This is a genomic window from Azospirillum soli (assembly GCF_017876165.1).
GTDB lineage: Bacteria > Pseudomonadota > Alphaproteobacteria > Azospirillales > Azospirillaceae > Azospirillum > Azospirillum soli.
This window is the reverse complement of record NZ_JAGINQ010000006.1, coordinates 221895-317998: the sequence shown is the minus strand read 5'-3', so window position 1 is coordinate 317998 and position 96104 is coordinate 221895. Positions and strand designations below refer to the sequence as shown.

Annotated in this window: 90 protein-coding genes, 5 tRNA genes and 1 pseudogene (1 of these 96 only partly in view); 47 read left to right on the top strand and 49 right to left on the bottom strand. The window is 67.5% G+C overall.

Annotation, left to right across the window (positions count from 1 at the left end):
• Positions 1 to 471, top strand: a 471-nt coding sequence (locus J2852_RS12655; protein WP_209875876.1) for a hypothetical protein, incomplete at its 5' end; no start/stop codon positions are given.
• A gap of 34 nt (positions 472 to 505) precedes the next feature.
• Here J2852_RS12655 and pgi read toward each other — a convergent pair.
• Complete coding sequence (pgi, locus tag J2852_RS12650) at positions 506 to 2149, bottom strand: glucose-6-phosphate isomerase (protein ID WP_209875874.1); 1644 nt, start codon at positions 2147 to 2149, stop codon at positions 506 to 508.
• Between the two features lie 154 nt (positions 2150 to 2303).
• On the opposite strand from pgi, the gene J2852_RS12645 reads away from it, so the two are divergent.
• Entirely contained in the window at positions 2304 to 2471 is a 168-nt protein-coding gene (locus tag J2852_RS12645; RefSeq protein WP_209875873.1) for a hypothetical protein, read from the top strand.
• 158 nt (positions 2472 to 2629) lie between these two features.
• Here the strand turns inward: J2852_RS12645 and J2852_RS12640 are convergent, their stop codons facing one another.
• The 10 genes from J2852_RS12640 to J2852_RS12595 all read right to left on the bottom strand — a co-directional run bounded on the left by J2852_RS12640 (position 2630) and on the right by J2852_RS12595 (position 13889).
• Entirely contained in the window at positions 2630 to 3970 is a 1341-nt protein-coding gene (locus J2852_RS12640) for a M16 family metallopeptidase (RefSeq protein WP_209875871.1), read from the bottom strand.
• A 1-nt stretch (position 3971) separates the two neighbouring features.
• Positions 3972 to 5336: a M16 family metallopeptidase gene (locus J2852_RS12635; protein WP_209875869.1), complete on the bottom strand. Its 1365-nt coding sequence runs from the start codon at positions 5334 to 5336 to the stop codon at positions 3972 to 3974.
• 86 nt (positions 5337 to 5422) lie between these two features.
• Positions 5423 to 6007, bottom strand: a complete 585-nt coding sequence (locus J2852_RS12630; protein WP_211112207.1) for a DUF3035 domain-containing protein — start codon at positions 6005 to 6007, stop codon at positions 5423 to 5425.
• A 65-nt stretch (positions 6008 to 6072) separates the two neighbouring features.
• Positions 6073 to 6576 (bottom strand): signal peptidase II, encoded by a 504-nt coding sequence (lspA, locus tag J2852_RS12625; protein WP_209875865.1) that lies wholly within the window; start codon positions 6574 to 6576, stop codon positions 6073 to 6075.
• Between the two features lie 148 nt (positions 6577 to 6724).
• A complete protein-coding gene (gene ileS, locus J2852_RS12620; protein WP_209875863.1) occupies positions 6725 to 9580 on the bottom strand; it encodes an isoleucine--tRNA ligase in 2856 nt (951 codons plus the stop codon).
• 231 nt (positions 9581 to 9811) lie between these two features.
• Positions 9812 to 11107 (bottom strand): PI-PLC domain-containing protein, encoded by a 1296-nt coding sequence (locus tag J2852_RS12615; protein ID WP_209875855.1) that lies wholly within the window; start codon positions 11105 to 11107, stop codon positions 9812 to 9814.
• A 215-nt stretch (positions 11108 to 11322) separates the two neighbouring features.
• On the bottom strand, positions 11323 to 12018 hold the full coding sequence (locus tag J2852_RS12610; RefSeq protein WP_209875853.1) for an orotate phosphoribosyltransferase: 696 nt from the start codon (positions 12016 to 12018) through the stop codon (positions 11323 to 11325).
• Positions 12019 to 12116: 98 nt separating this feature from the next.
• Positions 12117 to 12293, bottom strand: coding sequence for a hypothetical protein (locus J2852_RS12605; RefSeq protein WP_209875851.1), 177 nt, complete (start codon positions 12291 to 12293; stop codon positions 12117 to 12119).
• A 4-nt stretch (positions 12294 to 12297) separates the two neighbouring features.
• Positions 12298 to 13248: a bifunctional riboflavin kinase/FAD synthetase gene (locus J2852_RS12600; RefSeq protein WP_209875849.1), complete on the bottom strand. Its 951-nt coding sequence runs from the start codon at positions 13246 to 13248 to the stop codon at positions 12298 to 12300.
• 188 nt (positions 13249 to 13436) lie between these two features.
• Complete coding sequence (locus J2852_RS12595) at positions 13437 to 13889, bottom strand: MaoC family dehydratase (RefSeq protein ID WP_209875847.1); 453 nt, start codon at positions 13887 to 13889, stop codon at positions 13437 to 13439.
• A gap of 587 nt (positions 13890 to 14476) precedes the next feature.
• Between J2852_RS12595 and J2852_RS12590 the strand changes: the two genes are divergently transcribed.
• Positions 14477 to 15295, top strand: coding sequence for an SDR family NAD(P)-dependent oxidoreductase (locus J2852_RS12590; RefSeq protein WP_209875845.1), 819 nt, complete (start codon positions 14477 to 14479; stop codon positions 15293 to 15295).
• A 3-nt stretch (positions 15296 to 15298) separates the two neighbouring features.
• On the opposite strand, the gene J2852_RS12585 is transcribed toward J2852_RS12590, so the two are convergent.
• Complete coding sequence (locus J2852_RS12585; protein ID WP_209875843.1) at positions 15299 to 15919, bottom strand: septal ring lytic transglycosylase RlpA family protein; 621 nt, start codon at positions 15917 to 15919, stop codon at positions 15299 to 15301.
• A gap of 152 nt (positions 15920 to 16071) precedes the next feature.
• On the opposite strand from J2852_RS12585, the gene J2852_RS12580 reads away from it, so the two are divergent.
• The 3 genes from J2852_RS12580 to J2852_RS12570 all read left to right on the top strand — a co-directional run bounded on the left by J2852_RS12580 (position 16072) and on the right by J2852_RS12570 (position 19106).
• On the top strand, positions 16072 to 17022 hold the full coding sequence (locus tag J2852_RS12580) for an alpha/beta fold hydrolase (RefSeq protein ID WP_209875841.1): 951 nt from the start codon (positions 16072 to 16074) through the stop codon (positions 17020 to 17022).
• A 134-nt stretch (positions 17023 to 17156) separates the two neighbouring features.
• Entirely contained in the window at positions 17157 to 18170 is a 1014-nt protein-coding gene (locus J2852_RS12575) for a DUF6352 family protein (RefSeq protein ID WP_209875840.1), read from the top strand.
• A gap of 144 nt (positions 18171 to 18314) precedes the next feature.
• Entirely contained in the window at positions 18315 to 19106 is a 792-nt protein-coding gene (locus J2852_RS12570) for a DUF2927 domain-containing protein (protein ID WP_209875838.1), read from the top strand.
• 174 nt (positions 19107 to 19280) lie between these two features.
• On the opposite strand, the gene J2852_RS12565 is transcribed toward J2852_RS12570, so the two are convergent.
• Positions 19281 to 19778: a PRC-barrel domain-containing protein gene (locus tag J2852_RS12565; RefSeq protein WP_246499537.1), complete on the bottom strand. Its 498-nt coding sequence runs from the start codon at positions 19776 to 19778 to the stop codon at positions 19281 to 19283.
• Positions 19779 to 20278: 500 nt separating this feature from the next.
• Here J2852_RS12565 and J2852_RS12560 point away from each other — a divergent pair, with 500 nt between their 5' ends.
• The 3 genes from J2852_RS12560 (at position 20279) to J2852_RS12550 (ending at position 26791) form a co-directional block, all read left to right on the top strand.
• On the top strand, positions 20279 to 23995 hold the full coding sequence (locus tag J2852_RS12560) for a vitamin B12-dependent ribonucleotide reductase (protein WP_209875836.1): 3717 nt from the start codon (positions 20279 to 20281) through the stop codon (positions 23993 to 23995).
• A 211-nt stretch (positions 23996 to 24206) separates the two neighbouring features.
• Entirely contained in the window at positions 24207 to 25643 is a 1437-nt protein-coding gene (locus J2852_RS12555; RefSeq protein ID WP_209875908.1) for an MBOAT family O-acyltransferase, read from the top strand.
• 2 nt (positions 25644 to 25645) lie between these two features.
• The gene (locus J2852_RS12550) at positions 25646 to 26791 is read left to right on the top strand and encodes an alginate O-acetyltransferase AlgX-related protein (RefSeq protein ID WP_209875833.1); all 1146 of its coding nucleotides are present in this window, start codon (positions 25646 to 25648) and stop codon (positions 26789 to 26791) included.
• 76 nt (positions 26792 to 26867) lie between these two features.
• On the opposite strand, the gene J2852_RS12545 is transcribed toward J2852_RS12550, so the two are convergent.
• From J2852_RS12545 to J2852_RS12535, 3 genes are all read right to left on the bottom strand, one after another.
• Entirely contained in the window at positions 26868 to 27347 is a 480-nt protein-coding gene (locus J2852_RS12545; protein ID WP_209875831.1) for a bacteriohemerythrin, read from the bottom strand.
• A 64-nt stretch (positions 27348 to 27411) separates the two neighbouring features.
• The gene (locus J2852_RS12540) at positions 27412 to 27885 is read right to left on the bottom strand and encodes a DUF6691 family protein (RefSeq protein WP_209875829.1); all 474 of its coding nucleotides are present in this window, start codon (positions 27883 to 27885) and stop codon (positions 27412 to 27414) included.
• Positions 27886 to 27889: 4 nt separating this feature from the next.
• Positions 27890 to 28315: a YeeE/YedE family protein gene (locus J2852_RS12535; RefSeq protein WP_209875827.1), complete on the bottom strand. Its 426-nt coding sequence runs from the start codon at positions 28313 to 28315 to the stop codon at positions 27890 to 27892.
• A 145-nt stretch (positions 28316 to 28460) separates the two neighbouring features.
• Between J2852_RS12535 and J2852_RS12530 the strand changes: the two genes are divergently transcribed.
• Entirely contained in the window at positions 28461 to 29993 is a 1533-nt protein-coding gene (locus J2852_RS12530) for a S10 family peptidase (RefSeq protein ID WP_209875825.1), read from the top strand.
• A 77-nt stretch (positions 29994 to 30070) separates the two neighbouring features.
• Here the strand turns inward: J2852_RS12530 and J2852_RS12525 are convergent, their stop codons facing one another.
• A complete protein-coding gene (locus J2852_RS12525; RefSeq protein ID WP_209875823.1) occupies positions 30071 to 31936 on the bottom strand; it encodes a flagellin N-terminal helical domain-containing protein in 1866 nt (621 codons plus the stop codon).
• A 340-nt stretch (positions 31937 to 32276) separates the two neighbouring features.
• On the opposite strand from J2852_RS12525, the gene J2852_RS12520 reads away from it, so the two are divergent.
• Both J2852_RS12520 and J2852_RS12515 read left to right on the top strand, forming a co-directional pair.
• The gene (locus tag J2852_RS12520) at positions 32277 to 32744 is read left to right on the top strand and encodes a RidA family protein (RefSeq protein ID WP_209875821.1); all 468 of its coding nucleotides are present in this window, start codon (positions 32277 to 32279) and stop codon (positions 32742 to 32744) included.
• Between the two features lie 79 nt (positions 32745 to 32823).
• Entirely contained in the window at positions 32824 to 33987 is a 1164-nt protein-coding gene (locus tag J2852_RS12515; RefSeq protein WP_209875819.1) for a GNAT family N-acetyltransferase, read from the top strand.
• 16 nt (positions 33988 to 34003) lie between these two features.
• On the opposite strand, the gene J2852_RS12510 is transcribed toward J2852_RS12515, so the two are convergent.
• Entirely contained in the window at positions 34004 to 34480 is a 477-nt protein-coding gene (locus J2852_RS12510) for a nucleoside deaminase (RefSeq protein ID WP_209875817.1), read from the bottom strand.
• Between the two features lie 144 nt (positions 34481 to 34624).
• On the opposite strand from J2852_RS12510, the gene J2852_RS12505 reads away from it, so the two are divergent.
• Positions 34625 to 35113, top strand: a complete 489-nt coding sequence (locus tag J2852_RS12505) for a tetratricopeptide repeat protein (RefSeq protein ID WP_209875815.1) — start codon at positions 34625 to 34627, stop codon at positions 35111 to 35113.
• 25 nt (positions 35114 to 35138) lie between these two features.
• Here J2852_RS12505 and J2852_RS12500 read toward each other — a convergent pair whose 3' ends face one another.
• The 6 genes from J2852_RS12500 to J2852_RS12475 all read right to left on the bottom strand — a co-directional run bounded on the left by J2852_RS12500 (position 35139) and on the right by J2852_RS12475 (position 41696).
• Positions 35139 to 36251 carry a CaiB/BaiF CoA transferase family protein gene (locus tag J2852_RS12500; protein ID WP_209875813.1) on the bottom strand — a complete coding sequence of 371 codons (1113 nt, stop codon included), beginning with the start codon at positions 36249 to 36251 and terminating at the stop codon, positions 35139 to 35141.
• 108 nt (positions 36252 to 36359) lie between these two features.
• Positions 36360 to 38675, bottom strand: a complete 2316-nt coding sequence (gene clpA / locus J2852_RS12495) for an ATP-dependent Clp protease ATP-binding subunit ClpA (RefSeq protein WP_209875811.1) — start codon at positions 38673 to 38675, stop codon at positions 36360 to 36362.
• 8 nt (positions 38676 to 38683) lie between these two features.
• On the bottom strand, positions 38684 to 39010 hold the full coding sequence (gene clpS / locus J2852_RS12490) for an ATP-dependent Clp protease adapter ClpS (protein ID WP_209875809.1): 327 nt from the start codon (positions 39008 to 39010) through the stop codon (positions 38684 to 38686).
• 296 nt (positions 39011 to 39306) lie between these two features.
• On the bottom strand, positions 39307 to 39783 hold the full coding sequence (locus J2852_RS12485; RefSeq protein WP_209875807.1) for a phasin family protein: 477 nt from the start codon (positions 39781 to 39783) through the stop codon (positions 39307 to 39309).
• A 256-nt stretch (positions 39784 to 40039) separates the two neighbouring features.
• The gene (locus J2852_RS12480; protein ID WP_209875805.1) at positions 40040 to 40891 is read right to left on the bottom strand and encodes an ABC transporter substrate-binding protein; all 852 of its coding nucleotides are present in this window, start codon (positions 40889 to 40891) and stop codon (positions 40040 to 40042) included.
• 109 nt (positions 40892 to 41000) lie between these two features.
• On the bottom strand, positions 41001 to 41696 hold the full coding sequence (locus J2852_RS12475; protein ID WP_209875803.1) for an ABC transporter permease: 696 nt from the start codon (positions 41694 to 41696) through the stop codon (positions 41001 to 41003).
• A gap of 48 nt (positions 41697 to 41744) precedes the next feature.
• Between J2852_RS12475 and fdhD the strand changes: the two genes are divergently transcribed.
• The 12 genes from fdhD (at position 41745) to J2852_RS12415 (ending at position 51985) form a co-directional block, all read left to right on the top strand.
• The gene (gene fdhD / locus J2852_RS12470) at positions 41745 to 42626 is read left to right on the top strand and encodes a formate dehydrogenase accessory sulfurtransferase FdhD (protein WP_209875905.1); all 882 of its coding nucleotides are present in this window, start codon (positions 41745 to 41747) and stop codon (positions 42624 to 42626) included.
• Positions 42619 to 43242 carry a molybdenum cofactor guanylyltransferase MobA gene (gene mobA, locus J2852_RS12465; RefSeq protein ID WP_209875801.1) on the top strand — a complete coding sequence of 208 codons (624 nt, stop codon included), beginning with the start codon at positions 42619 to 42621 and terminating at the stop codon, positions 43240 to 43242. The genes fdhD and mobA overlap by 8 nt, the downstream gene beginning before the upstream one ends.
• Positions 43243 to 43285: 43 nt before the next feature.
• Entirely contained in the window at positions 43286 to 43774 is a 489-nt protein-coding gene (locus J2852_RS12460; protein ID WP_209875799.1) for a DUF3305 domain-containing protein, read from the top strand.
• A gap of 149 nt (positions 43775 to 43923) precedes the next feature.
• Positions 43924 to 44451, top strand: coding sequence for a DUF3306 domain-containing protein (locus tag J2852_RS12455; protein WP_209875797.1), 528 nt, complete (start codon positions 43924 to 43926; stop codon positions 44449 to 44451).
• Positions 44452 to 44750: 299 nt separating this feature from the next.
• On the top strand, positions 44751 to 45389 hold the full coding sequence (locus J2852_RS12450; RefSeq protein WP_343206730.1) for a TorD/DmsD family molecular chaperone: 639 nt from the start codon (positions 44751 to 44753) through the stop codon (positions 45387 to 45389).
• 82 nt (positions 45390 to 45471) lie between these two features.
• On the top strand, positions 45472 to 45684 hold the full coding sequence (locus J2852_RS12445) for a formate dehydrogenase (protein ID WP_246499535.1): 213 nt from the start codon (positions 45472 to 45474) through the stop codon (positions 45682 to 45684).
• A 13-nt stretch (positions 45685 to 45697) separates the two neighbouring features.
• Positions 45698 to 48586: a formate dehydrogenase subunit alpha gene (locus J2852_RS12440; RefSeq protein ID WP_209875793.1), complete on the top strand. Its 2889-nt coding sequence runs from the start codon at positions 45698 to 45700 to the stop codon at positions 48584 to 48586.
• A gap of 18 nt (positions 48587 to 48604) precedes the next feature.
• A complete protein-coding gene (gene fdh3B / locus J2852_RS12435; RefSeq protein ID WP_209875791.1) occupies positions 48605 to 49201 on the top strand; it encodes a formate dehydrogenase FDH3 subunit beta in 597 nt (198 codons plus the stop codon).
• A gap of 80 nt (positions 49202 to 49281) precedes the next feature.
• Positions 49282 to 49470 carry a hypothetical protein gene (locus J2852_RS12430; protein WP_209875789.1) on the top strand — a complete coding sequence of 63 codons (189 nt, stop codon included), beginning with the start codon at positions 49282 to 49284 and terminating at the stop codon, positions 49468 to 49470.
• Between the two features lie 16 nt (positions 49471 to 49486).
• A complete protein-coding gene (locus J2852_RS12425) occupies positions 49487 to 50500 on the top strand; it encodes a formate dehydrogenase subunit gamma (protein WP_246499534.1) in 1014 nt (337 codons plus the stop codon).
• A gap of 10 nt (positions 50501 to 50510) precedes the next feature.
• Positions 50511 to 50906 (top strand): CarB family protein, encoded by a 396-nt coding sequence (locus tag J2852_RS12420; RefSeq protein WP_209875787.1) that lies wholly within the window; start codon positions 50511 to 50513, stop codon positions 50904 to 50906.
• 104 nt (positions 50907 to 51010) lie between these two features.
• Complete coding sequence (locus tag J2852_RS12415) at positions 51011 to 51985, top strand: WD40 repeat domain-containing protein (RefSeq protein ID WP_209875785.1); 975 nt, start codon at positions 51011 to 51013, stop codon at positions 51983 to 51985.
• A 5-nt stretch (positions 51986 to 51990) separates the two neighbouring features.
• Here the strand turns inward: J2852_RS12415 and J2852_RS12410 are convergent, their stop codons facing one another.
• Positions 51991 to 52602 (bottom strand): PAS domain-containing protein, encoded by a 612-nt coding sequence (locus J2852_RS12410; RefSeq protein ID WP_209875783.1) that lies wholly within the window; start codon positions 52600 to 52602, stop codon positions 51991 to 51993.
• Between the two features lie 277 nt (positions 52603 to 52879).
• On the opposite strand from J2852_RS12410, the gene J2852_RS12405 reads away from it, so the two are divergent.
• On the top strand, positions 52880 to 53578 hold the full coding sequence (locus J2852_RS12405) for a class II aldolase/adducin family protein (RefSeq protein WP_209875781.1): 699 nt from the start codon (positions 52880 to 52882) through the stop codon (positions 53576 to 53578).
• Between the two features lie 4 nt (positions 53579 to 53582).
• On the opposite strand, the gene J2852_RS12400 is transcribed toward J2852_RS12405, so the two are convergent.
• From J2852_RS12400 to J2852_RS12355, 10 genes are all read right to left on the bottom strand, one after another.
• Positions 53583 to 55583 (bottom strand): ATP-binding protein, encoded by a 2001-nt coding sequence (locus tag J2852_RS12400; protein ID WP_343206729.1) that lies wholly within the window; start codon positions 55581 to 55583, stop codon positions 53583 to 53585.
• Positions 55584 to 55744: 161 nt separating this feature from the next.
• The gene (locus tag J2852_RS12395; RefSeq protein WP_209875779.1) at positions 55745 to 56527 is read right to left on the bottom strand and encodes a DODA-type extradiol aromatic ring-opening family dioxygenase; all 783 of its coding nucleotides are present in this window, start codon (positions 56525 to 56527) and stop codon (positions 55745 to 55747) included.
• A 109-nt stretch (positions 56528 to 56636) separates the two neighbouring features.
• A complete protein-coding gene (locus J2852_RS12390) occupies positions 56637 to 57116 on the bottom strand; it encodes a F0F1 ATP synthase subunit B family protein (protein ID WP_209875777.1) in 480 nt (159 codons plus the stop codon).
• On the bottom strand, positions 57113 to 57760 hold the full coding sequence (locus J2852_RS12385; RefSeq protein ID WP_209875775.1) for a F0F1 ATP synthase subunit B family protein: 648 nt from the start codon (positions 57758 to 57760) through the stop codon (positions 57113 to 57115). Before J2852_RS12385 ends, J2852_RS12390 begins: the two co-directional genes overlap by 4 nt.
• 87 nt (positions 57761 to 57847) lie before the next feature.
• Positions 57848 to 58072: an ATP synthase subunit C family protein gene (locus J2852_RS12380; protein ID WP_209875773.1), complete on the bottom strand. Its 225-nt coding sequence runs from the start codon at positions 58070 to 58072 to the stop codon at positions 57848 to 57850.
• 75 nt (positions 58073 to 58147) lie between these two features.
• Positions 58148 to 58891 carry a F0F1 ATP synthase subunit A gene (locus tag J2852_RS12375; RefSeq protein WP_209875771.1) on the bottom strand — a complete coding sequence of 248 codons (744 nt, stop codon included), beginning with the start codon at positions 58889 to 58891 and terminating at the stop codon, positions 58148 to 58150.
• Between the two features lie 12 nt (positions 58892 to 58903).
• Positions 58904 to 59269, bottom strand: a complete 366-nt coding sequence (locus J2852_RS12370) for an AtpZ/AtpI family protein (protein ID WP_209875769.1) — start codon at positions 59267 to 59269, stop codon at positions 58904 to 58906.
• A 177-nt stretch (positions 59270 to 59446) separates the two neighbouring features.
• The gene (locus J2852_RS12365) at positions 59447 to 60049 is read right to left on the bottom strand and encodes an SCO family protein (protein WP_209875767.1); all 603 of its coding nucleotides are present in this window, start codon (positions 60047 to 60049) and stop codon (positions 59447 to 59449) included.
• A 53-nt stretch (positions 60050 to 60102) separates the two neighbouring features.
• Complete coding sequence (locus tag J2852_RS12360; RefSeq protein WP_209875765.1) at positions 60103 to 62238, bottom strand: bacteriohemerythrin; 2136 nt, start codon at positions 62236 to 62238, stop codon at positions 60103 to 60105.
• A 291-nt stretch (positions 62239 to 62529) separates the two neighbouring features.
• Entirely contained in the window at positions 62530 to 63270 is a 741-nt protein-coding gene (locus J2852_RS12355; RefSeq protein WP_209875763.1) for a PhoH family protein, read from the bottom strand.
• Positions 63271 to 63614: 344 nt separating this feature from the next.
• Between J2852_RS12355 and J2852_RS12350 the strand changes: the two genes are divergently transcribed.
• The 12 genes and pseudogenes from J2852_RS12350 (at position 63615) to J2852_RS32355 (ending at position 74466) form a co-directional block, all read left to right on the top strand.
• A complete protein-coding gene (locus tag J2852_RS12350) occupies positions 63615 to 63878 on the top strand; it encodes an SHOCT domain-containing protein (RefSeq protein ID WP_209875761.1) in 264 nt (87 codons plus the stop codon).
• Between the two features lie 295 nt (positions 63879 to 64173).
• Positions 64174 to 64938 carry a septum site-determining protein MinC gene (gene minC / locus J2852_RS12345; protein ID WP_211112196.1) on the top strand — a complete coding sequence of 255 codons (765 nt, stop codon included), beginning with the start codon at positions 64174 to 64176 and terminating at the stop codon, positions 64936 to 64938.
• Between the two features lie 81 nt (positions 64939 to 65019).
• Positions 65020 to 65835, top strand: coding sequence for a septum site-determining protein MinD (gene minD / locus J2852_RS12340; protein WP_209875757.1), 816 nt, complete (start codon positions 65020 to 65022; stop codon positions 65833 to 65835).
• Complete coding sequence (minE, locus tag J2852_RS32365; RefSeq protein WP_209875755.1) at positions 65832 to 66272, top strand: cell division topological specificity factor MinE; 441 nt, start codon at positions 65832 to 65834, stop codon at positions 66270 to 66272. Before minD ends, minE begins: the two co-directional genes overlap by 4 nt.
• 430 nt (positions 66273 to 66702) lie before the next feature.
• Positions 66703 to 68070, top strand: coding sequence for a CRTAC1 family protein (locus J2852_RS12330; RefSeq protein WP_209875753.1), 1368 nt, complete (start codon positions 66703 to 66705; stop codon positions 68068 to 68070).
• Between the two features lie 200 nt (positions 68071 to 68270).
• Complete coding sequence (locus tag J2852_RS12325) at positions 68271 to 68795, top strand: PAS domain-containing protein (protein WP_209875752.1); 525 nt, start codon at positions 68271 to 68273, stop codon at positions 68793 to 68795.
• A gap of 793 nt (positions 68796 to 69588) precedes the next feature.
• A pseudogene (locus tag J2852_RS32360) lies at positions 69589 to 70080 on the top strand (methyl-accepting chemotaxis protein); the annotation flags it as partial.
• 416 nt (positions 70081 to 70496) lie between these two features.
• Positions 70497 to 71546 carry a methyl-accepting chemotaxis protein gene (locus J2852_RS12315; RefSeq protein ID WP_209875750.1) on the top strand — a complete coding sequence of 350 codons (1050 nt, stop codon included), beginning with the start codon at positions 70497 to 70499 and terminating at the stop codon, positions 71544 to 71546.
• 94 nt (positions 71547 to 71640) lie between these two features.
• Positions 71641 to 72639, top strand: coding sequence for an N-acetyl-D-Glu racemase DgcA (gene dgcA / locus J2852_RS12310; RefSeq protein WP_209875749.1), 999 nt, complete (start codon positions 71641 to 71643; stop codon positions 72637 to 72639).
• A complete protein-coding gene (locus J2852_RS12305) occupies positions 72636 to 72992 on the top strand; it encodes a cupin domain-containing protein (RefSeq protein WP_209875744.1) in 357 nt (118 codons plus the stop codon). The genes dgcA and J2852_RS12305 overlap by 4 nt, the downstream gene beginning before the upstream one ends.
• A 21-nt stretch (positions 72993 to 73013) precedes the next feature.
• On the top strand, positions 73014 to 74186 hold the full coding sequence (locus J2852_RS12300) for an aminotransferase class V-fold PLP-dependent enzyme (protein ID WP_209875742.1): 1173 nt from the start codon (positions 73014 to 73016) through the stop codon (positions 74184 to 74186).
• The gene (locus J2852_RS32355) at positions 74146 to 74466 is read left to right on the top strand and encodes a transposase (RefSeq protein ID WP_425514365.1); all 321 of its coding nucleotides are present in this window, start codon (positions 74146 to 74148) and stop codon (positions 74464 to 74466) included. The genes J2852_RS12300 and J2852_RS32355 overlap by 41 nt, the downstream gene beginning before the upstream one ends.
• A gap of 316 nt (positions 74467 to 74782) precedes the next feature.
• Here J2852_RS32355 and J2852_RS12295 read toward each other — a convergent pair whose 3' ends face one another.
• The 5 genes from J2852_RS12295 to ftsE form a co-directional block, all read right to left on the bottom strand.
• Entirely contained in the window at positions 74783 to 77140 is a 2358-nt protein-coding gene (locus J2852_RS12295; RefSeq protein ID WP_209875740.1) for an adenosylcobalamin-dependent ribonucleoside-diphosphate reductase, read from the bottom strand.
• A 119-nt stretch (positions 77141 to 77259) separates the two neighbouring features.
• A complete protein-coding gene (locus J2852_RS12290; protein ID WP_209875738.1) occupies positions 77260 to 78036 on the bottom strand; it encodes a lysophospholipid acyltransferase family protein in 777 nt (258 codons plus the stop codon).
• Positions 78037 to 78048: 12 nt separating this feature from the next.
• On the bottom strand, positions 78049 to 78690 hold the full coding sequence (locus J2852_RS12285) for a YdcF family protein (protein WP_209875736.1): 642 nt from the start codon (positions 78688 to 78690) through the stop codon (positions 78049 to 78051).
• A gap of 16 nt (positions 78691 to 78706) precedes the next feature.
• Complete coding sequence (locus tag J2852_RS12280) at positions 78707 to 79600, bottom strand: cell division protein FtsX (protein WP_209875734.1); 894 nt, start codon at positions 79598 to 79600, stop codon at positions 78707 to 78709.
• 13 nt (positions 79601 to 79613) lie between these two features.
• Positions 79614 to 80294, bottom strand: a complete 681-nt coding sequence (gene ftsE / locus J2852_RS12275; RefSeq protein ID WP_209875732.1) for a cell division ATP-binding protein FtsE — start codon at positions 80292 to 80294, stop codon at positions 79614 to 79616.
• A 117-nt stretch (positions 80295 to 80411) separates the two neighbouring features.
• On the opposite strand from ftsE, the gene J2852_RS12270 reads away from it, so the two are divergent.
• On the top strand, positions 80412 to 81083 hold the full coding sequence (locus J2852_RS12270) for a zinc-ribbon domain-containing protein (RefSeq protein WP_209875730.1): 672 nt from the start codon (positions 80412 to 80414) through the stop codon (positions 81081 to 81083).
• Positions 81084 to 81085: 2 nt separating this feature from the next.
• On the opposite strand, the gene J2852_RS12265 is transcribed toward J2852_RS12270, so the two are convergent.
• The 8 genes from J2852_RS12265 to J2852_RS12230 all read right to left on the bottom strand — a co-directional run bounded on the left by J2852_RS12265 (position 81086) and on the right by J2852_RS12230 (position 84998).
• On the bottom strand, positions 81086 to 81232 hold the full coding sequence (locus J2852_RS12265) for a hypothetical protein (protein WP_209875728.1): 147 nt from the start codon (positions 81230 to 81232) through the stop codon (positions 81086 to 81088).
• 25 nt (positions 81233 to 81257) lie between these two features.
• Positions 81258 to 83855 (bottom strand): TIGR02302 family protein, encoded by a 2598-nt coding sequence (locus tag J2852_RS12260; RefSeq protein ID WP_209875726.1) that lies wholly within the window; start codon positions 83853 to 83855, stop codon positions 81258 to 81260.
• Positions 83856 to 83910: 55 nt separating this feature from the next.
• Positions 83911 to 84330: a bacteriohemerythrin gene (locus tag J2852_RS12255; RefSeq protein ID WP_209875724.1), complete on the bottom strand. Its 420-nt coding sequence runs from the start codon at positions 84328 to 84330 to the stop codon at positions 83911 to 83913.
• 169 nt (positions 84331 to 84499) lie between these two features.
• Positions 84500 to 84573 (bottom strand) — tRNA-Gln (locus tag J2852_RS12250).
• 1 nt (position 84574) lies between these two features.
• A tRNA-Val gene (locus J2852_RS12245) sits at positions 84575 to 84649 on the bottom strand.
• A 19-nt stretch (positions 84650 to 84668) separates the two neighbouring features.
• Positions 84669 to 84745: transfer RNA gene (locus tag J2852_RS12240), tRNA-Asp, on the bottom strand.
• A 100-nt stretch (positions 84746 to 84845) separates the two neighbouring features.
• Positions 84846 to 84921: transfer RNA gene (locus J2852_RS12235), tRNA-Ala, on the bottom strand.
• Between the two features lie 2 nt (positions 84922 to 84923).
• Positions 84924 to 84998, bottom strand: a tRNA-Thr gene (locus tag J2852_RS12230).
• 148 nt (positions 84999 to 85146) lie between these two features.
• Here J2852_RS12230 and J2852_RS12225 point away from each other — a divergent pair.
• Both J2852_RS12225 and J2852_RS12220 read left to right on the top strand, forming a co-directional pair.
• Positions 85147 to 85893 (top strand): SDR family oxidoreductase, encoded by a 747-nt coding sequence (locus tag J2852_RS12225; RefSeq protein WP_209875722.1) that lies wholly within the window; start codon positions 85147 to 85149, stop codon positions 85891 to 85893.
• A 67-nt stretch (positions 85894 to 85960) separates the two neighbouring features.
• A complete protein-coding gene (locus J2852_RS12220) occupies positions 85961 to 87292 on the top strand; it encodes a TylF/MycF/NovP-related O-methyltransferase (RefSeq protein WP_343206728.1) in 1332 nt (443 codons plus the stop codon).
• Positions 87293 to 87418: 126 nt separating this feature from the next.
• Here J2852_RS12220 and J2852_RS12215 read toward each other — a convergent pair whose 3' ends face one another.
• Positions 87419 to 87904: an RT0821/Lpp0805 family surface protein gene (locus J2852_RS12215; protein WP_209875720.1), complete on the bottom strand. Its 486-nt coding sequence runs from the start codon at positions 87902 to 87904 to the stop codon at positions 87419 to 87421.
• Between the two features lie 187 nt (positions 87905 to 88091).
• Here J2852_RS12215 and J2852_RS12210 point away from each other — a divergent pair, with 187 nt between their 5' ends.
• From J2852_RS12210 to J2852_RS12185, 6 genes are all read left to right on the top strand, one after another.
• Positions 88092 to 91379: a carbohydrate-binding domain-containing protein gene (locus J2852_RS12210; RefSeq protein WP_209875718.1), complete on the top strand. Its 3288-nt coding sequence runs from the start codon at positions 88092 to 88094 to the stop codon at positions 91377 to 91379.
• A 108-nt stretch (positions 91380 to 91487) separates the two neighbouring features.
• Complete coding sequence (locus J2852_RS12205) at positions 91488 to 92006, top strand: chemotaxis protein CheW (RefSeq protein ID WP_209875716.1); 519 nt, start codon at positions 91488 to 91490, stop codon at positions 92004 to 92006.
• Positions 92003 to 93397, top strand: a complete 1395-nt coding sequence (locus tag J2852_RS12200) for a CheR family methyltransferase (protein ID WP_209875713.1) — start codon at positions 92003 to 92005, stop codon at positions 93395 to 93397. Before J2852_RS12205 ends, J2852_RS12200 begins: the two co-directional genes overlap by 4 nt.
• Entirely contained in the window at positions 93397 to 93939 is a 543-nt protein-coding gene (locus J2852_RS12195) for a chemotaxis protein CheW (protein ID WP_209875711.1), read from the top strand. Before J2852_RS12200 ends, J2852_RS12195 begins: the two co-directional genes overlap by 1 nt.
• Positions 93936 to 95612 carry a methyl-accepting chemotaxis protein gene (locus tag J2852_RS12190; protein ID WP_209875709.1) on the top strand — a complete coding sequence of 559 codons (1677 nt, stop codon included), beginning with the start codon at positions 93936 to 93938 and terminating at the stop codon, positions 95610 to 95612. Before J2852_RS12195 ends, J2852_RS12190 begins: the two co-directional genes overlap by 4 nt.
• Before the next feature lie 151 nt (positions 95613 to 95763).
• Positions 95764 to 96104: the beginning of a hybrid sensor histidine kinase/response regulator gene (locus J2852_RS12185; protein WP_209875704.1), read on the top strand. It continues 1837 nt past the right edge of the window; the window shows 341 of its 2178 coding nt (coding positions 1–341); it begins with the start codon at positions 95764 to 95766; its stop codon lies off the right edge, out of view.

The following is a 96104-nucleotide window of genomic DNA, read 5'->3' as shown; positions in this document are numbered from 1 at the left end:
GAGCAACGGTTCAATCAGTGCCCACAGGGCGTCGGAAACGAGAGGAGCTGCCATGCCCCTCCCAACAGCCAAATCCCGGTTTCGTTAGGCGCTCTTAGTCGCAACACCGCCGCCATGCTTGTTGCGGATCTGATCTCAGACATTATCGCCGGCGGCGAGCAGCGCACCATGCTGCAGACCAACATCCGTGCCCTGATCCCGCCGCGTTTGGCCCTGAAGAAGGCCACGCGCATCAACGAGGAACTTCTAAACGGGCTAAACGGGCTCGTCATGTCGCTGGGCGCCCTCGCGGCAGTGCCGGAACTTCACAAGCTCGGGGCGGAGCGCGGGAAGGCGCTGGCTGACGGGATCGCCGCCAGCGCCACGGGGCAAACCATCGCGATGGTCGAACGGATTACCGACGATCTGATGCGCGAGGAGCTTGCGCATCTGGATCGCAGCCGCTCCTCCTTCACCGAAGACGACGTTTGATCCGCAACCCAGTCCTGCGCGCCGTCCCAGCCCCTCACCGATTCTTCCGGTACCACCCGATCAGGCCGCTCGTGGAGCTATCGTGGGTCAGGGCGGCGTTGGGGCCGTCCTGCAGTTCGGGGAGGATCTTGCCGGCGAGTTGCTTGCCGAGCTCCACGCCCCATTGGTCGAAGCTGTTGATGTTCCACACGATGCCCTGCACGAACACCTTGTGCTCGTACAGCGCGATCAGGGCGCCGAGCGTCGCGGGGTCGAGCTTTTTGAACAGGATGCTGTTGGAGGGCTTGTTGCCCTCGAACACGCGGTGGGGGACCAGGGACTCGATCTCGGCCGGGGGCTTGCCGGCCTTGGTCATCTCGGCGCGGACCTCGTCGGCGGTCTTGCCGCGCATCAGCGCCTCGGGCTGGGCGAAGAAGTTCGACAGCAGGATGCGGTGGTGGTCGCCGATGGGGTTGTGGGTGGTCGCCGGCGCGACGAAGTCGCAGGGGACCAGCTCCGTGCCCTGGTGGATCAGCTGGTAGAAGGCGTGCTGGCCATTGGTGCCGGGCTCGCCGAAAACCACGGGGCCGGTGGCGTAATGGACGCGGTTGCCCTCGCGGTCCACCGACTTGCCGTTCGACTCCATGTCCAGCTGCTGGAGGTAGGCGGGGAAGCGGTGCAGGTACTGGTCGTAGGGCAGCACCGCATGCGACTTGGCGTCCCAGAAATTCACGTACCAGACGCCCAGCATCGCCATGAGGACCGGCATGTTGCGGTCGAGCGGGGCCGTGCGGAAATGCTCGTCCATGGCGTGGGCGCCGGACAGCAGCTCGGTGAAGCGGTCCATGCCGATGCCCAGCGCGATGGGCAGGCCGATGGCCGACCACAGGGAATAGCGACCGCCGACCCAGTCCCAAAAGCCGAACATGTTCGCCGGGTCGATGCCGAACTTCCGCACCTCCGCCTCGTTGGTGGAGACGGCGACGAAATGCTTGGCGATGTGGGCCTCGTCGCCCGCGGTCTCCAGGAACCAGCGGCGGGCGGAATGGGCGTTGGTCAGCGTCTCCTGCGTGGTGAAGGTCTTGGACGCGATGACGAACAGGGTCGTCTCCGGGTCCAGCCATTCCAGTGTCTCGGTCAGGTGGGTGCCGTCCACGTTGGAGACGAAGTGGATGCCGATCTGCGGGTGCAGGTAGGGGGTCAGCGCCTCCGTCACCATCACCGGGCCGAGGTCGGAGCCGCCGATGCCGATGTTCACCACGTCGGTGATCTGCTGGCCGCTGTAGCCGGTCCAGGCGCCGTCGCGCACTTGGCGGACGAAGCGCTCCATGCGGCGGAGCACGCCGTTGACCTCCGGCATCACGTCCTGGCCGTCCACGACGACCGGGCGGTTGGATCGGTTGCGGAGTGCGGTGTGCAGGACCGCGCGGTCCTCGGTGATGTTGATCCGCTCGCCCGCGAACATGCGGTCGCGCCATTGCTCCACCTGCTGCTGGCGGGCGAGGTCGAGCAGGAGGGGGACCGTTTCCCCGGTGATGCGATTCTTCGAATAATCGAACAGCAGGCCGCAGGCTTCCAGCGAGAAGCGGTTGAAGCGGTCCGGGTCGGCGGCGAACAGGTCGCGCATGCGGATGTCGGCGACGTTCTCGCGGTGACGGATCAGGGATTCCCAGGCGGGCGAACGGGTGAGCGCGGACATTGGGCTTTTGCCTCCTTAACGCGTGCGCGGAGCCTAACACCAAATCGACGGGGCGGGGTACGCGCCAAAGCGCGCATTCGCCTGTGCACAAAGGTTTAAGCAACAGGCATAGGCCGAGCGGTGTTCTCTTTTTGGAACAGAAGGAGAGGGTGACATGGCCGAGCCGAAGGATCCGTTGAAGGCGCCGCCCGAGCCGTCCGAGGAGGAACGCCGGGAGGACGGGCGTTCCGATCAGATCGGGATCATTCCGGGGAAGGTGCCGGGGCGCCCGGTCGAGCCGGGCGATCCGCGCTTTCCGGGGAGTCAGCCGGATTTGGCGTAATCGCGTTCCTCTTTGCCGTTATGCCCGGCCTTGAGCCGGGCATCCACGGCGGCGTTTGAACGCGGTCGGATTGGCGTGGATGACCGGGTCAAGCCCGGTCATGACGATGATGGAGAAGTGTGCGCTCCCGCAGAGACTGCGCTACCCTTCCCATTTCGTCAGCTTCCGCCGTCGAGCGTGCGGGTGGCGGTGACGCCTTCGGGCTTGCCGACGAGGACGGTCAGGAGGTTCGCGGGGTCGAGCAGGCGTTGCGCGACGCGCTGCACGTCGGCCTGGGTGACCGCGTTGATGAGGGCGTCGCGCTTGTCGAGATAGTCGATGCCGAGGCGATCCCGGCGCACCTGCAACAGAATGCGGGCGATGGCCTGGGTCGAGCTGAATTGCAGGGGGAAGGAGCCGGTCAGATAGGTCTTGGCGTCGGCCAGCTCCTGGTCCGTGACCCCTTGTTCGGCCATGCGCTTCCATTCCTGGCGCATGATGTCCAGGGCTTGGCCGGCCTTCGCGTTCACGGTGGAGCCGCCGGCCATGACCAGCGCTGAATGATCCAGCGAGATCAGGTAGCTGTAGACGCCGTAGGACAGGCCGCGCTTCTCGCGCACCTCCTCCATCAGGCGGGAGCCGAAGCCGCCGCCGCCCAGCACGTAGTTCATCACCGTGGCCGCGTACCAGTCGGGGTCGGACCGTTGGATGCCCGGCTGGCCCATCAGCATGACCGTCTGCGCGGTCGGGCGGGTGGCGACCAGGGTTTCGCCGAGGCCCTGGGGCTTGGCGTCTGGGATCGCGGGGACGGCGGCCTTGGCGGGCAGGGCGCCGAAGATCCGGTCGAGGGCCTTTCCGAGGTCTTCCGGCGTGATGTCGCCGCTGGCGGTGACCAGCAGGCGGTCGCGGCCGAACTGCGTCTTCACGAAGCTGCGCAGGTCGTCGGGGGTGATGGTGGGGAGGGCTTCCAGCGTGCCGCGAATCTCGTCGCCGTAGGGGTGGCCGGGGTAGGCCGTGGAGTAGAACAGGCGGCGGGAAACGTAGTTGGGGTCGGCTTGATCCCGGCGCAGGCTGGACAGCACGGCGGCGCGCATGCGCTCCACCGCTTCCGGGTCGAAGCGGGGTTCGGTCAGGGCGAGGCGGGTCAACTCGACGGCCTCGTCGCGGTTCTGCTTCAGGGTGCGGACGCTGCCGGTGAAGGCATCTCGCCCGGCGTCGAAGCCCAGCGCGATGGCGCTGTCCTGAAGCTTCGCGGCGAAGGCCTGGCTGTCGTAGGGGCCGGCGCCCTCGTCCAGCGTGCGGGCGGCGAGGTTGGCGAGGCCGTCCTTGCCCTTGGGGTCGGCGGCTCCGGCGCCTTCGAAGGCCCATTCGATGGCGATGACCGGGACCTTGTGGTCCTCCACCAGCCACGCCTCGATCCCGCCGGGGCTGACCACGCGCTTGATTTCGATGGCATGAGCGGGGAGGGAGGCGAGGAAGAGGAGGCAGGCGCCGAGGGCGCGCGCGGCGATGGCGTTCATCTCAGCTTCCCTTGTCCTGAAGCGGCAGCAGAAGGCCGGTGACGTGGTTGGTCTTGCCCAGAACGGCGCGGGCGGCGGCGTTCACCTGATCGGCGGTCACGGCGTCGATGCGCACGGGCCAGTTCTCCACGTCGTCGATGGTCTGGCCGGTGGCCAGCGCGGCGCCCAGCGTCTGGGCCGGGCCGGTCAGGCTGTCGCGGGCGTAGGCGGCCTCGGCCAGCATGCGCTTCTTGGCGGTGGCGACCTCCTCGTCGGTCACGCCCTTGTCGAGCAGCTTTTGGAGTTCGGCCTCCAGGGCGGCTTCCAGCTTGTCCATGGGGACGCCGGCGGCCGGCGAGGCGCCCATGCCGATGGAGCCGAGGTCGTAGGAGGTCGGGCTGTAGCCCAGCCACGCCGAGGTGGCGAGGCGCTGGTCCACCACGAGGCTGCGGTAGAGGCGGGAGGTCGGGCCGCCGCTCATGATCTCCGACAGGACTTGCAGCGGGTAGGCGTGGCCGTTCGGGTCGACGCGGTAGGAGGGGGCGTGCCAGCTGCGGCGGATGGAGGGCTGGCGCACCTCGTCGTCGCGCAGGATCACGCGGCGGGCGGCGCTGATCGGCGGCTCCTGCACGCGGGCGCGCTCGGGCACCGGGCGGGTGGGGATGGCGCCGTAATATTTCTCGGCCAGCGGCTTCAGTTCCTCGGCGGTGATGTCGCCGGACACGACGAGGATCGCGTTGTTGGGCGCGTACCACGTCTTGTAGAAGCGCTCCGCCTCCTCGCGGGTCAGCGTGGACATCTCCTGCGGCCAGCCGATGATCGGGGTGCCGTAGGGATGGTGGACGTAGAGCGTGGCGTTGATCTGCTCGCCGATGCGGTCGGCGGGCTCGTTCTCGATGCGCTGGCGGCGCTCCTCGATGATGACGTCGCGCTCGGGATAGACGACCTCGTCGGTCAGGCGCAGGTCCGACATGCGGTCGGACTCCATCTTCATGACCAGCTCCAGCCGGTCGCGCGCCACGTTCTGGTAGTAGGCCGTGTAGTCCCAGGAGGTGAAGGCGTTGTCGCGCCCGCCGTTCTTGGCGACGATGCGGCTGAAGGCGCCAGGGGGAAGCTCGTCCGTGCCCTTGAACATCAGGTGTTCGAGGAAGTGCGCGATGCCCGACACGCCGCGCGCCTCGTCGGCGGAGCCCACCTTGTACCAGACCATGTGGGTGACGACCGGCACGCGCTTGTTGGTGACGACCACCACCTGCATGCCGTTGGGGAGCGTGAAGGTCTCCGGGAAGAAGACGCCCTTTTCGACCGCGAAGGCCGGGGACAGCGTCATGAGCGTGAGTGCGCCCGCCGCGACGAGGCGGCGGAATAGACGGATGGCGGGGGACATTGGGGGCCTTCTCACATCCGAAACGAAAAAGGGCGCCCGATTGGGCGCCCCTAGATACTGGTGCCGAGGTCGGCCCAGAACAATGCTTAGAACAGACCTTCCAGCGGCGCCTTGCGCTTGCGCTCGATGGTCGGGACGGTGCCGTCGTTGATCGCCTTGCCCTGGGCTTGGGCCTCGCGCAGGCGCTGGGCCTCCTTCTTCGGATCGACGACCTCGAAGGGCTGCTCCTGCTTCTGCCAGAACAGCAGCGTGTCGATCCAGCGCTTGTCGGCGACGACGAGCTGAGTGGTCTCCTGATCGACCTTGGAGCGGACGTCCGGCTCGATGCCGCTTTTGGCGGAGGCCTGGGCGATCAGGGACGACTCGCCCTGGGTCTTGCCGACGGCCGCGACACCGCGCGAGGAACCGCCGAACACGGTGGCCGCCGCGACGGCGGTCGGGGTGGCGTCCTGCGGGCGGGCGGCGCCGGGGCGCGGCGGCGGCAGGGAGGACAGGCTGGGCGGCAGGGTCAGCGGCGCGCGGGACACGACGGTGAATTCGTCCGGGCTCTGGCGGTCCAGGCCGATGGTCTTGCGGACATCCCCGCAGCCGGTCAGCGCCAGCGCGACGACCGCCAAGCCCAGCAAGGGCTTCACGTTACGCCGCAGGGTGGAGGAGGCGGAGGAAAGCATGGTCACGTTCAAGTCCCGTCGTGTGTCAGGCCGCGTCCCTTATAGCGGCTCCGTCGCGAGAACTATTACGACTTTTCGCGGCCCGCGAACAGCCCGTCGAGCACGAGAAGGGCAACGCCGACGCTGATTCCGCTGTCGGCGACGTTGAAGGCCCAAAAATGCCACCCCCCGACGTGGAAATCGAGGAAGTCGGCCACCGCCCCGAAGCGGAAGCGGTCGATGACGTTGCCGATGGCCCCGCCGATGACCATGCCCAGCGCCAGCGCGACGTAGCGCCGGTCGGCCTGGCGCAGCCACATCACCAGCGCCACCACGATGGCCAGCGCCACGGCGCTCAGCACATAGGGCATCAGGGCGTGGGAGCTGCCGAAGGTGCCGAAGCTGACCCCGGTGTTCCAGGCCATGACGAGGTTGAAGAAGGGCGTGACCTCGACGACGTGGGGGATCGGCTGCATGACCACGTCGAGGATCCACCACTTGGTGAGCTGGTCGAGCAGGATCACGACGGCCGCGACGATCAGGCCGAAGGCCGTGTAGCTGCGGGTGTCGGACGCGGTCAGGTGGGTCATGCAGGGCTCTCTCTTAAAACCCCCTCTCCCCTCTGGGGAGAGGGTCGGGGTGAGGGGGTTGCACGTGGGCCGGACGTTCGCGAGTTGCAAGCCCCCCTCACCCTAACCCTCTCCCCAGAGGGGAGAGGGAAGAGGGATGGGGGCGATGTTAGAACGCCGGTTCGGTGTCCACGGCTTCGGCGCAACGGAGGCACAACGTCGGGTGAGCGGCCGACTGGCCGACCTCCGGCAGGATCTTCCAGCAGCGCTCGCACTTCTCGCCGCCGGCGAGGCCGGGGACGACGGCGATGCCGGCCACGTCGGGGAGCGTAAAGGACCCGTCCGGGGCCGTGCCTTCCGTCACCGCGATCTGCGAGGTGATGCAGACCTCGGCGAAGTCCACGTCGGCCAGCAGCGCCTTGGTCGCGGCGTCCACATAGACGGTCGGCTCGGCCTGGAGGGAGGAGCCGATCTTCTTGTTGGCGCGCTCAAGCTCCAGGGCGCCGGTGACGACGCGGCGGACGTTGCGGATGGCCTCCCACTTGGCGGCGAGGTCGTCGTTGCGCCAGTCGGCGGGGATGGTCGGGAAGACGCGCAGGTGCACGCTGTCCTCGGTCCAGCCCTCGATGCCGGTCAGGCCTTCAGGACGGGCGAGCCACGCCTCTTCCGCCGTGAAGCAGAGGATCGGGGCCAGCCACGCGGTCAGGGTGGAGAGCAGATGCTCCATCACCGTGCGGACCGAGCGGCGGCGGACCGAATTCACCGCGTCGCAGTAGAGGCTGTCCTTGCGGACGTCGAAGTAGAAGGCCGACAGCTCCACCGCGCAGAAGTTGTGGATCGCCACCGAGAGGTCGTGGAAATCATAGACCTCGATCTTCTCGCGGACGGTCTTGTCCAGCTCGGCGAGGCGGTGCAGGACCCAGCGTTCCAGCTCCGGCATCTCAGAGACGGCGATACGCTCGGCGGGGGTGTAATCGGCCAGCGCGCCGAGGATGTAGCGCAGCGTGTTGCGCAGGCGGCGGTAGTGGTCGGCCTGATACTTGATGATCTCAGGGCCTATGCGCTGGTCTTCGGTGTAGTCGGTGCTGACCACCCAGAGGCGCAGGATGTCGGCGCCGTACTTGTCGCAGACCTCTTGCGGGGCGACGACGTTGCCCAGCGACTTGGACATTTTGCGGCCCTGCTCGTCGAGCGTGAAGCCGTGCGTCAGCACCGCGTCGTACGGCGCCCGGCCGCGCGTGCCGCAGCTCTCAAGAAGCGAGGAGTGGAACCAGCCGCGATGCTGGTCGGAGCCTTCCAGATAGAGGGAGGCCGGCCACTTCAGCTCCGGGCGCTGTTCGAGAACGAAGGCGTGGGTCGAGCCGGACTCGAACCACACGTCCACGATGTCCTTGACCTGCTCGTAGTCGTCGGCGCGGTAGGCGTTGCCGAGGAAGTCCTGCGCCGGGCGGGCGAACCACGCGTCGCTGCCTTCCTTCTCGAAGATGTCGGCGATGCGGTCGAAGACCTGCTGGTCGCGCAGGATCTCGCCAGTCTCCTTGCGGACGAACAGCGCGATGGGCACGCCCCAGGCGCGCTGGCGGCTGATGCACCAGTCCGGGCGCTGTTCGATCATCGAGCGGATGCGGTTCTCGCCCTGGGCCGGGAACCACTTGGTGTCGGAGATGGCTTGCAGCGCGACCTTGCGCAGATCGTTCGTCTCCATGGAGATGAACCACTGCGGGGTGGTGCGGAAGATCAGCGGCGCCTTGGAGCGCCAGGAATGCGGGTAGCTGTGCTTGATCTTGCCCTTGGCGAGCAGCGCGCCGCATTCCGCAAACGCCTTCAGCACGGCGCCGTTGGCCTCGCCGGGCTTGCCCTCGGCGGTGTAGACGCGCAGGCCGGCAAACAGGGGCACGTGGTCGTAGTAGCGGCCGTCCTCGCCCACGGTCTGCGGCACCTCGATGCCGTTGGCCTGACCCAGGTGGAAGTCGTCCTCACCGTGGCCCGGCGCGATGTGCACGAAGCCGGTGCCGGCGTCGGTGGTGACGAAGTCACCGGCCAGCAGCGGCACCTTGAAGTCGTAGCCGCTGCGGGTCAGCGGGTGGTGGCAGAAGCCACCGGCCAGACGCGAGCCGGGGAAGCGGTGCAGCTGCTTCCACTCTGCGATCTTGGCTTCCTTGGCGACGTTCTCGGCCAGCGCGGTGGCGACGACGAGGCGCTCGCCGACCTCGGCGAGGCTGCCTTCCTCGACGGCGGTCACCTTGTAGACCGCGTATTCGATCTCGTCGCCGTAGGCGATGGCGCGGTTGCCCGGCAGGGTCCAGGGCGTGGTCGTCCAGATGACGATGCTGGCGTCGTCGATTTCCGGCGTGGAGGAACCCCACACCGCGAAGCGCGCGAAGACGGTGGTCGAGGTGTGGTCGTGGTACTCGATCTCGGCCTCGGCCAGCGCGGTCTTCTCGACCACCGACCACATGACCGGCTTGGAGCCCTTGTAGAGGCCGCCGTTCGCCGCGAACTTGTGGATCTCGCGGACGATCTGCGCCTCGGCGGGCAGGGTCATGGTGAGATAGGGGTTGGCCCAGTTGCCCTCCACGCCCAGGCGGCGGAACTCACCGGCCTGGATGTCCACCCACGTCTGGGCGAACTGGCGGCATTCCGCGCGGAACTGGTTGAGCGGGACCTGATCCTTGTCCTTGCCCTCGGCCCGGTACTTTTCCTCGATCTTCCACTCGATGGGAAGGCCATGGCAGTCCCAGCCGGGGACGTAGTTGGAATCGTAGCCCTGCATCTGGCGCGAGCGGACGATCACGTCCTTCAGCACCTTGTTGACCGCGTGCCCGATGTGGATGTTGCCGTTGGCGTAGGGCGGGCCGTCGTGGAGGATGAACTTCTCGCGGCCCTTCGCGGTGTCGCGCAGGCGCTGGAACAGGTTCATGTCGGCCCAGCGCTGAAGCAGCTCGGGCTCCTTGGTCGGCAGGCCGCCGCGCATGGGGAAATCGGTGCGCGGGAGAAAGACGGTGGACTTGTAGTCGCGGGTCATGTCGGATTCCTGGAAAGCGTCCCGGTCGGGCGAAGACGGAAAGCTCGCCCGCAAGTGATCATGCGATGTCGGGTCCCGGCCCTCCTTAAAGAGCCGGGCCGGTAATTCGCGCGGAACGCGCCGGGATTCGCCATGGGTGCATCATGGTGGCGGATATTAGCCACCATGATGCCGTGGTCAAGGACGGGACGCGGTCGAGCCCCGTTCCCAATCCTGCTGCCCGATGCCCGCTCAGGCGTTCGTTTCGATGATGCAGCGGCAGAGGTAAGGGTTGACGTAGTCGTAATAGATGATGTTCGGCTTGATCGCGCCGGACCGGGCATTCGTCGTGAACATCGGCAGCCAGGGGTTGGCCATCCCAGCCAGCACCTGGACGTCGAGGATCTTTCCGAACTTCCCGGTCAGCGTCCAGGACATCAGGAACAGGTATGGCTTTCCATAGCCGCCGTACTCCTGGAGTTTTTTCTGCTGGTCGGCGCGCATGTCGTCGAGCGAGTCCGTGTCCGAATACTGGTCGAACACGTCCAGGCCGGGGATCGTCCCCGTCAGGTTGTCGGGCGTGATGTCGGTGTAGCGGAAGATGCCCTCGGCGGGGTCGACCAGGGGGCCGTACTCGTAATCCACGACCACGCAGACCTTGCCGGCCAGGGTGCTCAGCGGCAGCGAAGCGAGGTTGGTGCTGGCGTCCGGCGTCGTGTAGAGCACGTCGCCCAGGATGCTCTTGATCTCCGCGACCGCGTTCGTGGTCATGTCCGAGTTTTTCTCCATGCAGGCCAAGCCGCTGGAGGTGTGGGAGAACTTCAGGAAGACCGCTTCCTTCGCGGCGGCCGGGCTGTCGATGAAAGACCTGACCTGCATCAGCACCTCGGTCAGCGGCGGGCCGAAAGAGCCCATATCGGCGCTGAAATGGCCGGTCGTGAGCTGCTGCCCGTCATAATAGAGCCGCAGGTCGAAGTAGCGCGAACCGGCGCGGAGCTGCCCCGCGATGTCGAGGCTTTGCGTCTGCGCCCATTCCGGCTGGCTTCCCACAGTGGTGCGGCTGATCGTGTACATGCCGGCGTCGTGGCTGCCGGGCATGGTGATCTGGTTGACCGTGACGTTGGGGTTGCGCTCCAGCAGTTCGCCCATCCAGCCGCTGTTGTCCGGAGCCTGGATGGTCTGGATGTTCATGGCGTTCGAGCCGCCGCCGGAAGTCTGATAGACCTGAAGAAACGGCGTCGCCGAGCCGGTCGCCGGGTACAGGCGGTCCTGCTTGTCGAAGGCGTCCTGCTGGTTGCCGGCGAAGAACAAACTGGTGTTGTTGCTGAAGCTCAGGGTCATCCCGAAGGAAACCCCGTTGGCGTTCCGGTTCAACTCCTCGTGCTCGCAACGGGAGTCGTTGCGCGGGATCGCGGCGCCCTGGAAGTTGTGATCCGGGCGGTTGGTGTCGTCGCCCCAGTCGTAGTTGTCTATGTTGGACACCTTGATGTCGGTGATGTCCAACCCGCTGGTGTTCACCACGCAGAGCGTCGTTCCCTGACTGGCCATGTTCGCGTCCCCTCCCCTGTGGATATGGCTGCTGAGCTGCGGAACTCAGCAGCGCACGTACTAATCCACAGGATGGAGAGGGCGTAAACAACCAGTCGGGGGCTTGCTTGATGGTTTTTCCACCAAGCGCAATCTCAGGTGAAAACGGGACAGCTTTAGGATGCTGACTGGCCGTGGGAGGGGCGCTCGGCCAGGACCGGGCGCCCCCAGCCTGTTCAGCTCATGCTGTCCTTGCCGCCGTGGGCGGCCGACCAGCCGACCGGGTCGTTCAGGAACTTCTCCACCTCGGCCAAGGTGTTGGTGTCGAAATACTGGTTGTCGCGAGCGACCTTCAGCACGTCCCACCAGGTGCACAGCTCGTGCAGGCGGACGCCGATCTTCTCCATGTTGGTCTTCGACTGCGGGAAGATGCCGTAGTGGAAGATCACGAAGCTGTCGGTCACCACGGCGCCGCCGTTGCGGAGCGCCGTGACGAAGTTCTCCTTGCTCTTGCCGTCGGTGGCGAGGTCTTCGACCAGGATGACCCGCTGCCCCTCGGTCAGCACGCCCTCGATCTGGGCGTTGCGGCCGAAGCCCTTGGGCTTCTTGCGGACATACTGCATGGGCAGTTCCAGCCGCTCGGCGATCCAGGCCGCGAAGGGGATGCCCGCCGTCTCGCCGCCGGCCACCGCGTCGATGCTCTCGTAACCGATCTCGCGCAGGATGGTCGCCACGGAAAGGTCCATCAGCGCCTTGCGGGCGCGCGGGAAGGACACGATGCGGCGGCAGTCGGTGTAGACCGGGCTCGCCCAGCCCGAGGTGAAGATGAAGGGCTGGTCGGCGTTGAAGTGCAGCGCCTTGATTTCCAGCAGGGTCTTCGCCGCGGTGGCGGCGATGGTGGCGCGGTCTGGCAGGGCGGCGAAGGTGGTCATGGACGGACGGCTCCCACGGCGGTCGAAAAGGCGGGTCGAAAACAGCGGATTGGGCGTTGTGTAGCCCCCCGGCGTGGGAATCGCAATGGGGCGGCCCCTCACTTTGCCGGAAGGTTCAGGCGGATGCAGCGGGACAGGACGGGGTTGCCGGTCATCTCGCGGTAGACCTGGGCGATGGTCGGTTCCGCCGCGCGGCACTGTTCCAGGGATTGGAAGTCCACCGTGGTGGGGCCTCCCTGGTTCAGGATGAACAGCAGAAGAATCACGCGCTCCACCGGCTCAACCCTCCGCCGGACTGGCGAGGATGCTGCGGGCCGCCTCGGCGTCGCGGACGATCTGGTCCTTCAGCTCGTCGAAGCTGGCGAACTTGCGTTCCGGGCGGATGAAGTCGATCAGCTGCACGCGCAGGTGCTGGCCGTAGAGGTCACCCGAGAAGTCGAACAGGTGCGTCTCCAGCCGTTCCACCGTGCCGCCGACGGTCGGGCGGCGGCCAAGGTTGGCGACGCCGTCGTGCCAGACCGTCGCCGGGCCGTGGTCCACCCCGGCGCGCACGGCATAGACGCCGAAGGCCGGGCGCAGATACTCGCCCAGCTCCACGTTGGCGGTGGGGAAGCCTATGGTGCGGCCGCGCTGGTCGCCCTGCTCGACACGGCCTTCGACCTCCCAGGGGGAGCCCAGCAGTCGGGCGGCCTCGCGCGGCTGGCCGGCAACCAGCGCGTCGCGCACGCGGGTGGAGGAGTAGACACCGCCCCGGTCGTCGGCCACCGGCCCAACCTCGGTCACGCCGAAGCCGTGGACCGCGCCCGCGCGCTTCAGCAGGGCCGGGTCGCCGGCCCGCATGTGGCCGAACAGGAAATCGTAACCGCACACCACCTGCCGCACGCCCAGGCCCTTCACCAGAACCTCTTCGATGAAGGCGTCGGCGGTCTGGTGCAGGAAGCCGTCGTCGAAATGGCAGACGAACAGCAGATCGACGCCCAGCGCCTCGATGTGGCGGGCCTTGACGCGGAAGGGGGAGAGGCGGAAGGGCGGCTCGCCCTGCCGGAAGACGGAGCGCGGGTGCGGCTCGAACGTCATGACGGCGGAGGGGGCGTTCAGGTCGCGGGCGATGCGCTGTGCCATGCCGATCACCGCCTGATGACCGCGGTGAACCCCGTCGAAGTTGCCGAGCGCCACGACGGCGCCGCGCGCGTCGGCCGGCAGATCGGCGGTGTGTCGGAACAATCGCATGCGTGCACGCCCTGATGGTCAGCGGGCCGTCTCCGGCCCCGTAAACGACGGCGGCCCGCCGGTGGGCGGGCCATGCCTCGGGCGTCTATATAGAACGGCGCCGACGCGTGGTCTACGCGCCGGCGCAATCACCGCGTCAGTTGGCGCCATGTCGGTGGCACCGCGTCGGATGCATTCGAAACGAGAGCTTACTGACCGCGAGACGGCACCATCAGCAGCGCCTCGCCCTCGATCACCACGGTCTCGCCGACCGTGCAGACGGTGCGGACGACGACGCGGCGCTTTTCGGGGATCAGCTCGGTCACGGTGGCGCGGGCGGTCACCGTGTCGCCGGCGCGGACCGGCGCCTTGAACTTCAGGTTCTGGCTCATGTAGATGCAGCCCGGACCCGGCAGCTTGGTGCCCAGGACGGCGGAGATGAAGCCGGCGCTGAGCATGCCGTGGGCGATGCGGCCCTGGAACATGGTACCGCTGGCGTATTCCTGGTTCAGGTGAACCGGGTTGGTGTCGCCGGAAATGCCGGCAAACAGCACGATGTCCGCTTCCGTAACGGTCTTCGCGAACGACGCGGTCATGCCGACGGCGAGGTCCTCGATGCAGTGGCCCTCGTTGTCCTTCAGGATCTGGCGAACATCGTCCATTACGCGGTTCCTTCTCGTCTTCCGGCGCCGGTCTTGCGGCGCGACAACAAGTATGGTGCGGCGCGATATATGCACTGCAACCACATCATGGCAACACGACTCGCCCGAAAAAATGAAAATATCTCTAAGGTTCCTTCGAAAGAGACGGGCCGACCCCTCGACTTGCGTGAGTCTTGGGCAGTAGTCGCTGCGGCGAAGGTGAGGGTAGCCCCTCCCGGCGCGCTATTTCGAAATGCAGAGTCTCTGCTGTTAAGCCATATGTCCCAAGCACTTAGCCTCCGCTTAGCGGAAAATTGGTCGGACCAGTTCCGGGCAGCCGTTGCACCGGGGGCGGCAGACGTGGGGTTTCGGCAACGTCGTTCCGTCTGTTGCGGTTCTGTGGCAATAATTGGTCAAGTCGGTGACGGGTTCCTTCGCGTACGCACAATTTCTTCCTCCCATCCGTCGTTGCGGCGCGGAAAACTTGGCGACTCGGGCCCCGGCGACTCGGCCCCGGCGACTCGGAGGATGCCGATGGTCGGAGTTGACTTCATTCCGGCGCGACCGACCGTCACAGGGGTGTGATCCTTCGTCGGGAGCCGACCCTCATGCCCCCCCTCACGCCCCATCGTTTCGCGCTGGTCACCGGCGCCTCCTCCGGAATCGGCGCGTGCTTCGCGCGGGCCCTGCCGGCCGACACCAACCTCCTGCTGACCGCGCGCAACGCCGAGGCGCTGACCGCGATGAAAACGGAACTGGAGACCGCCAACCGCCGGGTGGAGGTGCTGGCCGCCGACCTGACCACCGACGAGGGGCGCACCGCCCTGATCCACAAGGCCGAGACGCTGGAGATCGACCTGCTGATTAACAATGCCGGGGTCGGTCCCTTCGGCGCTGTGATCGAGAACACACCGGAATTCGAACGTTCCACCGTGGAGCTGAACGTGGTGGCGACCACAGTGCTGACCCGTGCGCTGCTGCCCGGCATGATCGAGCGGGCGGCCAGGGACGGGCGGCGCGCCGGGCTGCTGCTGCTGTCCAGCACCACGGCCTTCCAGCCGGTGCCGTTCCTGGCGACCTACAGCGCCAGCAAGAGCTTCATCCTGGCCTATGGCGAGGCGCTGGCGACCGAACTGCGGCGGCGGCCGGTGGACGTGCTGGTGCTGTGCCCCGGTGCTACGCGCAGCAATTTCGGCAAGCGGGCGGGCTTCGCCCTGAACTCCCTGCCCGGAGCGGCCGACCCCATGGACGTGGCGCGCGAGGGCTTGCAGGCGCTGGGGCGCCGCACGGTGCACGTGCATGGCTTCGGCACGCGCAACATGCTGCGCCCCTTCCTGTGGTCGCGGCACGCGGCGTCGGACGGGATCGGCGCGCTTCTGTCGGTGTTCGAACGGGGGCCGAGGTTCGGGCGGAACCCGCGCATGTAGGTCTTATTTGCCGGAACCGGACAGCATGGCGTCGGAGGCGGTGCCGCCGGCCTGGGTGTCGCCTGACTTCGTGTCGCCTGACTTCGTGTCGGACGGCTTTTCGGCGGTCTGGGTCTTGTCCGCCTTTTCGGCCTTTTCCTCGACCTTCTCCTTGGCCTTGTCGTTCGGCTGGTCGGAGGGCTTGGCCTCGACCCGGACCGGGGCGACGCCGTCGTCGATCATGCCCAAATCCTTGGCCGCCTTCTTGGACAGGTCGATGACCCGGCCGTCCACATAGGGGCCACGGTCGTTGACGATGACCTCGACGCTCTTGCCATTCTCCTGGTTGGTCACCGTGGCCTTGGTGCCGAGCGGCAGTTCGCGCGAGGCGGCGGTCGGCTTGTTCTGGTCGAAGGGCACGCCGCTGGCCGTCTTCTTGCCGTGGAAATCGCCGCCGTAGAAGGACGCTTCGCCCTCGTGAACAATGACGGGCTCGCCGGTTTCGGTGCGTTCGACGGCGACGGGTGGCACCGTGGCCTTGCTCGCGCTGGATTTCCCGTTGCCGCTGGCATGAGTCGGATGGGCAATGGTCAGGGCGCAGAGCGCCGCGAACAGAGTTACGCACTGGGTATGTGTAAAATGCATTCTCGGATACCTCCCAACGGCCCATAGAAACGCCGGAGGGGGGAGGGGGTTCCGCCGGCCGGGATGGTCAGTTCGGGTGGGGCGCCGGCCGGGATGGACGTGTCCGGCCGGGAATGGTTCAATCGCGACGTCGAACAAGGACGGGGGAAAGCATGGCCGAGACGGTGGCGGAACTGCGTTCGGAACCGCTGTTCGACTGGCTGACCCTCGACGACGGAACGCGGCTGCGCACCGCGCGCTGGCAAGCTGGACGGCAGACGGCGGACGGCACGCCGCGCGGCACCGTGCTGCTGCTGAACGGCCGGTCGGAATTCGTGGAGAAATACGCCGAGACGGCAGGGGAACTGCAAACGCGGGGCTTTCAGGTGGTCAGCTTCGACTGGCGCAACCAGGGCCTGTCTGACCGGCCCCTGGCGAACCGGCAGATCCATCATCTGGACAGCTTCGACACGCTGGTCGATGACCTGGACGCGGTGTTCGAGCGGGTGGTGCGGCCGGTGGCGGTGGGGCCTGTGGTCCTGATGGGCCATTCCATGGGCGGGCTGGTCGCGACGCTGAACCTCGCGCGACATCCGGAGCGGTATCGGGCGGCGGTGCTGTCGGCGCCGATGTACGACATCTTCACCGGGCCGGTGCCCCGTTCGGCGGCGGTGTGGCTGGCGGAGCGGTTCTGCGGTTGGGGACGGGCGGAAGCCTACGCCTTCGGGCAGCGCGACTACGATCCGGTGGAGGGCCTCTTCACGCCGGCCAACGCGATCACCTCCGACCCCCGCCGCTACGCCGTCTATCACGACGCCTTCCGCGAGCGGCCGGAACTGCGGCTGGGCGGGGTCAGCTTCGGCTGGGTGCGGGCGGCGCTGCGGGCCGCCGGTCGGCTGCGCGAGGCTCCGCTGGAGCGGGTGACGGCGCCGGTGCTGCTGCTGAGCGCGCCGAGGGACGCCGTGGTGCGGGCGGAGGCTCACCGGGCGGTGGCGGCGCGGCTCCCCAACGCGGTGCTGAAAGAGTATCTGGACGCCAAACATGAGCTCCTGATGGAGCGCGACGACATCCGCGACCGTGTGTGGGCGGACATCGACGCGTTCCTGGACCGGGTGTTGGTGTGAGGGTGATCGATCGGAAACACGAAGATCAGACGATCAAAAGATCAGAAGAAAATTCACCCTTTTGATCTTCTGATCTTTTGATCTTCGTGTTTAAAAATAGCGCCCTATCGTTCTCAGCCTGCCAAGGTCCCCCGATGCCCGATTTCTGGAGAGAGTCCGGTTTCCATCTGCTGACGCGCGACGCCGATGGGCGGCTGGCGGTCACGCCGGACTTCCTGCGCGCTTACCTGATGCGGCCGGAGATGCGCCCGCCCGAGGACGCCTGCGACACCGAACACACCCTGTTCGCCGGCCTGCTGGACGACCCCACGCGCCCGGTGCCCGAGGGCATGGTGGAGGCGCTGGCCGACGAGGACGCGCGGGAGAACTGGGCGATCTGGCTGGGCTTCCGCGACCGGCTGCTTGCCGCCGGCACGCTGGAGGGCTGCTACCTGCGCCTGTTCCAGGAGGGCGCGCGGGGCGTGCCGTCGCTGTTCATCGACCAGCTGGCGCATGTCATCCTGCGCAACATCCTGGACGAGACGCCGTCCGGCCTGCGCGCGCGGGCGGCGGAGCTGCTGTTCCGGGCGCAGACCGTGTCCATCGAGGAGGGGCGCGTCCGCGTCGCCGATTCCGAGACGGTGGAGATGCTGGCCTCGACCGGTGGCTTCGGCAGCCTCGGCCGGCTGGTGGTGGAGGCGGGGACGGCACCGCGCTCGGTCGAGATGGACATCCTCGACGAGAACAACCATCCCAACTACTGGAGCCGCGATTCCAAGCACGACACGGTGCTGGACGTGACCTTCGCCGCCGCCGGGCTGGACGCGCTGTGCCGGGTGCTGGAGGCGTGGGTGGCGCATTTCCTCGGCGTGACGGTCAACATCCAGCCGGTGCAGCAGATCCGGGACGAGCGGTGGGTCTGGCACGTCGGGCTGGACAGCGAGGCGACGGCCATCATGAACGACCTCTACAATGGCGTGGAGGTGGGGGAGGAGCGGCTGGCCCGCATCCTGGCCCTGTTCCGGCTGGAATTCGCCGATCCCGCCGCCATGCGCGCCGACATCGCCGGGCGGCCGGTCTATCTGGGCATGGCGATGGGAGCCGACCGCAAGCTGCGCCTGAAGCCGCAGAACCTGCTGGTGAACCTGCCGCTGGCCGCCAAGGTATGAAGGGCAAGATCTAAAGGGTGCGAGGGGTAGGGGGCTTGCCGGGGCGGCGGCGGCCCCTATGTCCGGTAAGGGACCGCGCGGCCATGCACCGCCCGGCCGTCAGGTGGGGAGCGCCATCCGTCCACGGAGATGGAGAGCCCGACCATGGCCTGCGCCCGCCGTCCCTTCCTCTCGCTTCTTCCCGTTCTGGCCGTCTTATGCTCCTTGCCAGCGGCGGCCCAGCGCCCCGTCGTGGACGGCATGCCCGGCGTCGTGCTGGACACGCCGGCGGAGCAGCCGTCCGCCGTGGGGGTGGAGGACATGGCGGCCCTGTTCGAGGAAGGCGCCCTTCACGACGAACAGAAGCGGGCGCGGCCGCTCACCCGCTGGACCCACGGGGTGAACGTCACGCTGCGCGGCGACGCGGCGGAGCGCTGGTTCCCGGCGGCGCAAGCCATCGCCGCCGATCTGGCGGACGCCACGGGGCTGTCGATCACCGTGCACGAGCAGCCCTTCTGGGCCGGCGACATCGACGTGGTGGTGACGAACGTGCGCGGCTATTGGCCGCCGATGGTGTCGCTCGCCAACGGGCGGCGCAACGAGCCCTTCACCTGCATCGCCCTGCCGATGGTGCTGAACGGCGAAATGCGGGCGGCGCGCATCTACATCAACGCCGCCGTGGTCGGCCCCGACAACGCCGAAGCCTGCTTGGCGGAAGAGCTGTTCCAGTCCATGGGGATGTTTGGCGAGGTGGACGGCAACCCCGGCACGCTGCTGAGCGACGACGTCGGCTACCGTCGCATCGGGCCGGTCGACCGGCTGCTGCTGTCGGTGCTCTACGACCAGCGACTCGCCCCGAACATGGGAGCGCCGGAGGCCGGCGCCGTGGCGCGGCGCATTCTGGCGGAGCGGATCGACGGGCAGGGGACGGATATCCGGGCCGGTCACCCCTACTGATCAGCGCATTTTCGTCGGATGTCAGGCCGCCCCGGCGGCTCCCCATTGCGCGACTGCGGGGTGGGGGAGCCGTCGCGACGGGCCCCCATCCAGGCCTTCCCCCACCTGACGGCGGGGGAAGGGGTTTGAATTTCCGCCCCCGCCGCCAAGTGGGGATGGGCGCGCGGCGATGGCTTACTGCTTTTGCTGAGTCTGCGGCTGGGTCTGGCTGCCGCGCGGGCCGCGGTTCAGCGAGGTCATGCTGTCGTCATACTGGAATTCGGGCATGTCGCGGACCGAGGCCTGCGTGATGTCCTGAACCTTGACGGTGTCCTCGCCCGCCTGGAACTGCGCCAGCGCGATGTCCACGGCGATGTCCTTGCCGCCGATGCCAAGGAAGCCGCCGCTCTGCACGACGAGCAGCTGGGCCTCGCCATTGGGGCCGAGAATCACGTCCGTCACCTTGCCGATCTTCTCGCCGTCGGCACCGACGACCGTGCGGTCCATCAGCTGATCGACGCTGGCGTTCCCCGGCAGATTCGTGGGGCGCGCGGTGGCGCTGCTGCCGCTGCTCTGGTTGTGCATCTGGCTCTGCGACGCGGGAGCCTGGGTGGCGGTGCCGCCGGTCTGCGCGACGGCCGCGCCGGTCATCAGGGCCAGGGCGGACAGGCTGGTGATCAACATCTTGTGCATGAATGGTCTCCTCTCTCGGCCGAACCACCCCCGACAACCGGACGGAGACAAAAAGGTCGCGGTTGCTCCCTGTGACAATCGAAGCGATCCGGCGGGGTGATCCGGAAGCGGAGGTGACGACTCGGGGGCGGTCACGAACGGCGAATTTGCCCCGGAGGACTCAGCGGCCGCGGCGCTCCGGCTACTCCGCAAAAACGGCCGATTCCCAACAAGGGCCGGAGGGCAAACCGCCCCTCGACCCGTTTAAATTGGGCTTTTCGAAATCAGCCTGAACGGAGCGCGGGAACAGAAGGCGGGGCTGCGGCGTTGCTGTGGTCGCGCCATATCTAGCGAGGCGGTCGCCGTCAAGCATACAATATGTTGTGAGGGGGATTGCCTACCCCAAATGATGGGGCTAGGATGCGCACCAAGATACAGGGTCTAGCGTTCACCGGCCAGCGCAAGCTGAGCGGAGGATGCGGATCGGCGTTAGCAGCCAGACAAAGGGGGCACGAGTCACCATGCGGATCCAGCGTCGTTTCACTCACGAGGGTCAGGATGCCTACGCCGGTCTCGGCTTCCGCCGAACCACCAGCGAGATCCGCAACCCCGACGGCTCTGTGGTCTTCCAGCAGACGGACATCGAGGTTCCCGAGGGATTCAGCCAGGTCGCCAGCGACATCCTGGCCCAGAAGTATTTCCGCAAGGCCGGCGTTCCGGTCGCCCTGAAGGCGGTCGAGGAGAACACCGTCCCGTCCTGGCTGTGGCGCAAGACCGCCGACGAGCAGGCCCTGGCCGCCCTGCCGAAGGAGAAGCGCTTCACCGGTGAGAAGTCCGCCCGTCAGGTGTTCGACCGTCTGGCCGGTACCTGGACCTATTGGGGCTGGAAGGGCGGCTATTTCGACACCGAGTCGGACGCCCGCGCCTTCTTCGACGAGATGCGCTTCATGCTGGCCGCCCAGATGGCGGCCCCGAACAGCCCGCAGTGGTTCAACACCGGCCTGCACTGGGCCTACGGCATCGACGGCCCGAGCCAGGGCCACTACTACGTCGATTTCAAGACCGGCCTGCTGACCTCCTCGGCCTCGGCCTACGAGCACCCGCAGCCGCACGCCTGCTTCATCCAGTCCGTCGCCGACGATCTGGTGAACGAGGGCGGCATCATGGACCTGTGGGTCCGCGAGGCGCGCCTGTTCAAGTACGGCTCGGGCACCGGCTCCAACTTCTCCCGCCTGCGCGGCGAGGGTGAGAAGCTGGCCGGCGGCGGCAAGTCGTCGGGCCTGATGAGCTTCCTGAAGATCGGTGACCGCGCGGCCGGCGCCATCAAGTCGGGCGGCACCACCCGCCGTGCGGCCAAGATGGTCACGGTGGACATGGACCACCCGGACATCGAGGCCTACATCGATTGGAAGGTGACCGAGGAGCAGAAGGTCGCCGCTCTCGTCACCGGCTCCAAGATCTGCCGGGAGCACCTGACCGCCGTCATGGCGGCGGCGCAGGCCGGCCAGGATCCGAAGGAAAACAAGGAACTCAAGAAGGCCATCGTCGCCGCCCGCAAGGCGCAGGTGCCGGAGAACTACGTCCAGCGCGTGATCCAGTTCGCCGCGCAGGGCTTCACCTCCATCGAGTTCAAGACCTACAACACCGATTGGGACTCGGACGCCTACCTGACGGTGGCCGGCCAGAACTCCAACAACTCGGTCCGTATTTCCGACGAGTTCGTCCAGGCCGTCCTGAACGACGACGAGTGGAAGCTGATCCGCCGCACCGACGGCACCGTCCACCGGACGCTGCGCGCCCGCGACCTGTGGGACAAGGTCGGCTACGCCGCCTGGGCCTGCGCCGATCCGGGCGTGCAGTTCGACACGACCATCAACGACTGGCACACCTGCCCGGCCTCGGGGCGCATCAACGCCTCGAACCCGTGCTCGGAGTACATGTTCCTCGACGACACGGCCTGCAATCTGGCGTCGCTGAACCTGATGACCTTCCGTCTGAAGGACGGCTCCTTCGACGTCGAGGCGTTCGAGCACGCCTGCCGCCTGTGGACCATCGTGCTGGAAATCTCCGTGCTGATGGCGCAGTTCCCGTCGAAGGAAATCGCCCAGCTCTCCTACGAGTTCCGCACGCTGGGCCTGGGCTTCGCCAACCTCGGCGGCCTGCTGATGGCCTCGGGCCTGCCCTACGACTCGGCCGAGGGCCGCGCCTACTGCGCCGCCATCTCCGCCGTGATGACTGGCGTCGCCTACGCCACCTCCGCCGAGATGGCGCAGGAGCTGGGCGCCTTCCCGGCCTATGAGCAGAACCGCGACCACATGCTGCGGGTCATCCGCAACCACCGCCGCGCCGCCTACGGCGAGATGAACGGGTACGAGGGCCTGTCGGTCAACCCGGTGCCCTTCGTCGCCGACGAGTGCCCGGAGCCCGAGCTGGCGATGGCCGCCGTCCGTGCCTGGGACCAGGCGCTGGAGCTGGGCGAGCAGCACGGCTTCCGCAACGCCCAGGCCACCGTGGTCGCCCCGACCGGCACCATTGGTCTGGTCATGGACTGCGACACCACGGGCATCGAGCCGGACTTCGCGCTGGTGAAGTTCAAGAAGCTGGCCGGCGGCGGCTACTTCAAGATCGTGAACCGTCTGGTGCCGGAGGCCCTGCGCACGCTGGGCTACACCGCCGACCAGATCGAGGCCATCGAGCGCTACGCGGTCGGTCACGGCACGCTGAAGGGCGCGCCGGGCGTGAACCACGAATCGCTGAAGGCCAAGGGCTTCACCGACGAGGTGCTGGAGAAGCTGGAGGGCAACCTTGCCACCGCCTTCGATATCAAGTTCGCCTTCAACAAGTGGACGGTCGGCGCGGAGTTCATCGTCAACAACCTCCGCGTTCCGGCCGAGCAGTTGGACGCGCCGGGCTTCGACCTGCTGACGGCCATCGGCTTCAGCAAGGCCGAACTTGAGGCGGCGAACACCTTCTGCTGCGGCGCCATGACGCTGGAGGGCGCGCCCTTCCTCCGGGAAGAGCACCTGCCGGTGTTCGATTGCGCCAACCCCTGCGGCCGCATCGGCAAGCGCTTCCTGTCCTGGGCCAGCCACATCACCATGATGGCCGCCGCCCAGCCCTTCATCTCCGGCGCGATCTCCAAGACCATCAACATGCCGAACGCGGCAACGGTTGAAGAGTGCAAGGACGCCTACCTGATGTCCTGGCGCCTGGGCCTGAAGGCGAACGCGCTGTACCGCGACGGCTCCAAGCTGAGCCAGCCGCTGTCGGCCGCGCTGCTGGAGGACGAGGACGACGCCGTCGACGAGATTGTCGAGGCCCCGAACGCCGCCCGCACGCAGATCGTCTCCGAGCGCATCGTCGAGAAGGTGATCGAGAAGATCATCGAGCGGAAGTCGGCCGAGCGCGAGCGCCTGCCGCACCGCCGCAAGGGCTACACGCAGAAGGCCACGGTCGGCGGCCACAAGATCTACCTGCGCACCGGCGAGTATGAGGACGGCCGCCTGGGCGAGATCTTCATCGACATGCACAAGGAGGGCGCCGCCTTCCGGTCGTTGATGAACAACTTCGCCATCGCCGTGTCCATCGGCCTCCAGTACGGCGTGCCGCTGGAGGAGTTCGTGGAGGCCTTCACCTTCACGCGCTTCGAGCCGTCGGGCATGGTGACCGGCAACGACACCATCAAGATGGCGACGTCGGTCATCGACTACGTGTTCCGCGAGATCGCAATCTCGTACCTGAGCCGCACCGATCTGGCCCACGCGACGCCGGAAGACCTGCTGCCCTTCACGGTCGGCACTGGCGATGCCCAAGCCGATCTGCCGGACGCCACGGTCCAGCCGTCGGACATCGTCCGCAAGGTGGCCTCGACCGGTTACGTCCGCAGCAACCTGCGCGTCCTGAACGGCGGGCAGTCGCAGCGGGCGGCGGCGATGGCGCTTGCCGCGACCGGCACCGATGCGGCCCAGGCCACGGCGGCGGCGGCTCACACGGCGGTGGCCTCCAGCACGGCGGTGGCCTCGGCCACGGCGCACGCCGGAGGACACGCCTCGGCCCACGCCACGACCAGCACGGCCTACGGCGGCGGGTTCAGCGACAACCGCTACGACCGCATCCGCGAAGCCCGCGCCCGCGGTTATGAGGGCGACCAGTGCGGCGAGTGCGGGAACATGACGCTCGTCCGCAACGGCACCTGCCTGAAGTGCGACACCTGCGGCTCGACGACGGGCTGCAGCTGAGGCCAGCCGGTTCCATCCCCGGCATGGCAGAGCGGGAAAGGGGGGCGCAAGCCCCCCTTTGCCTTTTGATCCTTCGGAAATTGAATCTGGCATCTTAGCCCGCCTTCGGGGTAAAGCTTCCCGGTTGATGGGGCAGCATCGGCAAGGCCTGCATCCCCATTGGCGGCCTCGGGATCACGTCCGTGCCGTCATCCGGTGGAAGGGCTGAGTGATGGTTTTTAGTTCGATTATCTTCCTCTTCTATTTTCTGCCGCTGTTTCTGTTTTGCTATTACGCGCTGCCGTTGAAGCATGCGACGCTTCTTCTGTTCAGCTTGTTTTTCTACGCCTATGGCGAGGTGATCTACACCTACGTCATGGTGCTGTCGATCATCATCAATTACTTCTTCGGGTTGTGGATCGACGGACGGGAAGGGCGGGCGCGCAAGGTCGCCATCGGCACCGGCGTCGCCGTCAACCTGGGCCTCCTGGCCTATTTCAAGTATCTGGGCTTCCTGTACGGCATCGCCGCGTCGCTGGCGCCGAACCTGCTGACGGAACCGGCGCCGCAGGTGCATCTGCCGCTGGGCATCTCGTTCTTCACCTTCCACGCGCTGTCCTACCTGATCGACGTCTACCGCCGTCAGGTGCCGGTGGAGCGCAGCCTGATCTACGTCGCCGTCTACATCACCATGTTCCCGCAGCTGGTGGCCGGCCCGATCATCCGCTTCCACGACATCCGCGACGAGATCCACAACCGGCGGGTCAGCACGAGCCTGTTCGCCGAGGGCATTCAGATCTTCGTCCTGGGGCTGGCACAGAAGGTGCTGATCGCCAATTCGGTGGCCTTGGCGGCGGACCAGATCTTTGCGCTGGACCCGTCCGGGCTGAGCCTGCCGGTCGCCTGGCTGGGCATCGTCTGCTACACGCTGCAGATCTTCTTCGATTTCTGCGGCTATTCGACGATGGCCATCGGGCTGGGGCTGATGATCGGCTTTCACTTCCCGCTGAACTTCGACTACCCGTACATCGCGCGCTCGATCACCGAGTTCTGGCGGCGCTGGCACATCTCGCTGTCCATGTGGTTCCGCGACTATCTCTACATCCCGCTGGGCGGCAACCGGGCAGGGGCGCTGGCCACCTACCGCAACCTGCTGATCGTCTTCTTCCTGTGCGGGCTGTGGCACGGCGCCAACTGGACCTTCGTGGTCTGGGGCCTGTGGCACGGCGCCTTCCTGGTGTTCGAGCGGGCGGGGATCGCGCGCCTGCTCGACCGCTCGGTGCCGGCGGTTCGCCACGCCTATGTGATGCTGGTGGTGATGATCGGCTGGGTCTTCTTCCGGGCCGACACGCTGGATCACGCCATCGACTTCCTGAAGGCGATGGCCGGCGCCGGCCGGGCGGGTGAACTGGCGCCGTCGGTGATGCAGTTCCTGACGCCGGAAACGGTGGCGGCCCTGGTCATCGGCGTGATCGCCTCCACCCCGGTCCTCGGCCGGCTGGTGCGCGCCGCCGTCGGCGCGGTCGTCCCCGAGGCGGGTGGCGGCGGGCGGCTGCTGGCTGGGTCGGTCCAGGCGCTGTACCTCGCCGGGCTACTGTCCATGTTCGCGCTGGCCGTCATGAGCCTGGCGGCCGGCACCTACAACCCCTTCATCTACTTCCGGTTCTGACCATGCAGGCGATGAATCTCGGGATCGTCCGAAACACGTTGGTGCAGAAGATGTGCATCGGCGTCTTCCTTGCCCTGCTGGTCCTGCCGATGATCGGGCAGACGATGTCGGTGGGCACCGACGTGCGGGCGGTGGAAATGCGCACGCCCGCGGCCCTGCCTGCCATGCCGGCCAACGCCGAGGAACTGGCGACCCTGCCGCACCGGTTCGAGGCGTGGCTGAAGGATCATTTCGGGTTCCGCAACCATTTGGTGCTGGCCTACAACCTGATCCGCGTCAAGCTGCTGGGCCAGAGCACCTCGCCGGTGGTGGTGCTCGGCAAGAACGATTGGCTGTTCTACAGCGGCGAGCGCTCCATGGATCAGGCGCGCGGCATCGCGCGCTTCACGCCCGAGGAGCTGGACCGCTGGATCGACGTCATGGAGCGGCGTCAGGCGTGGCTGGCCGAGCGCGGCATCCCGATGCTGATGGTCGCCATCCCCAACAAGGAGCGGGTCTACCGCGAGGAACTGCCGGGCTGGGTCGCCCAGGTCAATCCGGAAAGCCAGCTCGACCAGATCCGGCGCCGTCTGGTGGAACGGGGCTCGCCCCTGGCCTTCATGGACCTGACGCCGGATCTCGTGGCCGCCAAGAAGGACATGAAGGTCTATCTGAAGGCCGACACCCACTGGACGGTCGAGGCGGCCTTCACCGTCGCCTATACGCGGATCATGGACTGGATCAAGGCGGAGAAGCCCAATCTGGAGCCGTTGACCGCCGGTGACGTCGAGCGGGTTCTCCGCAAGCGCCCCGGCAACGACCTGGACCTTGCCCGCATGCTGGGCCTCGCCGCCGTGTCGGAGGAGGACGAAATCCGGTTCAAGTTGCGGAAGCCGACCCTGTTCCGCACCAACGACGCCTCGACGCCGGGCGGCATCGCGCTGAACATCCTGAAGGCAAAGCGGCCGACGGCGCCGACGGTGGTGTGGTTCCGCGACTCCTTCTCGATCTCGCTGTTCCCCTACATCGCCGACAGCTTCCGCAAGGCGGTGGTCACCGAACACGCGGGGATGCGGTTCGACAAGGCGCTGATCGAGCAGCACAAGCCCGACGTGGTCGTCTATCAATTCGTCGAGCGTTTCCTGAACGTGCCCATCCCGGCTGAATGACGAGGCGTGAGCCCCCTGAGCCGGGGGCGCCGCCGGACGGCATCATGGCCGGCCGCCCATATCACACCGGCCCGTATCACACCGGAATATCGGTGAACAGGCGGCCGCCGGGCTGGGCAAGGGAACCGGCGGGGGCGGAGTCGCGCTCCTTCAGCCAGCGGGCGAACTGGCGGTCGGCCGAGTTGATGTGCAGCATCAGCCATTGCGGCAGGAAAGTCGCCAGATAGGAGGCGATGTCCTCCTCCGGCACGGCGCCGGTGGTGAAGGCGTGCAGTTGCTCCCAAGCCAGCGCGTGCTGCTGGATGTGGTCGGCCAGGAAGGGATAGCCGGCCTGCACCATGGCGTCCTGTTCGCTGGCGAAATGGCTTTCGGTGTAGACCACCGCCTCGGCCAGAATGCGGTAGACCTCCTCGCGCGAGCGGCCTTCCGCGACGGCGGTCTGGAAGGCATGGACCAACTCGATCCAGCGCATGTGCTGCTCGTCGATCTCCTCGATGCCCAAGGCGAGGTCGTCGCTCCAAACCAGTTCCTGGTAGTCGATGGCCGGCATGCCCATGATCGCTCAACGCCCAACTAAAGGTAATACCACTATTCGCATATAAACGGTTCATTGCAGCGCATCAACAGCTAGTTCCGCTACCTTTTGCCACGCCTCGCGGGCGCGAACCTGCCTCGAACAGCAGGTTGAAGGTGAACATGCCGGCCAGCATGGCCACCGTGAAGACCAGCGCCGGGGCAATGCCGAAAGCGGCCGTGACCAGCGCCGGGCCGGGGCACAGGCCCGCCAGCCCCCAGCCGACGCCGAACAGCAGCGAGCCGCCGATTAGCCGCGCGTCGATGTCGCGGCGCGTCGGAATGCGCAACGAGCCGCCCAACAGCGGAGCGCCGCGTCTCCGGGCCAGCGCGAAGCCGACCGCCGCGACGGGGATCGCGCTGGCCATGACCAGCGCCAGCGTCGGGTCCCAGCGTCCGGCCACGTCGAGGAAGGCCAGCACCTTCGCCGGGTCGGTCATGCCGGACAGGATGAGGCCGACCCCGAACAGCAGCCCGGCGACCAGGGAGACGATCCGTTGGGAAACAATCCGTTGCGGCATGGGTTCAGGCTCCGATCACATGGCGGATGACGTACACGGTCGCGGCGGCGGAGGCCATGAACAGCCCGGTTGCCACGAGGGAGCGCGGCGACAGGCGGGCGATGCCGCACACCCCATGGCCGCTGGTACAGCCCGAACCGATCCGCGTGCCGAGCCCGACCAGAAAGCCGGCCAGCGCGAGCAGGCCGGTCGGCGCCGCGATGGTCACCGGCGGAATCCGTCCGGTCAGGGCGACGACGGCGAGCGGTGCCAACAGCAGTCCGGTGAGAAAGGCGAGACGCCAGCCGGTGTCGTCGTCCGGTGGTCCCAGAAGGCTGCCGGTGATTCCGCTGATGCCGGCAACGCGGCCGGTGGCAAGGACGAGCAGGGCGGCCGACAGGCCGATCAAGGCCCCACCGGCTAAGGCGGGAAGGAAGGCGGCCAATTCCATCACGATGTCTCCGATCCGTTCGGCGCTTGTATATAAGATTGTTCTAATGGAATGAAAGAGGGTTGTGGGGTTGTCCGGCCGTCGGCGCGCCGCAATATGCGGCCATGTTTGTCCAAAGAGTGCCCTTCCAAAGATCGGGTAATCCATGACGCGCTCCCGCCTGCTGCCGCTCGCCTTGATGATTCCGCTGATCCTGACGCCGGGCGCCGCCGGGTGGGCGCAGGACAAGGCCGACAAGCCGGACAAGCCCGAGCCGCGGGCCGAAAAGGCGGACGCGCCCTTCGACGCGCAGCGCAGTGTCACCCGCCACACGCTGGCCCAGCCCGGCGGGCCAGTCGCCTACACGGCGGTGGCCGAGTTCCTGCCGCTCCGCGAGGGGGCGAAGGAGGAGGTCGCGGCGCGTATCTTCACGGTGACTTACACCGTTGACGGGGCTCCGAAGGGAAAGCGCCCGGTCGCCTTCGTCTTCAACGGCGGTCCCGGCGCGGCGTCCGCCTACCTGCATCTGGGGGCGCTGGGGCCGAAGGTGGTGGCCTTCAACGACGACGGCTCGCTGCCGCGCCCGCCCTCGCCGCTGGTGGACAATCCGGACAGTTGGCTGGCCTTCGCCGATCTGGTCTTCGTGGACCCGGTCGGCACCGGCTACAGCCGTGCGACCAAGACGGACGAGGACGCCGAGAAGCGCTTCTGGAAGGTCGATGCCGACGCCGGCGCCATGGCGGAGATCGTCCGCCTCTGGCTGACTCGCAACGAGCGCTGGGACTCGCCGAAGTTCCTGGTCGGCGAAAGCTACGGCGGCTTCCGCATTGCCAAGATGGCGGAGGAGTTGATCGACCGCACCGGCATCGCCGTCAACGGGCTGATCATGGTGTCGCCGGTGGTGGACTTCGCGACCATCCGGGACGAGTCCGGCCTGCTGGGGCCGGCGCTGAAGCTGCCGGCCTACGCGGCCTCGGCGGCGGCGCACGGTCTGGTGCCGGGCACGCCGGAGCAGGCGGCGGAAGCGGCCGAGCGGTTCGCGCTGGGCGGCTACCTGACCGGGCTGGCCGGTCTGGACTACCGCCGGATCGGCGCGGCGCGGGACTTCTTCGCCGAGGTGGCGCGGACCATCGGGCTGCCGGAGGAGTTCGTCGCCCGGCATCGCGGCAGTATTCCGGCCGGCATCTTCGCCCGCGAGCTGCTGCGCGGCCGGGGGCAGGTGACCAGCGTCTACGACGGCACCTTCACCGCCGCCGACCCGGACCCGGTGGCGGCGCGCCTGCCGTTCGACCCGTTCCTGAAAGGGACGGTGCCGACCTTCACCACCGCCTTCGCCAGCTACGCCACCGAGCATCTGGGCGTGCGGACCGAGGTGCCGTACCGGCTGCTGTCCGACCGGGTGAACCGGGGCTGGGAATGGCCGCGCATGGGCCAGCCGAACGCCACCGACGATCTGCAATCGGCGCTGACGCTGCAACCGTCCCTGCGGGTGCTGATCGCGCACGGGCGCACCGACCTGATCACGCCCTACATGGCCTCGCGCTGGGTCGCCTCGCGGCTGGAACTGCCAGACGGGCAGGGCGACCGGGTGCAGGTCGCGGTCTATGAGGGCGGGCACATGATGTACACGCGCGCGGCCGAACGCGCCCGGCTGGCCGCCGATGCCCGTGCTCTGGTCGATGCGGCCCTGAAAGAATGAGCCTGAAACAATGAAAACGGGCGCTCCCGAGGGAGCGCCCGTTACGCAGCACGTTGCTTTGCCGGGGGACCGGTCGATTAGAACAGGCGCAGGATGGACTGCTGCGACTGGTTGGCCAGTGAGAGGGCGATGGTGCCGAGCTGCTGCCGGGTCTGCAGCATCAGCAGGCTCGCGCCTTCCTCGTTCTGGTCGGCCAGCGTCAGCTTGTTGGCGCCTTCCACCAGCACGTCGCTGAACTCCTTGGTGAAGCTTTCGCGGGTCGTGATGATGTTCAAGTTGGTGGACAGCGTCTGCGAGGCCGAACGCAGCGTCTGCTTCGCGTGGTCGATGCCGGCGACCGCCTTGTCGATGTCGGCGCGGTCCATCCACTGGTTCTGGGCGTAGTCGAGACGCAGGCCCTGGCCGCTGGTGGTCAGGTTCTGAGCCTTCACCGTGATCGAGTTGGTGTTGCGCTCGTTCAACTGAACCGTCAGGTCGTTCGCCGTGTTGGCGTCGGTCACCTGCACCGTCACCAGGTTCGCCGCCTGGTTGGTCGAGGCCGCCTGCTTGATGGTCTTCTGATCGACGTTGAAGCGCACGGTGCCGCTGTCGAAGGCGAAGGAGTTCTCACCGTCCGACAGCTTGCCCTCGCCGCGATTGGCCATACCGTCGCGGGTGATCACGTTGCCGTTCAGGTTGCTCGCCTGGATTTGGATGTCGACCTTCTTTTCGATGGTCGAGACGCCGTTGCCGCCGTTGGCCGCCTGCTCCAGAAGCTTGCGGTCGACCGTGAAGGACACGACCGTGCCCGACGCGAAGCTCTCGGAGATGCGCTTGGTCAGCGCGTTCTCGGCGCTGGCCGAGACGGTCATCTCGCGGGCCACGCCCGTGGTCGTCGCGCCCGTCAGGGAGATCGTGCCGCTGGTGCCGACCGACACCGAGGCCACGTCCTTGCCGGCCAGGCGACCGGTGCCGCCGATCTGGGCGCTGATCGAGGCCTGCAGCTTGGACGCCACGTTCGCGGCGGCGTTCTGGCCGATGGCCGTGTCGGCCTCGGTCGCCTTGTAGGTGAAGGTCTGGCCTTCCACCGTGATCGAGAAGAGATCACCCGCTTCGATCGTGCCGCCGACGTTGACGTTGGTCACCTGCGCCACGCCGGAGGTCGCCGCCGTCGTGGTGTTGGCTTCGATCTTCTGGGTGTTGTCGAAGTAGGTGATCGTGCGGGATTCCTTGCCGTCCGAGACGATGAAGGAACGCTCGCGGCCGACCGCGCCGCGCACCTCGATCTGGACGTCGGAGAAGGAGCCCAGCGTGCTGGACATCGTGCCCGACAGCTTCATGCCGGTCAGGCCGTGCGCCATTTCGGCGTTGGCGATGTCGCCCGCCGCACCCTCGATCGAGCCGTCGCCCTTGACGCGCACCGTGTAGGTGTCGGCCGACACCACGTTGGTCACGCGGGCGTTCTCGATGCCCGTGACGGTGTTCAGGGCGGCGCGCGAGGCGGCGGTGGAGTCCATGCGCATACCGTCGCCGGCCAGCAGGTTCTTGCCCTGGTAGCCGCTGTCGCCGGCCAGCTTGTCGATCTGGTTCTTCAGCGCGTTGAACTGTTCGGCCAGCGCCTTGCGGGTGGCCACCGAACCGGCGTCGTTGCCCAGGGCCGAATAGGCGGCGGTGGTCAGACCGCGGGCCTGCTCGATCATGCTCTCGATGGCGGTCACGCCCTTGTCGGCGGCCTTGATGGTGCTGATCGACTGGCCCATCGCGTCCTTCAGCGACGACAGGTCGCCGGCGCGCTGGTTCAGGCCCTTCGCCGCGAAGAAGGCGGTCGGGCCGTCGAGGGCCGAGTTGATCTTGTTGCCGGTCGAGAGGATGTTCTGCTTCACCCCGATCTTGTCGTTCACGCTCTGCAGTTGCAGCAGGTTCGTGCGCATCGAGGCGGTGAGGGCGACGTCGTTGATGGCCATGGCTCCAAGTCTCCTTTATGAGGCTCGCCCCGCGGTTGGTGCTTGAAACCGAAGCGAGGCAACGTGCATTTGCGTGCCTCTCCCCTTTCAAATGCCGTGCCAATTTGTGGGGCGCCATTCAAGGCATTGATTTGGCTGGATTTAATTTTTCGCCTGCCGAAAATGACTTTGGACCGGCAACAGGATCTTTCCGCGTGCCTGTGGAAAAGTTTGCCGGGCAAGGATGGTCTTGCCGATGAATCCCGTGGATGAATCTTCCCAGCCCGGCCCTTGGCGGAAGCCCGTTCCGGCGGCTATCGTCGGGTCTCACGCCAATCGAGCCAACAAGGAGGGAAGACCGATGGCCGGACGGATCGAGGCGCGGCTGAAGGAGCTGGGGATCGAACTGCCGCAGGCGGCGGCTCCGGTGGCCGCCTATGTGCCCTACACCATCTCGGGCAACACGCTGTATGTGTCGGGGCAGGTCACGGTGTGGAACGGCGAGCGGCGCTTCGTCGGCAAGGTCGGCCAGGAGTTCACCGTGGAGCAGGGGAAGGAGGCGGCGCGCCTGTGCGCCCTGAACATCATCGCCCAGGCGAAGGCGGCCTGCGGCGGCGATCTGGACCGGGTGGCGCGCGTGCTGCGCCTGGGCGGCTTCGTCAATTCCGGCCCGGACTTCCACGATCATCCGCTGGTCATCAACGGCGCGTCGGAGCTGATGATGGAGGTGTTCGGCGAGGCTGGCAAACACGCCCGCGCCGCCGTGGGCGCCCCCTCGCTGCCCGGCAACGTGGCGGTCGAGGTGGATGCCGTTCTGGAACTGGCTTAGCGAACGTCTGTCCCGTGGGCGTCTTGCCGCGGTGCGGCAGGGCGCCCACCTCCCTTGGCGCATTCGTGAAGGAGAAAGCATGCCCGACGGCAGCGACGCCATCACCGTCAAGGTTCTGACCGGCATCGGGCAGGCCGACCCGCGGCAGTGGGACGCCTGCGCCGGTCCGGACAACCCGTTCCTCAGCCATGCCTTTCTGCTGGCGCTGGAGGAATCGGGTTCGGCCACCCGGGGCACCGGCTGGCAGCCCAGCCACCTCGCCGCGCTTGACGCGACGGGACGGATCGTGGGCGCCGTGCCCATGTATCTGAAGAGCCATTCCTACGGCGAATACGTCTTCGACCACAGCTGGGCGCACGCCTACGAGCGGGCGGGCGGCAGCTATTATCCGAAGCTTCAGGTCGCCGTGCCTTTCACCCCCGTGCCGGGGCCGCGCCTGCTGGTCGCGCCCGAGGCGGGGGAAGCCATTTATGCCGCGCTGATCCAGGCCATGGAGGAGGTGGCGCGGCGCTACGATGTGTCGTCGGTGCACGTGACCTTCCCGATCGAGGGCGACTGGACCCGGCTGGGCGAGGCCGGCTGGCTGCAACGGACCGGCGTGCAGTACCATTGGGAGAACCGGGGTTACGCCAGCTTCGACGACTTTCTCGGCACGCTCCGGTCGGGCAAGCGCAAGTCCATCCGCAAGGAACGGCGCGAGGTGGCGGAGAGCGGCGTGCGCCTGCACACGCTGACCGGCGACGAACTGAAGCCGGAGCATTGGGACGCCTTCCACCGCTTCTACATGGAGACGGCCGACCGCAAATGGGGCGGCGGCTACCTGAACCGCGCCTTCTTCCGGCTGCTCGGCGAGACCACGGGTGACCGCGTGGCGCTGGTCATGTGCGAGGACAAGGGGGAATGGGTGGCCGGCGCGCTGAACCTGATCGGCGCCGACACGCTGTACGGCCGCAATTGGGGTTCCGACGGCAGCTACCGCTTCCTGCATTTCGAGGCCTGCTACTACCGCGCGCTGGACTTCGCCATCGAGCGGGGGCTGAAACGCGTGGAGGCCGGCGCGCAGGGGGAGCACAAGATCCAGCGCGGCTATCTGCCGGTGCCGACCTACAGCGCGCACTGGGTCAAGGACGCGGGCTTCCGCCGCGCCCTGGCCGCTCACCTGGAGCGTGAGCGCGCCGCCGTGGAGGCCGAAACGGAGGCGCTGATGGAACTGTCGCCCTACCGCAGGGAAGGAGAGGGGTGAGGCCTCGATCGGGTCCTCAATAGGGAATACGGTCGGGCTTGGCGGCCCATTCGTCGAAGACCGCGCGGGCTTCCTCCGCCAGCAGGCGCTGCATGGGAATCCGGCGCAGTTCCAGCGCCAGGGCGACCTCCTCGTAGAGGAAGGCGTCGTCGAAGCCGATGGCCGCCGCGTCGTCGCGCGCGTTGGCGTAGACGATGCGGTCGAGCCGCGCCCAATAGCTGGCCGACAGGCACATGGGACAGGGCTCACAGCTGGTGTAGAGCGTCGCCCCGGCGAGGTTGAAGCTGCCCAGCGTCTTGCAGGCGTCGCGGATGGCGACGACCTCCGCGTGCGCGGTCGGATCGTTGGAGGATGTGACCTGGTTCCACCCCTCCCCGATGATCGTGCCGTCCTTGGCGACCACTGCCCCGAAGGGGCCGCCGGCACCGGCCTGCATGTGGGCGCGGCTGAGCGTGATGGCGCGGCGCAGGCATTCGGTGTCGAAGGTCGTCATGGCGGTTTCTCCCAATCCCATCACGATACAGTGCCAGGGAACGGCGCCCTGGACGAGAGGCCGTGACGCATTCACTCAAAAGTCGTATGTCGCCGCCCCAGCCACTGGGGCACACTGGTTTCGTTCAGGTGGAGGAGGGGTGTCATGCGGTGGGGCGTTCACCAAGCTTTTGCCTTGGCCCTGAGCGTTGCGGCGGGTGCGGCGTCGGCCGACGATCTGAGTTACCGGAGCTTTGTAGGGGGCAAGGGGGATCACCCCATCGGCTGCCTGTACGCCTACGCGGCGGACAAGACCGGCGACCATGCGGCGGCGGTCGAAATCCTCCATCGCTGCGTTGCCAAGGGCAATGTCTGGTCGATGATCTGGCTTGCCATGCTGCACGAGAACGGGCAGGGCGTGCCGAAGGATCTGGAGGCGTCGGCCGATCTGATGCGGCGCGGCGCGCACATGAACGACGATGCCGGCTACGCGCCGCTCGCCCGCTATCACTGGGGCGTGGCTCTGGTCGAAGGGCGCGGGGTTGCCGCGAGCGAGGACGAGGGGTTGCGCTGGCTGCGCATCGCCGCGGCCGAAGGTGTCCGTGATGCCAAGGACTACCTGCGGGCGCGCGGCGAGTGGCATCCGTCCCTGTAACGTTACCGCCAGCTTTATCAGGTTATCACGCCCACCCCGCCAGCACCTCGGCAGCGTCGGTTTCGCGGAAGGGGGCGCGGGCGGGCGGCGGGCCGCCATCGACGCGCAGGCCCATCAGCGTTTCCACCAGCGGCTCGGCGCCGTCGGTCACCTGCAACTGTCCGCGTGCGATAACGTGCGGGTGATCGGCGACCTCGGCGATGGTTGGCAGCGCCTCGAAGCAGCAGTCCACCGGGTCGAGCAGTTCCTTCCAGGCGGCGAGGTCGCGGCCGGCGAACAGGGCGGTCAGTTCGGCGGTCAGGTCGGTCTGGGGCATCGGGTCGGCCTGCCGGGCGATCCAGTCGGGACGGCCAACCGCCTCGCAGAAGCCGCGCCAGAATTTGGGTTCCAGCGCCGACAAGGTGACGAAGCGGCCGTCGGCGGTCCGGTAGATGCGATAGCAGGCGACGCCGCCGGACAGCAGAGCCTCGCCCCGGTTCGGCAGGTCGCCGCGCGCGACGGCGGTCAGGTTGATGCCCTGCCAGCCGAGCACCGTCTCCATGATCGACAGGTCGAGGAAGCAGCCTTGTCCGCTCCGCTCGCGCCCGAACAGGGCGCCGGCTACAGCCAAGGCGGTCTGCTGGGCGGAGGCGAAGTCGGCGACCGGCGGGAAGCTGATGCCCGGCTGGTCCGGCGTGCCCGACGCGTCCAGCCCGCCGCCGACCGCCATGTAATTCAGGTCATGTCCGGCGCGCTGGGCGTAAGGACCGGTGTAGCCCCAGCCCGAAAGACTGGCGTGCACCAGCCGGGGGTTCAGCGCGCGCAGCCGCTCACGCCCGAGGCCCAGCTTGTCCAGCACGCCCGGCCTGTAGCTTTCGACCAGCGCGTCGGCCTTAGCGACGAGGTTTTCGAAGGCGGCGCGGCCCTCGGCGCTCTTCAGGTCGAGGCGGACGACGCGCTTGCCGGCTGTGAAAATCTTGTAGGCGGCGGCGGTGCCGTCGGCGTCGGGCGGCCCCAGGCGGCGCAGCGGATCGCCCTCCGGCGATTCCACCTTCACCACGTCGGCGCCGAGGTCGCCGAGCAGCTGGGCGGCGTGCGGCCCCGGCAGATACTGGCCGAGGTCGATGACGCGGATGCCGGTCAGGAAGGGCAGGGGCATGAGGGTGCGTTTCCCGGTGTTGGTCATTTTTCACCGATCTAACGCCACACCGGAGCAAAAAAGAAGGGGGCCTTTCGGCCCCCTTTCTCATTCCATGACGGACCGGCGTTACTCCGCCAGTTCGTGCATGACCTCGTCCTCGTCCTCGCCATCCGGACGGCGCTTGCGCGAGCCCTCGGTGTATTCGAAGGAGGGCTTGTCGTCCTTGATGGTGACCTTGACCACACCGCCCTTGCTGAGCTTGCCGAACAGCAGCTCCTCGGCAAGCGGCTTTTTCAGGTGCTCCTGGATCACGCGGCCGAGCGGGCGGGCGCCGTAAAGCGGGTCGTAGCCCTTCTTGCCCAGCCACTCGCGCGCCGCCTCGTCCAGCTCGATGCTGACGCCACGGTCTTCCAGTTGCGCCTCCATCTGCATGATGAACTTGTCCACCACGCGGTTGATGACCTCCTGGGTGAGGGCGGCGAACGGGATGATCGAGTCCAGACGGTTGCGGAACTCCGGCGTGAACAGCTTCTCCACCGCTTCCATGTCCTCGCCGACCCGGCGCTCGCGCTCGAAGCCGATGGCCGGCTTGGCCATGTCGGCGGCACCCGCGTTCGAGGTCATGATGAGGATCACGTTGCGGAAATCGACCGTCTTGCCGTTGTGATCGGTCAGCTTCCCGTGGTCCATGATCTGCAACAGGATGTTGAACAGATCCGGATGGGCCTTCTCGATCTCGTCCAGCAGCAGCACGCAGTGCGGATGCTGGTCGATGGCGTCGGTCAGCAGGCCGCCCTGGTCGAAACCGACGTAGCCCGGAGGCGCGCCGATCAGACGGGAGACGGTGTGCCGCTCCATGTACTCCGACATGTCGAAGCGGGTCAGCTCGACGCCGAGCGTCATGGCGAGCTGGCGGGCCACCTCGGTCTTGCCGACACCGGTCGGGCCGGTGAACAGGTAGTTGCCGATGGGCTTCTCCGGCTCGCGCAGGCCGGCGCGGGCCAGCTTGATGGCGGAGACCAGCGCGTCGATGGCCTTGTCCTGGCCGAAGACCATGGTCTTCAGGTCGCGCTCCAGGTTGAGGAGCGTTTCCTTGTCGTCGCGGCTGACCGACTTCGGCGGAATGCGGGCGATCTTGGCGACCACCGCCTCCACGTCCTTGACGGAGATCTTCTTCTTCCGCTTGTTCTCCGGCAGCAGCATCTGCGCGGCGCCGACCTCGTCGATGATGTCGATGGCCTTATCCGGCAGCTTGCGGTCGCCGATGTACTTCGCGGACAGCTCCACCGCCGAACGGATCGCGTCGTTGGTGTAGCTCACCCGGTGGTGCTTTTCGTAGTAGGGCTTGATCCCCTGGAGGATCTTGACCGCATCCTCGATCGACGGCTCGTTGACGTCGATCTTCTGGAAGCGCCGGACGAGCGCCCGGTCCTTCTCGAAATAGTTCCGGTATTCCTTGTAGGTCGTCGAACCAATGCAGCGCAGCGAGCCGGAGGCGAGGGCCGGCTTCAGCAGGTTCGACGCGTCCATCGCACCGCCCGAGGTCGCACCGGCGCCGATCACCGTGTGGATCTCGTCGATGAAGAGGACCGCACCTTCCGTGGCCTCCAGTTCGGAGACGACGGCCTTGAGGCGCTCTTCGAAGTCGCCGCGGTAGCGCGTACCGGCGAGCAGGGAACCCATGTCGAGCGCGAAGATGGTGGCGCCCTTCAGCACCTCCGGCACCTCGCCATGGACGATGCGGCGGGCCAGGCCCTCGGCGATGGCGGTCTTGCCGACGCCGGGATCGCCCACGTACAGCGGGTTGTTCTTCGACCGCCGGCACAGGATCTGGATGGTCCGTTCGACCTCCTGCTCCCGGCCGATCAGCGGATCGATCTTGCCGCTCGCCGCCTTCTTGTTCAGATTGACGCAATAAGCCTCAAGGGCTTCGCTGCCTTTTTTCACGACCTTCTCCGCCGCCGCGTCGTCGTCGGCACCGGTAACCCGCTTGGTCTCCGAGCGTCCCGGTGCCTTAGCGATTCCGTGAGAGATGTAGTTCACCGCGTCGAACCGGGTCATTTCCTGCTCCTGCAGGAAATAAACCGCGTGGCTCTCGCGTTCAGAGAACAGGGCGACGAGCACGTTTGCTCCCGTCACCTCTTCACGGCCAGACGACTGGACGTGGATGGCAGCACGCTGCAGCACCCGCTGGAAACCAGCCGTCGGCTTGGCATCATCGGGCCTGTTCGTGATAAGGTTCGCAAGTTCGTTGTCGAGGTAATCCGACAGTTCGGCGCGCAGGCGGTCCAGATCGATCCCGCACGCGCGCAAGACGGCCATTGCATCGGCATCCTCGGTCAACGCGAGCAGCAAGTGTTCGAGCGTCGCGTATTCGTGCCTGCGCTCGTTCGCGTGGGCCAGGGCTCGGTGCAGCGTCTGTTCCAGGTTACGCGACAGCATGGGTGGCTCTAATCCTTTTCTAGCGTACATTGCAGCGGATGCTGGTTCTGGCGCGCAAAGTCCATCACCTGCGTGACTTTCGTCTCCGCTACCTCGTAGGTGAACACGCCACACAGGCCCACGCCCCGACGGTGCACGTGCAGCATGATCCGAGTCGCTTCTTCGCGCGATTTGCTGAAGAAGCGTTCCAGTACATGAACGACGAATTCCATAGGTGTGTAGTCGTCGTTCAACATCAAGACCTTATACATCGAAGGCTTTTTAGTCTTAGGCTTGGCTTTTATGACCACGCCCGTGGTGGTGCCCTCGTCGCCGTGTTTGTCGTGTTCGGCCATGGTCTCAACAAGTCAGCATCGCGATGTACGTCCCCAACGATGATATGAGAACTCCGGGCGCAGAGGGAAGGGGCCGTTTGTGGTCTCTCCCCATTTGGGAGAAGCCCCTTCGGACCGCATCGGGCCGCAGTACCACCAAATAGAGGACATCTCCAAAACGACAGAGCCCGGCGGCACGAGTCCGCCGGGCTCTCCCGGTGCTTCACATTGGTGTGAAGCGACGTGTTTTGAAGCGGTACCGCTTCAAAGCGCCATCATGCCGCAAGGGTGTCCCCGAGGGCATCGGCCTTATCGCCTCAGGCGGCGGCCGTCTTGGACAGCTTCTCGACCGTCAGGTTGGCGCGCTCGCTGAGCGGGGCCAGCGCCTCGTTGGCGATCTTGACCGACAGCTCCTGCAGCTTGGTGGACTCGGCCACGAAAGCCTCGAAGCTGGACTTGGTGAAGGAGGTCTGCAGCTCGATCAGCTCCTGGATGGTCTTGACGGCCAGCAGGGCCTTGCCGGCGGCGGCGTTCTTCTCCAGCGAGGTCTGGGTGAAGGCGGCGACCTGCTTGCCGGCTTCCTCGGCGCCCTTGGCGACGATGGTGCCCGACTTCACGACCGCGTCCACGTTGCCCTTGGTCAGCGAGGTCAGCTCTTCGTAGCTCTTCAGGATCTGGGCCGAGGCCTTCTCGATCTGCTCCTGCTGAGCCTTGACCAGGCCCTCGACGTTCTGCTTGGCGGTCGAAACGGCGTCTTCGATGGCCTTGGTGGCGGCGGCGAACTTGTCGGTCATGAACTGGCTCCTCGCGATCTGTCGGGTTCAACCGCGCTGGACCCAGTCATTGGCGACCGCGCGGACGGATCAGGGTGTGCGACCCCGCTCAAGCGGGCATCGGATCCATTTGCTGCACTGCAACATGCGCATGATTAAGGCACCCCGACCCGATTTGTCAAAGGGTTTTTGTGCATTGCACAAAATCGCTGCGCGGGAGCCGGCCGGGTGCCCCTCACCCGTGGAACGGGAGAGGGGCGTCGCGGGCGCGGGGGCTTTACGCGCCCGGTTCGTTCGCGTTCGGGAAGAACAGCGGCTGGCCGCCGATGGTGTAGTCGGCGATGGCCTTCTGACCCTCGCCGGAGACCAGCCAGTCCACGAAGGCCTGACCATCCTTGGCCTTGATGTGCTGGAATTTGGCCGGGTTCACCAGCATGACGCCGTACTGGTTGAACAGGCGCTTGTCGCCCTCGACCAGCACCTCCAGGTCGCCGCGGTTCTTGAAGCTGAGCCACGTGCCGCGGTCGGCGAGGGCGTAGGCGCCCACGGCGGCGGCGGTGTTCAGGGTCGGGCCCATGCCCTGGCCGACGGAGCGGTACCAGCCGCCGCTCGCCTGTGCGACATCGACTCCGGCGGTCTTCCACAAAGCCAGTTCGGACTTGTGCGTGCCGCTGTCGTCGCCGCGCGACACGAAGGATGCCTTGGACTCGGCGATCTGCTTCAGCGAGGCCGCCACGTCCTTGGAGCCCTTCACCTTCGCCGGATCGGCCTTCGGCCCGACGACGACGAAGTCGTTGTACATCACCGGCTTGCGCTCCACGCCGAAGCCCTCGGCGACGAATTTCTCCTCGGACGGCTTGTGGTGGACGAACAGAACGTCGGCGTCGCCGCGCTTGGCGAGGTCAATGGCCTGGCCGGTGCCCTTGGCGACGACGCGCACCTCGATTCCGGTCTTCTGCGTAAATTTCGGCAGGATCGACTTGAACAGGCCGGAGTCCTCGGTCGAGGTGGTCGAGGCCACGACGATGAAACGCTCCTGCGCCAAGGCGCCGTTCACGGGCGCGGAAAACAAGGCGGCCAAGGCGGCGCAGCCGAGAAGGGTGCGGGTCAGAAAGTTGCGGCGCAGCATGGTCAATCCCTCACAATCGTCCTGCCCGTCTGAGGCGGGCTCGGGATGAACATGCAGGAATTTCCGGAAGCTTGCAAATTTTACGGATCACCGTAATCGGCGGAAACGGTCAGGCCCGCCCGGCTTCGCGCACCAGGGCGGCGGCGAGGTTCACGGTCAGCGACAGGGTCATCAGGATGATGCCGAGGCCGAGCGCCAGGGGCAGGTCGCCCTTGCTGGTCTCCAGCGCGATGGCCGTGGTCATGACGCGGGTCACATGCTCGATGTTGCCGCCGACGATCATCACCGCGCCGACCTCCGCCGAGGCGCGGCCGAAGCCGGCCAGCACGGTGGTCAGCAGGGTCCAGCGCGCTTCGGACAGCAGCGTGAACAGCGTGCGCACGGGGCCGGCGCCCATGACGCGCAGCAGGTCGTCATACTCGACCATCAGGTCTTCCACCGTCTGCCGGGTCAGGGCGGCGACGATGGGAACGATCAGGACCGTCTGCGCGGCCACCATGGCGGTCGGGGTGAACAGCAGCCCCAGCACCCCCAGCGGGCCGGAGCGCGATAGGATCAGATAGACGATCAGCCCGACCACCACCGGCGGCAACCCCATCAGCGTGTTCAGCATCAGGGTCACCGCGCGCCGGCCGGGAAAGCGGAAGGCCGCCACCGCCGCCCCCAGCGGCAGCCCGATCAAGGCGGACAGGAACACGGCGGTCAAGCTGACCCGCAGCGACAGCCCGACGATCTGGACGAGCGTGGGGTCGAACGCAACGATCAGCCGGAAGGCGGTGGCGAAGGCGCTGGAAAACTCGTGCATCACTCTCTCGGCTTGCTCCGGCGGCGGATCTTCACCACTCTTCCCATCATGGACCTCGCAGAATTCACCATAAAGCCCGACCCGGCCAACCCGAAGCTGACCGAGCGCGTCGCCGGCCTGGACCAGGACGGCCGCCCGGTCGAGGCGTCGGTCACCGTCGAGCGGCCGCTGACCCTGTACCTGAACGGGCAGGAAATCGTCACCATGATGACGATTGGCGACTATCCCGAGTATCTGGCGGTGGGATACCTGCTGAACCAGAACATGCTCAAGCCCGACGATCGCATCACGGGCATCGACTACGACGAGGAGATCGACACCGTCGTGGTCCGGACGGAGCGCTCGACCGACTATCAGGAAAAGCTGAAGAAGAAGACGCTGACCTCCGGCTGCGCCCAGGGGACGGCCTTCGGCGACGTGATGGAGACCTTCGAGTCGGTCGAACTGGATCGGGGGGCGCGGTTGCAGACCTCCTGGATCTACGCGCTGTCGAAGAAGATCAACCTGACCCCCAGCCTCTATCTGGAGGCCGGCGCCATCCACGGCTGCGTGCTGTGCCGGGAGGACCGGCCGCTGGTCTATATGGAGGACGTCGGCCGCCACAACGCGGTGGACAAGGTCGCCGGCTACATGCACCTGAACGGGGTGTCGCCGCACGACAAGATCTTCTACACGACCGGGCGCCTGACCTCGGAAATGGTCATCAAGACGGTGCAGATGCGCATTCCGATCCTGGTGTCGCGGTCCGGCTTCACGGCCTGGGGCGTGCAACTGGCGCGGCAGGCGAACCTGACGCTGGTCGGGCGCGCCAAGGGCAAGCGCTTCCTGGCGCTGGCCGGGACGGACCGGCTGGTCTACGACGCCGATCCCACCGCCGCGGCCGACGAGGGCGAGCGCCACCAGCGCAAGGGGAGCCGGGACGATGAGTGAGCGGATCGCCGGGGTTCTGCTGGCCGGCGGGCTGTCGCGCCGCATGGGCGGGGGCGACAAGAGCCTGCGCGCGCTCGGCGGGCGGACCATCCTGGAGCGCATCGTCGCCACCGCCCGCCCGCAGGTCGGGCCGCTGGTGCTGAACGCCAACGGCAACCCGGCGCGGTTCGCGTCGTTCGGGCTGCCGGTCGCGGCCGACGTGGTGGAGGGCTACGCCGGGCCGCTCGCCGGGGTGCTGACCGGGCTGGAATGGGCGAAGGTCCACGCGCCGGGCTGCGCATGGGTGGCGAGCTTCGCCACCGACGCGCCCTTCATCCCACAGGACCTCGTCGCCCGGCTGGTCCAGGCGGTGGAGCGCGAGGGCGCCGACCTCGCCTGCGCGCGGTCGGACGGGCAGGACCATCCGGTGTTCGGGCTGTGGCCGGTGCGGCTGGCCGACGATCTGCGCCGTGCCATGGTGGAGGAGGACATCCGCAAGGTCGATGTCTGGACCGGCCGCTACCGGCTCGCCATCGCCGACTTCGCGACCGATCCCGTCGATCCCTTTTTTAACACGAACCGGCCCGAGGATCTGGAGGAGGCGGAACGGCTGCTCGCGGCCGGTCTGGTTGCCTGACCCGCATCGTTTGTGGTTCAACCCTTTTACCGGAGGTTGGGTCATGAGCGATACGCTGAACAGGATCGAGACGATGCCGCTGGGCATCGTGCTGGAACGCCGCAAGAGCACGAGCCCGTGGGCGGATTGGGCGTGGCGCCCGGTGTCCGTCATTCCCGGCGCCCCGCCGGTCGAGGGCGAATGGCGCCTGCTGCGGGAAGGGGAGGGCTGGGCGCACTTCCACGCCGCGACCCTGCCGCTGGAACTGTTCCGGACCGACACCGAGGGCTACAAGCTGAACCTGTCCCAGGAGCCGCCGCGCCTGTGGGTGGTTCTGCGCCCCGACGAGGATGGCGGTGTCACGCCGTTCGTCGTCACGGCATCCGCCCACGAGTGCGAGGCCTACCAGATCAGCGGCGTGGAAACGGTCGAGACCGTGCCGATGCCGGAGGAGGTGGCGGCGCTGGTCCGCGACTTCACCGAACAGCATCATGTGGACGTCCCCTTCGAAAAGCGCGAACGCAAGCGGCATTTCCCGAAGGACGGGCGGTAGGTCCACATTTTCAAGGAAGTCTCGCAGCGAGCCCCCATCCCAACCTTCCCCCACCTGACGGCGGGGGAAGGGGCTTAAAGTTCCCTCCCTCGCCGAAGGTGGGGGAGGGGTAGGGTGGGGGCCCGTTTGAGGCGCTTAGAGGCACGGTCATGACCGACGAACCTTTTCTTTCCCGCTGGTCGCGCCTGAAGCGGCGTGCGGCGGAGCCCGTTCCGGAGCCGACCCCGGAGCCTGTGGTCGAGGAGGCGCCCGCCGAGGCGCCGCTTCCGGTTCCGGAAGAACCGGCCCCCGCCGCCGAGGCCGAGGACCCGCTGAAGGACCTGCCGCCGGTCGAGGAACTGACGGTGGAGTCCGACTTCACCCCCTTCCTACGCGCCGAGGTGCCGGAGGACCTGCACCGGCAGGCCTTGCGCAAGCTGTGGACCTCCGATCCCGTCTTCGCCAACGACGACGGGTTGAAGGATTACGCCGACGACTACACGGGCCTGTTCAACCTGCCGGAGCCGGTCAAAACCCTTTACCGGGTGGGCAAGGGCTTTCTGGATGCCGCCGAGGAAGCGGCGGAGCGGGCGGAGGCCGCCGGCGTTGCGGCGTCGGAAAACAGCAACTCCGGCGAGAAGTCCGCGCCAGACGACAAGGAGGCGGACAAAGACAGCGATGTGCCAAAAACAACATAACGGCCTCCGACATTAGCGTTTCCTAAGCATAAAATCTGTCGGGCAGTTATGTTGACTCTGGTAACATTTGTTGACAAAGCTCGCATTTCTGCCTTTTAATAGATCCAGCGTTGGCGATAAGGCCCTGTTTCGGCGGGGCTTTTCGCATGCGCAACAAAGAGTTGATGGTCTTGGGCGTCTCGGGCGCCGGCCCGTGACGACGCGACGCATCAAGCGATAAGGCGGCCGACAAGCCGTCGTGCGACGACGTTTCCGGGCCGATGCGCCGGCACCGATGTCGTTGTGGGAGGATGAACGCCGTGTCTGCGACCGGTGAACATAATCGTTCGGCCTCATCGGCCGACCTGTCGGCCGCCAACCTTCCCGATGAGGAGGTGCTGCGGGCCCAGGTCTATGCCCTGTTGGCGCGTCTGCTCGCGCGGCCGGCGGACGCGGGATTCCTGGCGGACGTCGGGCAGGCCCAGGGTGACGGCAGCCCCTTCGGTCAGGCGCTCGACCAGCTCGCCGCCTCCTGCCGCGCAGCCGAGGCTGGGGCGGTCGAGGAAGAGTTCAACGTCCTGTTCATCGGCGTCGGCGGCGGCATCCTGTCCCCCTACGCCTCTTACTATCTGACCGGATTCCTGCACGAGAAGCCGCTGGCCGAGCTGCGCGGCGACATGGAGCGCCTGGGCATCGCCCGCGCCGACGACGTGAAGGAGCCGGAGGACCATATCGCCGCTCTGTGCGAGATGATGGCGGGCCTGATCACCGGTGCCTTCGGTGAGCCCGCCGACCTCGACGAGCAGCGCCGCTTTTTCGACCGTCACGTCGGCTCCTGGGCCGCGCGCTTCTTCACCGACCTGGAAACCACCCCGTCCGCCGCCTTCTACCGGGCGGTCGGCACGCTAGGCCTGCGTTTCCTGGAGGTCGAGGTGCGCGCCTTCGATATGGCCGAATGACGGGCGGCATGAACACGAACGACAAGAAGAGGGCCGGCCCACGCTCCAAGGCCGGCCTGAAAAATCGAGGAGTCGCGGTGGAATGGGTGAAGCCATGAAGGACAAGAAGGACAAGACCACTCTCGCGCGGCGCGACCTGTTCCGCGCGGCTGGATTGGGCGTCGGCGCGCTGGGCGCCGTCGCCGTCGGGATCGGCGCGGGCACGGAAGAGGCCCAAGCCGCCGACAACACCGCCACCCAGGGCTACCGCGAGACCGACCATGTCCGGAAGGTCTACGAAGTGAGCCGCTTCTAAGAGGACCGCCCCCATGCTGACGAAGAAAAAGGCGGCCACCGCTGGCGGCCGGCATCTCGCGAAGACGGTTTCCGGCTTGACCGGTAACACCGTGGATCGCCGCACGTTCCTTCGCACCTCCGGCATTGCCGCCGGTGGCGCGGCCGTCGCCGCTTCCCTGCCGCTGGGCATGGTGAAGAAGGCCGAGGCCGCCGCCCCCGCCGCTGGCGCCGCCGGTGCGATCAAGCAGGTCAAGTCGATCTGCACCCACTGCTCGGTCGGCTGCACGGTCGTGGCCGAGGTGCAGAACGGCGTGTGGATCGGCCAGGAGCCGGGCTTCGACAGCCCGATCAACCTGGGCTCGCACTGCGCCAAGGGTGCCGCGGTGCGCGAGCACGCGCACGGCGACCGCCGCCTGCGCTACCCGATGAAGATGGTCGACGGCAAGTGGACCCGCATCAGCTGGGAGCAGGCCATCAACGAGGTCGGCGACAAGCTGCTGTCGATCCGTGAGAAGTCCGGCCCGGATTCGGTGTTCTGGCTGGGTTCGGCCAAGCACAGCAACGAGCAGGCCTACCTGATCCGCAAGTTCGCGGCGCTGTGGGGCACCAACAACGTCGACCACCAGGCGCGCATCTGCCACTCCACCACCGTCGCCGGCGTGGCGAACGTGTGGGGCTACGGCGCTATGACGAACTCGTACAACGACATCCAGAAGTCGCGTGCGATGTTCTTCATCGGCTCCAACGCCGCCGAGGCGCACCCGGTCTCCATGCTCCACATCCTGAAGGCCAAGGAGCAGAACAACGCGCCGCTGATCGTCGCCGACCCGCGCTTCACCCGCACGGCGGCCAAGGCGGACGAGCACATCCGCTTCCGCCCCGGCACCGACGTGCCGCTGATCTGGGGCATCCTCTGGCACATTCTGGAGAATGGCTGGGAGGACAAGGACTACATCGCCAAGCGCGTCTACGGCTTCGACGAGATCCGCGCCGAAGTCGCCAAGTGGACGCCGGAAGAGGTCGAGAAGGTCACCGGCGTTCCAGGCTCGCAGCTGAAGCGCGTCGCCCGCACGCTGGCCTCCAACCGTCCGGGCACCTTCGTGTGGTGCATGGGCGGCACGCAGCACCACATCGGCAACAACAACACCCGCGCCTACTGCGTGCTCCAGCTGGCGCTGGGCAACGTCGGCGTGGCGGGTGGCGGCACCAACATCTTCCGCGGCCACGACAACGTGCAGGGTGCCACCGACTTCGGCGTCACCTCGGACTCGCTGCCGGGCTACTACGGCCTCGCCGAGGGTGCGTGGAAGCACTGGGCCCGCGTCTGGGACCTGCCGTACGACTATGTTCTGTCGCGCTTCAAGGACAAGAAGCTGATGGAGGCCACCGGCATCCCGGTGTCCCGTTGGTTCGACGGCGTCCTGGAAGCCAAGGAGAACATGGACCAGCCCGACAGCATCAAGGGCATGGTCTTCTGGGGTCACGCGCCGAACAGCCAGGTCCGCCTTCCCGACATGAAGAAGGCGATGGAGAAGCTGGAGCTGCTGGTCGTCGTCGACCCGTTCCCCAGCGTCACCGCCGTTCTGCCGGACCGCAAGGACAACTTCTACCTGCTGCCCGCCGCCACCCAGTTCGAGACGGTGGGGTCGCGCACCGCGTCCAACCGGTCCGTCCAGTGGTCGGACAAGATCATGGAGCCGCTCTTCGAATCGAAGGTGGACCATGAGATCATGTACCTGTTCGCCAAGAAGTTCGGCTTCGCGAACGAGCTGTGCAAGAACATCAAGGTCGAGGGCAACGTCCCGGTCGTCGAGGACATCACCCGCGAGTGGAACCGGGGCATGTGGTCGGTTGGCTACACCGGCCAGTCGCCGGAGCGTCTGAAGCTGCACATGGAGCACCAGGCGACCTTCGACAAGACCACGCTGCGCGCCAACGGCGGCCCGTGCGACGGCGAGTTCTTCGGTCTGCCGTGGCCCTGCTGGGGCACGCCGGAGATGAAGCATCCGGGCACGGCCAACCTGTACGACACCTCGCTGCCGGTGGCCGAGGGCGGCGGCGCCTTCCGCGCCCGCTTCGGCGTCGAGTACAAGGGTGTCAACCTGCTGGCCGAGGGCTCCTACCCCGTGGGGTCGGAGATCAAGGACGGCTATCCGGAAGTCACCATGGCGATGCTCCAGAAGCTGGGCTTCGACAAGGACCTGACGCCGGAAGAGCTGGCGGTCATCACCAAGATCGGCGGCGAGAAGATCGGCGCCGTGTCCTGGACCACCGACCTGTCGGGCGGCATCCAGCGCGTGGCGATCAAGCACGGCCTGAACCCGCCGGGCAACGCCAAGGCCCGCTGCGTCGCCTGGAACTTCCCGGACCCGGTGCCGGTGCACCGCGAGCCGCTGTACACGCCGCGCCGCGACCTCGTGGCCCAGTATCCGACCTACAAGGACACCAAGTCCTGGCGTCTGCCGACGCTGTACAAGTCGATCCAAGACCGCGACGTGTCGAAGGAGTACCCGATCATCCTGACCTCCGGCCGACTGGTCGAATACGAGGGCGGCGGTGACGAGACCCGGTCGAACCCGTGGCTGGCCGAGCTGCAGCAGGACATGTTCGTCGAGATCAACCCGTTCGACGCGAACGGCGCCGGCATCAAGGACGGCCAGATGGTCTGGGTCGAGGGCGCCGAAAAGGGCAAGGTCAAGGTCAAGGCCCAGGTGACGGAGCGTGTCGGCCGCGGCGTGGCCTTCATGCCCTTCCACTTCGGCGGCCACTTCCAGGGCCAGGATCTGCGTTCCAAGTACCCGCAGGGGGCCGATCCGATCGTGCTGGGCGAGTCGGCGAACACCGCCACGACCTACGGCTACGACTCGGTCACGCAGATGCAGGAAACCAAGACCACCCTCTGCCGGATCACGGCGGCCTGACGTTAGGAGCGATCAATCATGGCCCGCATGAAATTTCTCTGCGACGCGGACCGCTGCATCGAATGCAACGCCTGCGTCACCGCCTGCAAGAACGAGCACGAGGTTCCCTGGGGCATCAACCGCCGCCGCGTCGTCACCCTGAACGACGGCAAGCCCGGTGAGCGCTCCATCTCGGTCGCCTGCATGCACTGCTCGGACGCGCCCTGCAAGGCCGTCTGCCCGGTGGACTGCTTCTACCAGACCGAGCAGGGCGTGGTTCTGCACAACAAGGACCTGTGCATCGGCTGCGGCTATTGCTTCTACGCCTGCCCGTTCGGCGCGCCCCAGTACCCGCAGGCCGGCAACTTCGGCACGCGCGGCAAGATGGACAAGTGCACCTTCTGCGCGGGCGGTCCGGAAGCCGACAATTCGGAGGCGGAGTACAAGAAGTACGGCCGCAACCGTCTGGCCGAGGGCAAGCTGCCGCTCTGCGCCGAGATGTGCTCGACCAAGGCGCTTCTGGCCGGCGACGGCGACAAGGTGTCGGACATCTACCGCGAGCGCGTCGTCGCCCGTGGTTTCGGGTCCGGCGCCTGGGGCTGGGGCACCGCCTATCAGATGAAGGCCGGTTCGTAACCGGTCTGTCGTGCAGCGAGGGGCCGCTTGGCCCCTCGCTCGTTTTTCGCGGAATTTTCGGTTTCGAGATGAAGAACAGCATGCTCCGCCGCACCGCCGGCCTCCTTGCCCTGGCGCTGGGCGCCGTGGCGCTCGCCGGCTGCAACGACGAGGAAGCGGCCCGCCCGATCCATCTGGAAAAGGGTGCCTACAAGGGCGCGGCGGATACGACGCTGGCGCCGCAGCAGGTCCAGGCGCTCCAGCAGCGCTCGGGCAATCAGCGGTTCTAAGGGGAGGCCCGATACGATGATGTCCCGGATCAAGACGGCTCTGGCCGCCATCCTCCTGACGGTGACGCTCGGCGGCGTGGCCGCGGTCGCCCCGGCGCACGCGGGCGAGCCGATGCCGCCCCAGGCCAACCAGCCGATGGACGGCGGGTCGAAGGTGGACATGTGGCGCGGCATCCGCCAAGGCGACACCGGACAGGTCACCATCCCCAACAAGGCGGCCGGCGTGCTGGTCCAGTCGGAAGGCGAGGCGTGGCGTTCCGTGCGCAACGGTCCGCTCGCCACCTATGGAAGCTGGGTGCTGGCCGGCATGCTGGGTCTGCTGGTGCTGTTCTTCCTGGTGCGCGGGCGCATCCGCATCGATGGCGCCAAGACCGGCCGCACCATCCAGCGCTTCAACGCGTTCGAGCGCGCCGCGCACTGGCTGACCGCAAGCAGCTTCATCGTGCTGGCGATCACCGGCCTGAACGTGCTGTACGGGCGCTACACGATCCTGCCGCTGCTGGGGCCGGACGTCTTCGCGGCGATCACCCAGTACGGCAAGTTCGCCCACAACTATCTGGGCTTCGCCTTCATCGTCGGCATCGCGCTGATCTTCCTGCTGTGGGTGCGCCACAACATTCCGGAGCCGGGCGACATCACCTGGGCGCTGAAGGCCGGCGGCCTGTTCAGCAAGGGCGTCCACCCGCCGGCGAAGAAGTTCAACGCCGGCCAGAAGGTGATCTTCTGGTCCACCGTGCTGGGCGGCGCGGCCCTGGGCTTCACCGGCGTTCAGCTGCTGTTCCCGTTCAGCTTCGCGAATCTGGGCGAGTTGCAGATCTACCAGCTGATCCATGCGGCCGTCGCGGTCGTGCTGATCGCGATCATCGTCGCCCACATCTACATCGGTTCCATCGGCATGGAGGGCGCCTTCGACGCCATGGGGTCCGGCGAGGTCGAGCTGCAATGGGCGCGCGAGCACCATTCGCTGTGGGTTCAGGAAGTGACCGGCGAGCGTCCGGGCCATCACCATCACCGCGCCCCCGCCGAGTGAGGACAGATCAATGCGTTTGTTGATTGCCGGGCTTCTGCTGGCCGGGGCCGTTGCGGTTCCGGCCTTGGCCCAGCCCGTCGCCCAGCCTGTCACCCCGGCCGCGGCCAAGCCCCCGGACGAGATCAAGCAGATCGTTGAGAAGACTTACAACGTGCAGGTTCTGCGCGTAACCGAGATGGCGCTGGAGGACGGCACGCCCGCCTACCGCGTCGCCGCGATGATGCCGGGCAGTTCCGGCAACTCCGCCTTCCTGGTCAACAGCCTGACCGTGGACGCGGCGACCGGCACGCCGGTGGCGCCGTTCCGCCACGGGGCGTCGGGCTACACCCTTCCCGAAGGGGGCAGCTACGAGCCCAACCGCAGCACCGCCAACCCGGCCGTGGCGCGCGGGCACACCTGGCGCTGAGCACTGGGCGCTGAACAGGTGGCACTGAACACTGGGCGCTGACTCCTGTTAAGCCTGTGCCGGTGGCGGGTCGCGCCATCGGCTTGGCGAAGGGAGCATGGACGATGGGACGGGATCGACGGGCGCTGGCGTCGCTGATGCGGGTGGTACCCCTCGTCCTTGTTCTCGCCTTGCCTCTGGTCTCGCGGGCCGCCGACCTGATCGGGCACGGCGCGATGGTCAACGGCGTCGCCGTCTCCCCGGACGGCACCCGCGCGCTGACCGGCAGTTGGGATTATTCCGCCAATCTCTGGGACCTGAAGACCGGCAAGGCGCTGGCGTCCCTGCACGAGCACGCGGCGGGCGTGAACGCGGTCGCCTTCCTGCCCGACGGCAAGCGCGGCCTGACCGCCAGTCGCGACGCGACCATAAAGCTGTGGGACCTGGAAAGCGGGCAAGTCCTGCGCAGTTTCGAGGGGCACACGGGCAACGTGGTCGGGTTGGCCGTGGCCCCCGGCGGCCGGCAGTTCGCTTCAGCGGGTTGGGATCCCGCCGTGAAGGTCTGGGATGTGGAGAGCGGCGCGCTGCTCCACACGCTGGACGGGCACGCGGGCAACGTCAACGCCGTGGCCTACTCGCCGGACGGGCGTCGGCTGCTGTCCGCCGGCTACGACTTCCAAATCCGCGTTTGGGACACCGGCTCCTGGACGGAAAGGGCGGTGCTGGAGGGGCATGAGGGCAGCGTGAACGGCGTTGCCGTGGCTCCCGACGGGCGGCTTGCCGCTACGGCCTCCAGCGACGAGACGGTGCGGCTGTGGGATGTGGAGGCCGGGAAGACCGTCCGCACCTTGTACGGCCACACGGGCTTCGTCACCTCCGTTGCCTTCGCGCCGGATGGGCGGACTCTGCTGTCGGGCGGGGGAGGGGACCGGACGGTGCGGCTGTGGGATGTCGGCACCGGCCGCGAACTAGCCGCCTTCCAGGGGCACGACAAGCCGGTGTGGGCGGTGGTCTACACCCCGGACGGGCGCGGGGCGCTGTCGGCGGGCTACGACGGGGTGGTGCGGCACTGGGACCTGACGGCCCATCTGCCGGAGTGACCCGATCAGCCGCCGGGAGCCATCGCCCCGGCTTCCCGAGGGAACAGCGGGCCGAAATCTACCGCCGTCACCGGAATGTTGCCGACCAGAAAGCGCTGTATGCCGCCGTCCGCCGCCGTCAGGGGCAGGATCAGCCGTTGCCAGCGCTCCACCGGGCTGTCGAGGGCGGCGGCATGCTCGGTGTAGAGCGGTTCCCGGCGCAGCAACACGGCGTGGAAGCTGGCGCCGAAGTAGAGGGCGAGGTGCCTTCCAAAGTCGCCCGCGAGGCTGGAGACGCGCCGCCCGGTGAGGTCCCGCCCAACCGAGGCGGCGATCTTGCTGCCGTACAGGCGATAGGTGAAGTCCGCGCCCTCATCGACCATGTCGACCAGCATCACGTAGCCCAGGATGAAGTGCATCTCGGTCGGGTCGATGGCCGTCGCCCTCGGCAGGGCGTGACCCTCGCACAGGCTCCGCCAGTACAGGAGCAGGCGGACCAGCCGTTCCGTGGGCAGGGCCTCCGGCGCGGGGGACCAGACGAAGTGCGGGGCGGGCACGCCGGCCGTCAGGAAAAGCTGGACGAGAGAATCAGGCTGGTCGGCGGCGAGATCCCGTCCGTGCTGGGCGAGCGTGTTCATTCTGGATGGGATGGCAAGAATCGTTCAGTGGAAACTAATTTTACACATGCGAATGATTTTCACCCCGCGCCAAATTGTCCTCCCCTCCTACCCAAGGCGTTCGATGGTCTCCATCGAACGCCTTGGGTTCAAACCCGGCAGATCAATGCGCCAGCATTGATCGAGAGGGGGATACGGCCGGCCGATCATGAAGCATTCATGCGCCGGCCGTGTTCCTTGACAGGGGGGTGTCAACCGTGGCCCGCTCGGCTGACTGTCCAACCGGAGACACCGCCCGATGACCGACCTGACGCACCTTCCGCAGCGCCATGCTCTGGTGGAGACCTGCCTCGCCATGAACGCGTCGGGCATCAACCAGGGGGCGTCGGGCAACCTGTCGGTGCGGGTGGAGGGTGGTTTCCTCATCACGCCCACAAGCCTTCCCTACGATGAGATGACGCCGGCCGACGTGGTGGAGATGGGGTTCGATGGCACCTATCTGGGCAGCCGGCGCCCCTCGTCGGAATGGCGTTTCCACCGTGATATCCTGAAGGCACGGCCGGACGTGGAGGTGGTTCTGCACGCGCACCCAACCTTCGCCACCGCGCTGGCCGTGCACGGGCGCGGCATTCCGAGCTTTCACTACATGGTGGCTCTGGCCGGCGGTGATTCGATCCGCTGTGCGCCCTATGCGACGTTTGGAACACAGGAGCTGTCGGACAACGCGGTGGCGGCGCTGGAGGGGCGGATGGCTTGCCTGCTGGCGAACCACGGCATGATCGTGCTGGGCAAGACGACCAAGGCGGCGCTGGCGCTGGCCGTGGAGGTGGAGGCGCTGGCCCGGCAGTATCTTTACGCCCATTTGCTGGGCGAGCCGGTCATTCTGCCGCCCGAGGAGATCGAGCGGGTCGCCGACAAGATGCGCCGCATGAAGTACGGCCAGTCCCCCGACGGCAACGCCGCGCCGGAGGACACGGCGAGGCCGCGAAACGTCTGAACGGCTACGGCGCGAGCTGCGCCACCGGCTTCAGCGCGGCGACCTTGACGACCTCGCGCGGGCGATCTTCTGCCGGGGGCTGGTAGTAGGCGGGCAGGGTCAGCGTCACGCGCGTGCCCCGGCCGGGCTCGCTCGCCACCTCGATGTCGCCGCCGAGCATGGCGACGTAATGCCCGACCAAGGTCAGACCGAGGCCGGCACCCCGGCGCTTGCCGCCGTTGGAGCCGCCCTGGACGAAGGGCTGGAACAGGCGGCCGGTCTGCGCGGCGGGGAATCCCGCGCCGGTGTCGGCGACGCGGAAGCGCAGCCACTGGGCGCCCTCGCGCTCGAACCGTTCGGCGGAAAGGGTTACGGCGCCGCCGGAGGTGAACTTGCAGGCGTTGTCCAGCAGGTTCAGCAGCGCTTGGCGGACCTTGCCGAAGTCCGAATACATCTGGCCCAACGCCGGTTCGGCCTGCACCGTCACGCTGTTGTCGTTGAGGTCGGCGACGGGCAGCACACGCTCGCGCACCTCGACCAGCAGGCGGTTCACGTCGAAGTCCTGAAGCACCACGTCCATGGTGCCGGCCTCGATCTTCGCGTAGTCGAGGATCGAATCGACCAGCCCGACCAGCTGTTCGCCGGTCCACTGGATCTGCTCCACGTCGTTCGCCAGCTCGCCGACGCCCAGCCGGTGCAGCTCGCTCATCAGCGACTGGCTGGAGTTCACGATGTCGTTGAGCGGCCCATGCAACTCGTGGCCCATGTTCACGAGGAAATTGGTCTTGGAGAGGTTGGCGGCGTCCGCGCGCTCCTTCTCGCGCAGCAGGCGGCCGTGCATCTCCTCCGCCTCCTGCTTCAGCCGCTCCATCTCCACGGTGTTGTCGCGCAACGTCTGCACCGCGCGGGCCATGCCGGCGATCTCGTCGTTGCCGGAAACCGCGGGCAGCTTCACCTCGGTGATGCCCTCGGCCAGCAGGGTGACGGCGTTGGTCATGGCGTTGACCGGACGGCTGACGCTGCGGTTGATGATCCACACCAGGACCGCGCCGATCAGCAGCACGCCCGCGCCGAGCCACAGGGCGATCTTCACGTAGCGCCAGGACTGGTCCGCCAACTCGCCGCGCAGACCGACGGCGATGGCCTCGTTGCGCTGGCGGATCTCGGTGGCGTGGGCGGCAATGGCGGCGGCCTGCGGAGTCAGCGTGTCGGCGCGCAGCACGTCCTCCTCGCCCAGCACCTGTTCGATGCGGTCGAGCACGCCGACGACCTTGCCCAGCATGGCCCCGACCTCGTCGATGGTCTGGCGCGTGCCGGGGACCCACAGGTAACGGTTCATCTCCGCCAGCCGGTTGCGCGCGGCGGCCAGTTCGGCGCGCATGCGCTGGGCGTCGCGGGAATCGCGCCGCTCGACGTAGCGGGACAGGTGGTCCTGCATCAGCAGAACGGAGGCGGTGGCGTCGCTGGCCAGCGCCGCCGAGTCTACCCCGCCGGCATCCTTCAGCTTGGCGAGATGTTGGCGGATTTGGGAAATCAGCGGCTCCAGCACCTCGTAGCCGAGCTTGGTGCGTTCGGAGCGCAGCGTGACGATCTGTTCGAAGCCGGTCCAGTAGGCGTCGAGCGCCTGGCGTGCACCTTCGACCGACTGGCGGTCGGCGGGCGCGGTGACCATGCCGGCCAGTCTCTCGATGTGATCGAGGATGCCGTCGCGGCGCAGACCGGCGTCGAGCAGGCTTTGCTGGTCGCCCTCGGCCAGATGGTCGCGCACGGCGACCTCCAGGTCGCGCAGGCCGATGTCCATGTCAGCCGCGCCCTGCGAGGCGTCGGCGTAGGACGAGAAGGTGCCGACCTCGCGCGTCACTCCGTACAGCGATACCAGCCCGATGACGGCGAGCAGGAACACCAGCGCGAAGGCGATCCCGAACCCCAAGGAGATCCGGGTCGCCACCTTCATGTCACGGAGGCGGTGCAGGTCGCGGAGACGCGGGAGGTCGCCGAGACGGGGCAGGGTGCCATGCCGTTTCACGCCAACTCCCGTACGCGCTGTCGTTCGTGTGCCAAGAGATCCGGCCGAAAAGCTACGGACCGGTTAAGGCCCTGCGTTGTCACAACCCGAACGTGGGTACGGCCGGGCGGCGCGGATTGTAGCTTGGCGCGGCCCGGCCGCAAACAAACAAGTGCACGTGGTTATGCGTCGGCGCTTCCCTGGAAGGCGTAGGCGTGCATGCCGATGCTGCCGTGCTCGAACCCGGCGTGCAGGCGCTCGGTCCGCACCCCGTCGCCGGCGGCCCCCAGCGCGACGGGCAGCGGCAGGAAATGCTCATCGGTCGGGTGGGCGACGCGCGATTCCGGGCAGCGGGTCTTCCACTCGGCAACGGCCTCGACATCGCCGGCCGCCAGCGCCCCTTCCAGCCAGTCGGCGAAGCCCCGCGCCCAGTCGGCTGGCGTCCGGTCGCCGAAGCGGAAGTCGCGCAGGTTGTGCACCGCGCCGCCGCTGCCCAGGATCAGCACGCCCTCGCGCCGCAACGGCGCCAGCGCGCGGCCGAGCGCGATGTGATCGGCGGCACTCCGGTAGGGCATGACGGACAGTTGGGTCACCGGGATGTCGGCCTCGGGGTACATCAGCATCAGCGGAACCCAGGCTCCATGGTCGAGCCCCTGGTCGGGATCGACCAGCGCGCCGGTCAGGTCGCGAACCCGGTCGGCCAAGGCCGGGGCGCCGGGCGCCGGATAGCGCATGTCGTAGAGCGCCTTGGGGAAGCCGTGGAAGTCGTGGACGGTTTCCGGCCGGGCGGCGCCGCCGACGGCGGGCACGCGCGTGGTCCAATGCGCCGACACGGCAATCACGGCGGTCGGCTTGCCGAGCCTCTTCCCGAGCGTTGCCAGGAAGTCGCGGCCGGGCGAGTCCTCGATGATGAGGGTGGGGGCGCCGTGGGACAGGAAGACGCTGGGGAAGGGGAGGGCGGTCATGGCATGGCTCCGAATTGCGCCGCCATTCGACCAAAGAAAAACCCCGGCGGGAAGGCCGGGGTTCCTCGAAACACCGTTGCTGGGACAGCAACGATATCACTTCAGGCGCTTAGTGCAGGTGCTTCGGCAGTTCGGCGATCGACTGCTCGATCAGCTTGTCCGCCTGGGCCGGCTTGATGCCGGATTCCAGAATGCGGCGGCTGGCCGAGACGGCGATGTCGACCGTCAGGTTGCGGACCTCCGCCAGCGCCGCGGCTTCCGCCTGGGCGATGCGGTCCATGGCCTGAGTCTCGCGGCGCTTCAGCGCCGCTTCGAGGTCGGCACCGGCCTGGGTGCGGAGACGGTCAGCCTCCTCACGGGCGTGGGCGATGACGGCCTCGGCCTCCTGCAGCGCGTCGCGCTGACGGCGCTGGTAGTTGGCCAGCAGCGCCTGGGCGTCTTCACGCAGGCGCTGGGCCTCGTCCAGTTCCGCCCGGATCTTCTCGGCGCGGGCGTCGAGCAGACCGGTGATGGCGGCGGAGGCCTTCTTCCACACCAACGCCACGAAGATGACGAAGGCGACGGCAACCCAGAATTCAGGCGTGTTCATCCCCGACGCTCCTCGATGACGGCGGCGACGGCCGCTTCGGCCTGGGCCGCATCGACGTCCACACCGGCCAGACGGCCGGCAACGTCACGGGCGATGTCGGCGGCTGCGCCACGGACATTGGCGATGGCCTGCTCCTTGGCCGCGGCGATGTTCGCCTCGGCGCTGCGCAGACGCTCGGCGATGTCGGCGCCCAGCTTGGCCTGACGGGCCTGGTTGTTCGCGTCGATCTCCGCGGCGGCCTTGGCGATCAGGGCCTGAGCCTCGGAACGCGCCTCGGCGAGGGCCTTGTCGACCTGGGCCAGGACGGCTTCGGCCTCCTCCTTGAGCGAGGCGGCCTTGCTGAGGTCGCGCGAAATGCGCTCCTGGCGCTCCTCCAGAACCTCGGCCACGCGCGGCAGCGCTTTCTTGGACAGGAGGTAGTAGAGGGTGATGAAGGTCAGCGCCAGCCAGAAGATCTGGGTGGGGAAGGTGGCGGGATTGAGCTGCGGCAGGCCACCGGCGTGTTCACCGCCGTGTGCGGCGTCCGGCGCGTGCTCCGCCGTCGCCGCCAGGACGTTGCCGGCGAGCACGGTCAGAGTGGCGAGCGAGGCGCCCGCGACACCCGACCAGCGGGCCAGCCGCCCCTTGGCCAACAGGTTCGGCATGGATCGGTCCCCCTAGGCAAGAGTGCGGCGCCGAAACTTCGAGAGCCCGGCGCCGCGTCAGAGCGAATGTTTGGGTCCGCTCAGGCCTTAGGCGAACAGGATCAGGAAGGCGATCAGCAGCGCGAACAGCGCGACGGCTTCCGTCAGCGCGAAGCCCAGAATGCCGATCGGGAAGACCTTCGGCTGAACGGCCGGGTTGCGGGCGATCGAACCGATGAGGGTCGAGAAGATGTTGCCGATACCCAGGCCGACGCCGGCGAGGGCGATGACGGCCAGACCGGCTCCGACGAACTTGGCGGCTTCAGCTTCCATGGTACTCATTCCTCTAGGTAAGGGTGAACTGGTTGAAAAGGATGAACTGTGTAGTGTCCGTGTCGGAGCCGGTGCTTAGTGCAGTTCCAGCGCGTCGCGGATGTAGAGGCAGGTCAGGATCGAGAAGACGTAGGCTTGCAGGAACGCGACCAGGAACTCGAAACCGGTCAGCGCGATGTTGATCAGCAGCGGGACCAGGCCGGCGACGAAGCCGATGGCGCCCAGACCGCTGATCATCAGAACCGTGAAGCCCGCGAACACCTTCAGCATCGTGTGACCGGCCATCATGTTGGCGAACAGTCGGATCGACAGGCTGACGGGACGCATCAGGTACGAGATCACCTCGATCGGGATCAGGATCGGGGCGAGCGCGATCGGCGCGCCGTGCGGCATGAAGAAGCTGAAGAAGTGCAGGCCGTGCTTCATCAGCGCCAGCACGGTCACGAACACGAACACCGTCGCCGCCAGCGTGAAGGTCACGATGATGTGGCTGGTGAAGGTGAAGGTGTAGGGAACCATGCCGATCATGTTGCCGATCAGCACGAACATGAAGATCGCGAACACGAACGGGAAGTACGGGCGGGCGTCGTGGCCCGCGTTGTCCCGAACCATGTTCGCGACGAATTCGTAGAACATCTCGGCCAGGGACTGCAGGCGGCCCGGAACCAGGGCGCGGCCTTGCATGCCGAAGACGAGCAGCGCGTAGATCAGCGCGACCGCCACGGCCATGAACAGGGCCGAGTTCGTGAACGACACGTCATACCCGGCGATCACGATCTGGAGGATCGGGTTGATCTGGAACTGGTGCAGCGGATCCAAGGTCGTCCTCGCTCAGTGTGCGTCGCCGTTGGGGCGCTCGTTGTCATCCTCACGGGTCCGGCGGTAGCCGGGGGCGATGCCGAGCCCGGTAATGGCCCGGTAGACATTCAGTATTCCGGCCGCAGCGCCCAGGAAGAACATGACGATCAGGCCCCAGGGCGCGGTTCCGAGCCAGCGGTCGAACAGAAGTCCGCCGCCGACGCCGACGATCATGGCCGCTACGAGCTCGGTCCCGATGCGGAAGGCGATGGCGAGCGGTCCCTGGGGAATCCGGTGGTATTTACCGGGTCCGCCCGCACGGGTTTCCTGCCCCTCACGCGCCTTCTTCAGTCGGGCCTCAAGCTCCTCCAACGACTGGGGGGGCTTCTCGTCGCTCATATCGCTTCGTGATCCCCCGTCGGCTTGCAGCCACGCGAAAGCGGCGAGACCATACGGACAGGGCTCAACCCTGTCAAGTCGCAAAACCCGTCAGGCAAGTGCTTGAAAACCCAGCAAAACCCCAGTCGGATGCTGGTAATACCGCGATGCGGCGCGCGGTTGTGCTTCCGCTGGCCCTCAGCCGGCGATCCTGTCGCCCAGATCCTGGGCCACGCGGTCGGCCGTCGTGCCCCCCGGATACACCCCCAGAAAGCGCCCGTCCGGGCCCATCAGGTAAAGAAAACTGGAGTGATCCATCAAGTATTCGTCGGGCTTTCCGTCTTTGGCAGGCGCCTTGTTGTAATAGACGCGATAGGCCTTGGCGGCGGCCTTCACCTGCTCCGGCGTGCCGGTCAGGCCGACGAGGCGGGGGTGGAACAGGCCGACATAGTCCTTCAGATGCGCCACCGTGTCGCGCTCCGGATCGACGGAGATGAACAGCGGCTGCACCTTTTCCCCCTGCGCGCCGAGCAGGTCGAGCGCGCGGGCCATGGTGCCGAGTTCGGTCGGGCAGACGTCCGGGCAGTAGGTGTAGCCGAAATAGATCAGCAGATACTTGCCCTTGAAGTCGGCCTCGGTGACCGTTTTCCCGGTCTGGTCGGTCAGCGTGAACGGCCCACCGATGGGCACGCTGCTCTGCACGTTGTGCTGGGCGTGGTCCACCTGCCACCAGGCGATGCCGGCGGCGATGAGGAGCCCCACGACGGAGGCGGCGGCGATGCGGAGGATTCGGGCCTTCATGATTGCCTGGAATGGGGCCGGTCACGGCAAAGGTCAAGAGGCGTTGCTCGTCCTCACGCCGCGCGCTTCGTCTGATCCGTCAGATGGTGGCCGATCCGCTTGTCGAATCGCTGGATGTGCTCGAACAGCCATTCGCGGACCAGCTTCAGCAGGTCGTCGCCGACCGACGGCTCGCCAGCCTCGAAGCGCCGCTTCAGTTCGCCGACCCGCTTGCGCAACCCGTCGTGCTGGGCCTTGTGCTGCGGGAAGTCGGGATAGCCCGCCTGCTGCATCACGAGTTCCTCCTGCTCGAAATGCAGGACCGTGTAGGCGACCAGCTGGTCGATGGCCGCGCCGATGGCGTGCGGCACCTCGCCGTTGTGGATGCGCGCCGCCGCCTTGTTGACCAGCGCGATCAGAATCATGTGGTCGTTGTCGATGTCCTCGTTCCCGACCGCGAGGTCGTCGCTCCAGGGCATGAACACGTGGTCGCCGGCCGGGGCGAACAGCTTGCCAAGATCGGCCCCGTTGATCGCCTCCACGTTGACTAGGAAGGCGTCCACCAGCCCGCGCAGGGAATCGGCCTGCTGGGCGAGGCTTTCAGCGGCGTCGAGCAGGCCGTTGGCCGCCTGCTCCGTCTCCAGGGCGGAGGCCGAGACCTCGTCGATGCTGGTCGAGACCTGATGGGTGCCGAGCGCCGCCTCCCCGGCGCTGCGGGCGATCTCGCCCGTCGCGGCGCCCTGCTGCTGCACGGCGGCGGCGATGGAGGTGCCGATCTCGTCACTCTGCGCGATGATGCCGGCGATCTCGCGGATCGCGGTCACGGCGGCGTGGGAGGCGTGCTGCACCTCGGCGATCTGCTGGGCGATTTCTTCGGTGGCTTTCGCCGTCTGCCCGGCGAGAGTCTTCACCTCGCCCGCGACGACGGCGAAGCCCTTGCCCATGTCGCCGGCCCGCGCCGCCTCGATGGTGGCGTTCAGCGCCAGGAGATTGGTCTGGCTGGCGATGTTGGTGATGAGGTCGGCGACCTCGTTGATCTTCTGCGCGGCGCTGCCCAGCCCGTCGATGCGGTCGCTGGCCCGGCGCGAGGCGTCCACCGCCTGATGCGAGATGCGCGACGAGGTGGCGACCTGCTCGCCGATCTCGGCGATGGCGCTGCTCAGCTCCTCGGCGGCCGACGCCACGGTCTGAACGTTGACTGAAGCCTGCTGCGACGCGCCGGCCACGGAGGCGGCCTCGCGCATGTTGCGGTCGGCGGTGGCGGACAGGGACCGCGCGGTGGTCTCCAGCGCCTCGACCGCGCCGCCGACGGTGCGGACCATGGCGGAGACGGTGGCGTCGAACCGCTCGGTCAGCCGCTCCAGCGCGCGGGCGCGCTGGTCGGCGACGCGGTGCTCCACCTGCTGGCGCGCCCAATGGCGCTGCAAATCGATCTGATGCTTGCGGAAGACTTCCACCGTGCGGGCCATGACGCCGATCTCGTCGCCGCGCCCGGTGCCCGGCACGGCGACGGAGGTGTCGCCGCCGGCAAGCGTCTGCATCACCCCGGTCATGGTGCCCAGCGGCCGGACGATGGCGCGGCTGACCAGCAGGGCGACCACCGTCGCCGCGAGGCCGATCAGCAGGCCGAGGCCGCCCAGCTTGATGGCCGCGTCGCGAAAGGCCGCGTCCACGTCGTCCACATAGATGCCGGAACCGATCAGCCAGCCCCACGGCTGGAACCCGCGCACGTAGGACAGCTTCGGTTCGGGGGTGGAGGAGCCGGGCTTGGGCCACAGGTAATCGACGAAGCCGGCCCCTTCGGTCTTCACGACGCGGGCGAATTCCACGAACAGCCGCTTGCCGTTGGGGTCGGCGTTGCCGGCGAGATCCTGCCCGTCCATTTCAGGCTTGAACGGGTGCATGATCATGCGCGGGCTGAGGTCGGTGACGAAGAAATACTCCTCGCCGGCATAGCGCAGGCGGCGCAGCGCGTCCTTGGCCGCCGCCTGGGCGGCGTCGCGGGTCAGCGTGCCGGCGCGCTCCAGCCCCTCATAATGGGCGATGAGGCTGTGCGCCACCTCCACCACGCTGCGCGTCTTGTCCTGGCGGTCCTTCATCATCTCGGAGCGCAGGGTGAACAGGCTCACCACCGCGATCAGCCCGAGCCCGACAGCCGCCGCGCCCAGGATGACGGAGATTTTCCCCTTGATGCTGATACGCTCGAACATCCGCGTTCCTCCGGTCACATTCTTATGTCCGCGCCGCCATGTCTTGCTGTGGAGCGGCGGCGCGCGGCTTCGGGCCGGTAATGTCCGGTCCGAAATTCGAGTAAAATTTTTGTCACAATTTCTGCGTCATACGAACCGTCGTCAAGACGGATCAACCGGAGGTGTGAATTCGTCGCAGGCAGACTGCCCAAGAGGCGGGCATATGAGCGTATGCTTTAGCCGCCCCAAACCGCCCAAAAAGGAACCGGCGAAAGGCCGGTGGCCTCCCGCCGGTTCTTTGCCGCGCAATCCTCAAAGCACGGTCAGCATGCTGGCGACCAGCGGGTGGCGGACGATGTCCGTTTCGGTCAGGCGGACCACCTCGATGCCCTCCACCGCCTCCAACCGGCGGGCGATCTCCGCCAGCCCGGAGAGGTTGTCCAGCAGGTCGGACTGGTCCGGGTCGCCGGTCAGCACCATGGTGGAATGCCAGCCAAGGCGCGTCAGCAGCATCTTGATCTGCGCGTAGGTGCAGTTCTGCGCCTCGTCGATCACCACGAAGGCGTTGTTCAGCGTGCGTCCGCGCATGAAGCCCACCGGTGCGATCTCGATGGTGCCCTCGGTCATCAGCGCGCGCAGGCGCTTGGAGCCCAGCCGCTCGCTCAGCGCGTCGTAGAGCGGGCGCAGGAAGGGGGCCATCTTCTCGTGCATGTCGCCCGGCAGATAGCCGATGCTCTCGCCCGCCTCGATGGCCGGGCGGGAGAGCACGATGCGGTCCACCTTGCCCGCTTCCAGGGCTTCGACGGCGGAGGAGATCGCCAGGTAGGTCTTGCCCGTGCCCGCCGGACCCAGGGCGACCACGAGGTTGTGGTCCCGGATCGCCTCCATCAGGCGGCCTTGGTTGGGGCTTTGCGGTTTGACCTTCCGGAGATAGCTCTGGTCGCGACGGTCGTCGCCCATGCCCAGCGGGTCCCAGCCGGCGGCCGGGAACAGCGGGTGGACCTTGGACTCGCTCGCCGTGACAGCGCTGCCTTTGCTCTGGCGCTTGGCCATGTCGCTCTCCTCACGTCACGTTGGTTGGCGGCGTTCCGGGCACAAAAAAACCCCCCGCGCGGGGCGGGAGGTTCGTGATGTCGCGCGGCGACAGCTGTGCCTGGAACGGGCTTGCCGGTGCGAGGCGTGCGCCCCGTCTGCCGAACCCGCGCCGGGAAAGCCCAAGCGGGGGTGCGGACGGATGAGGGCTGCTGATGAACGAAGGAGGATGCAAGCGGACCTCTTCGTCGACGGTTGAACCTCGCACTGACAAGATAGCTATTGCAACGCTTGGCGTCAGGCAAAATTGCGGTGGTCGCAAAAGATTCATACAATATGTTGTGGACGAGTCGCAGGAGGCAGCCATGAGCCGAAAGTTCACGTCCGTGTGGGGAGGCGCCCCAAAAGGCGATGCTCCGAAGGGGGCGGAGCCCGCCGTTCGCGCCGGGGCGCGACCTGCCGTCGCAGGGGGCGACACGGACGCGGAGAGCGGTGCCCTCGACGACGACGCCCGCCAGTCCTTGCGCGCGCTGAAAGTGATGCTGGATCGCGGGCTTTTGCCCAAGGACGAGTATGAGGAGCGCAAGAACGCACTTCTTGCGGGTGCCCGCAACGGTAAGGGCGCGTAGTATTCGAAAGGTTTTACGCCGTTGAAACCCTTTGCCCCCCAAATCGTCTTCCGTTACTATACCTTGTGGTGGGGTAGGCTACCGACGCAACACGTTGGCTGTACGAACGGATCGGCTGTTGGCCGATGCGGTACGGCGGGCGTGTGGCCCGCGGATGTCACTCCTTCGGGACCGGGAAGTGCTTGAACGGACCGGGTGCGCACCGCTAGAACGCGGACGGGATTGACCCTTCCGCCCTGGCAGAGCGCCGATGGGCCGGGCAGCGGACGAGACGGATCGGCGGGAACCAATCAGGATGGCAGCGGTGAGCAGCGCCAAGCAGGCGGCGGAACGGGACGCGCCGTTCCAGTTGCGGGGCAATTCCTTCACCATGATGGTGCTGAAGGTGAGCGACCCGCTCTCGCCGGAGTTCTTTCCGCAGCTGTCGGTCAAAGTGCGGCAGGCGCCGAACTTCTTCCGCAACGCGCCGGTGGTTCTGGACTTCGACGAACTGACCGACGAGACGCCGCGCTTCGACGTGGCGGCGCTGGTCACCAACCTGCGCACGCTCTACCTGCTGCCGGTCGGTTTCCAGGGCGGTCCGCGCGCGGTGCAGGAGGGGGCGCTGGCCGCAGGCCTGACGCCGATGCCGGCCGGACGCGCCGCCAAGCTGGAGTCCGCGCGCAGCGCCGACCCGCAGGCGGCCTCCGCTCCGGCCCAGCCGGCCCCGCCGCCGGAACCGGTCGTGGTGCACCGTCCGACGCTGGTGGTGACGGAGCCGGTGCGCTCCGGCCAGCAGATCTACGCGGAAAAGACGGATCTGGTCATCACCTCCTCGGTCTCGCCGGGGGCGGAGGTGGTGGCCGACGGGCACATCCATGTCTATGGCGCGCTGCGCGGCCGGGCGCTGGCCGGCGTGTCGGGCGACCAGACCGCGCGCATCTTCTGCCAAAGCCTGGAGGCGGAGGTCGTCTCGGTCGCCGGGCTCTACCGCGTCAGCGAGGACATCGGGGACGACGTGCTGAAGAAGCCGGTGCAGATCTTCCTGCGCGACGGCTACCTGCATATGGAACCCTTGTAGGGGTGGGAACCCCTGTCGGTTTTCGAACGACTGTAACTGGACCTGTTGGCGGCAACTTTTAGGAACGTGGGAGAAGCTCCGTTGGGCAAGATCATCGTCATGACTTCCGGCAAGGGCGGCGTCGGCAAGACGACTTCGTCCGCCGCTTTCGCGACCGGACTCGCCTTGCGCGGCTTCAAGACGGTCGTGATCGACTTCGACGTCGGGCTGCGCAATCTTGACCTCGTCATGGGCTGCGAGCGGCGCGTGGTGTTCGACTTCATCAACGTCATCAACGGCGAGGCGAAGCTGAGCCAGGCGCTGATCAAGGACAAGCGCATCGAGAACCTGTACATCCTCCCGACCTCGCAGACCCGCGACAAGGACGCCCTGACCAAGGAAGGCGTCGAGAAGGTCCTGAACGAGCTGACCAAGGAGTTCGACTACGTTCTCTGCGACAGCCCGGCGGGCATCGAGCGCGGCGCGCTGATGTCGCTGTACTTCGCCGACCACGCGATCATCGTGACCAACCCCGAGGTCTCCTCGGTGCGCGACAGCGACCGCATCCTGGGCGTTCTGAACTCCCGCTCGCGCCGGGCGGAGCAGGGGCTGGAGCCGGTCACGCAGCAGCTTCTCCTGACCCGCTACGATCCGGAGCGCGTCGAGCGCGGAGAGATGCTGAAGGTGGACGACGTTCTGGAGATCCTGGCGATCCCGCTGCTCGGCGTCATTCCGGAAAGCCAGGCGGTGCTGCGCGCCTCCAACGTCGGCATGCCGGTCATCCTGGACGAGGCGTCGAACGCCGGTCAGGCCTACACCGACTCGGTCTCCCGCTTCCTGGGCGAGGACGTGGAGCACCGCTTCGTCACGCCCCAGAAGAAGGGCCTGTTCAGCCGCCTCCTGCGGAGGACCGCATGAGCATCTTCAATTTCTTTCGCGCGGCTGCGCGGCCCTCCGCCGTGCAGGCCAAGGAGCGGTTGCAGATCGTCATGGCCCACGAGCGCGCCGGGCGCACGGGGCCGGACTATCTGCCGATGCTCCAGCAGGAGCTTCTGTCGGTCATCGCCAAGTACATCGACATCGACCAGAACAAGGTCGAGGTGAAGCTGGACCGCGGCGGCGACTGCTCGACCCTGGAGCTGAACATCGAGCTGCCGAGCCGCGACGCCGTGAAGGCGCCGAAGGATCCGGGCAAGCCCGCCGCGAAGCCGGGCGACGCCAAGCCCGTCGGCGGTTCCGCCAACGGTAAGGCCGGAGACAAGGACGACGAGGACGAGGATGATTCGTCCGAACCCGTCAAGCTGGCGGCCGGCGGCAACGCCCTGACCAACGGCGGCATCAAGAAGCGGCGTTGATCGTCCCCTTCATGGCTCTGCGTCATCCCCGCGAAAGCGAATAGCTGTCCGGTGGAACATTGTCCTCGGAGTGATTCCTTTCCTCATCGTCATCCCCGCGAAGGCGGGGATCCAGACCTTTCCCGTACAAGTGCTTGTCCGGCCTGGATTCCCGCCTTCGCGGGAATGACGAATTGGGGAGTCGCCAGCTCCGTAAAACGCCGGTGCCGTTCTCGGAGGTGCGCTTCCACGGGAATGACGGGTCATTCTGTCTGAGGTTCTGACCCGAACGGCGCGCTTTCTGTTTCCTCCCCCAAAACTGCCCGGCATACATCCGCTCTCGCGTCGGCATTGAACCTCCGTCCGGGTTTACGCCCGACGTTCGAAGGGGTATCTACGAAGAACAAGCCCGAACCACGGGCGGCCATCACGGGACGGGGGAAGGCAATCGATGTTCATCGATAGCTCGCGGCTGATCGCCGGCAACGAACCACGCTTGTCGAACGGCATCGCGGTGACCGACGTGGACGGCGACGGCGCGTTCGAACTGGTGGTCACGGGCTATCGCACCAACAACCTCGTCCTGAAGTGGAACGGCGAAGCGCTGGTGGACATCGCCAACCCGCTGCTGGCCGATCCCACGGGCTGCGCCATCGCTGCCGCCGCCGCCGACGTGGACGGCGACGGGCGCGAGGAGATCTACGTCCTCAACTCCGACTGCGCGAGCGGGCCGAAGGAGATGAGCGACCGCCTGTTCGCCTGTTTCGGGAAGCATTGGCTCGACCTTCTGGCCCAGCCGGAGAACGCCGGCATGGCCAACCGCGTCGCCGGCCGCTCGGTGGCTGCGCTCGACCGGCACGGGCATGGGCGCTACGGCTTCGTCGTGGCGCTGGACGGCGCGCCCTTCCGCCTGTTCGAGTTGAGCCGGCGCGGCCGGCTGGAGGATGCAGCGGAGGAAGCGGGCATCGATATGATCGCCGCCGGGCGCGGGCTGGTCAGCCTGCCGTTCCTGTCCGATCGCATGGACCTGTTCGCCTGCAACGAGGGCAACCCCAACTTCCTGTTCCGCAACCTGGGCGACGGCACCTTCGAGGAGATCGCCGAGGAGCGCGGCATCGCCGATTCCCGCTTTGCCGCGCGCGCCGTGACGGCCTTCGACGCGGACGGCGACGGGGTGTTCGACCTGCTGGTGGGGGCGTGGGACGGGCCGCAGCGCCTGTTCCTGCAACGCTCCGGCGGCGGCTTCGTGGACGCGGCGAACGCCGACATGTCCTTTCCCGGCCGGGTCGCGACGGTGATCGCCGCCGACTTCGACAACGACGGTTACGAGGAGCTGTTCTTCAACCTGCACGGCGAACCCAACCGCCTGTTCGCCCGGCGCGACGACGAATGGCGGGACGTCGATCTGGGCGACGCGCTGGAGCCCAAGGGCATGGGGACCGGCGCGGTGGTGGCCGACATCGACGGCGACGGCCGGCTGGAACTGCTCATCGCCCATGGCGACGGCACGGCGCAGCCGCTGTCGCTCTACCGCACGGCGCCCAACAACAACGGCTGGATGCGCGTGCTGCCGCTGACCCCCCACGGCGCGCCGGCGCGCGGGGCGGTGGTCACCTGCTTTGCCGGCGGGCGCCGCCAGCGCCGCGCCATCTGCGCCGGGTCCGGCTATCTGTGCGAGATGGAGCCGGTCGCCCATTTCGGACTCGGCAGCGTCCATGCGGTGGAGCGCATCGAGGTGCGCTGGCCCGACGGCATGATCGCCATGATCGACAATCCGCCGGCCGGGCGCCTGCTGACCGTCCCCTATCCGCCGGAGTGATCGGGACAGATCAATTCGGGTCCGCGGTGGAGACATTTCATCGCGGCAACAAATTTAAACTATTCTGTAACGTCCCCCGCCCTTAATTTGCATGTGCCGGCGCCGCTCTAACGGGGTGCGCGTGGGTGGGAGATAAACGTTCTGTAACACAACCCAAACAATAAGGGGTGCCGTGCCGTCCGGCCGGCGACCGCAACAGCATGGCACGACGCGACGTTGCCCTGACGGGGGTGGAACGGTTCTTCGATGTGGACGAGGTGATCGTCTCGAAGACCGACCTCAAGGGCCGGATCACCTACGCCAACCGCGTTTTCCAGCGCGTGGCCGGCTACACGGAAGCGGAACTGATGGGGGCGCCGCACTCCATCGTGCGCCATCCGGACATGCCGCGCTGCGTCTTCAAGCTGCTGTGGGACACGCTGGGCGCCGGGCAGGAGATCTTCGCCTACGTCGTCAACAAGGCGCGCAACGGCGACCATTATTGGGTCTTCGCCCACGTCACGCCCAGCTACGACGTGAACGGCCAGCTGATCGGCTACCACTCCTCGCGCCGGGTGCCGGACCGCGCGGCCATCGACAAGGTGGTGCCGCTCTACCGCACGCTGCTGGACATCGAAAATAAGCACGCCGACCGCAAGCAGGGCATGGAGGCAGCCTTCGCCGCCGTCCTCAGCCTGCTGACCGAGAAGGGGATCGGGTATGACGAATTCGTCTTCTCTCTCTAGGGCCTTCGCCCTGGCGGTCGTGGCGGCCGGGCTGGTCGCGGCGCTGCTGGCCGCCGACGTGGCGGACGTCGGCGGCATCGTCCTGCGGCTCGGGCTCGGTGGGGCGGCGCTGGTGGCGCTGGCCGGCGTCGGGTTGTGCATGGTCCGCGCCCAGGCCGCCGTGGCGCAGGCCAAGGCGGTGTGCCTGGCGGTGGCGCGCGGCGATTTCGAGGCCCGCGTGGTCAACGTGCGCGAACAGGGCGACCTGGGCGAGATGATGCACGCCCTGAACGACAGCATCGACCGCACCGACGCCTTCATCCGCGAGGCCGCGGCTTCCATGAGCTACGTGTCGGCCAACAAGTATTTCCGGCGCATCGTGCTGAAGGGCATGCAGGGCAACTTCCTGCACGCCAGCCGCACCATCAACACCGCAACCGACGCCATCGCCGAGAAGGTCAAGGGCTTCGCCGGCGTGACCGAGCGGTTCGAGGACCAGATCCGCGCCGTCTGCGCCGAGGTTGCCGGCACCGCCCATCATCTGGAGATGTCCGCCCGCACCATGGAGACGGACGCCCAGACCGCCACCGGCAAGGCGTCCTCCGTCGCGGCGGCGGCGGCGCAGACCGGTTCCAGCGTCGGCAGCGTGGCCGCCGCGACGGAGGAGCTGTCCGCCTCCATCGGCGAGATCGCCCGTCAGGTCGGGCATGTCACCCGTGTCGCCGGCACCGCCGCCGGGGAGGCGGAGCGCTCCAACGCCCTGGTCGCCCAGTTGTCGGACGCGGCCAGGACGGTGGGCGAGGTGGTCACCCTCATCAACGACATCGCCAGCCAGACGAACCTGCTGGCGCTGAACGCCACGATCGAGGCGGCGCGGGCGGGCGAGGCCGGCAAGGGCTTCGCCGTGGTGGCGCAGGAGGTCAAGCGGCTGGCCGACCAGACCGGCAAGGCGACCGGCGAGATCGCCGGCCAGATCGCCGGCATCCAGGCCTCCACGGAGGAGGCGGTGGGCGCCATCGTCGGCATCGGCCACACCATCCACGACATCAACGCCATCGCGGGCGGCATCGCCGCCGCCATCGACCAGCAGGGCTCGGCCATCCGCGAGATCGTCTGCAACATGGAGCAGGCGGCGGCCGGCACCCGCGCGGTGACCCACGACATCCAGGACGTTACCGATGCCGCCGAGCGCACCAGCGGTGCGGCGCATGATGTCTTCGCCGCGTCGGAGCAGATGGCCGCCCAGGCCGACCGCCTGACCCGCGAGGTCCAGGTCTTCCTGGACGAGATGCACAAGGTGGCCTGATCGCGGCGCCTCTGGTTCTTTGAAAGGCATATGCTCAAAACATGGGCATATGCCTAAGCGGCGGACGCCGTCGCGCCGACACAATCCATCGATTTTTATCCTAATCTCGTTCCTATGTTGCGACGCACGCGTGCGCCGGGTGGAGCGGTTGCCATCGGCGGCGTGCCAAAGGGTGCCCGCGCCCTCCTTGTGGCTGTTCCGGCTCCAAACTGACGCTGATTTCATCACTGAAACGGAAAATAATCCCTCAATTAAATTGTGGCTATCGATGGCGCTTGGGCGTTTTTCGTTCGGTGTCAGGGGCTTGCGTCCGGCAAGGCGGTGTCGGTTGTGGTTGGCACGCCAATTGATTGAGTCTTGCCGCACAGGGGCGTCCCTAAAATTACATACTTTTTAAATCGATGAGGGTGTCCGGGATGAGCGTGGCGGGAAACGAACTGTTCGAGCTGTCGCGGGGTGTTCTCGACGTCGCGTCGAAGAAGGTGTCCCTGATCGAGGACATCACGCGCCGCACCAAGATGCTGGCCATGAACGCGCTGATCGAGGCAGCGCGGGCCGGCGACGCCGGGCGCGGCTTCGCGGTGGTCGCCAACGAGGTGTCGGAGATCTCCACCCAGGTGAACAGCATCACTAGGGAATTGCGGTCGGAGATCGTCGCGCGCGTCGATCACCTGACCACCACCGGCAGCGCCATGGTGCGGGAGATGCACGGCAAGCGCCTCGCCGACCTGTCGCTCAACATGATCGAGATCATCGACCGCAACCTGTACGAACGGTCCTGCGACGTGCGCTGGTGGGCAACCGACAGCGCCGTGGTCGATTGCGCCGCCGACCCCACGGTGGAAAACCGCCGCCACGCCTCCCAACGGCTGGGCGTGATCCTGGAGTCCTACACGGTCTATCTCGACCTCTGGGTCGCCGACCTGGACGGCAACGTCATCGCCACCGGCCGGCCCGACCGCTACCGTGGCGCCATCGGCGCCCGCGTCGGCGACGAGCCGTGGTTTCGGCAGGCGCTGGCCACCCGCAACGGTGGGGAATTCACGGTCGGCGACGTCACCCGCAACGCCCGGCTGGACGACCGGGTGGTCGCCACCTACGCTACCGCGATCCGCCGTGGCGGCGAGACGGACGGCGAGGCCATCGGCGTGCTGGGCATCTTCTTCGACTGGGAACCGCAGGCCGCCGCCGTGGTCGAGGGCGTCCGGCTGGAAGAGGGCGAGCGCGCCCGCTCGCGCTGCCTGCTGCTCGACGCGCGGCACCGGGTCATCGCATCGTCCGACGGGCGCGGTCTGCTGACCGAAACCGTACCGCTGCGCCGGGGCGGCGGCACCATGGGCCATTATCTGGAAGCGAACGGCCGCACCATCGGCTATGCCCTGACACCGGGGTACGAGACCTACAAGGGGCTCGGCTGGTACGGGGTGATCGTCCAGGATGCGGAAAAGGGCGGCCATCTTGGGTAAGGCGGGGAGGGTAAGGCAGGCATTCCCAGGGTGCTCTGGTCATCCCGACGGGTTGAATTAAACTCCGATCCCGCCGCGTTGCTGGAGTTCCTGCATGTCCGCCTCAGATCGCCGTCTCTACGTTCGTCGCGATACTTTCCCCATCGCCGGCACCTTTCGCATCTCCCGCGGCTCGAAGACCGAGGCCGAGGTGGTGATGGCCGAGGTGGTGGAGGAATGCAGGCGCGGGCGCGGTGAATGCGTGCCCTATGCCCGCTACGGCGAATCCGTGGAGGGCGTCGCCGCCGCGCTGGAGGCGATGGCGGGGGAGGTCGCCGCCGGTCTGGACCGCGAACGGCTGCGCACGCTGATGCCGGCGGGTGCCGCGCGCAACGCGCTGGACTGCGCCCTGTGGGACCTGGAGGCCAAACGGGCGGGCAAGCCGGCGTGGCGGCTGGCCGGCCTGCCGGACGCGCCGAAGAAGCTCGTCACCTGCTACACCCTCAGCGTCGATGAACCGGCCAGGATGGCCGAGGCGGCGCGCCAGCGGGCGGCCGACCATCCGCTGCTGAAGATGAAGCTGACAGGGGAGGGCGACCTGGACCGCGTCCGCGCCGTCCGCGAGGCCGCGCCCGCCGCCCGGCTGGTGGTGGACGCCAACGAGGCCTGGACGCTCGACCAGCTGAAACGCTTCGCGCCGGTGCTGGCCGACCTCGGCGTCGAGATGATCGAACAGCCTCTGCCCGCCGGCCAGGACGAGGCCCTGCGCGGCTACAAGAGCCCGGTGCCGCTGGGCGCCGACGAGTCCTGCCACGGGCTCGATTCGCTGGAGCAGTTGAAGGGGCTCTATCAGGTTGTCAACATCAAGCTCGACAAGACCGGCGGCCTGACCGAGGCACTGCTGATGAAGCAGGCGGCCGAAGCGGCGGGATTCGACATCATGGTCGGCTGCATGGTCGCCACCTCGCTGGCCATGGCGCCGACCGTGCTGGTGGCGCAGGGCGCACGTTTCGTGGACCTGGACGGGCCGCTGCTGCTGGCCGAGGACCGCACCCCGGCGCTGACCTACGACGGGGCGGTGCTGCACCCGCCGGCTCCGGAACTCTGGGGGTGAGCGTCCCCGCCGGCAGCCTGCTGCGCGGTCTGCCGTCCGGCCCGCTGCTGCCCGTCTCGCTGCCGGACGAGCTGTTCACGACCCTGGCGGCCTCCGGCAATGTGCGCATTGAGCGGATCGTCTCCACCGGCCAAGCTTCGCCCGAGGGCTTCTGGTACGATCAGGGCTGGGACGAATTCGTGCTTGTGGTGCAGGGCGCGGCGCGGCTGGAGGTCGAAGGGGAGGGGGAACGTCCTCTCGCCCCCGGTGATTGGGCAATGATCCCCGCGCGCACCCGCCACCGCGTGGCCTGGACCGATCCCGAACAAACGACCGTCTGGCTGGCCGTTCATATCGGCGAACAAGAAACCTGAAGAAACGAACGGGGAGGAACCATGACCATCGACGTCGCGCGCGCCCGCGCCGAGACGCCGGGCACCCGGCATGTGACCCATTTCAACAACGCCGGCGCCGCCCTGCCGCCGCAGCCGGTGATCGACGCGGTTGCCGAGCATCTGGAGTTGGAAGCCCGCATCGGCGGCTACGAGGCCGCCGCGCGTAACGCTTTGAGGCTGGAAAACACCTACGACGCCGTGGCGGCGCTGCTGAACGCGTCGCGCGAGGAGATCGCGCTGGTCGAAAGCGCGACGGTGGCATGGGGCATGGCCTTCAACGCGCTGAGCTTCGGCCCCGGCGATCGCATCCTGACCGCGCGGGCCGAGTATTCCGCCAACATCATCCCCTTTCTTCAGACCGCCCGGCGCACCGGCGCGGTGGTCGAGGTCATCCCCAATGACGAGCGGGGACAGACGTCGGTCGAGGCGCTGGAGGCGATGATCGACGAGCGGGTCAGGCTGATCGCCATCACCCACATCCCGACCAACGGCGGGCTGGTCAACCCGGCCGCCGCCATCGGCCGCGTGGCGCGCCGGCACGGCATCCCCTACCTGCTCGACGCCTGCCAAGCGGTTGGGCAGATGCCGCTGGACGTGGAGGAACTGGGTTGCGATTTCCTGTCGGCGACCGGGCGCAAGTTCCTGCGCGGGCCGCGCGGCACGGGTTTTCTCTATGTGCGGAAGAGCTGGCTCGACCGCATCGAGCCGCACACGCTCGACCTGCACGGGGCCACGCTGGTCGCCCCCGACCGTTACGAGATGCGTCCCGACGCCCGCCGTTTCGAAATGTGGGAAAGCAACGTCGCCGCCCGCATCGGGTTGGGCGTCGCGGTGGACTATGCGCTGTCCTGGGGGCTGGAAGCGATCCGCGACCGGGCCTTCGCGCTGGCGGACGGTCTGCGGGCGCAACTCTCCGCCGTTCCCGGCGTGACGGTGCACGATCTGGGGACCGAGCGCTGCGCCATCGTGACCTTCACGGTGGACGGCGCAGCGTCGGCTCGGGTGAAGGCGGCGTTGGGCGAACAGGGGATCAACGTTTCCGTTTCGACCGCGCCCTCCACCCGCTTCGACATGGACGCGCGTGGCCTGACCGACCTCGTCCGCGCTTCGCCCCACTACTACAACGACGAGGATGAGGTGGAGCGGCTGGTCGCGGCGGTGCGGGCTTTGTGAACCGTTGCTTGTGAGCCGTTGCTGCGGCGTACCCCCATCCAGCCGCGGCCGTCCACTGATGGGCAACCGTGAGACGCTCACCGGCATTCTGTTCGTGCTGAAGACCGGCCTTCCTTGGAGCCCCCGCCCGTGGAGATGGGCTGTGGCTCGGGGACGACCTTGCTGGCGGCGCTTGCGCGACTGGCAGGACGTGGGCGTTTGGACCGCCTCCTGCCTGTGCTCTTGCAGGCGGCGGCGTGGGCCAAGTGCCTTGACCGGAGCCGAGCGTCCCGACACCTAGCGTCACGTCCTCGCCGAGCGCAACGGTTTCCCCCGCATCGCCCGGCGCGGCATCGCCGAAGCCAGCGGGTTTCGGAGAAACATTTTCTATTCCGACCCGACTGTGGCAGCCACTTTGGAGAATTTTGCTCGGAACGACGGGGGGGCAGCTTTAGCGGCCGCTAATCTGTGCCGAGAACCTGAAAGGGGCCATTCGGGCCCTTTCAGTTTTCCCTATCAAATTCTCATTTTATGGGGTGCCGGTTCTCGGCTTATGGGGTGTCATTCCCAGTTTGTGCGTAAACCGACACAGTCCCAGCATCACGCGATGGCCCGGATCACGGGCCACATTTCGAATAGCCGCAGTTGAGGCAGCTGTCGCAGCCTTCCTGTCGGATCAGTCCCGGTTGGCCGCACTTCGGGCATTGCAGCCCCCTGGACCCTTGGGGGGAACCCGGCTTGGCTCCCTCCGGCGCGTCCGGCTGGGCCGTTTCCCCATCGCCCATCGCCTTGCGCGCCGCCTCGGCGACCAGCGTGTCCGGCTCCGGCAGCATGCCGATGGCCTTCATGTGCCGTTCGATCACGTCGCCGATGGCGGCCAGCAGCGACGGCACGTAGCGCCCGCCGATCCAGGCGCCGCCGCGCGGGTCGAACACCGCCTTCAGCTCCTCCACCACGAAGCTGATGTCGCCGCCGCGCCGGAACACCGCCGAGATCATGCGCGTCAGCGCCACGGTCCAGGCGTAATGCTCCATGTTCTTGGAGTTGATGAACACCTCGAACGGACGGCGGCGGCCGGCTTCGATGATGTCGTTGATGGTGATGTACATGGCGTGGTCGCTGTCCGGCCAGCGCACCTTGTAGGTCTCGCCGGGCAGCGCCTCCGGCCGGTCGAGCGGCTTGGTCATGTAAACCACCGCCCCCGGTTCCCCGCGCAGCGCCGCCGTCTCGGCGTGCGTTTCCGCCCCGGTCTCCGAAACGGCGGCCGGCTTGGCCTCCTCCTTCTTCACCGTCAGGACGGAGCCGGTGACCGCGTTCGGCCGGTAGGTCGTGCAGCCCTTGCAGCCCAGCTCGTAGGCCTGCCGGTACACGTCCTTGAAGGCGTCGAAGGGCAGATCCTCCGGGCAGTTGATGGTCTTGGAGATGGAGCTGTCCACGTACCGCTGCGCCGCCGCCTGCATGACCACATGCTCCGCCGGCGACAGCGTCTGCGCGTCCACGAAATAGTCGGGCAGCGGCCTGTCGGCCCCGAACTTCGCCCGGAACAGGCGGTAGGCGTGGTCGCTCACCTCCTCCGTCCGGCGCGTGCCGTCGGGCATCAGCACCGTGCGCTGGTAGGTGTAGGAGAAGACCGGCTCGATCCCCGACGACACGTTGTCGGCGAACAGCGAAATGGTCCCGGTCGGCGCGATGGAGGTCAGAAGCGCGTTGCGGATCCCGTGCTGCTCGATCAGGGCGCGCACGTCGGCGTCCAGCGCCTGCACCATCGGCGCGGCGAGGTAGGCGTCGCGGTCGAACAGCGGGAAGGCGCCCTTTTCCGCCGCCAGCAGCGCCGACGCCCGATAGGCCTCGTTCTGCACCGTCTTCAGCCAGGATTCGGTGAGGGCCACGGCCTTGTCGGTGCCGTAGCGGACGCGGCACAGGATCAGCGCGTCGGCCAAGCCCGTTACGCCCAGCCCGATGCGCCGCTTGGTCCGCGCCTCGTGTGCCTGTTCGGCCAGCGGGAAGCGCGAGGCGTCCACCACATTGTCCATCATCCGCACAGCCAGGGCGACCAGTTCCCGCAGCCGGTCGGTGTCCAGCCGCGCCGTCTCCTCGAACGCGTCGCGCACCAGCGCGGCGAGGTTGATGGAGCCCAGCAGGCAGGCGCCGTAGGGGGGCAGGGGCTGCTCGCCGCAGGGGTTCGTAGCGGAAATGTCCTCGGCGTAGCGCAGGTTGTTCCGCTCGTTGATGCGGTCGATGAAGATGACGCCCGGCTCCGCGTAGGCGTAGGTCGCCTGCATGATGCGGTCCCACAGGTCGCGGGCGCGCAGCACGCGGTAGACGCGGTCGCCGAAGACCAGCGGCCAGGGCTTGTCCGCCTTCACCGCGTCCATGAAGGCGTCGGTGACCAGAACCGACAGGTTGAAGTTGCGCAGCCGCCCCGGCTCACGCTTGGCGTCGATGAAATCCTCAATGTCCGGGTGGTCGCAGCGCAGAGTCGCCATCATCGCGCCGCGCCGGGCGCCGGCCGACATGATGGTGCGGCACATGCTGTCCCACACGTCCATGAAGGACAGCGGGCCGGACGCGTCGGCGCCCACGCCCTTCACCGGCGCGCCCTTCGGGCGGATGGTGGAGAAGTCGTAGCCGATGCCGCCGCCCTGCTGCATGGTCAGGGCCGCCTCGCGCAGGGCGGCGAAGATGGCGCCGAGGTCGTCCTCGATCGTGCCCATGACGAAGCAGTTGAACAGCGTCACCGACCGGCCGGTGCCGGCCCCGGCCAGGATGCGGCCGGCGGGCAGGAACTCGAACCGCGACAGCGCGTCCTCGAACCGGGGTGCCCAGTCCTGCGGCTCGGCCTCCGGGGCGGCCAGCGCGGCGGCGACGCGCATCCAGGTGTCATCGACCGTCCGGTCGATGGGCTCTCCATCGGCCGTCTTGAAGCGGTACTTCATGTCCCAGATCTGCTGGGAAATGGCGGCGATGCCCGACATGTGTCCTCCCTCGCGCGGGACCCACGCGGCCCGCCCGTTCCTGTCCCGAAGACTAAGAGGCGGCCCTTGCCCGGTCAACCCGGCGGTTCCGCTTATGTTCCGTGATGCCCGATCGGCGCTCAGCCGGCCGTGGTGGCGACCGGGGGTGCCGTCTCCGGCTCCGGCCGCACTGTCGCCGGGCCGCCGGCCGCGACGACCAGACGGTCGCTGGCCGCTTCCAGCCGTTCCTCCAGCACCTGCATGACGCGGGCGCGTCCCAGGCCCGGCGGGATCGGCGGCAGGAACTCCACCACCACGGTGCCCGGCCGCTTGATGAAGCTGTGCCGCGCCCAGTAGAGCCCGGCGTTCAGCGCCATCGGCACGATGGGGATGTCCAGATTCTCGTACAGCACGCCCACGCCGATCCGGTAGGGCCGATAGGCGCCGACGGCGACCCGCGTGCCCTGCGGGAAGATGACGATGGGGCGGCGCTGGTCGCGCACCGGCTTGGAGTTCTTAACCAGCGAGGCGACCGCCCGGCCGCGCGCGCCCCTGTCCACCGCGATCATCTTGGACTTGGCGGCGTACCAACCCCAGATGGGAATCCACATCAGTTCCCGCTTCAGGATGATCGCGGGATCGTTCACCAGCAGGTGGAGCTTCATCGTCTCCCACGCCGACTGGTGCTTGGCGGCCAGGATGAAGGAGCCGGACGTGGGCACGTGTTCACGCCCCCGCACCTCATAGCGGATGCCGACGATGGTCCGCTCCAGCCACGCGACGGACCGGAAATACCCGATGATCGCGCGCATCATGGCCGTTCGGGGCAGCAGCAGCGTCGGCAGCAGCCCGATGCAGACGATGGCCGTCCAGACGTGGAACGCGATGTTAAAGACGAGGGAGCGCAGGAAGATCATGCGGCGAACTTGTCAGGATTCGAGGAGCTTCTCAAGCTGATAGCGGAGCAGCGTCAGCAGGTACTTGTTGTACTCGTTGACCAGCAGGTTCGCGGTGCCCGGCCACAGCCACCAGTCGTTCAGATGCACGTGGGGCGAGGCGACCGGGTGCGGCACCACCTCCATCTCCGGGGCGGCCATGTGGAATTCCAGCAGGCTGCGCTGCATGTGATAGTTGGCGGTGACCAGCCGCATGGAGACGAAGCCCTGCTCGCGCATCCAGTCGGCCGTCTCGTAGGCGTTGCCGATGGTGCTTTCGGCGGCGTAGCCCAGCGTGATGCAGCATTCCACCTCACTCGGCGACTGGCGCGACATCTTCAGCAGTTCCTGAACGTCCAGCCCCTCGTAGACGCCCGACACGAACAGCCTGCGCGCCCGTCCCGCCGCCAGCAGCTCCAGCCCGGTGCCCAACCGCCCGCTGCCGCCGGTCAGCACGACGATGGCGTCGGTCTCACGCGTCGCCTCGGGGCTGTCCGGGGCGGGCGGCGTGCGCGGAATGCCGGAAGCGAACCAGACCAGCCCGCCGCCCCACACCAGCGCCGTGACCAGCGTGATCAGCGCCAGCCGTCCGAACGTTCGCGCCACGCCGTTCCGTTGCGGGTGAAACCGCGCCATGGTCAGCGCTCCCGCGTCACGGCAGAGTCTCCAGCGTGCGCAGCACGGTCCAGCGCGCGGTGACCATGGCCAGCAGGCAGGCCATCACCGGCACAATGGCCAGCAGTCCCATCTGCCAGACCTCCAGCGACACGTTTGGCAGCAGGCTGGCGCGCAGCCCCGCCGAGGCCCGCCCGATCCCGACCAGGGTCGCCAGCGCCAGCCCCAGCCCGCCGAGTCCCCCGCGCAGGGTCAGGCTCATGACGTGCGACTCGAACTGCCGGGCGACATAGCGGTCGGTCGCTCCCATCAGGTGCAGCAGCTCCACCACATGCCGGTGGATCGCCAGACCGGCGCGCACGGCGAAGACCACGGCCATGACGCCGGCCCCGCCGATCAGCGCGACGACGCCCAGCGCCGCCAGATGCACCGCGCCCGCGAAGTTGCGCAGATCCGCCAGCCACACCGCATGGTCGTCCAGGGTCGCTCCCGGCGCCGCGGATTTCAGCCGCAGGGTCAGTGCATCCACATCCACCGGCCCGTCCGTCACCACGTCAATCAGGCGCGGCATGGGCAGCAGCGGGTCGGCCGCCTCCGGCCCCAGCCAGGGTTCTAGCAGCCGCGCCGTGTCGTCCGAGGTCAGGGCGTTGGCCGTCTTCACGCCGGGGGTGGAGCGCAGGACGGTCAGCGCCGCTTCCACCCGTTCGTTCAGCGGCGACGCGGCGGCGTCCGGCAGCGGCGCGATCTGCACGGTCAGGCCGCCGGCCAGCCCGCTGTCCCAGCGCCGCGCCATGTCCGACACGACCAGCGCGCCGGCCAGCGCCAGCGCCGCCAGATAGACTATCAGTGCGGTCAGCCACGTCAGGAAGCGCGAGGTCGGATCCTTCGCCAGCGGCAGGTCGAAGCGCTTGCGGTAGAGGGGCAGGGCCATCGTGGTCGTCCCCTCAGGCCCAGCGCGCGGCTTGCGCCGGCATGACGTGCAGGCGCCCGTTCTCCAGATGCAGGCGCGGGTGGTCGAAGCGGCGGATCAGCGCCTCGTTGTGGGTGGCGATGACCACGGTGGTGCCCAGCTTGTGCAGCTCCTCGAACAGGTACAGAAGGCGCATGCCGATGCCGTCGTCCACGTTGCCGGTGGGTTCGTCGGCCAGCAGCAGGCGTGGGCGGTTGATGACCGAGCGGGCGATGGCGACGCGCTGCTGCTGCCCGCCCGACAGGGTGGAGGGCAGGGCGTGCAGGTGGTTGCCCAGCCCCACCCAGCGCAGGATTTCCGTGCAGTGCTCCACCACGTCGGCCTCGGATGCGCCGCTCATGCGCAGCGGCAGCGCCACGTTGTCGAGCGTGGAGAGGTGGTCGAGCAGGGCGAAATCCTGGAACACCACGCCGATCTGGCGGCGCAGCGCGGGCAGGTCCCCGCGCTTGGCGCGCGCCATGTCGCGGCCGAACAGGGTGATCAGCCCGCGCGACGGGCGGTGCGCCAGGTACATCAGCTTCAGCAGCGACGATTTGCCAGCACCACTGGCTCCGGTCATGAAATGGAACGAGCCGGGCGGCAGGGTGAAGCTGATGTCGCGCAGCACCTCCGGCCCGGTGCCGTAACGCAAACCAACGTTCTCGAAACGAATCACGGTCTCACCAATGCACCGAGGAGCGGCAGCTTGTCCGCCGCCGTGCCGTTCCTTGCTTCATACTCCATACCTACCTATAAGGACATTCTGCAATTTCGGTGACCGTGACCGGCCGCGATGATCGTCTCCTGCCCCACCTGCGCCACGCGCTACACCCTGGCCGATTCGTCGGTGGGGCCGCAGGGGCGTAAGGTGCGCTGCGCCAAGTGCGGCCACATCTGGTGGCAGCAGCCGATCGAGGAGGAGGCACCGAGCTTCTCCCTCGCCGACGATGTCACCGAAGTCCGCGCCTCCCGCCCGCTTCCCAAGACCAAGGACAAGGCCAAGCCGTCCAAACCGCCGCGCGACAAGGCGGCGACCCGGCGCGCGCTGGTCGGCTGGGGCGTCTTCCTCGCCGTCCTGGGGCTGGCCGGGGCCGCCGGCTTCTTCGCGCGGCAGGAGATCGTGCGGCTGTGGCCGCCGTCCGCCCTGTTCTACGAGACGGCCGGCCTGCCGGTGGAGCCGCCGGGCGCTGGCCTCCAGCTTCAGAACGTCCGCTCCGAGCAGAAGACCGAGGGCGGTGCGCCGGTGCTGATCGTGGACGGGCAGATCATCAACGTGTCCGACGTGATCCGCCCGGTGCCGCACGTCCGCGCCGTCTCGCTCGGCCAGGACCGCAAGCCGGTCAAGAGCTGGAGCATCGAGGCATCGGCCACCCAGCTCCTTCCCGGCGAGGTCGCCACCTTCCGCGACGCCCAGCCCGACCCCGGCGCGGTGGTCGAGGTGATGATCACCTTTGAAGGCAGCTGAAATCACAGCGGATTTCCGTTGGCCAAAGGCGTCTCTTCAATGTCATGACCGGGCTTGACCCGGTCATCCACGTCATAACGACCACGCTTCAGCGTCGCATGGATGCCCGGATCAAGTCCGGGCATGACGGCAGAAAAAGTTGCGTCCAAGACCAAAGAAAATCCGCTTTAATACTCAGAACTGCTTCAGCAGCCGCTCGATGTACTCGCGCTCCATCTGGGGGCGCGTGTACTGCCCGGACCGCCGCCGCAGCTCGTCCAGGATTTCCCGCGCCCGCTGAAGCTCGGCCTCCTCCGGGATCTTCACGTCGTTGCCGTCGTAGCTGCCGTAGCCCGACGGGCGGCGGCCCAGCGGGTCGCGGTTGCGGCCCTGGCGCTGCGGCTGGCCCTGTTGCTGCCCCATCATGCCCGGCCCCTGCTGGCCCATCATCTGCTGCATCATCTGCTCGGCGTAGCTCTGCATGCCCTGCTGAAGCTCGTCCATCGCCTGGGTCTGCGACGGTACGGCGTTGCCCGGCTGCCCCTGCTGGAGCGCCTGTCCGGCGTCGCGCATGGCGCGCTCGGCGCGGCCCAGCGGGCGGGGGATGTCGCCCTGCGCCTCGCCCATGCGGCGCATCAGCTCGCCCAGCTGGCGGCGCAGGGCTTCCTGCTGTTCGGCCTGCTGCTGCATCAGCGGGCTGCCGGTCTGGCCCTGCTGGCCTTGCCCCTGCTGCCCCTGTTGGCGCCCCTGGCGGCCGCGCGGCCCCTGACCGGCCTGCGGCTGCTGTCCGTCCTGCTGGCCCATCTGCTCCTGCTGCTGGCGGAAGGTTTGGTCGAGCAGTTGCTGCTGCTTCTGCGCCAGCTCCTGCAACTCGCGCATCATCTCCCAGGCTTCGTTCTGGCCGCCCTGCTGCTGCATCTGGGCCATGGCGCCGGAGCGCATGTTCTCCAGCATCTGCTGAAGCTGCGAGAGCATCTGGCGGGCCGCGTCGCGGGCGCCGGTCTCCGCCATCTGCCGCATCTGGTCCATCATCTGCTGGAGATCCTGGCGATCCATCATGCGGTCGGCCATTTCCGGCGGCACCATGGGGATCTGCTCGCCGCGCTCCAGCGCTTCGCGCAACTGCTGCTCCATCGCCTCCATGAACTTGTCCATGGCCTGCTGGAGCTCGTCCATCAGCTTCTTCAGCTCTTCGTCCGACGCATTGCGGTCCATGGCCTCGGCCAGCCGCTGCTGGGCGTCGCGCAGGTCGCGCTCGGCCAGCGACAGGCCGCCGTCCTCGATGCGCAGCGCGGTTTCCCACAGGACCTTCTGCACCTCGGGGATGGACGCCCCTTCCTCGTCCAGCAGCAGCCGCCCGACCGAGGTGCGCAGCGCCAGGAAGGCCACGATGTCCCCGCCGAACAGGCTGGGCCGGGCCGACAGCTCGGCTAGCGCGCGGGCGACCTCGACCCGCGACTCCTTGGGCCGCAGGGTCAGCTTCTTGCGTTCCTCCACGATGGCGCGGGCGACGGGGTGGTTGAACACCCGCTCCGGCAGGACCATCGGGAACTCCTCGGTGCTGCCCGTCTGGCCGGCGCCGTCGGTGGCGGTGATCCGGATGGCGGCGTTCAGCCCGGCCCAGGGGTGCGAGGTCAGGTCGTGGAAGCCGGCGTTGCGCGCCTCCTTGGGCCGCACGCCGGGCAGGGCCAGCGGCAGCTCGACCGGCGTCCGATCGATGTTCGGAGCCTCCCCGTCCGCCACCGCCAGCCGGACGACGCCCTTCACCTCGGCCAGCCCGTAATCGTCATGCGCGGCATAGTCGAGCCGCAGCGCCCCCCGTTCCCCCTTGGCCGGCGGGCTGGCGAAGGAGACGGTGGGCGGAGCGTCCGGGATCACCTGCACCGCCCAGGATCCCAGCGTGCGCGAGCCCTGCGTCACCGCGATGCGCGCGCCCGCCTCGATGGGCTGCTGGATCTGGAAGGTGGCGGAGTCCACCGCCTCGAACGCCGCCGACTTGTCGCCGGCTTCCAGCGTCGGGGTGCCGCTGCCGCCGGACACGCGGGCGAGCACGAGGCTGCCCTTCGGCACCGGCACGGGGTTGGGCAGGGCGGGGGCATGCGCCGCGCTGGCGGATTTCAGGAAGATCGGCGGCAGGCCGGTGTATTCCGGCGGAGTCACCCAGAGGTCGAGCGCCGCCACCGACGCCCCGGCCGATCCGCCCAGATGCGGGTTCAGCGCGGCGACGAGGCGCGGGCGCCAGTCGCCCCAAGTGGCACCGCCCACGGCGATCAGCGCCAGCACGACCAGCGCGCGCAACGCGTAGCGGTCGTGCGCCGCGATGTCCGACATCGGCCAGGCGACGCGCAAGCCGCGCATGGCGGCGCGCATCCGTTCCTGGTGCAGCTGCCACAGGGCGGCGGCGGTGGGGTCGTTGCCCGCCGCCCGGTCGCGCAGCACGTGCAGGGGGCGGTGGGGCAAGCCGCTGTCACGCTCCAGCCGGCGCCGAGCCGCTTCCTCGTTCGGCAATCGCAAGCCGCGCAGCCCGAGCGCCAGAGTCAGTGCGAAGGCGGCGGCGAACAGCGCCAGCACGATCGCGTGCAGCCATCCCGGCAGCAGCGGCAGCAGGTTCATCAGCGCCAGAGCGACGAAGGCCCCGGCGATTGCCACGGGCGCCCAGACGGCCGGCCACACCCGTTCCCAGACCAGGGCGGCGCGCGCCTGCCACAGCCGCAAGCGCGGTTCCGCCGAACGTTCGGCCGGTGGGGTGTCCTTCCGCCGGGGAAAGCGGAACTCGTTGTTGCCGTCGCTCATGCCGCACTCCGTCCCGTCCGGCACCGGCCGTAAGGGAGCGGCGGCCGGAGCATCGTCAGGATATAGGCCCGGCGGCGCCGTTTTTCCCGGCCCGACCGTCAAGCCATTCACCGAACCACTTGTCCATGACCAAAATATGGCCGCACAACCACATCTCGACGTAGTTCAGAAGGAATTGCACCTCCTCCCGGTCGTGCTCGCCGGTGGTGGACTGCTTGCGCACGAAATCGGCGAAGGTGTCGTGCATGCGCTTGTGCTTGTCAAAGTCCGGATAACCGGCCCCGCGCATCAGCCCTTCCTCACGCCTGAAATGATATTCGGAATAGTCGGCGAGTTCGCGCAGGAATCGATTAGCGGACTCCCGCGTCTCCCCGGCCGCGACCGCGTCGCTGAACTGGTTGAACAGGGCGAAGAGTTTCTGGTGATCGCCATCCACGGCGCTCTGCCCGATGGCGTATGCCGCATCCCAGTCCATGGGAGTTCCCCCGTCGGGTTACGTACACTGCGATTGTACGCCCAATTCGAGGGGATTGGCAGATGGGAATGCAAACGGCGAGGGCGGGGCGTTGCTCCTGCACGCGCCCGGCATTGCGCGCTGAGCGCGAACCGCAAAATTGTAAAAGGTGGAGGCTGTGTGGAAAAGATGGTTGGGGGACTAGGATTCGAACCTAGGCTGGCGGAGTCAGAGTCCGCTGTCCTACCGCTAGACGATCCCCCAATGGTGGTCCCGACAGGGATTGAACCTGTGACCCCTACGATGTCAACGTAGTGCTCTCCCGCTGAGCTACAGGACCTTAACCACGAGATAGAAAGTGGCGCGAGTGACGGGACTTGAACCCGCGGCCTCCGGCGTGACAGGCCGGCGCTCTAACCAACTGAGCTACACCCGCATCGTGTTGGCGACCTTTTACTGAACTCAGGCCGCCGAAGCAAGTACAAAAACCAGAAAAACACACTCACCTAAGTTACCGAACCAACCGCCAAAGAAGTTGGTGGAGCCGAGGGGGATCGAACCCCTGACCTCCTCATTGCGAACGAGGCGCTCTCCCATCTGAGCTACGGCCCCAATGGTGCTGCCAGAGAGGATTGAACTCTCGACCTCTCCCTTACCAAGGGAGTGCTCTACCACTGAGCTACGGCAGCATCGGCGGGAGCGGGTGAGTAGCAAACCGCAGAGCCCGTGTCAAAGGGAATTCTTCGCATAACCACCAAGGCCAGCTTGTCGGGCATTCGGGCGGCGGACAGACTGGCCGCACGGGCCCGCCAGAGGCTCGCGACAAGGGAGGACGGAATGGGCAGGCTTTCCGGGAAAACCGCGTTTCTGACCGCCGCCGGCCAGGGGATCGGCCGGGCGACGGCGCTGGCCTTCGCCGCCGAAGGCGCTCGGGTGATCGCCACCGACATCAATGGGGATGCCCTGGACCGGCTGCGCGCCGAACGGCCGGAGATCAAGACGCGGATCCTGAACGTGCGGGATTCGGCGGCGGTCGCCGAGGCGGCGCGGGCGGTCGGACCGGTGCAGGTGCTGTTCAACTGCGCCGGATTCGTCCACCACGGCACGGTGCTGGAATGCGGGGAGGAGGATTGGGATTTCTCGTTCGACCTGAACGTGAAGTCCATGTACCGGACGTGCCGCGCTTTCCTGCCGGGCATGCTGGATCGCGCCGGGAAGGGCGGCAGCATCATCAACATGTCCTCGGGCGCGTCGAGCATCAAAGGCGCGCCGAACCGCTTCGTCTACGGCACCACCAAGGCGGCGGTCATCGGGTTGACCAAGTCCATCGCCGCCGATTTCGTGGCAAAGGGCATCCGCTGCAACGCCATCTGCCCTGGCACCGTCGAGACCCCGTCGCTGGAGGAGCGCATCGCCGCCCAGGGCGACGCGGAGAAGGCCCGCGCCGCCTTCATCGCCCGCCAGCCCATGGGCCGGCTGGGCCGTCCGGAGGAGATCGCGGCGCTGGCGGTCTATCTGGCGTCGGACGAATCGTCCTTCACCACCGGGGCCATCCATGTGATCGACGGCGGCTGGACGCTGTAGGGCTTGCATCGGGCCGCCACGGCGCGGCATCGTCGCGCGCTTTTCGGGTGCGATTGACGGGTTCTCCGTGGACAATGATCTGACCGCCGTGCGGGGCCTGCTGGCCGCGCGCCATTACAAGGCCGCGCTGAAGGCGCTGGCGCCCGTGGACGCGGCGTGCCCGCAGCGCGCCCTGTTGGCCGGCATCGCCGAGCTTGGGCGGCGCGACTCTCGGACGGCGCTGGGGCATCTGCGGCGTGCGGTGGTGCTGGAGCCGGGCGCCCTGGAAGTGCTGTTCCACCTGGGGCATGCCTTGGTCGCGGCCAGTGAATTGCTGCAAGCGGTCGTGTGGTTCGAGCGGGTGGCGGCGGCCAATCCAGGCTTTTCTGGCATTCTGGAGGCGCTGGCTGGAGCCTATCGGCGCGACGCGCGCTTTCCCGACGCGGTGCGGGTGACCGGCGCGGCGCTGGACCAAGGCAACCGCAGCGCCGACATTCTGTATGAGCGGGCGATCAGCCTCGCGCATCTTGGCGATGCCGCCGGGGCGCTGGCGACCTACGACGAGCGGCTGAAGGACGATCCGGAGCATGCGGCGGCATGGTTCGGCAGCCACGCGGCTGCGCTGGGCATCCATGGGGTGGAGGACGCGCTGCGGCGTCTGCGCCGGGCGACGGGCTGCACCGGGGCGAACGGGAAATACTGGGCCTATCTCTGCGCCTATCACATGCTGCTGGGGCGGGCGGACGAGGCGAAGGCGCTGTTCGACGACAAGGTGGCGGGCAACCCGAAGCGGCTGCCGCTGGTGGAATCGGTCGCCGCCATCCTGCCGCACATGGCTGCCGACGCGCGGCTGTTCGGCGTGGGGGCGGAGGTGCTGCGCTTCGCGCTGGGCGAGGCGACGGTGCCGGGCATGGTGCTGGAGTTCGGGGTGCGGCGCGGCACTTCGATCAACCAGATCGCTGAGGCGACCGGGCAGACGGTGCACGGCTTCGATTCGTTCGAGGGGCTGCCGGAAGCCTGGGTGAACGAGCCTCAGGGCGTGCTGACCACCGGTAGCCAACTGCCGCCGGTGCGGCCCAACGTCGTGCTGCACGCCGGCTGGTTCGAGGACACGCTGCCGCCCTTTCTGGAGGCGCACGGCGGGCCGGTGCGCTTCGTGAACGTGGACAGCGACATCTACTCGTCGGCGAAGACGGTGCTGACCGCGCTGGCACCCCGGTTCATGCCGGGCACGGTGCTGGTCTTCGACGAGTTCATCGGAAATCGCAGCTGGCGCGAGGACGAGTACAAGGCGTTCCAGGAATACGCCCGCGAGCACAGCGTGGCCTGGGAGGTCATCGCCGTCAGCCCGTTCACGAAGCAGGTGGCCATCCGCCTCACCGCAATCGGTTCGGCGGAGGCCCCGCCTGTTGCTTCATAAAGCGGATTTCGATCCGCTTTGGACCGCGACGGCGGTCCCGGCCGCCAGCCTTCTGTTTGGACATTGGCGGCCGAAGCCCGGCCGGCACATGAGGCCATATGAGCCTAAAGCGAATGCAAATTCGCTTTAGGACATGATGCGCCAGGTGCCGTCCGGCTGCTGGCAGGCCTGACCGGACGCCTGCTGCGCGCGGCCGTTCACATAGACGGTCTGCTGGTATTCCCGGCAATAGGCGCCGGTGTTGGAATAGCCGTCACGGGTCGGCGTGATGGTGCCGTAGTTGCCGGACTGCGGGTTGTTCCACTGTACGGTCTGGCCGAGCGGGGCCGCGTAGGCCTGGGATGCCGCCTGCTGGGCGTAGGTCTCGTCCGCGCGGTCGAGCGACTTGCCGAACTCGCTGCCGGCATAGGCGCCCAGCAGTGTGCCGAGGCCGACGGCGACCATTTTGCCAGTGCCGCCACCGAACCGTGAACCGACCAGGCCGCCGGCAACAGCACCCCCCAAGGTGCCGACGGTCTGCTTGGTCCCGTAGCCGGTCCCGTAGCCGCCGCCGCTCTGGGCGCAACCAGCCAGGGACAGGGCGACGACGAGGGTAACAGCGATCTTCTTCATGGAATTCCTCTTGGTTCCGTGTACGCCTTTAACACCGAAGAGGGCGATTTCATCCTTATGGGTCTTCGGTTTGGCCGGCATGGAAGCACGGAGGGAGGTGCCGATACCTGTTACTAAAATGTAGCACAAATGTCTAACGCCTGCGTTCACCCTTGCGTGTGTTGAAAACACCACAAGGAACGGACCAATGGCCACGACCACCACAGGCCTTATCGACGCCAAGATTGTCGTGAACGCCTATGGGCAGTCCGCCGGAGGCGTCTGGCCGCACTTCCGCCTGCTGATCGACGGCGTCGAGGCCGGGCAGGCGACGGTGAGCGCGACCAATCCGAATGCCTACAGCTTCACCGCGAAGGTTGCGCCGTCCCAGGCGCATCTGGTGCAGATCCATTACGACAACGACGCGTCCGTCAGCGGGCAGGACCGCAACCTGTATGTCCGCTCCGTCGTCGTGAACGGCAACACGCTGGAGCCGACGCAGGCCACCTACGACCGCTACGCGCTGGACGGCAATGACGTCGTCGCCGGGCAGGAAGGCATGTGGTGGGAGGGTGCGCTGAATTTCAGCACGCCGGCCAGCTACTACCCCGCCGGCAGCGGCACGACCACGCCGACGACGCCTACCACGCCCACGACCCCGACAACGCCCCCGACCAGCCCGACGACCGGAACGGGCAGCTCGACCATCGTTGTGAACGCCCAGGGCAATCCGGCCGGTGGCGCCAACGCGCATTTCAACCTGCTGATCGACGGGCAGAAGGTCGGCGAGGGCACCGTAGGCACCACGGCCAAGGATTACGCCTTCACCGTCAACGCCGCGCCCGGCGTCGCGCACAAGGTGCAGGTGCAGTACGACAACGACACTTACATCAACGGCCAGGACCGGTCGCTGATCGTCAACAAGGTCACGATCAACGGCCATGCCGTGGCCCCCACCGACAGCAATGTGACCTACGACAAGGGCGCGCTGGACGGCAAGGACGTGGTTAAGGGCCAGGCGGGCCTGTGGTGGAACGGAACGCTGGTCGTCGATGCGCCGGCCACCCACTTCCCGACCGGGACGCTCACCACCCCGACTCCGACGACGCCCACGCCCGGCGCGGGCAGCTCGACCATCGTGGTGAACGCCCATGGCAACCCGGCGGGCGGAGCCAACGCGCATTTCAAGCTGATGGTGGACGGCAAACAGGTCGGCGAAGGCACCGTGGGCACCACGGCGAAGGATTATGCCTTCACCGCGTCGGTCACTCCGGATCAGGCCCACAAGGTGCAGATCCAGTACGACAACGACACCTACATCAACGGCCAGGACCGCTCCCTCATCGTCAACAAGGTCACGATCAACGGCAAGGCGGTGGCGCCGACCGACAGCATCGTGACCTACGACAAGGGCGCTCTGGATGGTAAGGACGTGGTCGCCGGCCAGTCCGGAATGTGGTGGAACGGGACCTTGGTCGTCAGCGCCGACAAGAGCTACTTCCCCGGCACGGGCACCACGACGCCGACCCCGGCCAACCCGACCCCGACGGATCCCGTCCCGACCACCCCGCCGAGCGGTCCGGCCATCTATGTGGCCACCAACGGCAAGGACAGCTGGTCGGGCAAGCTCGCCGCTCCCAACGCCGAGGGCACCGACGGCCCGAAGGCGACGCTGAACGGCGCCCGCGACGCCATGCGCGCGAACCCGGACATCGACGTCACCTACGTGCGCGGCGGCGATTACTACATGAAGGACCAGCTCTGGCTGGATTCCCAGGACTCCGGCGTGCGCTTCGCCGCCTACGGCAACGAGACGCCCGTGTTCCACGGCGGCATGCAGATCGACAACTGGGTGTCGCGCGGCAACGGGCTGTGGAGCGCGCAGCTGCCGGCCGGCACGAAGCCGGTGCTGGATCTGTCGATGGACGGGGAGCGCCAGACGCTGGCCCGCACGCCGAACGCCGACCCGAGCAAGCCGGTCGACGGCGGCTGGGTGATCGCGACGAAGGCCGGACCGAACCCGTCCACCCAGTTCGGCTTCAAGGCCGGCGACATCCCGGTCATCAGCAACACCAACGGCCTGATGGCGAGCGTCTTCACCCAGCACGGCTACGACAACGTGACCGTTCCGGTGAAGAGCATCGACTATTCGACCAACACGATCACGCTGGCCCAGGGCAGCTACGACGCCTTCGGCGCCGGCAGCCGCTTCTACCTGTTCAACGCCAAGGACCAGCTGGACGCCGTGAATGAGTGGTTCTACGACGCGGCGTCGAACCAGATCCTGTTCAGGCCGGAGGGCGGCACCCCGGTCGGCCACAAGATCGTCGCCTCGCAGATACCGGTGCTGGTCGGGCTGGGCGGCGCCAAGAACGTCACCATTGATGGGCTGACGCTGGCCGACGGCGGGCCGAACGGCCACGCGGTCTTCGCCGACAACGCCAGCGGCTTGAACTTCAAGAACAACGTCGTGGAAAACGTCGGCTACGGCATCACGGTGCAGAACAGCGCCAACACCAAGATCACCGGCAACCACTTCGACCACACGGGCCTTGAGTCCATCTTCGTGAAGCAGAATTCCAACTTTACGGAGATCTCCAACAACCTGATCCAGCACGCGGGATCGCTCGACCACGGCGGCGACGCGGTGTGGGTCAACGGCAGCTCCGACGTCAAGATCACCCACAACCAGATCGAGGACACGCCGGGCAAAGCCATCGCCATCGGCTCCGTCCAGTCGTCGGGCGACGCCTCCTACCGGAACACGATCAGCTACAACAAGATTGTCAACGCCAACCTGGAGACCAGCGACGGCGGCGGCATCTACCTGATCAACCGGCAGCAGGACCTCACCGGCCACGTCGTCGAATACAACGAGGTGACCGGCACCACCGCGTTCGGCAACGTCCGTTGGGACGGCAGCGTGTCGCCGACCTTCCTCGACCCGAAGGCGCTGGTCAGCTGGGGCATCTACCTGGACGACTGGACCAGCGGCGCCACGGTGCGCGGCAACCTCGTCCACGGCAACGTCGGCGGCGTGTTCCTGCACGGCGGCTGGAACAACACGGTCACCAACAACGTGATCGCCGACAACGCCGGCACCCAGATCGGCCTGCAGCAGAGCGTCGGCTGGGGCGGCTGGAAGGGCACGCCGATGGCGAACAACGACATCTCGGAGAACATCTTCGACATCGGCAGCAACGGCACCGCCGTGCGCATTGACGGGCCGAAGACGGCCGGGACCTTCCACGGCAACTTCTACGCCGACGTGGACCCGAACGAGGTCGTGTTCAACGCTTGGCCGCAGGTGATGGCGAGCGGCGCGTCGGGCCGGCTGTCCGACTGGCAGGCGGCCGGATACGACCGGGATTCGCTGGCGCTGGACCCCCATTTCGTCAATCCGGCGCAGGACAACTACGCGCTGGCGTCGGATTCCGCGGTGTTCCAGCACGGCTTCGACGCCCTGCCGTTGGACCAGATGGGCCTTCTGTCCTGACATCCATAGGCCGAGAGCCTTGCCTTTCGGGGTATTTCCATCACCGATCCGATGCGGCATGTTCTGCGCCGGTTTTGGCTACCCCGGTATGGCAAGGCGCGCTCGGCGATGGACGCAGCGGCAACAGAATCGGCGTCACGGTACGTCGTCTTCTCCGTCTCCGGCAGGCTTCTCGCCCTGCCGGCGGCGGCCGTGCGCCGGTTTCTGCCCCTGCCGCGCCTCGACACCCCGCCCACCGCCCCGCCGGTGGTGGCGGGGTGTTTCCGCTATCAGGGCCGGATCGTGCCGGTCCTGCGCCTCGACCTGCTGCTGGGGCTTGAGCCGGCGGCACCGGGGCTCTACGCGCCGCTGCTGCTGATCGAACGCGACGGCCGCCCGCTGGCGCTGCTGGCCGACCGGGTGTCCGACGTCATTCCGGCAGTCATGCAGGAGCTTCCGGATACGGGCCTGACCTTCAACGGCTGCGCCATCGGCAGCGTTCGGTTCCGGGCGAATGACGCCACGGTGCTGGCTCCCGAACGGCTGCTGACCGAGACGGAGGGCCATCTGCTCGCCGCCTTCCAGGCCATGGCCGACGAGCGGCTCGCCAAGTGGCAGGCGGCCGAGGGCGCGGAGCCCGCCGCATGAATCGCGCCGCCACCGTCCTGAAGGATCCCGCCTTCGCGCGCCTGAAGTCCGCCGTCATCGGCGCGACCGGCCTTGCCTATTACGCCGACAAGGATGCGGCCCTTGCCGACCGGGTCAGCCGCCGGCTGGCCGAGCGCGGCGTGCCGGGCCTTGCCGACTATCTGGCGATTCTCGACGGCGAGGGGCCGAGCGGGCCGGAGTATCAGGCGCTCATCAACGAACTGACGGTCGGCGAGACCTTCTTCTTCCGCTATGCCGAGCAGTTCGAGGCGCTGTGCGCCGTCGCCATCCCGGAATGCCTGCGCCGCAACGAGAAAAGCCGGATGCTGCGGATCTGGAGCGCCGGATGCTCGACCGGGCCGGAGGTCTACACGCTGGAAATCCTCCTGAAGCGCCATTTCGCGGAGCAGTTGCGGGGCTGGCAGGTCAGCATCGTCGGCACGGACATCAACGGCAGCTTTCTGGAAACGGCAAGGCGGGGTGCTTACGGCAACTGGGCGGTGCGCGGTCTTCCCCCGTCGGTGCTGGCGGAATGCTTCGACCGCCGCGACGACCAATGGGTGGTCAAGCCGCGCTTCCGGGAATGGACGTCCTTCGCCCTCTTCAACCTTGTCGAGGACCGGCTGCCCAACTACCCGCGCGGGCTGGGCGCGCTGGACGTGGTGCTGTGCCGCAACGTCATGATCTATTTCGACGAGGCGACGCGCGGCCGGCTGCTGGAAGGGCTGCACGCGGCGCTGGCGCCGAACGGCTGGCTGGTCGTCGGCCACGCGGAAACGGGGCCGCAGGTCAACGCCCTGTTCACGCCGGTGCCGGTGCCGGGCGCCACGCTGTTCCGCAAGCCGCTTCCCGGAGTCGATCCGATCGCCGTGCTCGCGCCGGTTCCGGTACCGCCGGAAGCCGCACCGCCTAAGGCGAAGCCCGCCTCCAAGCCTTCCCGCACAGCGTTGGTGCGCCGCCGTCCCGCGTCCACCGCGCCATCCACCGCCCCGGCCCCCGCTTCGGACCCGGTCCCGCCCGGGCTCCCGGCGGAAGGCGGCGACCGGGCGGCGGCGTTGGAAGCCTACCTCGCGCTGGCCGAACGCAACCGCCTCGACCCGGCCGTGCATTACCGCCTCGGCCTGCTGGAGGAGGAGTTGGGCGTCGGCGACCCGGTTGCCGCCTTCAAACGCGCGCTGTACCTCGATTCCGGATTCGCGCTGGCCGACTACCATCTGGCGCTGGCCTATTGGCGGCGCGGCAAGCTGGCCCCGGCGCAGCGCCATTTTCGCAACGCCCGCGCGGCGGTCGCCGGTCTGGACGGGACCGATCTGGTCGCCGAGGGCGGGGGGCTGACCGTGGCCGAGCTGCGCAGCATGATCGACCTCTGGTTCTCGGGGGATGAGGCGTGATGCACGACCGCGCTCCCTCCACCGGCACCCCTTCGACCAGCACTTGGGCCGACGAACTGCTGCGCCGTCGGGCCGACGAGCTGGCCCGTATGACGTCTTCGGCCGAGGAAAGGGCGCCCACCGTGCCCCTGCTGGTCGGGCGCGGCGCGGACGGGCTGTACGGGCTGGAGCTTCGGCTCCTTTCCCGCGTCGTGCCGCTGCCGCGCGTGGCGCGGGTGCCGGGCGGGCCGCCGGAACTGCTGGGGCTGATCGCCATCGACGGGCGGGTCATGCGCCTGTTCGACGTGGATCGGCTGTGCGAACGCACCGCCGTTCCGGCCGGCGGCGGCTTCGCCGTCGTGCTGCGCGGCGCGCGGCCGGTGGCGCTGCGCCTGCGCACCGTGGAAACCGTGGCGGAGCTGGAGCCGGGACGCTTCGGCGCGCCGCCGGAGGCCGGGGCCTTCATCACCGCCATCACGCCGGATCGCGTCGCCGTGCTGGACGTGGCGGCGATTCTCGACAGACTGAGGATCGCACCGGGGATCACTGGGGAAGAACAATGAAACTGAAGGTCGCGCACAAGCTGGTCCTCGGCTTCGGGATCGTCTGCCTGCTGGCGGCGGGGATGGCGTCGTTCCAGCTCTACCGCATCTCCGAAGCGTTGCGGATCATGGGGAGCATCTCGACCTACGACGTCCAGGTGTCCGACACGGTCCGCGAGATCGAGGTTCTCCAGGGCGACCTGCGCAGCATCCGCGAGACGGCCATGAACGCCGCCGCCCTGGCGGTGGCGGAGGGACGTACGCCCGAAACCGGCACCCTGCGCCAGCGCTACCAGGAAGGCGCCGTCCGGCTGTTCGACAAGATCGGCAGCCTGAAGGCGATGGCGGCGGAACGGAACATGGCGGGCATCACGGCGAACCGGCGCAAGGCGTGGGGCGAGTTGAAGGAGGAGGTGGAGGGGCTGGAGCGGACGGCGCGTTCCATCCTGGACGACGCGCTGATCATGCTGGAACGGGTCGAACAGGGGGACGCCACCGAAGTCGCCAAGCGCCGGGGCCGCCTGGAGGAGCTGCGGCGCACGCTCAGCGAGCGCCTGACCCGCGTGCACGCGGCCGTCCACCGGCTGACCGAGGCCGGGCGCGACGACATCAAGGAGCTTTACGACGACACGCTGCAGACCTCCATCGCCGCCCTGCTGTTCGTGATCGGCTGCGCCTCCCTGATCGCCTACCTGATCGGCGCCTCCATCAGCCGGCGTCTGGGAATGGCCATCGGCTTCGTGTCGCGGGTCGGCGGCGGCGATTTGACGCGCGAGGTCTCCGTGCCCGGCAACGACGAGCTGTCCGAACTCGGCGTGCACCTCAACCAGATGACCGCGAGCTTGCGCGGCATGGCCCACACCACGCGGGCGACGGCGGAGAGCATGCACGCGGCGACCGCGCAGATCCGCGCCTCGACCCAGCAGCAGGCGGCGAGCGTCGCCCAGCAGCTGGCCGCCGTCGAGGAGACCACGGCGACGCTCAGCGAGATCACCGAGTCCGGCGCGCAGATCAACCGCCGCGCCCAGGACGTTTCGCACAGCGCCCATACCGCCGCCGCCAGCAGCGAGACCGGCCTGAAGGCGGCCGAGGACACCAACCAGGCCATGGACGCGATCCGCGAGCAGGCCGAGGCGGTGGCCGAGAACATCGTCGTGCTGTCCGAGCGCACCCAGGCCATCGGCGAGATCATCCTGACCGTCAACGACATCGCCGAACGCTCGCACCTGCTGGCGCTCAACGCTGCCATCGAGGCGGCGGCGGCCGGCGAGCACGGCCGGACCTTCGCCGTGGTCGCCAGCGAGATCAAAAGCCTGGCCGATCAGGCCAAGGAGGCGACCTCGCAGGTGCGTTCCAACCTCAGCGAGATCCAGCACGGCATCAACTCCTCGGTCATGCTGACGGAGGAGGCGGTCAAGCGCGTCGCCGCCGGCAAGCGCCAGACCGACGCCACCCAGGCGACCATCCGCGATCTGGCCGAGAGCATCCAGGAGAGCGTGCTGGCCTTCCAGCAGATCGTCGCCGGCACCAACCAGCAGCAGATCGGCCTGGAGCAGGTGATCCAGGCGCTGCAGAACATCCGCGAGGCGAGCAGCCAGACCGCCGCCGGCACCCGCCAGCTGGAGGGCGCCGCCGCCAACCTCAACGACCTCGGCCAGGGGCTGGTCGAAGCGGTCCGGAACTACCGCGTGTGAGCGACATCCGCGAACGCCTGCATAAGCCCTTCTCCCCCCCGGGGAGAAGGGTTGGGATGAGGGGGCGGCCGTCAGGCCGGACCACCCACGCGCGTGGACGTTCCCCCCTCACCCTAACCCTTTCCCCGGGGGGGAGAGGGGATGGTTGGCCATGAGCGACATCCGCGAACGCCTGCTCGCCGCGTTCGAGCTGGAGCACAAGGATCACCTCGCGGCGATCCGCGAGGCGCTGCGCGCCGTCGAGGCGGACCCCGGTCACAGCCCCGACCTCGCCGAAATCCACCGTCGCGCGCACAGCCTGAAAGGCGCCGCCCGCGCCGTGGACCTGCCGGATGTGGAGGTGCTCTCGCACCGGCTGGAGGCCGTGTTCCTGGCGGTCCAGCGCGGCACGGTGCCGTTCGACACGGCCGTCTGCGCGGTCGTGCGGCGCGCGCTGGACGCCATCGAGGACGTGGTCGCCTGGGCGACGCGCGGCGGGAACCCCGTGGAGAC

Excerpts from the sequence above, each read along its gene's own strand:
- J2852_RS12395 (WP_209875779.1), bottom strand. The coding sequence starts at position 56,527 with ATGACCGCCCTCCCCTTCCCCAGCGTCTTCCTGTCCCACGGCGCCCCC.
- J2852_RS12530 (WP_209875825.1), top strand. The coding sequence starts at position 28,461 with ATGACGCGCTCCCGCCTGCTGCCGCTCGCCTTGATGATTCCGCTGATC.
- J2852_RS12580 (WP_209875841.1), top strand. The coding sequence starts at position 16,072 with ATGGCCGAGACGGTGGCGGAACTGCGTTCGGAACCGCTGTTCGACTGG.
- J2852_RS12290 (WP_209875738.1), bottom strand. The coding sequence starts at position 78,036 with ATGATCTTCCTGCGCTCCCTCGTCTTTAACATCGCGTTCCACGTCTGG.
- J2852_RS12635 (WP_209875869.1), bottom strand. The coding sequence starts at position 5,336 with ATGTCCCCCGCCATCCGTCTATTCCGCCGCCTCGTCGCGGCGGGCGCA.
- J2852_RS12600 (WP_209875849.1), bottom strand. The coding sequence starts at position 13,248 with ATGCGATTGTTCCGACACACCGCCGATCTGCCGGCCGACGCGCGCGGC.
- J2852_RS12570 (WP_209875838.1), top strand. The coding sequence starts at position 18,315 with ATGGCCTGCGCCCGCCGTCCCTTCCTCTCGCTTCTTCCCGTTCTGGCC.
- J2852_RS12590 (WP_209875845.1), top strand. The coding sequence starts at position 14,477 with ATGCCCCCCCTCACGCCCCATCGTTTCGCGCTGGTCACCGGCGCCTCC.
- J2852_RS12540 (WP_209875829.1), bottom strand. The coding sequence starts at position 27,885 with ATGCCGCAACGGATTGTTTCCCAACGGATCGTCTCCCTGGTCGCCGGG.
- clpA (WP_209875811.1), bottom strand. The coding sequence starts at position 38,675 with ATGCTGTCGCGTAACCTGGAACAGACGCTGCACCGAGCCCTGGCCCAC.
- J2852_RS12575 (WP_209875840.1), top strand. The coding sequence starts at position 17,157 with ATGCCCGATTTCTGGAGAGAGTCCGGTTTCCATCTGCTGACGCGCGAC.
- clpS (WP_209875809.1), bottom strand. The coding sequence starts at position 39,010 with ATGGCCGAACACGACAAACACGGCGACGAGGGCACCACCACGGGCGTG.
- lspA (WP_209875865.1), bottom strand. The coding sequence starts at position 6,576 with ATGACCCACCTGACCGCGTCCGACACCCGCAGCTACACGGCCTTCGGC.
- J2852_RS12545 (WP_209875831.1), bottom strand. The coding sequence starts at position 27,347 with ATGGGCATGCCGGCCATCGACTACCAGGAACTGGTTTGGAGCGACGAC.
- J2852_RS12370 (WP_209875769.1), bottom strand. The coding sequence starts at position 59,269 with ATGAGCGACGAGAAGCCCCCCCAGTCGTTGGAGGAGCTTGAGGCCCGA.
- J2852_RS12560 (WP_209875836.1), top strand. The coding sequence starts at position 20,279 with ATGCGGATCCAGCGTCGTTTCACTCACGAGGGTCAGGATGCCTACGCC.
- fdhD (WP_209875905.1), top strand. The coding sequence starts at position 41,745 with ATGGACCTCGCAGAATTCACCATAAAGCCCGACCCGGCCAACCCGAAG.
- J2852_RS12595 (WP_209875847.1), bottom strand. The coding sequence starts at position 13,889 with ATGGACGATGTTCGCCAGATCCTGAAGGACAACGAGGGCCACTGCATC.
- J2852_RS12210 (WP_209875718.1), top strand. The coding sequence starts at position 88,092 with ATGGCCACGACCACCACAGGCCTTATCGACGCCAAGATTGTCGTGAAC.
- J2852_RS12645 (WP_209875873.1), top strand. The coding sequence starts at position 2,304 with ATGGCCGAGCCGAAGGATCCGTTGAAGGCGCCGCCCGAGCCGTCCGAG.
- J2852_RS12195 (WP_209875711.1), top strand. The coding sequence starts at position 93,397 with ATGCACGACCGCGCTCCCTCCACCGGCACCCCTTCGACCAGCACTTGG.
- dgcA (WP_209875749.1), top strand. The coding sequence starts at position 71,641 with ATGTCCGCCTCAGATCGCCGTCTCTACGTTCGTCGCGATACTTTCCCC.
- J2852_RS12280 (WP_209875734.1), bottom strand. The coding sequence starts at position 79,600 with ATGGCCCTGCCCCTCTACCGCAAGCGCTTCGACCTGCCGCTGGCGAAG.
- J2852_RS12365 (WP_209875767.1), bottom strand. The coding sequence starts at position 60,049 with ATGAAGGCCCGAATCCTCCGCATCGCCGCCGCCTCCGTCGTGGGGCTC.
- J2852_RS12420 (WP_209875787.1), top strand. The coding sequence starts at position 50,511 with ATGCGTTTGTTGATTGCCGGGCTTCTGCTGGCCGGGGCCGTTGCGGTT.
- J2852_RS12430 (WP_209875789.1), top strand. The coding sequence starts at position 49,282 with ATGCTCCGCCGCACCGCCGGCCTCCTTGCCCTGGCGCTGGGCGCCGTG.
- J2852_RS12215 (WP_209875720.1), bottom strand. The coding sequence starts at position 87,904 with ATGAAGAAGATCGCTGTTACCCTCGTCGTCGCCCTGTCCCTGGCTGGT.
- J2852_RS12390 (WP_209875777.1), bottom strand. The coding sequence starts at position 57,116 with ATGAACACGCCTGAATTCTGGGTTGCCGTCGCCTTCGTCATCTTCGTG.
- J2852_RS12330 (WP_209875753.1), top strand. The coding sequence starts at position 66,703 with ATGTTCATCGATAGCTCGCGGCTGATCGCCGGCAACGAACCACGCTTG.
- J2852_RS12260 (WP_209875726.1), bottom strand. The coding sequence starts at position 83,855 with ATGAGCGACGGCAACAACGAGTTCCGCTTTCCCCGGCGGAAGGACACC.
- J2852_RS12360 (WP_209875765.1), bottom strand. The coding sequence starts at position 62,238 with ATGTTCGAGCGTATCAGCATCAAGGGGAAAATCTCCGTCATCCTGGGC.
- J2852_RS12410 (WP_209875783.1), bottom strand. The coding sequence starts at position 52,602 with ATGAACACGCTCGCCCAGCACGGACGGGATCTCGCCGCCGACCAGCCT.
- J2852_RS12415 (WP_209875785.1), top strand. The coding sequence starts at position 51,011 with ATGGGACGGGATCGACGGGCGCTGGCGTCGCTGATGCGGGTGGTACCC.
- J2852_RS12615 (WP_209875855.1), bottom strand. The coding sequence starts at position 11,107 with ATGGCCAGTCAGGGAACGACGCTCTGCGTGGTGAACACCAGCGGGTTG.
- mobA (WP_209875801.1), top strand. The coding sequence starts at position 42,619 with ATGAGTGAGCGGATCGCCGGGGTTCTGCTGGCCGGCGGGCTGTCGCGC.
- J2852_RS12350 (WP_209875761.1), top strand. The coding sequence starts at position 63,615 with ATGAGCCGAAAGTTCACGTCCGTGTGGGGAGGCGCCCCAAAAGGCGAT.
- J2852_RS12380 (WP_209875773.1), bottom strand. The coding sequence starts at position 58,072 with ATGGAAGCTGAAGCCGCCAAGTTCGTCGGAGCCGGTCTGGCCGTCATC.
- J2852_RS12300 (WP_209875742.1), top strand. The coding sequence starts at position 73,014 with ATGACCATCGACGTCGCGCGCGCCCGCGCCGAGACGCCGGGCACCCGG.
- J2852_RS12610 (WP_209875853.1), bottom strand. The coding sequence starts at position 12,018 with ATGACCACCTTCGCCGCCCTGCCAGACCGCGCCACCATCGCCGCCACC.
- J2852_RS12485 (WP_209875807.1), bottom strand. The coding sequence starts at position 39,783 with ATGACCGACAAGTTCGCCGCCGCCACCAAGGCCATCGAAGACGCCGTT.
- fdh3B (WP_209875791.1), top strand. The coding sequence starts at position 48,605 with ATGGCCCGCATGAAATTTCTCTGCGACGCGGACCGCTGCATCGAATGC.
- minE (WP_209875755.1), top strand. The coding sequence starts at position 65,832 with ATGAGCATCTTCAATTTCTTTCGCGCGGCTGCGCGGCCCTCCGCCGTG.
- J2852_RS12440 (WP_209875793.1), top strand. The coding sequence starts at position 45,698 with ATGCTGACGAAGAAAAAGGCGGCCACCGCTGGCGGCCGGCATCTCGCG.
- J2852_RS12520 (WP_209875821.1), top strand. The coding sequence starts at position 32,277 with ATGGCCGGACGGATCGAGGCGCGGCTGAAGGAGCTGGGGATCGAACTG.
- J2852_RS12445 (WP_246499535.1), top strand. The coding sequence starts at position 45,472 with ATGGGTGAAGCCATGAAGGACAAGAAGGACAAGACCACTCTCGCGCGG.
- J2852_RS12425 (WP_246499534.1), top strand. The coding sequence starts at position 49,487 with ATGATGTCCCGGATCAAGACGGCTCTGGCCGCCATCCTCCTGACGGTG.
- J2852_RS12455 (WP_209875797.1), top strand. The coding sequence starts at position 43,924 with ATGACCGACGAACCTTTTCTTTCCCGCTGGTCGCGCCTGAAGCGGCGT.
- J2852_RS12325 (WP_209875752.1), top strand. The coding sequence starts at position 68,271 with ATGGCACGACGCGACGTTGCCCTGACGGGGGTGGAACGGTTCTTCGAT.
- J2852_RS12480 (WP_209875805.1), bottom strand. The coding sequence starts at position 40,891 with ATGCTGCGCCGCAACTTTCTGACCCGCACCCTTCTCGGCTGCGCCGCC.
- minC (WP_211112196.1), top strand. The coding sequence starts at position 64,174 with ATGGCAGCGGTGAGCAGCGCCAAGCAGGCGGCGGAACGGGACGCGCCG.
- J2852_RS12510 (WP_209875817.1), bottom strand. The coding sequence starts at position 34,480 with ATGACGACCTTCGACACCGAATGCCTGCGCCGCGCCATCACGCTCAGC.
- J2852_RS12550 (WP_209875833.1), top strand. The coding sequence starts at position 25,646 with ATGCAGGCGATGAATCTCGGGATCGTCCGAAACACGTTGGTGCAGAAG.
- J2852_RS12255 (WP_209875724.1), bottom strand. The coding sequence starts at position 84,330 with ATGGACTGGGATGCGGCATACGCCATCGGGCAGAGCGCCGTGGATGGC.
- ileS (WP_209875863.1), bottom strand. The coding sequence starts at position 9,580 with ATGACCCGCGACTACAAGTCCACCGTCTTTCTCCCGCGCACCGATTTC.
- J2852_RS12295 (WP_209875740.1), bottom strand. The coding sequence starts at position 77,140 with ATGTCGGGCATCGCCGCCATTTCCCAGCAGATCTGGGACATGAAGTAC.
- J2852_RS12315 (WP_209875750.1), top strand. The coding sequence starts at position 70,497 with ATGAGCGTGGCGGGAAACGAACTGTTCGAGCTGTCGCGGGGTGTTCTC.
- J2852_RS12205 (WP_209875716.1), top strand. The coding sequence starts at position 91,488 with ATGGACGCAGCGGCAACAGAATCGGCGTCACGGTACGTCGTCTTCTCC.
- J2852_RS12555 (WP_209875908.1), top strand. The coding sequence starts at position 24,207 with ATGGTTTTTAGTTCGATTATCTTCCTCTTCTATTTTCTGCCGCTGTTT.
- J2852_RS12640 (WP_209875871.1), bottom strand. The coding sequence starts at position 3,970 with ATGAACGCCATCGCCGCGCGCGCCCTCGGCGCCTGCCTCCTCTTCCTC.
- J2852_RS12190 (WP_209875709.1), top strand. The coding sequence starts at position 93,936 with ATGAAACTGAAGGTCGCGCACAAGCTGGTCCTCGGCTTCGGGATCGTC.
- J2852_RS12515 (WP_209875819.1), top strand. The coding sequence starts at position 32,824 with ATGCCCGACGGCAGCGACGCCATCACCGTCAAGGTTCTGACCGGCATC.
- pgi (WP_209875874.1), bottom strand. The coding sequence starts at position 2,149 with ATGTCCGCGCTCACCCGTTCGCCCGCCTGGGAATCCCTGATCCGTCAC.
- J2852_RS12225 (WP_209875722.1), top strand. The coding sequence starts at position 85,147 with ATGGGCAGGCTTTCCGGGAAAACCGCGTTTCTGACCGCCGCCGGCCAG.
- J2852_RS12535 (WP_209875827.1), bottom strand. The coding sequence starts at position 28,315 with ATGGAATTGGCCGCCTTCCTTCCCGCCTTAGCCGGTGGGGCCTTGATC.
- J2852_RS12630 (WP_211112207.1), bottom strand. The coding sequence starts at position 6,007 with ATGCTTTCCTCCGCCTCCTCCACCCTGCGGCGTAACGTGAAGCCCTTG.
- J2852_RS12500 (WP_209875813.1), bottom strand. The coding sequence starts at position 36,251 with ATGCCCCTGCCCTTCCTGACCGGCATCCGCGTCATCGACCTCGGCCAG.
- J2852_RS12285 (WP_209875736.1), bottom strand. The coding sequence starts at position 78,690 with ATGGCGCGGTTTCACCCGCAACGGAACGGCGTGGCGCGAACGTTCGGA.
- J2852_RS12525 (WP_209875823.1), bottom strand. The coding sequence starts at position 31,936 with ATGGCCATCAACGACGTCGCCCTCACCGCCTCGATGCGCACGAACCTG.
- J2852_RS12405 (WP_209875781.1), top strand. The coding sequence starts at position 52,880 with ATGACCGACCTGACGCACCTTCCGCAGCGCCATGCTCTGGTGGAGACC.
- J2852_RS12270 (WP_209875730.1), top strand. The coding sequence starts at position 80,412 with ATGATCGTCTCCTGCCCCACCTGCGCCACGCGCTACACCCTGGCCGAT.
- J2852_RS12460 (WP_209875799.1), top strand. The coding sequence starts at position 43,286 with ATGAGCGATACGCTGAACAGGATCGAGACGATGCCGCTGGGCATCGTG.
- J2852_RS12585 (WP_209875843.1), bottom strand. The coding sequence starts at position 15,919 with ATGCATTTTACACATACCCAGTGCGTAACTCTGTTCGCGGCGCTCTGC.
- J2852_RS12385 (WP_209875775.1), bottom strand. The coding sequence starts at position 57,760 with ATGCCGAACCTGTTGGCCAAGGGGCGGCTGGCCCGCTGGTCGGGTGTC.
- J2852_RS32355 (WP_425514365.1), top strand. The coding sequence starts at position 74,146 with ATGAGGTGGAGCGGCTGGTCGCGGCGGTGCGGGCTTTGTGAACCGTTG.
- J2852_RS12200 (WP_209875713.1), top strand. The coding sequence starts at position 92,003 with ATGAATCGCGCCGCCACCGTCCTGAAGGATCCCGCCTTCGCGCGCCTG.
- J2852_RS12565 (WP_246499537.1), bottom strand. The coding sequence starts at position 19,778 with ATGCACAAGATGTTGATCACCAGCCTGTCCGCCCTGGCCCTGATGACC.
- J2852_RS12355 (WP_209875763.1), bottom strand. The coding sequence starts at position 63,270 with ATGGCCAAGCGCCAGAGCAAAGGCAGCGCTGTCACGGCGAGCGAGTCC.
- J2852_RS12475 (WP_209875803.1), bottom strand. The coding sequence starts at position 41,696 with ATGCACGAGTTTTCCAGCGCCTTCGCCACCGCCTTCCGGCTGATCGTT.
- J2852_RS12505 (WP_209875815.1), top strand. The coding sequence starts at position 34,625 with ATGCGGTGGGGCGTTCACCAAGCTTTTGCCTTGGCCCTGAGCGTTGCG.